Origin of the sequence: Streptomyces sp. NPDC059452 (genome assembly GCF_042750035.1) — a bacterium.
Classification (GTDB): domain Bacteria; phylum Actinomycetota; class Actinomycetes; order Streptomycetales; family Streptomycetaceae; genus Streptomyces.
In genome coordinates, this window is the sequence record NZ_JBHYVE010000006.1 from 1 (window position 1) to 112003 (window position 112003).

The window sequence follows — 112003 nt, forward strand, 5'->3', positions numbered from 1 at the left end:
ACCAGGTCATAACCGGTCTTCTCGACCGCCTTCGCCAGCACCAGCGACGTCCCCATCGCATCCGTGCCGTGCAGATCGTCGTCCTCGACGTGAACTGCCTTGTCCGCACCCATCGACAACGCCTTGCGCAACGCGTCCTTGGCATCCTCCGGACCCACCGTCACCACAGTGATCTCCGCATCGTCCGCCGCATCCGCGATCTGCAACGCCTGCTCGACCGCGTACTCGTCCAGCTCCGACAGCAGACCGTCGACATCCTCACGGTCCAGCGTCAGGTCATCGGCGAAATGCCGGTCACCGGTCGCGTCGGGCACGTACTTCACACAGACAACGATCCTCAAGCTCACGCCGGCTCTCCTGCCTACCTGGGTGTGGCCCCTGCCGATCAGGCCCGGTTCCACCTGGGTGTGGTTTCGTAAGGGTGACCTTATGGTACTCAGTACCCTCTGTAAAGGTACCCAGTGCCAAAAGAGCCCTTCCGGTGCTACGTTTCGCCGCATGAGCGAGCCACGCGGACCCGAGAAGAAGGCGCCCATGCGGGAGGTGCTGGCCCAGGCGGCCTTCCAGCTCTTCCTGGAGCGGGGCTTCGAGCGGACGACGGTCGACGACATCGTGGCGCGGGCCGGGGTGGGGCGGCGCTCCTTCTTCCGGTACTTCCCCTCCAAGGAGGACGTGGTCTTCCCGGATCACGAGGGTGCGCTCGCCGAGATGACGGAGTTCCTGGCCGCCGTCGACGACAGCGATCCGGTGGGCGCGGTGTGCGACGCGGCGAGGATCGTGCTGCGGATGTACGCGGCCGACCCAGAGTTCTCCGTACAGCGCTACCGGCTCACCCGCGAGGTGCCCGGACTGCGGACGTACGAACTGTCGGTGGTGCGGCGCTACGAGCAGACGCTCGCCGGTCACCTCCGGGGCCGTTTTGGTGCGGACGGGGACGGGGAGCTGCGCGCCGAGGTCATCGCCGCGTCCGTGGTCGCCGCGCACAACAACGGGCTGCGGCTGTGGCTGCGTTCGGGCGGCGCGGGGGATCCCGAGGTGGCTGTGGACCATGCGCTCGACCTGGTGCGGAAGGTGTGGGAGCGGCCCGCCGGTCCGTCGCCCGCACGGGAGAAACCGGCGCCGGCCGGTGTCACCACCACCGGGTCCGGCGACAACGAGGTCATCGTCATGGTGGCGGCCAAAGGCACTCCGATGTGGCGCGTCGTGCAGCAGATCGAGGCGGCCGTCGGTGAGGGCTGAGCCGTAGCCGATCGGCGGCCGGTCAGCGGCCGAGCCGCCGCCGATCCCGTACCGGCGGCGAAAACTCGGTAATAATCGGCACTCAGTGCCTTTACTCTCCGGCACTCAGTGCCATATGGTGCGGACGCGCCGAACAGCCAGGTGCGGCGCGTCCGAGTCGAGCGCAGGGGGTCGATCCGTGTCTCAGGCAGCAATGGGCACCGTCCAGAAGGCGCACGAGGAGTGCGGCCTCTCCTACAACCGCTGCCGCTGGTGCGGTACCGCCTCCTTCCGGCGGCTGCTGTGCCCGGTGTGCGCGTCGAGCGAACTGGAGCCGGAACGCACCACCGGCCACGGGGTGGTCGTACGGACCGCCGTGGTCCACCGCTACACCGAGGCGGCGCGCAACGAATCCCTGGTCCGCTTCCCGGAGGGGTTCGTCTTCCGCTGCCAGGTCGTCGGCGCCGCACCGCAGATGGTGACGGTCGGCGCCCGGGTGAAGCCCCTCGCGGGTGAGGAGCCGGAGTCGGGTGCGGTGGTTCTGGAGCTCTGCGAGCCGCCCGTCCAGCGGGACTGGAGCTGACGCGGGCTGATCGCCCGCGCGCCCCGGTCCCGTAAGAAACCGGTGGGCGCGCGCGGGCGATCGGGCCGTCCGGAGGCGCTGCCCCCTGTCCCGTACGGGTGAGGCGGCAGGCTCAGGAGGCGCCGCGCCGGGCCTCCCAGGCGGCCACCAGTGACTCCGTCTGCTCCACGAACCCGTTGAACAGGTCGGCGAGCGAGGCCAGCCGCTCCCGGGCCTCGCCGTGGGCCACCGGGATCCCGGAGCTCAGCGTCTCGGTGAACTTGCGCATATGGGCGTTGTTCACCAGCAGCAGGTGCTGGAGGTCGCCCACCGCCTCGTAATCGATCCGCCTGCTGCCGGGCCGGGTGGAGCGCCGCACCAGGGTCCAGGCCTCCAACTGTCGTGCGGCCACGCTGAGTCCGCTCTTGGCCTGGCCGAGCTCGCGGGTCATGGTGTCGAGGTCCACCGGCTTGTTGCGCAGCAGGAGGTAGCCGAAGAGGCGGCCGGTGGCCTGCGGGAGCCCCCAGCGCTCCATCAGCGAACCCATCTCGCTGATGAAGGAGGCTTCCGCGTCGCTGAACCCGTCGGGGCCGGGGGCGGGCGATCCGGCGTCGGCGGTGCTTTCGTGATCAGTCATGGTCTCGCTGGGTTCTCGGGCCTTCAGGAAGGCAGCGGTCCTGGGTTCTCAGGCCTTCGGGAAGGCGACGGGCAGCCGGTCGGCCCCGTTCATCGGCATCGGATCAGAATAGTCTCCCCGCCGCGCCCGCCCTCCGGGTTCGCTGTCCGCCTGCCGCCTGCCGCCGCCCGCTGTCCGTCGTCCGTCGTCCGGTTCCGCGTCCGCCGACGCGGACGGCCCGGCACCCCCGCCGGGGGAGTGCCGGGCCGCTCCGTGCCTGTGCACGGGCCGGTTCAGGCGTTCTTGATGTCGCGCCGGTCCACGGCGTACGTACCGACGGCGACGGCGGCCGCGGAGACGGCCGCCAGCAGCGCCACCCCGCCCCAGGGGACACCGCTGACGAGCGGGTCGCCGCCCAGCGCCCACTCCCAGGGGGAGAGGTTCGCCAGCGGTTCCAGGGCCTCGGACAGCGGCGCGATGGCGTGCAGCAGGTACCCGACGACGAGCACGCCTGCCGCCACGCCCAGCGCGGGGCCCCGCCCGAGGCCGAACCCGACGACGGCGTACGCGATCCCCGCGTGCACCACGGCCAGCAGGGCGACGGTCAGCGTCACCGCGGCCACCCCGCCCGTGGAGACGTCCATGTCGTACGCGAGGACCGAGCCGTACACCGACAGCCAGACCAGCACGCTGGTGAGGACCAGGCCGAAGGCCACACAGAGGAAGCGGACCAGGAAGACCCGGCGGCGTGCCACCGGCAGCGCCAGCAGCAGTTCGAGCCGCCCGGCCTCCTCGTCTCCGCCGGTCAGGGCGGTGGTGCCGGTCACGGCCATCAGGCCGAGGAGCAGCGGCAGCAGGACCGCGTACAGGTTCCCCTTCAAGTAGCCGCTCGCGCTGCTGATCTGGTCGATCCCGAACGCCGCGGCCACCTCCGGCGAGACGCCGGAGGCGAACTCCTCCAGGGCGCCGGAACTCTCCATCGACGGCCAGGCGCCGACGACGGAGAGGGCCAGCAGGACCAGCGCGGCCGACCAGGCGATCAGGGTGCGCCGCTGGATCTGTACTCCGCGCCGGAAGATCTCCGAGCTGGGCGATGACATGTGTTTCCCTTCCGGCCCGGGGGCGGCCTTGATCACGGGGACCCGTCACGGGTGGGGGAGAGGGGGCGGGGGTTCCGGCGGTCCGGGGCGTCCTGCTGGTAGTACTCCAGGAACGCTTCCTCCAGGTCCGGTTCGGGTGCGGTGAGCGTCGCGATCCGGTGGTCCGCCAGGAACCGGAGCAGCCCGTCCGGCGAGCCGGTCCACGCCAGGGAGACCTCCCGGCTCTCCGGCCGCCGCCGCTCCACCGCCGACGCGCCCGCCAGGGCGGCCAGCGCGGTGAGCGGTACGTCCTGGCCCTCCGCGAAGGTGATGTGGAAGCGCTGCGCGGCCTCCCGGCGCAGCTCGCGCGTCGGGCCGGAGGCGGCGAGTCTGCCGCCCTGGAGCACCGCGACCAGGTCGGCGACCCGCTCGACCTCGGAGAGGACGTGCGAGGAGAGCAGCACGCTCTGGCCGTTGTTCCGGGCCTCCTCGACGGTGGCCAGGAACACCTGCTGCATCAACGGGTCGAGCCCGTTGGTCGGTTCGTCCAGGATCAGCAGCTCCGGCCTGGCCATCAGGGCGCCCACCAGGCCGACCTTGCGGCGGTTGCCGGTCGAGAGGCCGCGCACCTGCCGGGACGGGTCGACGCCGAACCGCTCGGCCAGTTCGTCCCGGTAGGCGGTGTCGGCCAGCCCCCGCAGCCGCCCCCAGGAGGTCAGGGTCTGCCCGATGGTCAGCCGCTCGTCGAGGCGCAGTTCGCCGGGCAGATAGCCGATCCGCCGCCGCACCTCGGGGCCGGTCGGGTCCTGGCCCAGCACCCGGACCCGGCCCGAGGTGGGCCGGGAGAGGCCCATGAGCATCCGGATCGTGGTGCTCTTGCCCGCTCCGTTGGGGCCGAGATACCCGTAGACCACGCCCCGGGGGACCGTCAGGTTCAGTCGGCTCAGCGCGGTGAAGTCACCGAACTTCTTGGTGACGTCCGTACATTCGATGAGAGGGGTCACGTCTCTGAGGGGGGTCACGTCTCTTCTGCTCTCTCCTCTTGCGTCCACTGCCCGTTCGTGCGCTCCTTCATAATTCACTGATTACTGAATCTAATCAACATGGTGGGCTGTGCGGGCCGCCCCGCCCACCCGAGGAGGCCTCGACGGGCCGTGCTTAGCTGGAGCCATGATCGATGACTTCCTGTACGGGACCGCCGGGCACTCCGGACCGCTGGCCGAGGTCGAGGCCGCCGTACGCGCCGCCGCCGCGGCCGAGATCCTGCCCCGCCACCGGAAGCTCGCCGCCCACGAGATCATCGAGAAGAGCGGCCCGCACGACCTGGTCACCGCGGCGGACCGGCTGGCCGAGGGGCACCTCACCGCCGCCCTCACCAAGCTGCTGCCCGGCTCGGTCGTCGTCGGCGAGGAGGCCGTGCACGCCGATCCGGCGGTCTACGACGCCCTCGGCGGCGACGCCCCCGTCTGGATCGTCGACCCGGTCGACGGCACCCGCCAGTTCGTCCGGGGCGAGGCCGGGTTCTGCACCCTGGTCGCCCTCGCCCAGCACGGCGAGGTCCACGCCTCCTGGACGTACGCACCGGTCCTGGGCGAGATGGCCGTCGCCGTACGCGGCCGGGGCGCCACGCTGAACGGCACACCGATACGCTCCGGCGCGCCCGCCCCCGGCGCCGTACTGAACGTGGCGATGTCGCACCCCGACTACACCACCGAGGCCCAGAAGAAGGCCCTGCTGGGCCTGCGCACCGAAGGCATCGCCCCGCGCCCCTGCGGCTCGGCCGGGCTGGAGTACCTTGCCGTCGCGCGCGGTGCCCAGGACGCCATCGCCTTCAACTGGGAGCTCGCCTGGGACCACGCGGCGGGGCTGCTCCTGGTCACCGAGGCGGGCGGCGCCCAGGCGACCCTGTCCGGCGCTCCGTACCTGATCGCGGGCGGCAACGACCTGCCGTTCACGGCGGCCCGGGACGAGCCCACCGCTCAGCGCATCCTGGCCGCGCTGCGGGCGGGCGGCTGACACGTCCGCCCCCGGCCCCGGGGTCCCCGCGTCCGCGTTGTCGGTGCGCCCGAATATCCTGGGGTTTCCGCCTGTCGGCCGACGAAGGAGTCCCAAGGTGCCCTCGATGCTCGATGCGGTCGTCGTGGGGGCGGGGCCCAACGGGCTGACCGCCGCGGCCGAACTGGCCCGCAGGGGCTTCGCCGTGGAGGTCCACGAGGCCCACGGCACCGTCGGCGGGGGTGCCCGCACCGAGGAGCTGACGCTGTCGGGGTTCCGGCACGACCCCTGTTCCGCCGTGCACCCCCTCGGGATCGGCTCGCCCGCCTTCCGGGCGATGCCCCTGGCCCGGCACGGCCTGGAGTGGCTGCACCCCGAGGTCGACCTCGCCCACCCCTTCCCGGACGGCACCGCCGCCGCCCTCACCCGCTCCGTCGGCGAGAGCGCGATGACGCTGGGGGCCGCCGACGCCGGGGCCTACCGCCGCCTCCTCGCCCCCTTCGTCGGCCGCTGGGACACCCTGGCCGCCGACTTCCTCCGCACCCCTTGGATCGGGCTGCCCCGCGACCCGTACCGACTGGCCCGCTTCGGCCTGCTCGGCGTCCAGCCCGCCACCTGGGTCTCCCGGCGCTTCCAGGGCGAGAAGGCGCGCGGCCTGTTCGCCGGGCTCGCCGCCCACGCCATAGCTCCCACCAGCGGGTTCGCCACCTCGGCCATCGCCCTCGTCTTCGCGCTCGCCGCCCATGAGAACGGCTGGCCCATCCCGCGCGGCGGCTCGCAGGCCATCGCGGACGCCCTCGCCTCCTACGTCCGCGAACAGGGCGGCACCATCCGCACCGACAGCGAGGTCAAGCGGCTGGACGAACTCCCGCCCGCCCGCGCCTACATCTTCGACACCTCGCCCTCCGCGCTCGCCCGGATCGCGGGCCTCGGCTCCGCCTACAGCCACTACCGCTACGGCGCCTCCGCCTTCAAGATCGACTACGCGCTCTCCGGCCCCGTCCCCTGGACCGCCGAGGCCGCCCGCCGCGCCGGAACCGTCCACATCGGCCCCGACGCCGGGACCATCGACACCGCGCTCAAGGCGGCCGTCGAGGGCCGCGACCCCAGCGTCCCCTTCCTCATCACCGCCCAGCCGAGCCTCACCGACCCCTCCCGGGCCCCCGAAGGCAGCCATGTCTTCTGGGTGTACGGGCACGTCCCGGCCGGGTGGGAGGGCGACGCCACCGACGTCATCGAGCGCCAACTGGAGCGCTTCGCCCCCGGGTTCCGCGACCTGGTGCTGGCCCGCGCGGTTTCCGGCCCGCCCGAACTCGCCGCCCGCAACGCCAATTACGTCGGCGGCGACATCGCCTGCGGCGCCTTCTCGGGACTCCAGACCCTGATCCGCCCCAAGCTCGCCCGTGTCCCGTACGCGACCGCGCACCCGGCGGTCTTCCTCTGCTCCTCGGCCACCCCGCCCGGGCCCGGTGTGCACGGCATGTCCGGCCACCACGCCGCCAAGGCCGTATGGCGGCGGCTGCGCGCCTCCTGAATCAGCCGCTGTGGGCGGCGCGGGTGCACGGCGCGCGGCATGATGTCCGCATGAGCACCTCCGTTTCCCCCGCGGTCCGCCTGGTCCGCGGTGACATCACCGACCAGGCCGTCGACGTCATCGTCAACGCGGCGAACTCCTCGCTCCTCGGCGGCGGCGGGGTCGACGGCGCCATCCACCGGCGCGGCGGACCCGAGATCCTCGCCGCCTGCCGGGAGCTGCGCGCCTCGCAGTACGGCAAGGGCCTCGCCACCGGCCGCGCCGTCGCCACCACCGCCGGACGCCTGGCCGCCCGCTGGGTGATCCACACGGTCGGCCCGGTCTTCTCCGGAGCCCAGGACCGCTCCGCGCTGCTCGCCTCCTGTTACCGCGAATCGCTGCGCCTGGCAGCAGAGTTGGGGGCCAGGACCGTCGCGTTCCCGGCGATCTCCACCGGCATCTACGGCTGGCCGATGGACGACGGCGCGCGGATCGCCGTGCGCACGGTGCTCGCGGAGACGGTGGCGCCCGTCGAGGAGGTGCGGTTCGTGCTCTTCGACGCGCACGCGTACGTGGAGTTCGAGGAAGTCCTCGCGATGCGCGGCTGACCCGCGGAGCCCCAGGGTTCCGGAGCCGGTGCAGTTGCTCGTCCTGGCGGGCAGCGGCCGGGACGAGTGGACGGTGCCCGTTCTAGGCTCAGCGTATGAAGATCACTGTGCGGTCGGCGGTCGAGGCCGACCTGTCGGCGTTGCTGGCTCTCTACAGCGAGTTGAACCCGGATGATGCCCCCTTGCCCCAGGCGTCCGCAGATGCCATCTGGGCGGCTGTATCGAGGCAGCAGGGACGGACGGTCCTGGTGGCCGATGCCGGTGACACCGTGGCCGGCACGGCGGATTGCATCGTCCTGCCGAACCTCACGCGCGGCGGCCGGTCCATCCTGTTCGTGGAGAACGTCGTGGTGGCCGGCTCCTTCCAGCGCCGTGGTGTCGGCCGTCATCTGATGGAGACCGCCGTCCGACTGGGCGAGTCGGCCGACTGCTACAAGGTGCAGCTGCTGGCGGCGGATGACGCGTACGTCCATACCTTCTACGAAGCGTGCGGTTTCCAGGCCCTGGCCGAGGGCTTCCGCCGCTACATCCCTCAGGCGCCCCGCCCTTGAGCCGATGCCTGCCGAGGAGGTGACAGGGCCTGGCCGTCGACTGCATGGGCCCCAGCGGCCCCGGGTCACCGAGGCCCATGTCGGATTTCCGCCAGCCAGGCCCCTGACCGGTGACCCATCCTGGAACCATGCACACCGACACCGAGGCTTGCGTACGGGCCGTCCACTCCAAGGACGCCCGCTTCGACGGCTGGTTCTTCACCGCGGTCCTCACCACTCGGATCTACTGCCGCCCCAGCTGCCCCGTCGTGCCGCCCAAGGTCCGCAACATGACCTTCTACCCGAGCGCCGCCGCCTGCCAGCAGGCCGGATTCCGGGCCTGCAAACGGTGCCGCCCCGACACCAGCCCCGGTTCCCCCGAGTGGAACGCCCGCGCCGACTCGGTGGCCCGCGCCATGCGGCTCATCCGGGACGGTGTCGTCGACCGCGAGGGCGTCCCGGGCCTCGCCGCCCGGCTCGGCTACTCCGCCCGGCAGATCGAACGCCAGCTCCTCGCCGAACTGGGCGCCGGACCGCTGGCCCTGGCCCGCGCCCAGCGGGCCCAGACCGCCCGCGTCCTCATCGAGACCACCGCCCTGCCCCTGGCCGAGGTGGCGTTCGCCGCCGGGTTCTCCTCCATCCGCACCTTCAACGAGACCGTCCGCGAGGTCTTCGCGCTGGCCCCCGGCGAACTGCGCACCCGGGCCGCCCGAGGCCCCCTGGCCCCCGCCACCCCCGGCGTGATCACGCTCCGCCTCCCGTACCGGGCCCCGCTCAACCCCAGCAACCTCTTCGGCCACCTCGCCGCGACCGCCGTCCCCGGCGTCGAGGAGTGGCGCGACGGCGCCTACCGCCGCACGCTGACCCTCCCGTACGGCCATGGCATCGTCGCCCTCACCCCGCAGCCCGGCCACATCGCCGCCCGGCTCTCCCTCACCGACCCCCGCGACCTCACCCGGGCCATCAGCCGGTCCCGCTGGCTCCTGGACCTGGACGCGGACCCGGTCGCCGTGGACGACCGGCTGCGCACCGACCCGCTGCTCGCCCCGCTGGTCGACGCGGGACCCGGGCGCCGGGTGCCGCGTACGGTGGATGGCGCCGAGTTCGCCGTACGCGCGGTCCTCGGCCAGCAGGTCTCCACCGCCGCCGCCCGCACCCACGCGGCCCGCCTGGTCACCGCGCACGGCGAACCCGTCGAGGACCCCGAGGGCGGGCTCACCCATCTCTTCCCGACGCCCGAGGCCCTCGCCGGGCTCGACCCGGAGTCCCTGGCCCTGCCCCGGACCCGCCGCACCACGCTCACCACCCTGGTCGCCGCCCTCGCCGACGGGACGCTCCGCCTGGGCCCCGACACCGACTGGGTACGGGCCCGCGCCGAACTCTCCGCGCTGCCCGGTTTCGGCCCCTGGACCGTCGAGGCGATCGCCATGCGGGCCCTCGGCGACCCGGACGCCTTCCTCCCCACCGACCTCGGCATCCGCCGGGCGGCCGAACGCCTCGGCCTGCCCGCCACCCCCGCCGCCCTCACCGTACGGGCCGCCGACTGGCGCCCGTGGCGCGCGTACGCCGTCCAGTACCTCTGGACCGTGGACGACCACCCCATCAACCACCTGCCCGCCTGACGGAGGAAGCGCCTCATGACTGCCAAGCAGCACACGGTCCTCGACAGCCCCTACGGCCCGCTGACGCTCGTCGCCACCGACGGCGTCCTCTCGGCCCTCTACATGACCGACCAGCGCCACCGCCCACCCGAGGAGACCTTCGGGGTCCCCGACCCGGAACCCTTCCCCGAGGTGATCAGCCAGCTCACGGCGTACTTCGCGGGCGAGCTCACCACCTTCGACCTCCCCCTCGCCCTGCACGGCACCCCGTTCCAGCGGAGCGTCTGGGCGGAGCTGAGCAAGATCCCGTACGGCGAGACGCGTACGTACGGCGAACTCGCCGAGGAGCTCGGCAAGCCGGGCGCCTCCCGGGCCGTCGGCCTGGCCAACGGCAAGAACCCGGTCGGGATCATCGTGCCGTGCCACCGGGTGATCGGCGCCTCCGGCAGCCTCACCGGCTACGGCGGCGGCCTGGACCGCAAGCAGCGGCTGCTCGCCTTCGAGAGCGGTGGCGTACGGGACGGGGTGCAGGCGCTGTTCTGAGCAGCGCTTTCAGGGGCGTACCGAACGAGCGGCACGCCCCTGAGAGGCTCGGCACAAGCGGTACGCCCCTGAGAGGCTCGGCGCGGCCTGACCGCCGTCAGCCGGTGAAGATCTCCACGGCCGTCCAGATCGCGAGGCCCAGCATGCAGATCCCGCCGATGCGCTGCACGGTCTTCAGCGGTACGCGCTTGGCGATGAACTTCCCCGCGAGCAGCGCGAGGGCCGAGACGGACATCAGGGCGGCGGCCGAACCGATCGCGGTGGACCAGGTGCCGTTGCTCGCGGCCAGGTTGGCGGTGGTGATCTGGGTGAGGTCGCCCCACTCGCTGATGAAGACCGCCATGAACGCGGTCGAGTAGACCGGCCAGAAACCGGTCACCGTCTTCACTTCGGTCTCGTCCCCGTCGTCCCCGCCGCTGCCGCGCAGCAGGATGAACGCGCCGAACGCGAAGAGCGAGGCCGAGACGAGCTTGACGGTCCAGTCGGGCAGCAGTCCGATCAGGCTGCCCGCGCCCACGGCGATGGCGACATGCACGATGAACGCGGACGACGTGCCGAACCACACGTAGAGCGGGCGCATCCGCGTGCCCATGGCCAGCGACGCGAACATCGTCTTGTCGGGGAGCTCCGCGAGGAAGATCAGCCCGAAGGCGGTGATGATCGCCAGAGGGTCGAGGTGCATTCCGGGTGGCTTTCTGTGCGAGCCGGGCCCCGGATCTTCGCGAAGCGCCGCTCGGGCTTTTCGGAGGACCACTCGGCCCGGCATGACGGCAGCGCCCACAGGGCGTGGACGTGTCATACAGGACCGAAGGTCTCGCCCACCCGTGGGATCCCTGTCCAGGACCCACGAGCCCGGCCACCGGGAACCCGGGGGTTCCAGTGTGTCGACGACCGGTTTGCGGGGCTACTCCCCTTCGCAGCCATCAACACTACCCCACCGGGCCGGGGAGGGGCGCAGGTGTTCGAGGCCGGGGCCCCTCGGTAGAGTCGCGTTGATCACCGGGCCCCTGGTGGTCGCCCCCGCCCCTTTGCCGACGCCGACCGGAAAGTGCCCGCATGAGCAGCCGCCCCCGCAAGGACGTGCCCGCCCAGGGCGTTCCCCGCCCCACCGTGAGCGTCTGCCGGGGCTGCTGCTGCGGCACGGAGAAGATCCCGGGCGTCGACCACGCCGCCCAGCTCACCCGGCTCCGCTCCGGTCTGGAGGGCGCCGCCACCGTACGGGCCGTCGAATGCCTGGACGCCTGTGAACAGGGCAACGTGATCGTCGTCCAGCCCTCCTCCGAGGGCCGCCGCGCCGGGGGCCGCCCGGTCTGGCTGGGCCTGGTCAACGACGAGCACGCGGAGCAGGACATCATCACCTGGGCGTCGGCGGGCGGCCCGGGTCTCGCGGACGCCCCGGACATCCTCGACCTGTACGTCTTCCAGCCCTCGCGCCGGGTCCGGGCGGGGCTGGAGGGCTGAAGCCGCAGGTCAGCTCGCGGCCAGTCCCGCCAGGAGCTTCGGGAGGGCGGTACCGATCGGCTCGCGTACGACCTCGTCCGCGAGTGCGTCGTACGGGGTCGGCTCCGCGTTCACCACGATGAGCCGCGCCCCGTGCTCGGCCGCGATCCCGGCGAGCGAGGCGGCGGGCTGCACCTGGAGCGTCGAGCCGACCGCCACGAAGACCTCGCACCCCTTGGCGATCGCCATCGCGTCGGCCAGCACCTGCGGGTCCAGCGGCTCGCCGAACATCACCGTCGCCGCCTTCAGGATCCCGCCGCAGAGCGTGCACGCCGGGTCCGCCTCGCCCGCCTCGACGCGCTCCAGGGCCTCGTCCATCGACGAGCGGGCGTGGCAGCGGGTGCAGGTCACCTCCCGTGCCGTGCCGTGGAGTTCGAGGACCTTGCGGGCGGGCAGCCCGGCCGCCTGGTGCAGCCCGTCGATGTTCTGCGTGAGCACCCGGACCGGGGTGCCCGACCGCTCCAGCTCCGCCACCGCCCGGTGGGCCGCGTTCGGTTCGGGGTTCCGGGCGGCCATGGTGCGGCGCAGCAGCCAGGAGCGGCGGCGGATCTCCGGATCCGCCATGTAGAAGTCGTACGTGACGAGCTTCTCGGCCTCCGGGTCCTCGCGCCACACCCCGCTCGGCCCCCGGTAGTCGGGGATGCCGGAGTCCGTGGAGATACCGGCACCGCTGAGGATCGCGACAAGGGTCATGCGCCGAGCGTAAGGATGCGGGAACACGGTCCGCGAGCGGATTTCGCCGGTGTAGGGTCCCGCCATGGCCAAGGTGAGCGTCAGTCTGGACGCCGAACTCGTCGTCGAAGTCATGGTGCTCGCGGGGGTGGGCAACCCGCAGGATGCCGTGGAGCTGGTGGTGCGCGACTACATCGCCCGCGGCCACCGCACCGAAGCGCTGATCGCCGACCGCGAGCAGTCGGTGCGGGACGTGGAGACCAAGCCCGAGGCCCAGCAGGGCTGACGCCCTCCACGTGTTACCCGACCCGGTTCCCGTCCTCCAGCTCCGCCGTGGAGCCGCCGGACTCCAGCACGTCCAGCGCCGCCCGCACCCGCCTCTCCAGCGGACCCGGCAGATAGCCGCCCAGCTCGGCCGGGGCCACCGGCTTCCAGGACAGCAGCTCCGCCTCCTGGAGCCGGATCGCCGCGAACTGCTCCGGGGTGAGCACCCCGCCGTCGTACAGGTACGCCACGATCGGCGGCCGGCCGCCGCCCCGCACCCAGTCGACGGCGAGCAGCCTGCCGGGCGCCAGATCGAGCCCGGTCTCCTCCACCGTCTCGCGCCGGGCGGCCTGCCGGGGGCCCTCGCCCGTCTCCGACTCGACCGTTCCGCCGGGCAGCGCCCAGCCCTCGCGGTAGTTCGGCTCGACGAGCAGGACCCGGCCCTCCGCGTCGCGGAAGAGGCACGCGGCGGCGGCGAGGACCCGGGGGAGCCCGGCGATGTACGTGGCGTAGTCGGCGTCGTTCGTGGTCACGGCCGACAGCGTAGTGGCGGGCCGTTCCGGACGGCCATGGGCAGATCAGGGGGCGTGCGGATAGGGTCGGGGCGGCGCGACTCTGTTCGAAGGCAAGGGATGCAAGGTGACGGACGGAGCAGATGTGGAGACCGCCCGCGTGCTCGTCGCGGCGGACAAGTTCAAGGGCTCGCTCACGGCCGTACAGGTCGCGGAGCGGGTGACGGCCGGGCTGCGGCGCGTCGTCCCCGGCGTACGGGTGGAGACCCTGCCCGTCGCGGACGGCGGCGACGGCACGGTCGCGGCGGCGCTGGCCGCCGGGTTCGAGCGCCGCGAGGCGCGGGTGACCGGGCCCCTCGGGGACCCGGTGACGGCGGCGTACGCGCTGCGCGGAGCCACCGCCGTGGTGGAGATGGCCGAGGCCTCGGGCCTCCAGCACCTGCCCGACGGGGTGTTCGCCCCGCTCACGGCCACCACGTACGGATCGGGCGAACTGCTGAGGGCCGCCCTCGACGCCGGGGCGACCACCATCGTGTTCGGGGTCGGCGGCAGTGCCACCACGGACGGCGGCGCGGGCATGCTCGCCGCGCTCGGGGCCCGCTTCCTGGACGCGGACGGCAAGCCCGTCGGCCCCGGCGGCGGAGGACTGGCCGACCTGGCCGAGGCCGACCTCTCCGGGCTGGACCCGCGCCTGAAGGGCGTCGACCTGGTCCTGGCCAGCGATGTGGACAACCCGCTGACCGGGCCCAAGGGCGCGCCCGAGGTGTACGGGCGGCAGAAGGGCGCGAGCGAGGAGGACATCGCGGTCCTCGACGCGGCCCTGACGCACTACGCCTCGGTCCTGGGGCCGGAGACGGCGGCCCTGCCCGGCGCCGGAGCGGCCGGAGGCATCGGGTACGGGGCGCTCGTCGCCCTCGGGGCCCGCTTCCGGCCCGGCATCGAGGTCATGCTCGACGTCCTCGGCTTCGCCCCCGCGCTCGCCCGCGCCACCCTCGTCATCACCGGCGAGGGCTCGCTCGACGAGCAGACCCTGCACGGCAAGGCCCCGGCCGGGGTCGCGGCGGCCGCCCGGGAGGCCGGGATCGAGGTCGTCGCGGTCTGCGGCCGGCTCGCCCTCTCCCCGGAGGCGCTGAGCGGGGCGGGCATCGCGCGTGCCTACGCCCTGGCCGAGCTGGAACCGGACCCGGCCGTCTCGATGGCCCAGGCCGGACCGCTGCTGGAACGGGCGGCCGAGTCGATCGCCCGGGACTTCCTGAGCTGATCGCCAGGAAATTCCTGAGCTGAGCTGAGCTGACTGGGCGGGGCAGGGCGGAGCAGGGGCCGGGCGTACGGGGACGTACGCCCGGCCCTTATCTCCTGCCGCTGCCGCTGCCGCTGCCGGTACGGAGACGGGCCGACGCCCACCGATAGCCTCAACGGTTCACCCCCGCCCCGCCGACCACCGCAGCGCGTCCAGGGCAAGCACCGTCTCCACCAGCTCGCGCGGGTGCGACAGCGAGCGTGAGGTCAGCCGTTCCAGGCGGCGCAGCCGGTTGAAGACCGTGTTCCGGTGGCACCGCAGCCGTACCGCCGCCCGCCCCACCGAGCCCCCGCACTCCAGCCACGCCTCCAACGTCCCCACCAGCAGGGCCCGTTCCGCCGGAGCCAGCGCGAGCAGCGGGCCGAACACCTCCGCGAGCAGGCGTGCGGAGAGTTCCGGCGCGCTCGCCACCAGGGCCGCCGGCCACCGCTCCTCCGGCGTCACGGTCTCCCGCGCCCCCGGATCCCCGCCCCCCTGATCCCGCGCACTCGAATCCGCGGCCCCCTGATCCCCGGCCCCCTGCCGTTCCCCGGTGGCCCCTCGCCGCTCCCCGGCCCGCGTCTCCCGCCGCATCCCCGCCTCCGTCCGCCGGACCGGCGACCGGTTCCGCCCGCCCGCTGCCGGGACAGCCGGTGGCACACCGCCACGGAGGCGGTCACCGGGACCGGTCTCCCCGGTGACCGATGAGGATGCCACCGGCCGCGCGGGCGGGGACCCGGCCGTCGCCGCCTCTGTGCGCGTGCACAACGAGGCCCTTCGATCGCTGGTCATCCGCATCGAGTCCGCCCCACGCCGTGGACGCACGCTCCGGCCGGTGCTGGTCTGTGGCACCACACGACGCCACACCCCCACAGATGAGCACCGAGCACCGAGCACGAACACGACACATGAACACGAGAAGGCGGAAGGAGGAGGACGCATGGCAACGCTGGAGATCCGCGGACTGTCCGTGGGATACGGGCCGGTCCGGGCCCTGCGCGACATCTCCGTCGATGTGCCGGACGGCGCGATCACCGCCGTACTGGGCGGCAACGGCGCGGGCAAGACCACGCTGCTGCGGGCCGTATCGCGGACCCTCGGCTTCCACCGGGGTACGGGCACCGGGACCATCCGGTTCGACGGCCGCCCCCTGGAGGGGCTGCGGCCCGCCCAGGTGGTGGCCGCCGGAGTGGTCCAGGTACCGGAGGGCCGGCAGGTCTTCGCCCGGATGACGGTGGCCGACAACCTGCGCGCGGGCGCACTCGGGGCGCGCGGCGGGCGCAGGCAGACGACCGCCGCCCTGGCCCGCGTCCACGAGCTGTTCCCGGTCCTCGCCGACCGCGCTCACCAGCGGGCCGGACTCCTCTCCGGCGGCGAACAGCAGATGCTGGCCATGGGCCGCGCCCTGATGGCGGGGCCCCGGCTGCTCCTGCTGGACGAGCCCTCGCTCGGCCTCGCCCCGCTGATGGCGGCCAGGATCGCGGAGACCGTGCGGGAGATCAACGCGAGCGGCACCTCCGTCATGCTCGTCGAGCAGAACGCGGCCATCGCGCTGCGCCTGGCCTCGACAGCGTACGTACTCGATGTCGGCGAGGTCGCCCTGCACGGCCCGGCCGACGAACTCGCCGCCTCCGACGAGGTGCGCCGCCGCTATCTCGGCGTGGTCGACGAGGAGGCCGCCGCCGACGCCGATGTGGCGTCCCGCAACCGGCGCACCCTGAGCAGGTGGTCCGCGTGACCACCACCGCACCGGCCCCCGTGGACCGCACCACGGCCGCCCTCACCGTCACCGACGTGACCGTACGCTTCGCCGGGCTCACCGCCCTCGACGCCGTCTCCTTCACCGTGGAACCCGGCAGCGTGCACGCCGTCATCGGGCCCAACGGCGCGGGCAAGTCCACCTGTTTCAACGTCCTTTCCGGCGTCTACCGCGCCTCCGCCGGGACCGTGCACCTCGGCACCACCGAGCTGACGGGGCTCGCGCCGCACGAGATCGCTGCCCTCGGCGTCGCCCGTACCTTCCAGAACCTGGCGCTCCCGCCGCACGCCACCGTCGCCGACAGCCTGCTGCTCGGCCGCCACCGGCTCACCCGATCAGGATTCATCGCCACCGGCCTGAGGCTGCCCTCCGCCGCCCGCGAGGAGCGGCGCCATCTGGAACGGGTCCGTGAGATTGCCGAATTCATCGGGCTGGCAGGGGCGTTGGAGCGTCCGGCGGGCTCGCTTCCGTACGGGCAGCAGAAGCTCGTCGAGCTCGGCCGCGCCCTGTGCATGGAGCCCCGGGTCCTGCTGCTGGACGAGCCGATCGCCGGGATGACCGCCGACGAGCGCCGCCGTACCGCGGCCGTCGTGGCCGATGTCCGCGACAGCCTCGGCATCTCCATCGTGCTGGTCGAGCACGACATGGGGGTGGTCATGAAGCTCGCGGACGCGGTGACCGTACTCGACTTCGGACGCCGGATCGCGGGCGGCTCACCCGCCCAGGTCCAGAACGACCCGGCCGTCGTCCAGGCCTACTTGGGAGCACCGGAATGACCACGTTCATCGAACTCCTCCTCGGCGGCCTGTCGATCGGTTCGGTCTACGCACTGATCGCCCTCGGCTTCGTCGTCATCTTCAAGGCCACCGAGGTCGTCAACTTCGCCCATGCCTCACTGCTGTTGGCGGGCGGATACGTCACCGCCGTCCTCCACGACGACATCGGGTTCTGGCCCGCGCTGCTCGTCGGGATCGCCGGGGCCGCGACCGTCGGCGCGGCCATCGAGTTCTTCGTGATGCGCCGCTACCGGGGCAGCGACCACAGCGTCCTGGCCATCGTCACCATCGGCGTCGACATCCTCCTCATCACCGAACTCACCCGCCGCATGGGCACGGACGTCCTCGCGCTCGGCGATCCGTGGGGCAACGAGGTCGTCCAGATCGGCGGGATCACCCTCGCCCAGACCAGGATCGCCGCGTTCCTCGCCGCCGGGCTCCTCATCACCGTGTTCCTGCTGGCCTTCCGCTACACCTCGTGGGGCGTGTCGATGCGGGCCGCCGCCGAGAACCCGCAGACCGCCGCCCTCATGGGCATCAAGCTGGGCAGGGTCTCGCTCGCCGCCTGGGCCGTCGCCGGGGCCCTCGCCGCCGTCGCCGCCCTCTTCCTCACCGTCTTCCCGACCCCCGGCCTGGAGCGCGCCACCTCGCTCGCCGCGCTCAAGGCGTTCCCCGCCGCGATCCTCGGCGGACTCGACTCCACCACCGGGGCGCTCGTCGGCGGACTCGTCGTCGGCGTCACCGAGTCGCTCGCCACCGGCTACCAGAGCGATCTCGCCTTCCTCGGCCGGGGCATCGGCGATCTGGCGCCCTACCTGGTGATGGTCGCGGTCCTGCTCATCCGGCCCGCGGGACTCTTCGGCACGAAGGAGCTCGCCCGTGTCTGACACCGCAGTCCCCGAAGCACCGGCCGCCCCCGCACCCCGGGGTACGGAGACCTTCACCGACCGGCTGCGCCGGCCCCGTACGTACGCCGTCCTCATCGGCTCCCTGCTGCTCCTCGTCCTCCCCTTCTACCTGGACCGCTTCTGGCTCCAGGCCGGACTGTTCGCGATGGCGGCGGCGATCGGGGCCATCGGGCTCAACATGCTCACCGGCGCCACCGGCCAACTCTCCATGGGCCACGCCTTCTTCCTCGCCGTGGGCGCGTACAGCTACTGCATCCTGGCGGGGGAGTCCAGCACCGGGGACGGCCACGCCCTCACCGGGCTCGGACTCCCCACCTGGCTGGCCGCGATCCTCGCCGTCCTGATCGCGGGGGCGGCGGGAGGGGTGTTCAGCCCGATCGCCGGACGGCTGCGCGGCGCCTACCTCGGTATCGCGACCCTCGCGCTGATCTTCATCGGGCAGCACGTCCTGTTCAACGCGAGCTCCCTGACCGGGGGTTACAACGGGCGGGCCGTACCGCCGCTCTCCCTCTTCGGGTTCACCTTCGACGACACCGAACTCGTCGTCGCGGCCGTCCCGTTCGGGGCGTCGGAGAAGCTCTGGTACGTGGGCCTCGCCGCCCTGCTGCTCAGCGCCCTGTTCGCGCGCGGAATCCTGCGGGGCAGGCCGGGCCGGGCGATGAACGCCATCCGCGACCACCGGATCGCGGCGGGCGTGATGGGCGTACCGGTGGCGCGCTACCGGGCCGGGGTCTTCGTCCTGTCCTCGATGTACGCCGGTCTCGCGGGCGTCCTGCTCGCCCTGGTCTTCCAGCGGACCGTGCCCGAGTACTTCGGCATGATCCTGTCCCTCGAATACCTCGCCATGATCGTCATCGGCGGGCTCGGCAGCGTCGCGGGAGCCGTCGTCGGCGCCTTCTTCGTCTCCCTGCTCCCGCAGGTGCTCAACCACTACAGCGACTCCCTCCCGCTGGTCTCCGCCCCCGGAACGGGCGGCCTGGCACCGGGTGAGGCGTCCCGCTATCTGTACGGCGCCGCGGTGGTCGCGGTGGTCCTCTTCCTGCCCGGCGGGCTCGCCCGCCTCGGCATCGCACTCCCGCGCGTCACCCGTCCGAAGAAATCAGGGGAGAAGAAATGAAACGCAGAGCGCTCACGGCCGTGGTCGCGGCCCTCACCGTCACCCTCGCCGGGTGCAGCGGCAAGGCGACCGAAGGGAAGGGCGACGAGCAGGACAAGGCCGGGATCAAGACCGGCCCCGGTGTCTCCTCCTCGACGATCTCGCTCGGTGTCCTCACCGATATGACCGGGGTGTACGCCTCGCTCGGCAAGAGCGTCACCCAGGCCCAGCAGCTGTGGGTGAAGCAGACCAACGCCAAGGGCGGCATCTGCGACCGGAAGATCGAACTCACCGTACGGGACCACGGCTACGACCCGCAGAAGGCCATCGCCGGATACACCGAGCTGGAGCCGAAGGTGCTGGGCTTCGCCCAGTTCATCGGCTCCCCGTTCGTCGCCGCCGTCGAACAGCGCATCGACGGCAAGGACAAGGGGCTCGTGCTGCCGCAGGCCTGGTCGGCGAACCTGCTCGGCTCCCCGTACATCCGCGTCATCGGCGCCACGTACGACGTCGAGACCATCAACCTGATCGATCACCTGCTCAAGGAGAAGCGGATCGCCAAGGGCGACAAGATCGGCCATGTGTACTTCGAGGGCGACTACGGCGAGAACGCGCTCACCGGCTCCAAGTACGCTGCCAAGGAAGCCGGGTTGACCGTCGTCGAGCAGAAGATCAAGCCGACCGACAACGACATGACGGCCCAGGTCGCCGCCCTCAAGCAGGCCGGGGTGAAGGCCGTCGTCATCAGCGCCGGTCCGCGACAGGCGGCCTCGCTCGTCGGCGTCGCGGCGGCCACCGGCTTCAACGTCCCCGTCGTCGGCAACAACTCGGCCTACGCGCCACAGCTGTTGAAGACCCAGGCGGGCCCGGCCCTGCTCAAGGACTACTACATCGCCTCCTCCACGCTCCCCATCGGCGACCCCGGTGACGGGCCGTCGCTGCTGGCCAAGGAGTACGCGTCGCAGTACCCGAACGACGTCCTTGACAACGGAGTTGTTGCGGGCTGGACGGCGGCCTCCGTCTTCGGCGAGGCGCTGGACAAGGCGTGCGACGACAAGGACCTCACGCGGGAGGGCATCGGCAAGGCGCTGCTCACGATCAAGGGGTACGGAACGGAGTTCGGGGTCACCCACGACTTCTCCGACCCCGCGGCGCCGTCCACCCGGGAGAGCGTCATCATGAAGCCGGACGCCACGGTCCCCGGCGGCCTGAAGGTCATCAGCCCGGCGGCGGTCTCCCCGGCGGCGGAGTCGTTCAGTGTGAAGTGATGCGCGTACGGGGGTGGGCCCGGCCTTCACCGGCCGCGTGCCCACCCCCTTACAGCCACGTCGGTACGGCCCCGGTGGTCACACAGGGGCGCGGCTGCCCAGGACGGACAGCGCGGCGTGCGCGGCCCGTTCGGCGGCGGCGGGGGCGGTCTTGAAGCCCGCACCGGACCAGCCGGCGGCGACCAGCAGACGGGGGGTGCCGGGCAGCGGGCCGAGCAGCGGCCCGTGTGCGGGGTACAGGTCCACGCCCCACCGTCCGCCCAGTGCGGGTGCCGTGGCCAGCCAGGGCCACCGCCCCCGTACACCCTCCCTGATGTACGCGATGTCCCGCGCGGGCAGCTCGTCGGCACCGCCCGGCCGGACGTCCCACTCCTGGACCGGGCGGCCGGTGAGGAAGCCACCGCCGAACGCCCCGTCCACCTGCGGTCTGCCCCACGCCCCGGTGACCAGGTCGCTGACGGTCGGGACCGGTTGCCCGGCGCGGTCGAAGAAGGCGTACCGGATGGTCTTCGTACGCGGCGGCCCGCCGGGGGGAACGTATCCGGCGGGCAGCAGCGCCGAGGTGCCCGCCCCCGCCGCCAGGACGACCACCGCGGCGGTGACGGTCCCGGTGGCGGTGCGCACGACGACGCCGGAGGGCCCGGCCACCACGGCACGGACCGCGCCGCCGGGCAGCACCACCGCCCCACGGGCCAGGGCGGCCCGGCGCTTCACGGCGGCGAAGGCGCGCGGATCGGCGTAGCCGCCGTCCGGCTCCCAGACCGCCCCGGCCAGCCCCGCGGGGTCGATCTCCGGGTGCTGGGAGCGGAGTTGGCCGAGGTCGAGCAGCCGGGCCGGGATGCCGGCCGCGCCCAGTTCGGCGACCCCGGCCGCCGCCTCCGGCAGGTCGTCGGGGCCCAGCAGGACCAGTGAGCCGGTCCGGCGGAACCCCGCCGCCTGCCGTTCCTCGCTCGCCGCGCCCCAGAGGAGCTGATGGCTGCGGATCGCCAACGCCCTTGCTTCGGGGCCCAGTTCATAGGCGCGGACCAGGCCGCCGGAGTAGCGGGTGGCCGAGGGGCCACCGGCTTCGGGCTCGGTGGTCGCCACCGCCGCACCCGCTTCGGCCAGCAGCGCCGCCACGGCCGACCCGACCGCCCCGCAGCCGACCACCACGGCGTCCAGGTCGCAGGTGCCGGGGTTGGCGGAGAGCATGCGGCCGTACAGCGGTGGTGGGGTGCCCGGGGCGACGGGGGAGCTCACGGCCGGTACGGGGGTGGGTCCGGCCGGTACGGCGTGGCGACCGGCCGGTGCGGTGGGGTGACCGCCCGTCGTCGGGGCGGGCTCGGCTGGAGCGGGTGCGACCGGTACGGCGTGGCGGCCGGTCCCCGCCGGGCTCGACGCGGCCGGTGCGGCATGGTGACCGGTCCCCGCCGGGTCGAGGACAGCCACCGGGACGACCTCCCAGCCGCCGCCCGGGCCGAGGCCGTACGGTTCGCCGCCGGGGGTGAACCGTCGGCCCGCGCGGTCCCGTACGGCGGCCAGCAGCTCCCGGCCCCGCGCCTCCGGCCGGTCCGCGAGCGCCGTGCCCAGCGCGCGGAAGGAGTCCTGGACGAGGGCGGCCGGGCCGCCCGCCAGCCGGGCGACCAGCGCCTGACCGGCCGCCGGGCCCAGCAGCCCGGCGAACTCCCCGATGGCGCAGTCGTCCGGGAACAACAGCGGCCCGGTCCGCCCGGCCGCGACGGCCTGCCGGGCGGTGCGCGCGGCGCCCACATGGGTGCCGCAGACCAGGAGCGCCGCGCTCCCGGCCGACGGGATCGCCGTCCGGACCACGGTGAGGCCGTCGTCGGGCAGCCCCGTCACGGTGTCGGCGAGGCGGCGGCCGTAGTCGCTGCCGTCGTCGGTGACCTCCAGCCCGGTGTGCCCGGCGGCCGACACCGCCGCCCGGAGCGCCACCAACTGGCCGAGGTCGTCCGGGCACCAGCGCAGGGCCCAGCCGTCCGAACCGTCCAGCAGTCCGGGCTTGGTGGAGAGCGGGAGCACCACCGGCAGCCGGGCGTCCCGGTATCCGGGCAGGGCATGGTGTGCCCCCAGGCTGTTGAAGTGGCCTATGACGGCGACGAGTTCGAGGTCGCGGGCGAGGCGCAGGCCCACCTCACGAGCGGTGGCCGCGTCACCCCGGTCGTCATGGAACTCCCAGGCGGCCGACGAACCGGCCGCCGGGGCCACCGGCCCTGCCGCGCCCTCGCGCAGCAGCTCGCCCCACGCGGCGCGCGGCCCGCTGAACGGGCCGACGACGGCGACCCGCGCCGGGCCCCGCTCAGCCACCGAAGACCGGTCCGGGAAGCGGACCGAGCTGCGTCCCGGCGGGCAGCGGACGCAGTGCGTCGGCGTCCACCGGGCGGCCCGCGGGCAGGCCGAGGGCGTCCGCCAGCGTGGCCGCCGCGTGCGGCATCACAGGGGCGGCCCAGGCCGAGAGGGCCGCCGCCACGGCGAGCTGTGCCGACAGCGCGGCGCGGTGGGCGTCGCCCCCGTTCGGCCGGTCCCGCTCATGGGCGTGGATGTGGCCGAAGTCGTCGGCGCACGCGACCACTTCGTCCAGCAGGGCGGTCGCCCGGCGCGGGTCGAAGCCCGCCACGCCGAGCGCCCCGCGCAGCTCGGTGGCGGTACGGGTGAGCCGGTCGCGCAGCAGCTCCCAGGCCGGTCCGGCGGGCGGCTGTCCGGGCGCCCGGCCGTCGCAGTCCTTGCCGATCTGCTCGAAGAGCCGCCCCAGCCAGCCGTCCCACCGGCCGGTCAGATGCTGCCGCGTCCGCTCCAGGGCCTCCGTGCTGAAGCTCGTCTGGCGGCCGTCGGGCCGGTCGGCCAGGACATGGAAGCGCAGCACGTCGGCGGGGGTGCGCTCCAGCTCCTCGTACGCCCAGATCGCGTGCCGTCTGCTGGTGGAGAACTTCAGCCCCTCCAGCCGGTAGAACTCGTTGACCACGAACGCCTCGGGCAGCGGCGGCCGGGACGGGTGGGCGAGGAACTGGGCGGGGAAGAGCAGCGCGTGGAAGTAGCCGTTGTCGAAGCCGAAGAACTGCACCGGGCCGCCGCCGGGGTGCGTGGCGGGGGAGCCGTACTGCCACAGATACCCCGGCCCCATCTCGAACCAGACGTAGATCCGCTGTTCCTCGAAGCCGGGGACGGTGGTGCGCAGCCCCCAGTCGCCGGGGTGGCTGACGGCGATCTCGGGCAGCCCGGCCGCGAGCATGGTCTCGCACAGGACGCGCAGGTGCGGGGGCATGGCCACCCGCTCCCAGAACGTGGCGAGGCGGTCGGCGAAGGGGGCGAGCGGGAAGTAGAGCCGTTCACAGTCGCGGAGCCGGGGCGTCCCGCCGCAGGGGACGCAGACCGGGTCGGAGAGGTCGGCGCAGTCGTTGGGGCGCCCGCAGGGCTCGCAGGCGTTGCCGTTGGAGGACGAGCCGCAGTGCGGGCAGCCGCCCGCCACGTACGCCTCGTACAGCCAGCGTTCGCAGGAGTCGCACCAGGGCAGCGGGCGGGTCCGGGCGACGATGTGGCCCTGCTCGTGCAGTTCCCGGACGAACCCCTGTACGTACCGGTCGTATCCGGCGTCCTCGCGGGGGCGGCTCAGCGTGTCGAAGTCCACCCCGGCCCGGCGCCAGACGTCGGTGATGGAGGCGCCGTAGCCGTCGGCGACCTCCTCACCGGTCCGGCCGCCGTCCTTGAGGCCCCGCACCGGAACGTAGCTCTGGTGGTCGTCCAGGCCCGAGGTGTAGCGGACGGGGAGCCCGTCGGCGGCCAGGAAGCGGCGCAGCACGTCCCCGGCGATGTAGGGGCCGGCCATATGGCCCAGGTGCAGATCGCCGTTGGGCGTGGGCGGGGTGGCGGTGATCCAGGACGGGGAGGTCACGACGGCACCTCCGCCGAGTCACCGGGCCGGGGCTCGCGCAGGGGCCAGTAGAGGGAGACCCAGGTGCACGGCCCGTCGAGCGGGTTGCGCACCACGTGCTCCTTGTTGCGTGGCAGCACGATCACCTCACCGGCGCCGAACTGGGCGGTCTCGCCGTCGAGTTCGATGGTCCCGCCGCCGGACAGCACGATCATGACCTCGTCCTGGTCGTGGCGGTCGGGATCGGAGGCGGCCCCGGCGGGCAGGAAGCAGGCCATCGCGCCGACCGGGGGCTCGGGCTCGTCGCCGGGCCACGGGATCAGGCGCTGGCAGGCCATGCCGAACTCCGGGACCGCGCTTGCCTCTTCGATACGGAATTTTGTGATCATTATTCCTCGTTCGCGAGGGCGGCGGAAAAATACCGTGCGGGGCCGGGAACACCGGGTTCCGGAGGGGAATCCCCGGAATGCGCCGGCTGTCTCTCACAGTCCGACCGGACCGGCTTTTCGGTCGGTTCGCCGAATCGTAGGCAAGTTCCCCCGTCAATTCCCAGGGATACCGGAAGGTTGTCCACCGGGGGTGACACGACGGCGTCCGACGTCTCCCCGGGGCGACATCGGGATGTCCTCCGTCGTAGGTAGTCGCGGTGGGGCGCCGATGCCTATGTTGGCCGCACCGTTCCACGGCAAGCAGGCCGCAGTGGTTACGTTTCCGCACGTCACGGAGGGTTGCACCGACCATGTCGCAGACTCAGGACGTTCCGTCGCCGCTGTACGACGTGGTGGGCGTCGGCTTCGGACCGGCCAACCTGGCACTGGCCGCGGCGCTCATGGAGCAGGGCGAACGGTACGGCCCCGGAGCGACCCCCCGGGCGCTGTTCCTGGAACGCAAGGAGAATTTCGGCTGGCACCGCGGAATGCTGCTGGACGACGCCACGATGCAGGTCTCCTTCCTCAAGGACCTGGTAACCCTGCGGAATCCCACGAGTCGTCTGAGCTTCGTCTCCTATTTGCACGCCCGGGAACGCCTGGTGGATTTCATCAACCACAAGGTGCTGTTTCCGAGCCGCGCCGAGTTCCACGACTACCTGGAATGGTGCGCCGCCGAGGTCGAGGGCCTCGTGCGCTACGGGACCGAGGTCACCGAGGTGCGGCCGGTCACCGTGGACGGGGTGACCGAGCTCCTCGAACTCGTCGGACGGACCCCCGGCGCCCGGGAGGACACGGTGCTGTGCCGGACCCGGAACCTGGTCGTCGCGACCGGGCTGCGGCCCCGGCTGCCGGAGGGCGTCACCCTCTCCGGCCGGGTGTGGCACAGCAGTTCACTGCTCCCGAGCCTGGAGACCCTGCCCGGACCCTCGCCGGAGCGGTTCGTCGTGGTCGGAGCGGGCCAGAGCGCCGCCGAGGCCACCGACCACCTGCACCGCACCTACCCGCGGGCCGAGGTCTGCTCGGTCTTCAACCGCTACGGCTACAGCCCGGCCGACGACAGCCCCTACGCCAACCGGATCTTCGACCCGGCGGCCGTCGACCACTACTACGGCGCCGCGCAGGACATCCGTGAACAGTTGATGGACTACCACCGCAACACCAACTACGCCGTCGTGGACATCGACCTCATCGACGAGCTGTACCGGCGTGCCTACCAGGAGAAGGTGCACGGAAGAGTACGGCTGCGCATGATGGCCGCCTCCCGGGTCACCCGGCTGGCCGAGGCGCCGGGCGACGGCCACGGCCGGGTCACCGTGGAGGTGCTGAACCAACTGGACGGCACCCGCGAGGAACTCCGCGCGGACGGCGTGGTGTTCGCCACCGGCTACACCGCTCCCGACGCCGGCCCGCTGCTGGGCAAGGCCGAACCCTACTGCGCCCGGGACGCCGAGGGCCGCCTGCGGATCGCCCGGGACTACCGGGTGGTGACCGACGCGTCGCTGACCGCCGGTATCTACCTCCAGGGCGGTACCGAGCACACCCACGGCATCACCTCCTCCCTGCTGTCGATGGCCGCCGTCCGCGCCGGAGAGATCCTCGACTCGTTGGTGGCGCGCCACGCGGACGGCGGCCCGGCCGCGAGCGGCGGGGACCGCGATGCCTGAGACCGTCATCGTCGGCGCCGGAGTCATCGGCGCCGCGGCCTTCCACGCCCTGGCCGCCCGGGGCGAACGTGTCACGCTGGTGGAGCGGTACCTCCCCGGACTGGGGGCCACCGCCTGGAGCGGCGGCATCGTCCGGGCCTTCCACCCCGAGCCCGGCCTCGGCGAACGGGCCCTGGAAGGCTGGGAGTTCTACCGCGAGTTCGCACGGCACACCGGGGAGCCGGCCCCCTTCACGGCCAGCGGTTTCCTTTCCCTGGTCGGCCCGGAGCAGGCGGAGGACGCCCGCAAGGAGACCGCCCGGATCGCGGCCCGCACCCCGGCCCGCTGGCTGGACCCCGGGGAGCTGGCCGAGCGGTTCGGCGCGATCCTCACGGACACCACGGGCGGCGGGGTGTGGGAGCCGCAGGCCGGCTACCTCGACCCCACGGACGTGGTACGCGGCTGGGTACGGGCCGGGCGGCGGGCGGGCGGCACCCTCCTGACGGGCACCCCGGTGCACGGACTCTCCCGTACGGCGGGACGCGTCACCGGCGTCCGCACCGGATTCGGTGAACTGGCCGCCGACACCGTGGTCCTGGCCACCGGACCGGCCACCCCCGCCCTGCTGACCGGCTGGGGCATCGAGCACGGGCTGTGGCTCCAGGCGATCCAGGTCGACCTGCGCCGCCCCGCCGATCCGGTCGCCGGCCACCCGGCCTTCACCGACCACCTGTACGGCACCAACGGCCGCCCCGATCCCGACTCCGGCGGTATCTTCACCGGCCATCCGACCGGTCAGCGGCCCGAGGACGAGCACGCCGGAGCGCTCGACCCGGAGTGCACACGCCGCGCGGGGGAGGCTGCCGCACGGCGGTTCGCCTGGGTCGCCGACAGCAGACCGGAAGGCGGACTGCGGGCCGCCGAATGCCATGCGCCCGGCGAACTCGGCGCGGTCGGACCGCTGCCCGGCGGACCGGACGGCCTGCTGCTCGCCACCGGCTTCAACGGCGGCGGCTTCAAGATGGCCCCCTGGGCGGCCGGTGAGATCGCCCGCATGGTCACCGGCTCCCGCTGAACCGGAGCCTCGGCCGAGCCACTTGGGGCATCGACCACGCGTCCCCGGTCACCTGAACCAGAGCCTCTGCCAAGCCACTTGGGACACCGGCCTCGCGTCCCGCCACCGCGCGCGGACGGCCCGCCACCGCGCGCACGGCCCACCGCAGCGCCCCCGACCCGACTCCGCCCGACCCGCCTCCGCCCCGACCTGACACCGCCTGCGCCCCGGCCGACCGCCGCGCGGCCGGGCCTCCGCGACCACCACCGCCCGCGAACCCCAGCACAGATGGGATCTTCATGAGCAAGCAGATCCGGGGAGTCCTCCCGGTCGTCCTGATGCCCTACACGGACACCGGGGAGCTCGACGAGCAGGACTTCCTCTCCCAGGCCGACCACATCTTCGACTCGGGCTGCGACGGCCTGGTCGTCGGCCAGATGTCCGAACTCCTGCGGCTGACCCACGCCGAGCGGCTGCGCGTCGCCGAGCTCGCCGCCAAATCCGTCCAGGGGCGCGGCATTTCGGTGATGAGCACCGGAGCCGAGACCGCCGAGGCGGCGGTGGAGTACTCCCGGCACGCCGAAGCGGCGGGGGTGGACGCCCTGCTGGTCATGCACCCGGCGACACTGCCCCTGGGCGACGAGGAGATGGTCGAGTACTACAGCCGGATCGTGGAGTCCGTCACGATCCCGGTCATCGTCCACCACGCCAAGAGCCTGGCGAAGATCCCGCTCTCCATCGACGCCCAGGCCCGGCTGCTGCGTCAGTACGGCGAGGACCGGGTGATGTTCAAGCCCGAGGCCCAGCCCACCCCGCCCCGGGTCAGCCAGCTGCGGGACGCCACCGACGGCCGCGCCCGGATCTTCGAGGGCGACGGCGGCATGATGCTGCTCGACTGCCACCGCAGGGGCCTGACGGGCACCATTCCCGCCACCGAGACCGCCGAGATCGTCGGCACGCTCTGGCGGCTGCTGGAGTCCGGTGACCGGGAGTCCGCGGAGCGGATCGGCTACCCGCTCTCGTACCTCATGTGCCACATGATGAACAGCACCGACTACTACCTCTCGATCGCCAAGCGCTTCCTGAAGGAGCGCGGGATCGTCAAGAACACCCTCGTCCGCGGCCCGAGCAGGCATGTGCTGGACGAGGAGTCCTGGTCGGAGGTCGACCGCCTCTACACCCACCTCCTCACCCTCTCCAAGGAGCTCTCCCGATGAAGAACCACGCCTTCACCATCCGTCTCAAGGACGAAGCCGCCGCCGAGAAGTACATCGCCCTGCACCGCGAGGTCTGGCCGGAGATCGTCGGCCCCGGCGGTGCGCTGGACACCATCGGCGTACGCAAGCTCCAGATCTTCCACATCGACCCGCTCACCCTCTTCATGTACGTCGAGGCCGAGGACCACTTCGAGCCGGTCCGGGACTTCCTGCGCGCCAACGACCTGCACCCCAAGGTCCAGGAGTGGGACGACATGATGCACACCGACGGCGGCCTGCTGGAGCGCCACCCGGGCAACGACGGCAAGCTCAACTGGGCCCCGATGCGCCGCATCCACCACGTCGACTTCACCGGCACCCTGCCCGACCTGGAGGACAAGTGACCACCGGGGCGGCGGAACACGTCGTACTCGACTGCACCCTGCGCGACGGCGGCTACTACACCAACTGGGAGTTCGACACCGCGCTGGTCCGCGACTACCTGGCCCTCTGTCCCCGACTGGGCGTCAACGTCGTCGAGTTGGGCTACGTACGGTTTCACGAGGGCAACTGGGGTCCGTACGGGGACCTGCCGGGCGCGCTGACCGAGGAGCTGGCCGCCGCGCTCCCCGACGGCCACGGCCTGCGCTTCGCCGTGATGGTCGACGCGGCCGACTTCGAGGGGCTGCCGCCCGGCAAGATCGGCCAGTTGCTCGCCGATAAACTGGTGGACTCCGCGATCCCCGTCGATCTGGTCCGGGTCGCGGTCCGCTACAACCGGACCGCAGGCTGTGTGGAGGCCGTCCAGTCGCTGCGCGCGGCGGGCTTCGGCGTCTGCCTCAACCTGATGCAGATCGACCTGGCGAGCGAGGAGGAGACCGACGCCTGCGTCGGAGCGGCCCAGCGCATGGGCCCGCTGGAGTCGCTCTACCTCGCCGACTCGCTCGGCTCGCTGCGCCCCGCGCGCACCGCCCGGCTGGTCCGCCGCTTCGCCACCGGAGTGGGCGCCCCGGTGGGGATCCACGCCCATGAGAACCAGGGGTTCGCCCTGCACAACACCCTGGTGGCCCGGTCCGAGGGCGCGACCTGGCTGGACGGCACCGTGCACGGCATGGGGCGCGGCGCGGGCAACACCCGCACCGAGGAGCTGCTGGCCGCGCTCGGCGCGGAGGCGGACACGCTCCACCCGCTCCAGGAGCTGATCGTGCGCCACTTCCTGCCGCTGATGGAGCGCTACCGCTGGGGCGCCGGGGGACTGTACGGGCTGGCCGGGCTGCATCATGTGCACCCCACCTACGTACAGCGCCTGGAGGAACGCCTGGGCCAGGACCAGGAGGCCAAGATCCGCGCCATGGACTTCCTCGCCAAGGTCCCCTCCGCGTCGTTCACCGCCGCACTCCTGGAGAGCGCGGAGGACCATGCCCGGGGCTGAGCGGCTGCTGGAACTCCTCACCCGCCACCGGGCCGTCGTCTTCGACCTGGACGGGGTGCTGGTCGACTCCAACGAACTCAAGGCCGAGTGCATGGGCGAGGCCCTCTCCCCGCTGGGCGCGGCACGGGTGACGCCCTTCCTGGAGGAGTTCCGCAGCACGTTCGGCCGGTCCAGGCGCGAGCACTTCGCGGCCTTCCACCGCGACTACCTGGGCCGGCCGGACGAGGGCGAGGAGTTCGAGCGCTTCTACGAGCGGTACGCGGGGGCGTACGCGGCCCTGCTGCGCGACCGCTACCCGAACGCACCGCTGTGCGCCCACGCCGACCTGCTGGTGAAGGAGCTGGTCACCCGGGGGATCCCGCTGTACGTGGCCACCGGCACGCTCACCGGCGAGGCGCGCCAGGTCCTGCACGGCCACGGCCTGCTGGACTCCTTCCGGGACGTGCTCGGCGGCGAACGGCCCAAGTGGCAGCGGCTGGGCGAGATCCTGGAGCACGCTGGACTACCGCCGTCCGCGGCGGTGCTCGTCGGTGACTCGCGGCAGGATCTGCTGGCCGCGCACCGGGCGGGCACCTCTTTCCAATTGGTCACCCGGTACGGCTTTTTCGGGCATGATCGGGTACTGACCGGGGCAGAGGCGGAGGGCTCACGCTGGGCGGTCGACCTCCGCCCCGACGGCCCTGTCTCCGCTCTGGTCACCGACCTGTCGGCACGCGTCATCGACCAGAAGACACCGGATGGACCATGAACGACATCGCTGATCCGCCGCCCGTCGTGATCTCCGGGGCGACCCGGGGCATGGGGCGGGCCCTGGCCCTGCGCTTCGCGGCGCTGGGCCATCCGGTGGCCGGCTGCGGCCGTGACCCCGGGGCCGTGCGGCGGCTCGCCGCCGAGCTCGGCCCCGGGCATCTGGTGCGGGCCGTGGACGTGGGGCGGCCGGACGAGGTGCTCCGGTGGGCGGAGGAGGCGCGGACCAGGCTGGGCACCCCCGGCCTGGTCGTCGCCAACGCCGGTGTGGTGCACGGCCAGCGGCCCGTGTGGGAGGTCCCGCCGGCCGAGTTCGAGGAGACCCTGCGGACCAACGTGGGCGGTGTGTACGCGATGTGCCGGGCGTTCCTGCCCCAACTGGCGGAGCGCGGCGGCACGTTCGTCGCGGTCTCGTCCGGCTGGGGCCGGTCGCCCCGGCACCATCTCGCCGCGTACACGGCCTCCAAGTTCGCCGTCGAGGGGTTCGTCCGGGCGGTGGCCGAAGAGGTGCCCGCCGGGGTGAAGGTGCTGGCGGTGGCGCCGGGCAGTGCGGTGGACACCGACGGGCTGGCCACCTGCCTGCCCGAGGAGCACACCGACTACCCGGCGCCCGAGCGGTGGGCGGTTCCGGCGGTGGACTTCCTGCTCCACGGCCTGGCCGACGTCCCCGGCGGCACCACCGGCCTCAGCTTCCCCGAACCCGAGCCCGAGCCCGAGCCCGCCCGTTAAACCTGAGCCCGCCCGGTAAACCGGAACCCGCCCCGTAGACCCGAACCCGTCCCCGGGGCACCCCGAACCACCGCAGTCCAGCAGACCGAACAGTGAGGACCGACCATCCCCATGCCCCAGCCCGCACACACCACCACCAGCACCGGCCCCGCCCCGCTCGACGGACGCCGGGTGGTGATCACCGGCGCCTCCCGCGACTTCGGGCGCACCCTGGCCATCCGCTTCGCCCAGCAGGGCGCCGAGGTGTATCTGTCGGCCCGTACGCACAAGGCGGCCGAGACCGTCGCCCAGGAGATCCGGGACCTCGGCCTCGGCCCGGCGCACTCCTTCGCCTGCGACCTCACCGACCCCGCCGCCGTCCGCGCCTTCGCCGAGGGGGTCGGCGCGCTGACACCGGCCGTCGACATCCTCGTCCACAACGGCGCCCGCTGGCTGGAGGGCACCGACCTGCTCTCCGTCGAGGACGACGACGTGGTCGACACCATCGCCTCGGGCGCCACCGGCACGGCCCTGGTCACCAAGAGCTTCCTGCCGCTGCTGCTCGCCTCCGAGCAGCCCGACATCGTCGGCATGGTCTCGGTGTGCGGCGTACCCGGCAACCACCGCTCCGAGGCGCACGCCGCCTTCTACGCGGCCAAGAGCGCCCAGGCCGGGTTCCTGGACATCCTCTCCGCCCGGCTGCGGCCGCAGGGCGTACGGGTGATCGGCCTCTACCCGCCGGACTTCGACAACCACGACCCGCTCTCCCCGGAGTGGGAGAGCGCCGAGCGCACCGCCTCCTCGCAGCTGACCGCGCAGTCGCTCAGCGAGTGCGTGCTCTTCGCGGTGAGCCAGCCGAGGGACTGCTTCATCCGCTCGTTCCACTTCGAGCAGGTACGGGAGCCCGAGCCCGCTTCCGGAGAGGGGACCGGATGACCGGCATAGGACCCGGGGACGGCGAGGACCCGTCGAGCAAGGCGGACCAGGCCGAGGCGGTGGCCGCCGCCGACCCGTCCCTCGCGCTCGACGTCCGCGTGTACGACGACCCCGGGGCACTGGCCGCACGGCTGGCGCGGTCGGCGGTCACCACCGTGCTGCGCCCGGAGTTCTCGCGGGACATGGGCTCGGCGGTGTTCCACCGGCCGGGCACCGGGCTGGATCCGGCCGTCACCGGGGAACTGTGGGCGGCCGGCCGGGTGGTGGCCCATCCCTTCCGCCCCGGAGTGCCGCACTTCGCCAACGGGGTCGTACGGCAAGGGCGGTTCGTCCTCACCGACTGCTGGCGCTGCTTCACCCTGCCCGAGCGCGATCACTGGGCGCTGACCAGCGTCGTGAACCCGGCGCCCGAGTCGGCGACCGTACGCCTGCTCGTACGGCGGCTGCGCGATCTGCCGGGGGCGCTCGGTCTCGCCGACGGGCCGCTGCACCTGGAAGTGGTGGTGGACGCCGACGAGTTGGCGGTCGTCAAGTTCCTCCCCAGGGTGGCCGCCTATCCGCTGCCCCGGCTGTGCGAGCTGCTCGGCGTCGAGGGCCAGCTGTCCGACCGGCCCTACGACTCCTACCGGGACATCGGTTTCGCCGGGGACTACTCCTTCCGCGTCCCGCACCCCGGGCGGCTGGTCGAGGTCGAGGACCTGCCCGGCCTGCGCGACCGGCCGTCCTACGAGGCGGACGAGCTGATCCCGCAGCCGGGCGAGTGGCTGGAGCCGGGCGCCAACGAGAGCGCGCAACTGACCTTTCTGCTGCGCCACTTCGACGAGTTCACCATCCACGCGGATGTCGGGCACTACCAGCACCGGCACCGGCAGGGAGTCTTCCGGCTCACCGCCGCCTGATCCGCCCCGCCTGATCCGCCCTGCCTGATCCGCCCCGCCCGATGCGCCCTGCCCGATCCGCGCCGCCGGGCCGGCCCATCCCGCCGGCCCGGCCACCACCCGACGTGCGGAGACCGGGTCACGAGCCCGCTCCCCGCCCGCCCAGACAAGGAGCCGACGTGTCTTCCAGCCAACCCCAGCAGACGTCCTCCCCCAACCGGTCCGCGCGGACCGCCCGCCCCCGCGAGCTGCTGATGTGCCGGCCCGCCCACTACGACGTCACCTACTCCATCAACCCCTGGATGCACCCCGAGAAACCGGTCGACACGGCACTCGCCCTCGCCCAGTGGGAGCAACTGCGTTCCCTGTACGAGCAGGTGGGCCACACCGTCCACACCATCGAGCCCGAACGGGGCCTGCCGGACATGGTGTTCGCCGCCAACGGGGCCACCGTGGTGGACGGCAAGGTGCTGGCCGCCCGGTTCCGGCACGTCGAGCGCACCGCCGAAGGACCGGCCTACCTCCAGTGGTTCCGGCGCAACGGCTGGACCGACACCCTGTGGCCCGAGCACATCAACGAGGGGGAGGGCGACTACCTGCTGGCCGGGCGCCGCCTGCTGGCGGGCACGGGCTTCCGTACCGACACGCGCTCGCACGCCGAGGCCCAGGAGTTCTTCGGGGTCCCGGTCACCGGCCTCACCCTGGTCAACCCCCGCTTCTACCACCTGGACACCGCGCTCTCGGTGCTCTCCGGCGACGAGATCATGTACTACCCGGCCGCGTTCAGCCCCGGCAGCCGGGCCGTGCTGCGCGAGCTCTACCCGGACGCGCTGCTCGCCTCCGAAGCGGACGCCGAGGTCTTCGGGCTGAACGCGTTCAGCGACGGGCTCCATGTCTTCCTGCCGCAGGCCGCGACCGGACTCGCCGCACAGCTCGCCGAGCGCGGCTTCGAGCCGGTCGGCACCGACCTGTCCGAACTCCTCAAGGCGGGCGGCAGTACGAAGTGCTGCACGCTGGAGCTGCGCCGCCCCGTCTGACCGGACGCGCGCCCGCCGGTCCCCATGCGCGGCGGCCGTGCCCGCGTACGGCCGCCGCCCCGTCAGAAGGAACCAGAACCATGCGCCCCTCGCCCACCGGCGACACCGCCCCGCACCCCGCCGAGGGCCTGCCGCCCTCCCTGCCCGACGACAGCGCCGCCGTACTCGAACTGGCCGGAAAGGCCGCCGCGGAGTACGTCGCCGCGCTCGCCGACGAGCCCGCGGCGCCCCGGCGGCAGCACGAGGACGACTGGCAGTACGCCCTGGCCCGCTTCGCCGGACCGCTGCCCGGCCAGGGCATGGGCGCGGCGGCGGCCGTACGCGAACTGGCCGAGCACGCCCTGCCGCAGGCCGTCCGCTCCTCCGGCCCGCGCTACTTCCACTTCGTCACCGGCGGCACCACACCGGCCGCACTCGGCGCGGACTGGCTGGCCGCCACCATCGACCAGAACGCCGCCGCCTGGGTCTGCTCCCCGCTCGCGGCCCACCTGGAGACGGTGGCGCTGGGCTGGCTGAAGGAGCTGTTCGGGCTCCCGCCGGAGTGGGGCGCGGTCACCACCACCGGCGGCACCATGGCCAACTTCACCGGCCTGGCCGCCGCCCGCCGCTGGTGGGCCCGGCGGCACGGCGTGGACGTGGACGTCCAGGGGCTGGCCGGGCTGCCCCCGATGCCGGTCTTCGGCAGCGGGTTCGCCCACGCCAGCATCGCCAAGTCCCTCGGGATGCTGGGCCTCGGCCGCTCGGCCCTGCGCCGGATCACCGCCGACACCACCGGCCGCCTGGACCTGGACGCGCTGCGCACCGCGCTGACGGAGCTGGACGGCGCACCGGCCGTCCTGGTGGCCACGGCCGGTGAACCGGACGCGGGCCGGTTCGACCCGGTGGCCGAACTGGCCGACCTGGCTGCCGAGTTCGACGTATGGCTCCATGTGGACGGGGCGTTCGGGCTGTTCGCGGCGCTGGACGCACGTACCGCGCACCTGGTGGAGGGCGTCGAGCGCGCCCACTCGGTCACCGTCGACGGGCACAAATGGCTCAACGTCCCCTTCGACACCGGCTTCAGCTTCGTCCGCGACCCGGCGCTGCTCGGGTCGGTCTTCACCAACCAGGCCGCCTATCTGGTGGACGTGGACGACCCGCACATCAACTACGCCAACCTCGGCCCCGACAACTCCCGGCGGGCCCGGGGCCTCGCGGTCTGGGCCACCCTCGCCGCCTACGGGCGGGACGGCTACCGGCAGTTGGTCTCGCGCCACCTCGCGGTGGCGACGGGGTTCGGCGAGCGGGTGCGGCAGGACCCGGAGCTGGAGCTGCTCGCCCCGGTGGTGCTGAACGCGGTCTGCTTCCGGGTGCGCCCGAGCGGGGTGCCGGAGAGCGAACTGGACGCCCTCAACCGGAGGCTGGCCGAACAGCTCCTGCTGGACGGCCGGGTCCACCTGGGCGCCACGACGTTCGACGGCCGGGCAGCCCTGCGCCCCGTCTTCGCCAACTGGCGTACGTCACCGGAGGATGCCGGGCTGATCCTGGAGGTACTGCGGGAGCTGCTGGCCCGGGAGGGCGCCGCGTAGCACACGGCCCGGTCACGGGGGAGGGGGCGGAACCTGGCCCGCCGCGGAGAGCCTGACCGCGGCGGGCATCCGTGTGCGGGAAGCCTTCGGCCGCGGTATCCGGGAGAGGGAGGGCCGCTCGGCCCGTACGGGGACGGGTCCCGCCGTGCGGCGGGACCCCACGGCGAGGAGCGCGAGCTGGACCCGGTCGCGGGCCCCGAGCTTGGTCATGATCCTGCTGACGTACGTCTTGGCGGTGAGCGGGCTCAGGGTGAGGCGCTCGGCGATCTCCTGGTTGGTGCGCCCCTCCCCGACCAGAGCCAGGACCTCGTGCTCACGCTCGCTGAGCCGGCCGCCGGGCTGCCCGTCCCCGGCCTGCGGCGGTGGTCCGGCCTCCGGCCCCGGGCGCGCGATACGGCGGTACTCCTCCGTCAGCCTCCGGGTGTGCTTCGGGCCGAGCCACGATCCGCCCGAGGCGACCGCCCGCACGGCGGAGAGCAGGTCGTGCGGGTCGGTGTCGGCGGAGAGGAAGCCGCGGGCTCCGGCGGCCAGCGCCCCGAAGAGGTGGGTGTCATGGTCGTTGAGGGTGATCAGCACGGGACCGCAGCCGAGTTCGGAGACGATCCGGCTCACGATCGCGGTGTCCAGGACGTCGGTTCCGGGTTGACGCGCGTCCATGACCACGACGTCGAGCTGGAGTCCGGCGGCCTTCGCGAGCAGGTTCTCGGCCGTGTCGAAGGCGTCGAGGACACACACGTCCGGTGCGGAGTCCAAGATCATGCGCAGTCCGGAGCGGGCCGGTGCGTGCGCGTCGGCCACGGCGACGCGGATCATCACGAAGTGCTCCTGTGGGGACGAGGCGAGCGGTGCTTGCGGGTTGACCGGGCGGTGCTTGCTGTGCGGAGAGCGATCGTACGGTTCGACACCGGGGTTACCGGCTTTCCGCCCTATCGCGAAGTCCCGGGGACAAGATCCCGGCATCTTCCGCCCGCGCTTTGAGGCGCCGTCGCGGTGTCATACCGGTTTCCCCCATAAGTGCCTCTTATCGTCCGGGCGCGGTACGGCTTCGCAGTGATTTCAGGAGGGTGATCCTTTCCTTTAATAGTGATACTTTTCTCGCGATGCGGCGTACGACCGAAGGAGGATTTGTTCCTCCTACTTGAAGCCGCCGGTACGCTCGGGGGGCGCCTGATGGTCCGTGTCCTGGTGATAGACGACGAGGCGCTGGTGCGAGAGGCTCTGCGGCTGCTGGTGTCGTCCTTTCCGGGCTTCGGCGTCTCGGTGAGCCACCCCGTCGGGGCGTTGGACGAGGCGCGCAGGTCACGGGCCGACGTCGTGCTGCTGGACCTGGTGATGCCGGGCCATGACTGGCTGGAGCTGCTGGCCGCCTTACGGTCGCTGGAGCCGGCCCCCGCGGTGGCCGTGCTCACCGCCTCCGAGGTGCCGGGCGCGGTCGCGGACGCACTGCGCGCGGGGGCTTCGGGCTTTCTTCTCAAGGACATGCATCCGGAATTCCTGGCGCATTCCCTACGCGCTCTCGCGGTCGGCGGTGTGATATATGTTCCGCCCGTCAGCGCCGCCGTTGTCACAGGGGGACTCGCCCACTCGGCAGTCGAGGAGGCGGTCCTTCCACTCGACCATGTGACGGAGCGTGAGCGGGAGGTCCTCACGCTTCTCGCACTGGGTCTCCAGAACGCCGAAATCGCCCGGCAGCTCAATATCGGCGTCACCACCGTGAAGACTCATGTGGGTGTACTCAAAAGCAAACTGGGAGTTCCCAACAGGGTGGCGCTCGCCTCCGTCGCGCAAAAGGCGGGATTGGCATGAGCATTTTCAAAAAGCCTTTCCTGGCCGAGGCGGCCATCGTCCTCCTGGCCCTGCTGGAGATCGGCGCGACCCGGATGCTCGGCCCGGCCTGGGTGCTGCCCTGGGCGGTGGCGGCGGCGGCCGCCCTGCCGTTCCGCCGCCGCTTCCCGCAGGCGGTACTGGTGGTCTCGCTGCCCGCCCTCGCCAGCAGCTACCTCTGGCTGCCGGCCATCTTCCCGCTGTACGCCCTCGCCCGCGGCGGCGCCCCGCGCGCCCGGGTCTGGATCTGGGCCGGTGCGGTCGGCCTGGTGATGGCCTTCCCCTGGCCGCACTCGCTGCCCGTCGCATGGTCCTGGGAACAGGCCATCCTGCACGCGCTGGCCGCCGCTCTGCTGGTGCTCGCCCCGGTCTGTCTGGGCTCGGTGACCGCTGCACATCGCGAACTGACGGACAAGGCATGCGAGCTGGTGCGCAGTCGTGAACGGGAGCGCACGCTCTCGGGAATCGGTGCGGTGATAGCTGAGCGTGAGCGCATCGCCCGTGACATGCACGACAGCCTCGCCTATCACCTGAGCCTGATCGTGCTCAAGCTCCCGGCCGACGACCCCGTCCGGCAGCACGCCGTCGAGGCGCTGGGCGAGGTCCGCCGCACGGTCGGCGCCCTGGAGACACCGGGGCTGGCCGAACTCCCCGCCCTGGTGAAAGCCGTGGGCCCGCACGCGCGCCTGGACTACCTGGGAGCCACGGACCGGGCCCGCTGCCCCCTGCCCGTCCAGCAGGCCGCCTACCGCGTCGCCCAGGAGGCGCTGGCCAACGCCTGTCGGCACGCGCCGCTGGCCTCCGTCCGTGTCGTCGTCGACCAGGGCCCGGACGTGCTCGCCCTCACCGTCCACAGCGCGAACCCGGTGGCCGAGCCGCTCCCGGGCATCGCCCCCGGCGGCCACGGACTGGCCGGGCTCCGCCGCCGGGTGTCCGATCTGCACGGCACGCTCCACGCGGGCCCGGTCCCGGGCGGCGGCTTCCGGGTCCGGGCCGTGCTGCCCTACTCGTACACGGAACCGTTCCTGGGCTGACGGTGCCCTCAGGGGTCGCGAATGTCTCAGGGCCGTAGCAGCCTCGGCCGTAAAAGCCTCAGGGCCGCAGCAGATGGGCGGGCGGTGCGATGGAGTCCGGGAGGGCCGGGTCGGGCACCGGAGTCCCGCGTACGGTGGTCAGCGGCAGCACCCCGGCCCACAGGCCGAGCGCGGCGTCCGGGCTGTCGGCGTCGTCCGGCGGTCCCGTCCGCACCTTCACCGACGCCTCGTCCAGCCCCAGCGCCAGCAGCGAAGTGGCCGCCAGCTCCTTGCGGTTGGGGCGCCGCGCGTACTCCCACTGGCCGGGCGCCGCCTGCTCGGTCACCACCCGCAGCCCCGCCAGCTTCTCGTCCTCGTCGGTCACCTGCCGGGGCGTCCCGTAGACCATCGCGCTGCGGTAGTTGACGCTGTGCTCGAAGAGCGAGCGGGCGACCACCACGCCGTCCACATGGGTCACCGTCACACAGACCTCGGCCTCCGGCGCCCGGACCAGGCTGGGGGTGGCGACCGAGCCGTGGAAGTAGAGGGTGTCGGCGGTCGCGCCGTACACCGTGGGCACGACCCTCGGCGTACCGTCCACGACGACGCCCAGATGGCAGACGAACCCGGCCGCGAGGATCGCGTCCAGGTCGGCACGCGCGGTGCGTGCCTTGTCCTTCATGCGGCGCAGACGCGTCCGGTCGGTACCGGCGAGCTCGTTGCCGGAGAGGTGGGGCTGCGGGGTGCTCACCGTATGACCTCTGGGTGCTCTGATGGGTGCTCTGAAGTGCTCTGGGAACGTTCGGCGAGGTGCCGCGATGACGCGGCGGGCACATCGCACGGCCCTCCGGAGGAAGCCCCGGGCGGCCCGTCGGATCATATCGCCGCCGGGTGAACACCTGCCCCCGGCGCGGCACTTGGCGAGAAAGACCAGATGGTCCGGGCCGGATTCAGACCTCGCGGCCGTCCATCCCGAGGTACCGGAAACGGCCCCGCTCCACGCGGTAGATGAAGACCCCGGTCCCGGCGTACATCCCGGTGGCGGGTTCGAACGCATAGCTCTTGGAGACACCCTTGTACCGCGTCGAGCGCAGCACGGACACCATGTCCTGCCGCGTCACCGTCTCCCGGCCCGTCCCCTCCGCGCAGGCCGCGATCAGCCCCACCGCGTCGTACGCCTCGGCGGCGAGCAGCGGCGGCGCGCTGTCGAAGCGCTTGCGGTAGGCGGCGGCGAAGGAGCGGACCGAGGGTACGGAGGCGGGGTCGGCGGCGGTCGACACGACCAGCCACCCCGCCGCGTCCGCACCCGCCTCCGCCAGGAACCGGGGATCGTGCACGGCCTGGGTGCCGATCCTGGGCCCCTGGAACCCCGCCTTCGTCAGCGCCCGCGCGAACCGGCCCGCATCCCGCCACCCGCCCCCGTACACCACCGCCCCCGGCTTCTTCGCCGCGATCCGCTCCGCCTCGGCGTCCAGGTCCGAGGCGCCCTCCCGCACCGTCTCCGCGAGGACCGTGCGGCCGTTGGCCCGCAGCCCGGTGCTGAGGAAGCGCGTGGTCTGGTGGCCGTACTCGGTCCCGTCGTCCACCAGCGCGACGGTGTCGATGTCGTACGCCCCCAGGAACTGCGCCACCGGCAGCATCTGCATGTCGTTGCGCGGCCGGGCGCAGAGGAAGATCCGGTTCAGGTTCCGGGTGTCCCCGTCCACCACGCTGAGCAGCGGCAGAGCCGCCTCGTCGTACGCGACCAGCGCCTCGCGCGCCGCCTCCGTGCCGGTCGCCCCGACCGCCGCCACCAGCAGCGGGTCCCCGGCGAACCGCCGCACCGCCGCCGTCGCCCGCGCCGCGTCACCTCCGTCGTCGGCCGTCACCAGGCGCAGCGTGAACGGGGCGTCCTCGCGGGCGTTGTGCTCCTCGACGGCCAGGAGCGCCGCCCGCTCCTGGCCCCTGCCGACGGCCGCCGACGGCCCGCTGAGGTCGGCCTGGAGCCCGATGCGCAGCTGGGGCCGGGCGGTCGGTGTCCTCCCGTCCCCCTTGCCCCGGCCCTGGCCGACCGGGTCCTTCTCGTCCTTCAGCCCGGCCAGCCAGGCGGTGGTCCCGCCCGCGGCGGCGAGGACCGCGCCGCCGGTGACGTACGCGAGGAAGCGGCGGCGCCCGGGGGAGCGCGGGACGGCGGTGGTGTCCCGGCTCCCGGCCCCGGTCCCGCCGGTCTCACCGGACGCGCCGGTCTCACCGTTCGCCACCGTGGATCCGGCGTCCAGGCTGGTCGCCTCGATGTCGGGCAGGGCGAGCATCCGGGCCGAGCGCTCGGCGATCAGATGGGTCACCGGGCCGGGCAGCCAGCTGCCGCCCGAGGTGTCCTCGGCGAAGGCCCGCCGGATCTCCCCGGCGGTCGGCCGCCCCTCCGGCTCCTTCGACAGGCACGCCTCCACCACGGGCCGCAGCCCCGGCGGCAGCGCGCCCAGCTCCGCCGGGTCGTGCACCGTACGGAAGAGCATCGCCTCCACCGGGCCGCTGCCGAACGGCCGCCCGCCGGTCGCCGCGTACACCAGGACGCAGCCCAGCGAGAAGACGTCGCTCGGCGGGCCGATCCGCCGCCCCTGCGCCTGCTCCGGGGAGAGGAAGCCGGGGGAGCCGACGATCGCGTCGGTCGCCGTGAGGACGGTGTCGTCCAGGGCCCGCGCGATCCCGAAGTCGATCAGCCGGGGCCCGTCAAGCCCCAGCAGAACGTTGCCGGGCTTCACGTCCCGGTGGACGAGCCCCGCCCCGTGGACGGCCTCCAGCGCCTCCGCCAGCATCGAGCCGAGCGCCCGCACACTGCGCTCCGGCAGCGGCGCCCCGCCCCCCACCGCCTCACTCAGCGCGGGCCCCGGCACGAACTCGGTGGCCAGCCACGGCGCCGCCGCCTCGGTGTCGGCGTCGACCACCGGCACCGCCCACCGGTTGCGCACCTGCCGGGCGATCGCCACCTCGCGCCGGAACCGGGTGCGGAACCCGGCGTCGTCCGCGTACTCGGCCCGGATCAGCTTGATGGCCACCAGCGCGCCGCCGGGTGACCGGCCCAGCAGCACCACGCCCATGCCCCCGGCCCCGAGCCGGCCGAGGACGCGGTACCCGGCGATCCGCGCGGGGTCCGTGGAACGGAGCGGTTCCATCAGCGGTTACGTCCCCGAATCGTGTCGTGCGCACCCGAAGGCGCCTCGTCGTCCAACAGGCCCCGGCCCGCCGTCACTTCAGCTCCAGTTCGACGCGGTAGAGCACCTTGGCCCCGCCCTCGGCCGCGATCCGCATCAGGTCGACGGTCTGGTAGCCCTTGGCGCCCTTGACCGAGACGGCCGTCGTCACGGTCCCGATCCGGGACTTGCTCCAGACGTAGTCCTGGACGCCGTCCGAACCGGGACCGGAGTACTTCCCCGCCTCGAACAGCGAGGCGTCCGCGTTGCGTACGTCCTTCGGGTCGTACTGGAGGGACATCAGCCCGCTCAGCCGCTGCCCGCCGCCCAGCTCCTGCGCCGGGCAGCGGAAGCTCTCCTGGACGGTGTCCTTGATCTCCCGCTCCGCGCCCGCCTCGGTCCGGTGCACCGTCACGGTGACCGCCCCCTGGACCCGCCCCTTGCCGCCCTGGGCCGGGACGTCGAGCCGCCGGGTGAACCGGTCCAGCACCCCGGCGGGCAGCGCGGTCCGGCTCCAGACGCAGGTGTCGGCCAGGACGGGCCAGGTGCCCCCGCTCTCGTACGGCGTGGCCTTCACCATCCCGGCCGACCAGTCGGACTCCCCGAGGGCGGCGTTGCGCGTCAGCCTGCGGGCCTCGGCCGCGTTCTTCGGGACCCGGGCCGGGTCGGGAGTGAACTCGTACGCGCTGGGCAGCGCACCGGGCTCGGTGGTCTCCTCGGGCTTCCCGGGCTTCTCCGACTCCTCGGGCTTCTCCGGATCGGGCGTCCCGGACGGCTCCGCCGACTCCCCGGCCTGCCGCACCGAAGCGGACGGCTTCGGATCCGGTTCCTTCCCGGCCTCCGTCCCCGAGCTTCCGCAGCCCGCCAGCAGCATCCCCGCCGCCGCGACCGCCACCACGCGTGCCCCGCCGCGCCTCTGCCTCGTCATCATCGGCCCCCCGTCGTCCCCCGCTCCGCGCCCCGTCCGAGTGGTCGGGGCATCGGGTGCGAGGCGATTCTAGGAGGGCGGCGCGCCGCGTTGACAGGAGTCCGGTACTCATCCCGCTGCCGCAACTTCTCAGCCACCGGGAGGGGTTCGCCTCTGGTGCGGGGGAGCGGGCCGTGGTATGCGCCACCGTCCGCGGGCCCCGGTGGCTGAAAGCAGGCCATGGCGGGCGGGTGGAACTCCCGTACGGCAGAGGCGGCAGTGGGGGCCCGGACGCCTCGTAACCACCCTGTACGGGTTCCGTGTTCGGCGGAAAATTGGTCTGGACCACATGGGGTGGCGGTGGTTAGCTCGACTCCGGACCCGGGGCCGCCCGGGGCGCGGGCCGTTCCGTTTCCGCCCGTGTATCCGCTGCTCGCCCGCGTCTCTGCTGAGGGGATCCATCCCGTGATCGACATCGTGGCCGTGCTCAGGGCCGAGGACGCCGTTCTGGACTTCCTCTCCGTGCTCACCGACCCGGGGACCGCGCCCACCGACCCGGGGATCGCGCCCACCGACCCCGGGACCGCGCCCACCGACCCCGGCACGGGGCTCACCGGCCCCGGGACCGTGCTCACCGACCCCGGACCCACCGGCCAGGAGGGCGAGGGCCAAGGGGGCCGCGAGTCCACCCGCCCCCAGGGCAAGGGCCGTGAGGTCCATGTCCTCCTCGGGGACACCGCCGAACACCTGGTGCTCCCGGCGGGCGTACCGGCCGCCGAGCGCCTCGCCGCCGTCGCCCGGCACATCCGGCCCGTCGACGAGAGCGCCGCCTCACCGGGCCCGACGGCGCTGGCCGCCCTGATCGAGGCGGCGGCCCAGGGCGTGCGCGCCCGGCTCTGGACCCACTCGCCCGCCGACACCCGCCGTAGCAGGGGCCGCCTCGGCCGGGACGTCGCCGCCGCCGTCCCGCCGGACGGGCCGTCCGTCCTGCACGCCGTGGGCCACTCCCCGTACCTCCAGTTCATCAGCGACCTCGACCGGCCGCTGGACCGCGCCGCCGTCGAGGCCAAGCTCGCCTTCGTCAACCGGCACTGCGGCCACCTCCTGCGCACCGAATCCGACGAGTACGTCGTGCGGACCGGCCGGGTCCACGCCACCGAGCGGTTCTTCGCCGCGGGACCGGCGGAGGAGCGCGAGCGGCTGTTCGCGCTCCTGGCCAGCCTCGACGAGGACGCGGCCGCGGTGCCCGACCCGTGGGAGTTCGCCACCTCCGCGTACGAGGCGGAGCGGCTGGACGCCACCGTCGCGTGGATCGCCGGGCACTGTCCGCCCGGCAGCGGTCCCCTCGTCGAGGTCGGCGCCTGCGAAGGCGCGCTCACCACCCGGCTCGCGGAGAAGGGCTTCACCGTCCACGCGACCGAACCCAACTCAGCCTTCCGCCACCGGCTGGCCGAACGCGTCGGGGAGACCGCCCGGGTCCGCCCCGACTCCCTGGAGGAGCTGGCCGCCGGCCGGGGGCTCCCCGGAGCGGCCTACCTCCTGATCGAGATGCTCTACTACGGCCAGGACCTCGCCCTGCTCGACCGGCTCCCGGCCGGCCTGGTCTTCGTCGCCCTCGAACCCGAGACGCTCGCCACCCGGCTCACCCCCTGGCTGGAGAGCGCCCCGCACTGGGAGAAGGCCGACGAGACCCCGCTCGTCGCCCCGGCGCTGGAGACGGTCTGCGGCGGCCGCGCCTACCTCAGCAAACGCGGCAGCGTCGGCGTCCTGCTGCGGCGCACCGGCTCCTGACGGAGTCCGCCATGTACGACGTCTGTGTCGGGCTCGGCTACCACTGCGAGTCGACCTACCAGCTCCGCCGCATCACCGGCCAGGAGCGGGCCCACTTCTTCGACTGGCTCGACCTCGACCTCGTCTCCGTACGGAAGATCATCGAGGCCGACTTCGCCAACGTGCTCCGTCCCGGACTGAGCGAACCGTTCAGCAACGGAGTGTGCGTACGGGACCGGGGCTCGGGCATCCGCTTCTTCCACGACTTCCACGCCCCGGACGGCGCCCCGCTGACCCCGGAACTCATCGCCGAGCAGCACCCCTCGGTCCGGGAGAAGTTCGCCTACCTGGCCGCCCGCTGGCGGACCCTGACGGCCTCCCGCTCCCGCGTCCTGTACGTGCACCACGACGCATTCGACGAGAGCGGCCCCGGCGACCTGTCCGCCCTGTACACCCTGCTGCGCTCCCGCTACCCCGACCACCCTTCTGACCTGCTCTGGCTGCGCCGTACGCCGCCCGAGGACGCCGGAGCGCTCCCGCCCGGCATCACCTGGTCCACCGTCGCCGCGCAGCCCGGCCGCTGGGAGGGCAGCGACGCGGCCTGGGACACCGCCCTCGCCGCCCTGGACATCCCCCGGGCCCCCGCGCCCTGACCCCGCCCAGCCCTGCACCTCCGGAGGAACCGTGCCCACCCCCGTACCGCCTCCCTGGCGCACCCTCGTCGTCTCCCCGCACTTCGACGACGCCGCGCTCTCCCTCGCCGGGCTGCTGCCCACCCTGCCCGGCCCCCTCGCCGTCGTCACCGTCCACGGCGGGCCCCCGCCGCCCGGCGCCCCCGTCTCCTGGTGGGACTCCACCTGCGGCTTCACCACCGCCGCCGAGGCCCACCGGGTCCGCAGCGCCGAGGACGCCCGCGCCTGCGAGCTGCTCGGCGCCGAGCAGGTCCTGATCGACCACCCCGACGGCCCGTACGTCACCGAGGGCGACGCCCCGGACGCCCTCGACGCCCTCCTGGGCAGCCTCGCCCCCACCACCCGGGTCCTCGTCCCCCTCGGCAGCAACCAGCCCGACCACGAGGCGGTACGGCTGCGCGCCGAACACGCCCTCGCCGAGGCCGGCGCCCCCGCCCCCTGGGTCTACGCCGACCTGCCCTACACCGGGCACCTGCCGGAATGGGGCACCCCCGAGGCGTCCGGGGCGCTGGCCGCCAGCCAGAAGTGGGGGACCGCCTACCAGGAGCTCACCCGCCGCCACCGGACCACCGTCGAGCGCGCGCTGGTGCTCTCCGACGAGCAGTGGGCGGCCAAGCGCGCGGCGGTCCTCTGCCACGCCTCCCAGCTCGCCGCCCTCGCCCCCGACCACGGGAACTTCCTCGCCCGCTCCGGACCCCTGCGCGCCGAGCTGATCTGGAGCCTGGAGCCGAAGGGCTGAGCATTTGGGAACGCACGAAGGCCCGGATGCCGGGGAGCATCCGGGCCCTGGGGCCTGTTCTGTATCCGTACCGCTACGGGAGCTGTGCCGCCCGTGCCTCGCGCCGGTTGTCACGGAACGTGTTGACCCGTCGCGCCGTGGCGAAGAGCGGGATCACCGCACCGAGGACGACCTGGAGCGCACAGCCGGTCTGGAGCAGCAGCTGACCGCCCGGCGCGTCGAACGCCCATGCGGCCAGCAGCCCCATCGCGCCGACGATCCAGCTGAGCATCGCCACCGCGAGGATGCCCCGCGGCTTGGGGTACTCGACCCGGCTCACCATCAGCCACGCCACCCCGATGATCGCGAGCAGCGTCGGGACGAAGGGCAGCTCCAGGAGCACGATCGAGACGACCGTCAGCGCTCCGAAGGGGCTCGGCATGCCCTGGAACATGCCGTCCTTCAAGGTCACACAGGAGAATCTGGCCAGTCTGAGCACCACGGCGAGCAGCACCACGATCGCCGCCAGCGCCGACACCCGCTGGTGGGCGTCGTCCGCGACCATCCCGTACACGAGGACGAAGTAGGCCGGGGCGAGCCCGAAGCTGATGAGGTCGGAGAGGTTGTCCAGCTCCGCGCCCATCGGCGAGGACCGCAGCTTGCGTGCCACGAGCCCGTCGAAGAGGTCGAAGATCGCCGCCATCAGCATGAGGATCACGGCGGTGGCCGCCGAGTGGCGGGCCATGCCCGTCTCCTCGCTGCCCGTGAGGTGCGGGATGAGGATCCCCGTGGTGGTGAAGTACACCGCCATGAAACCGCACGTGGCGTTACCGAGGGTGAGCGTGTCCGCTATCGACAGCCGCATGGACAGCGGCATGTCCTCCGCGCTGTCCGTGTCGCTCTTCTCCTCGGCCTCCGGTACCCAGCCGGCCTGTGTATCAGGATCAATCACGGTCAATTCGAGTCACCCCCGCGGTGGTGGCCTGGCCGACCTCGACCGCGACATCGATACCTTCCGGAAGGTAGATGTCCACGCGCGAGCCGAAGCGGATCAGGCCGATGCGCTCACCCTGCTCCACCTTCGTGCCCTGCGGGAGGTACGGCACGATCCGACGGGCGACCGCTCCCGCGATCTGCACCATCTCGATGTCGCCGAGCTCGGTGTCGAAGTGCCAGACAACGCGCTCGTTGTTCTCGCTCTCCTTGTTGAAGGCCGGAACGAACCCGCCCGGGATGTGCTCGACCGACGTCACGGTGCCCGCCAGCGGTGCGCGGTTGACGTGGACGTTGAGCGGGCTCATGAAGATGGCGACCCGGGTGCGCCCGTCCTTCCACGGCATGATGCTCTGCACCACACCGTCGGCCGGGGAGATGACCCGGCCGTCAGTGATCTCGCGCTCGGGGTCACGGAAGAACCAGAGCATGCCCGCCGCGAGCGCGGTGGTGGGCACGGCCACGGCCGCCCAGCGCCCGGACTTACGGGCGCGGGCGAGGCTGAGGGCTGCGGTGGCGACGGTCGGCAGGAGCCACGGCGATGCTCCGCGTGCGATGCGGACCCCGCCGCGGGCGGAGATAGGGCTGTCGGGCATGGATGACCTTCGTAGCGGATGATGCCGCGCTGGCAACGGGGGACGGCGGCTTTCCGTCGATGCTATCGGGTGCCGGGCGCAACTGGGCAAGCCAGCAGCCGAGTCGAACAGCTGAAAGGCACCCGACGAGGATGACTCGGTGTGATCTTCTTCGCCACCAAACCACCTCGAAAGGGACGATCAGCCCTGGAATCGGTACTCCTCCAGAAGGCGCCGGCCAATGATCATTTTCTGGATCTCGGCGGTACCTTCACCGATCAGCAGCATCGGGGCCTCGCGGTAGAGGCGCTCGATCTCGTACTCCTTGGAGAAGCCGTAACCGCCGTGGATACGGAAGGCGTCCTCGACGACTTCCTTGCAGTACTCGGAGGCGAGGTACTTCGCCATCCCTGCCTCCAGGTCATTGCGTTCCCCGGAGTCCTTTTTGCGTGCCGCATTCACCATCATCGCATGAGCGGCCTCGACCTTGGTGGCCATTTCGGCCAATTTGAACTGGATCGCCTGGTGCTGGGCGATCGGTTTGCCGAAGGTGTGGCGCTGCTGGGCGTACGAAACACCCAGCTCGAACGCACGCTGTGCGACACCGCAACCACGCGCCGCGACATTCACCCGGCCGACCTCGACACCGTCCATCATTTGGTAAAACCCTCGGCCGGTCGTGCCGCCCAGGACGCGATTGGCCGGAATGCGCAGGTCGTCCATGATGAGCTCGGTCGTGTCGACGCCCTTGTAACCCATCTTGTCGATCTTCCCGGGGATGGTCAGGCCGGGCCGGACCTCTCCGAAACCGGGCTCCTTCTCGACGAGGAAGGTCGTCATGGACTTGTGGGGCGCGGTGCCCTCGGGGTGGCCTTCGTCACTTCGGCAGAGAACGGCCACCAGCGTGGACGTCCCGCCGTTCGTCAGCCACATCTTCTGGCCGTTGAGGACGTACTTGTCGCCGTCCCTGACGCCCTTGGAGGAGATCGCCGAGACATCGGAGCCGAGCGCCGGCTCCGACATCGAGAACGCGCCCCGCACCTCACCCAGCGCCATGCGCGGCAGGAACGTGTCCTTCTGCTCCTGGGTGCCGTGCTGCTTGAGCATGTAGGCCACGATGAAATGCGTGTTGATGATCCCCGAGACGCTCATCCAGCCGCGCGCGATCTCCTCCACGCAGAGCGCGTAGGTGAGCAGCGACTCACCCAGACCCCCGTACTCCTCGGGGATCATCAGCCCGAACAGGCCGAGTTCCTTGAGTCCCTCCACGATTTCGGTGGGGTACTCGTCGCGGTGCTCCAGCTGGGTCGCGACCGGAATGATCTCCTTGTCGACGAAATCCCGGACCGTGGCGAGGATTTCCCGCTGGATGTCGTTCAGACCGGCGGTCTGGGCGAGTCGCGTCATGGCTGCTTCTCCTGTGGCTTCACGCGGGTTGGTTGATCGCGCCTAGTTGGCAGGCGTGGGGCGGCCGGGCTGCTCGCCGCCGCGCTCCTTGATGTACGTCTCGGTCGGGACCATCACCTTGCGCCGGAACACACAGACGACGGTGCCGTCCTGCTTGTAGCCCTTGGTCTCCACGTACACGATCCCGCGGTCGTTCTTCGACTTCGACGGCGTCTTGTCCAGTACGGTCGTCTCGCCGTAGATCGTGTCGCCGTGGAAGGTCGGCGCGATGTGCCTGAGCGACTCGACCTCCAGGTTGGCGATGGCCTTGCCCGAGACGTCCGGCACCGACATGCCGAGCAGCAGCGAGTAGATGTAGTTGCCGACGACGACGTTCTTCCCGAAGTCGGTCGTCTTCTCCGCGTAGTTGCTGTCCATGTGCAGCGGGTGGTGGTTCATGGTCAGCAGGCAGAAGAGGTGGTCGTCGTACTCCGTGACCGTCTTCCCGGGCCAGTGCTTGTAGACCGCACCGACCTCGAACTCCTCAAAGGTGCGTCCGAACTGCATGATCAGGCCTCCGGGGCTTCGAACTTGGAGGTGCGCTGCATTCCGGCGGCCCGGCCCTTGCCCGCGATGACCAGGGCCATCTTGCGGCTGGCCTCGTCGATCATCTCGTCGCCGAGCATCGCGGAGCCCTTCTTGCCGCCCTCCTCGGAGGTGCACCAGTCGTAGGCGTCGAGGATCAGCTCGGCGTGGTCGTAGTCCTCCTGCGAGGGCGAGAACACCTCGTTGGCCGCGTCGACCTGGCCGGGGTGCAGCACCCACTTGCCGTCGAAGCCGAGGGCGGCGGCGCGGCCGGCCACCTCGCGGTAGGCGTCCACGTCACGGATCTGGAGGAACGGGCCGTCGATCGCCTGGAGATCGTGCGTGCGGGCCGCCATCAGGATGCGCATCAGGATGTAGTGGTACGCGTCCGCCGGGTAGCCGGGCGGCTGCTGGCCGACGACCAGGGTCTTCATGTTGATCGAGGCCATGAAGTCGGCCGGGCCGAAGATCAGCGTCTCCAGCCGGGGCGAGGCGGCGGCGATCTCGTCGATGTTCACCAGGCCCTTGGCGTTCTCGATCTGCGCCTCGATGCCGATCCTGCCGACCTCGAAGCCCATCGTCTTCTCGATCTGGGTCAGCAGCAGGTCCAGCGCCACGACCTGCTGGGCGTCCTGGACCTTCGGCAGCATGATGCAGTCGAGGTTGGGGCCCGCGCCCTCGACGACCGTGATGACGTCCCGGTACGTCCAGTGCGTCGTCCAGTCGTTGACCCGCACGACCCGGGTCTTGCCGCTCCAGTCACCGTTGTTGAGCGCGTCCACGATGTGGTGGCGGGCGCCCTCCTTGGCGAGCGGCGCGCAGGCGTCCTCCAGGTCCAGGAAGACCTGGTCGGCGGGGAGGCCCTGGGCCTTCTCCAGGAAGCGCGGGTTGGAGCCGGGGACGGCCAGACACGAGCGGCGGGGCCGCAGCCGGTTCACGGGGGTGGGCGTGGTCATGCGGAGACCTCCAGAGGGTCGAGCTTGTTCGCTTTCCGGATCTCGTCGACGATACGGCCGATGATCTCGGTGATGCCGAAGTCCTTCGGGGTGAAGACGGCGGCCACACCGGCTTCGATGAGCGCGGCGGCGTCCGCCGGGGGGATGATGCCGCCCGCGATCACGGGGATGTCCGGCGCCCCGGCCTCGCGCAGCCGGTGCAGCACATCGGGCACCAGCTCCGCGTGCGAGCCGGAGAGGATGGAGAGCCCCACGCAGTGCACGTCCTCGGCGAGCGCCGCGTCGGTGATCTGCTCGGGGGTCAGCCGGATGCCCTGGTAGACCACCTCGAACCCGGCGTCCCGCGCCCGTACGGCGATCTGCTCGGCCCCGTTGGAGTGCCCGTCCAGGCCCGGCTTGCCGACCAGCAGGCGCAGCCGTCCCACGCCCAGATCGGCGGCGGTACGGGTGACCTTCTCGCGGACCAGCGAGAGCGTGCTGCCCGGCTCGGCGGCCACCGCGACCGGGGCCGAGGAGACCCCGGTGGGTGCGCGGAACTCGCCGAAGACGTCCCGCAGCGCCCAGGACCACTCGCCGGTGGTGACGCCCGCGCGGGCGCACTCAACGGTGGCTTCCATCATGTTCTCGGTGCCCGCCGCGGCCTTCTTCAGCGCGGCCAGTGCCTCCGTCGCCCGGGCCTCGTCGCGGTTGTCGCGCCACTCGTGGAGGGCGGCGACGACCCGGGCCTCGTTCGCCGGGTCGACGGTCATGATCGCGCCGTCGAGGTCGGAGGTGAGCGGGTTGGGCTCGGTCGTCTCGTAGATGTTGACGCCGACGATCTTCTCCTCGCCGCCCTCGATCCTCGCCCGCCGGGCCGCGTGCGAGGAGACCAGCTCCGACTTGAGGTAGCCGGACTCGACGGCCGCCATCGCGCCGCCCATCTGCTGGATCCGGTCGATCTCCGCCAGCGACTCCTCGACCAGGGACTCCACCTTGGCCTCGATGACGTGCGAACCGGCGAAGATGTCCTCGTACTCCAGCAGATCGCTCTCGTGGGCCAGCACCTGCTGGATCCGGAGCGACCACTGCTGGTCCCAGGGGCGCGGCAGCCCCAGCGCCTCGTTCCAGGCCGGGAGCTGTACGGCGCGGGCGCGGGCGTCCTTGGAGAGGGTGACGGCCAGCATCTCCAGGACGATGCGCTGGACGTTGTTCTCCGGCTGCGCCTCGGTCAGGCCGAGGGAGTTGACCTGGACGCCGTAGCGGAAGCGGCGCTGCTTGGCGTCGGTGATGCCGTACCGCTCACGGGTGACGCGGTCCCAGATGCGGCCGAAGGCGCGCATCTTGCACATCTCCTCGATGAAGCGGACGCCCGCGTTCACGAAGAACGAGATCCGGGCGACCACATCACCGAACTTCTCCTGAGGCACCTGGCCCGAGTCGCGGACCGCGTCGAGCACCGCGATGGCGGTCGACATGGCGTACGCGATCTCCTGGACCGGGGTGGCCCCCGCCTCCTGGAGGTGGTAGCTGCAGATGTTGATCGGGTTCCACTTGGGGATGCGGTTGACCGTGTACGTGATCATGTCGGTGGTCAGCCGCAGCGAGGGCACCGGCGGGAAGACGTGCGTCCCGCGCGAGAGGTACTCCTTCACGATGTCGTTCTGCGTGGTCCCCTGGAGCTTGTGGGGGTCGGCCCCCTGCTCCTCCGCGACCACCTGGTAGAGCGCCAGCAGCCACATGGCGGTCGCGTTGATCGTCATCGAGGTGTTCATCTGCTCCAGGGGGATGTCCTGGAACAGTCGGCGCATGTCACCGAGGTGCGAGACGGGCACACCGACACGGCCCACCTCGCCGCGGGCGAGGATGTGGTCCGGGTCGTATCCGGTCTGCGTCGGCAGATCGAAGGCGACCGAGAGACCCGTCTGGCCCTTGGCGAGGTTGCGGCGGTACAGCTCGTTGGACGCCTCGGCGGTCGAGTGACCGGCGTACGTCCGCATGAGCCAGGGCCGGTCCTTCTGACGTTCGTTCATGGGAGAACCTCAGACGTTGCGGAAGCGGTTGATGGCGTCGATGTGCTGCTCGCGCAGTTCCTCGTTGCGCACGCCCAGACCCTCGCGCGGAGCCAGTGCCAGGACGCCGACCTTGCCCTGGTGGGCGTTGCGGTGGACGTCGTGGGCGGCCTGGCCGGTCTCTTCCAGGGTGTACGTCTTGGAGATCGTCGGGTGGATCTTGCCCTTGGCGATGAGGCGGTTGGCCTCCCACGCCTCGCGGTAGTTGGCGAAGTGGGAGCCGATGATGCGCTTGAGGGACATCCACAGGTAGCGGTTGTCGTACTCGTGCATATAGCCGGAGGTGGAGGCGCAGGTGGTGATGGTGCCGCCCTTGCGGGTGACGTAGACCGAGGCGCCGAAGGTCTCGCGGCCCGGGTGCTCGAAGACGATGTCGATGTCCTCGCCGCCGGTGAACTCGCGGATGCGCTTGCCGAAGCGCTTCCACTCCTTCGGGTCCTGGGTGCGCTCGTCCTTCCAGAACTTGTAGCCGTCCGCGTTGCGGTCGATGACCGCCTCGGCGCCCATCGCCCGGCAGATGTCCGCCTTCTCCGGGGAGGAGACGACACAGATCGGGTTGGCACCGCCGGCCAGCGCGAACTGGGTGGCGTAGGAGCCGAGTCCGCCGCTGGCGCCCCAGATCAGCACGTTGTCGCCCTGCTTCATCCCCGCGCCGTTGCGCGAGACGAGCTGGCGGTACGCGGTCGAGTTGACCAGGCCCGGAGCCGCGGCCTCCTCCCAGCTGAGGTGCTGGGGCTTGGGCATCAGCTGGTTGGACTTGACGAGCGCGATCTCGGCGAGCCCGCCGAAGTTGGTCTCGAACCCCCAGATGCGCTGCTCGGGGTCGAGCATCGTGTCGTTGTGGCCGTCGGAGGACTCCAGCTCGACGGAGAGGCAGTGCGCGACGACCTCGTCGCCCGGGTTCCAGGCGTTCACGCCGGGGCCGGTACGCAGGACGACGCCTGCCAGGTCGGAGCCGATGACGTGGTACGGCAGGTCGTGGCGCTTGGTGAGCTCGCTGAGCCTGCCGTACCGCTCCAGGAAGCCGAAGGTGGAGACCGGCTCGAAGATCGAGGTCCAGACGGAGTTGTAGTTCACCGAACTGGCCATCACGGCGACGAGGGCCTCGCCGGGGCCGAGTTCGGGGACCGGGACCTCGTCCAGGTGGAGCGACTTGCGGGGGTCCTTGTCACGGGATTCGAGCCCCGCGAACATCTCCGCCTCGTCCTTGTGCACGGTGATCGCGCGGTAGGACTCGGGGAGGGACAGGGCCGCGAAGTCAGCGGCCGTACTGTCCTGCGATTGGATCGCGTCCAGGATTTCCTTCACGGTGTTGCCTCCGGTGATGCGGCGTCGAGGGAACGCTTGAGGGGCCCTGCTGGCAGGGGTGCGGTGCGGTGTGGAGGTGTATTGCCGTCGGTTCGGCGAGGGGGAGCTTCGGCTTGCTCGGGTGGAGCAGAAGGGTGCCTGTGACGCAGGCGTCCGGGCGCGCAGCACGGTGGTTGCGGGGACAGCCGGCGTACGTGAGATCCCAGCACGCCGGCCGCCCGGACACCTTCAACGTATGGCACTCCGTGACACGTGGCAAGGCACCCAGTGCCAACAATTTCTCTCACTTGTCATCTCGTAGGCACGCATGAGCAACACGATGGGTGTTACGAGACGTTCTGTCCTGCTGGCATGCGGTTACCGGCCGGGTCGGTACACATACGGCGTCGTCGTCCCCAGCTCCGTGAAGCCGAGCCGGCCCAGGATCGGGGCGGACATGCCGGTCGCGTCGACCTGGAGGTACCGGTAGCCGCGCTCGGCGGCGATCCGGGCCCGGTACGCCACCAGCGCCCGGTAGACGCCCTTCCCACGCCAGGCGGTCACCGTCCCGCCGCCCCAGAGCCCGGCGAAGCCCGTACCCGGGTACAGCTCCATCCGTCCCGAGCAGACCGGCTCCCCGGCGCCGTCCACCGCCATGACCGCCACGAAGTCCTCAGGAGCCTCCTCCAACCGCCGCACCACCTGGTGGAGCAGGCGGCTCCCGTCGGTCCCGAACGCCCGCTCATGGGCCCTGGCCATCAGCTCCGCGCCCGCCGCGTCGGTCACCGGCCGCAGGGTGACCCCCTCGGGCAGCTCGACCAGCCCGGACAGCAGGTCGGCGGGTGCCACCAGCAGGGCCTCCGGCTCCTCCGGTACGAACCCGGCCGCCCGCAGCCGGTCGCCCAGGTCGGCCGGGCGGTCGTGGGCGTACAGCTTCCACTCGAAATCCGGCAGGCCGAGCGTCGTACAGTGCTCGATCTGCGCGGCGATGGCGGCGTCGGCCCCGGCCGCGTCCAGCCCCGGGTCCGACCACACCACGCCGTTCCAGTCGTCGGGCCCGCCCACCTGTCGTACGACGGGGCCGACGCGCTCGACGCGTACGCCGGGCCCGTCCGGACGGGCGTGCTCCCGCATCTCGCGGTCGAAGAGACGGCGGGTCTCGATGGCGTGCTCAGGTGATCGCATCCGCGCACCTCAGCACAGCGGTGCCCGGCGGACCAGCGGTTTTCGGCTGCCACGCGGGCCGGACGGATCGCCGCGCCCGCGTCGGACGGTCCCGCCGAAGGCCCCCGGGCTCAGCGCTCCTTGAGCGCCTGCTGGATCGTCCGCATGACCTCGTCCAGCGGGGCGTCCGTACGGGCCACCGCCACCAGCACCTCGCCCTCGGCCGCCACCGTCGCCGCCGGGGCCCGGACGGGCTCGGCCTGGGCGGTCCGGCCCGCCCCGATGCCGGTGCCGAAGGTGTCCCGCACGATGGCGAAGGCCCGGTCGAGCTGAGCCTCCACATCGCCCTGGCCGCCCGCCCGCAGCCAGCGGCGCAGTACGTGGTTGTGCGCGGTGACCACGGCGGACGCGGCCACCTCCGCCAGCAGCGGGTCGTCGTTGCCCACGTGGTGGTCGCGCTCGTCGAAGTGGCCCAGCAGATAGCGGGTGAACAGCCGCTCGTAGCGGGCCACCGACGCGATCTCGGCCTCCCGGAGGGTCGGGACCTCGCGGGTCAGTTTGTAACGGGCCACGGAGACGGCGGGCTTGGCCGCGTACATCTTCATGACTTCCTTGATGCCGCGGCACACGGTGTCGAGGGGGTGCTCGTGCGCGGGGGCGGCGTTCAGGACGGCCTCGGCCCTGACGAGGGTGTCGTCGTGGTCCGGGAAGATGGCCTCTTCCTTGGAGCGGAAGTGGCGGAAGAAGGTCCGCCGGGCGACGCCCGCCGCGCCCGCGATCTCGTCGACGGTCGTGGCCTCGTACCCCTTCGTGGCGAAGAGTTCCATCGCGGCTGCGGCCAGTTCGCGGCGCATCTTGAGCCGTTGGGCGGCGGCGCGCGTTCCCGCGGCGGTCTCCGGGGCGTCGGACGCGGCGGTGGCACGGGGTGACTTGGCGGGCTGGGACATGGCATGAACGTAACGCATCGGTGCAGGAGAGCGCGCCTGCGGGGGCGGACCGCCGGAGGGTCCCAGCAGCCCGCCCCACCCGGCTCCCGGGTCAGCGGCGGGCATACTCGCGGAAGCCACGGCCCGTCTTGCGGCCGAGGCAGCCCGCGGCCACCAGGTGCTCCAGCAGCGGCGCCGGGGCGAGCCCCGGGTCACGGAACTCCTTGTGCAGCACCTTCTCGATGGCGAGGGAGACGTCCAGCCCCACGACGTCCAGCAGTTCGAACGGGCCCATCGGGTAGCCGCCGCCCAGCTTCATCGCCGCGTCGATGTCGTCCAGCGAGGCGTAGTGCTCCTCGACCATCTTGATCGCGTTGTTGAGGTACGGGAACAGCAGCGCGTTCACGATGAACCCGGCCCGGTCCCCGCAGTCCACCGGGTGCTTGCGGATCTTCGCGCAGACCGCGCGGACCGTGGCGTGCACGTCGTCGGCGGTCAGGACCGTACGGACGACCTCGACCAGCTTCATCGCGGGCGCCGGGTTGAAGAAGTGCATCCCGATGACGTCCTCGGGCCGGGCGGTGGCCCGGGCGATGGCGATGACGGGAAGGGAGGAGGTGGTGGTGGCGAGGACCGCGCCCGGGCGGCAGACCTTGTCCAGGGTGGCGAAGAGCTGCTGCTTGATCTCCAGGTCCTCGGCGACGGCCTCCACGGCGAGGTCGACCTCGGCGAACGCGTCCAGCGAACCGGCCGCCGTGATCCGCGCCAGCGTCTCGTCCCGGGCCTCGGCGGTGAGCCGCCCCTTGGTCACCGAGCGCTCCAGCGACTTCGCGATCCGGGCCTTGGCGAGGTCCGCCTTCTCCTGGCCGCGCGCGGCCAGGACCACGGTGTACCCGGCCTTGGCGAAGACCTCGGCGATCCCGGAGGCCATGGTCCCGGAGCCCGCGACCCCGACGGAGGCGATGGAGCGCCCGTCACCGGCCGCCGTCCCCGCGGAAGGGGTCAGCGCGTCGGGCACCACGTCCTGGCCGCCCGGGGCGTCGTACGTGTAGAAGCCGCGCCCCGCCTTGCGTCCGGTCAGCCCCGCCTCGCTGAGCTGGCCGAGGACGGGGGCGGGGGCGTGGAGGCGGTCGTGGGAGGCGGCGTACATGGCCTCCAGGACCGTACGGGCGGTGTCGATCCCGATCAGGTCCAGCAGGGCGAGCGGGCCCATCGGCAGTCCGCAGCCCAGCTTCATCGCCGCGTCGATGTCCTCGCGGGACGCGTAGTTCGCCTCGTACATCGCGGCGGCCTGGTTGAGATAGCCGAAGAGCAGCCCGTCCGCGACGAACCCGGGCCGGTCCCCGACCGCGACCGGCTCCTTGCCCAGCTCCCGGGCCAGCCGGGTGACGGCCTCGACGGCGGGCGGCGCGGTCAGCACCGAGGAGACCACCTCGACCAGCTTCATCGCGGGCGCCGGGTTGAAGAAGTGCAGGCCGAGCACGCGCTCGGGGTGCTGGGACTCGGCGGCCAGCCGGGTCACCGACAGGGCGTTCGTCCCGGTGGCGAGGATCGCGGCGGGGGAGACGATCGCGTCCAGCTCCCGGAACACCTGCTGCTTGATCTCGTACGACTCCGGCACGACCTCGATGACCAGCTCGGCCTCGGCGGCGGCCCGGAGGGTGTCGGAGGTACGGAACCGGGCGAGCGCGGCGGCCCGCTCCTGCTCGGTGATCCGCCCGCGCCCGACGGCCCGTGCGGTGGACGTTTCGAGGGAGGTGACGGCCTGCCGGGCGGCCGCCTCGCTGATGTCGATACCGATGACCTCGCGGCCCGCGAGAGCCAGGACCTCGGCGATACCGGTGCCCATGGTGCCGAGGCCGACGACGGCAATGGTGGAGAGCGGGGTGTCCATCACGGGACTCCAGGGTGAGTGACGACTGTGGGAGCACGGCGCGCGCGGCGATGAGGGAGCGGCGCGCGGCATGCGGGATGCGTGTCGTGAAGCGCGGGGCCGGGGGCGCTGGGAGCACGCCCGGCCGGGAGGGGTGACGGACTCTGTCCCGGAGTCGCGTCGCACTGAAGAACTGCCGAACCGACAAGCACTCCGGGTGGCTGCGTCACCAGGCCACCGGAGCTGCGGGGAGTGTGTTCCCGCTCAGATGAGATTAACCGGCGAGTAACGAGCGCGCCACCCCTGAGTCTTTGTGCGCTGGACCACATCGACTCCCCGAACCCGTCCCGCACGGAGCGTGTTCATGGATACGCTGAGCGTCATGGATGAGGAACTCCGTTCGCTCATGGACCGGTTACGGGACGAGGCGGCCGGGTCCGCCGCGTACGAGCTGCTCCTGGCGACCGACGACAACGAGATGCTGGCCCGCGTCCTGGTGGAGCCGCAGCGCCCTCTGTGGGCCCGTGAGATCGCCGCCTTCCGGCTCGGCTGCGCGGGTGACCGGCGGGCCTTCGAGGCGCTGGTGCTCCTGCTCAACCACCGCGACCCCGAACGCTGCGTCTCCGCCTCCCACGCCCTGGCCGAGCTGAACGACCCCCGCACGCCCCGGGCCGCCGCCGCGCTCGCCACCAACACCCTGCGCACCGCGTACGCCGTGCATCCGGTCCGTCTGCTCACCACCCTGCGGGCCCCCGAGGCGGTCCCGGCCCTGGTCGCCACGCTGGAGCGGCTGCTGGCCCCGGAGGAGCCGCACTGGCGGGTGGCGCTGGCCTGCGTCGAGGGGCTCGGGCAGCTCCACGACATCCGGGCCCGCCCGGTCCTCAGAGCGGCCCTCCCGCACCCCCGGCTGGGCGCCGCGGCGGCTCAGGCGCTGGAGCGGCTTTCGTAGAGGTGCGGGGGTGACGTGCCCCCGGTCTGGAAGCAGAGGCGCGGGGGTGACGCGCCCCGGCGCCCGGAAGCAAAAGCGCGGGGGGCGTGCCCAGGCCCGCAAGCAGAGGTGCGAGGTGACACGCCCCGACCCGAAAGCCGGGGCACACACTCCGGGGCGCGCACTCCGGCCCGAAAACCGAGGCGCGCGCCCCTCCCGCCGCTGAGGGAGGCGCGCGCCCCCTCCCTCAGTGGCGGGGCCCCAGCAGCCCGTGCAGACGGCTGCCCGCGCTGTTGTCCACCGACTGGGCCGCCGCCTTCGCCGCGGGCAGCGGCTTCGGGTCCGGGAGGGCCGCGCAGACCGCGTCCGCCTCGCCGTCCCTGCCCCGGCCGCGCGGGACGGTCCCGTCGGTCAGATAGGCCGTCAGGTGCTTGTCCAGGCAGGCGTTGCCGCTCAGCGTGATGCCGTGGTTGCCGCCGCCCTCCTCCACCACGAAGCTGGAGCCCTTCAGCTTGCGGTGCATGCTCACCGCGCCGGGGTACGGGGTCGCCGCGTCGCCGGTGGCCTGGAGGATCAGGGCCGCCGGGAGACGGTCGTTGGTCACCTGGACCGGGGTGAGCGGCGCCACCGGCCAGCTCGCGCACGGTGCGTTGTACCAGGTGTTGTTCCAGGCCATGAAGGGCGCCTTGTCGTGGATGCGGCGCGTGTCGTTGCGCCAGGTGCTCCAGTGCCGGGGCCACCCCGCGTCGCGGCACTGGACGGCGAGGTAGACGGAGTAGCTGTTGTCGCCGCCCGGCCCGGTGGCGCCGAAGTTCTCGTACGCCGTCACCAGCGCCTCGGTGTCCTGGTCGTTGACGTACGCGGCGAACGCCTCGGCGAGGTAGGGCCAGTATCCGTTGTAGTACCCGCCGGGCAGGAAGGTGTCCTCCAGCTCGCTCGCCCCGACCTTGCCCGCCGCAGGCTCGGCGGCGACGGCCGCCCGCATCCGGTACCAGGCGGCCTCCACCCCGGCCGGGTCGGTGCCGAGCCCGTACGTGGCGTCGTGCTTCGCCACCCAGGCCGCGAACGCCTTGTGGCGGTCGTCGAAGGCGTAGTCCTGGTTGAGGTTGCCCTGGTACCAGACGTCGTCCGGGTCGACGACCGAGTCCAGGACCAGGCGCCGCACCCGCTCCGGGTGCAGTTTCGCGTAGACCGCGCCGAGATAGGTGCCGTAGGAGTAACCGAAGTAGTTGATCTGCTTCGCGCCCAGCGCCCGGCGGATCACGTCGAGGTCCTTCGCGGCGCTGATGGTGTCCATGTACGGCAGCACATCGCCGTGCTTCTCCCCGCAGGCGCGGGCGAAGGCCGCCGCCCGGTCGCGGTTGACCCGCTCGTCCCGGTAGGAGGCGGGCACCGAGTCCGGGCGTACGGGATCGGAGTGGCCGGGCAGGCAGTTCAGCGCCGGGGTGCTCTTCCCCACCCCGCGCGGGGCGAACCCGATCACGTCGTACTGGGCGGCCACCTTCTTCGGCAGCGCCGACGCCACGAATCCGGCCATGGAGAGACCGCTGCCGCCCGGCCCGCCCGGGTTGACCAGCAGCGGGCCCTGGTAGGTCTTCGCGGTGTGCGGGACGCGGGACAGGGCGAGGGTGATCTGCCGGCCCGTGGGGTCGTCGTGGTCCAGCGGGGCGCTGACCTTCGCGCACTGGAGCGTCGGATGGTTCTCCGTCGGACAGCCGGTCCACGCGAGCTCCGGGGCGGGCGGCGCGCTCGTCCCGGAGGAAGCGGCGGCCGGGGCCGGGGCGGCGGCCAGCAGACCGGCGACCGTCGCACCGGCGGCGACCAGAATTCCTGCACGTTTCGTCATGGGGCCTCCCGAGGTGGAGGGGACATGGCGGCGGATGGCCGGTCCCCGCCGCATGCTCTCCGAGATCCTCGGGCCGGGGGTCGATTCCGCGCGGAGTTGACCCGTACGGTCACGCCATCGGCCCTGCGGGAGGCGTTACGGGTCTACGCGTTACGGGTCTGCGGACGGGAGGCGTTGTTACGGGTCTGCGGGCGGGAGGCGTTACGGGGAGACGGCACAGGCTTCACGGCCTCACAACAGCGTGAGCTGCGTCGGCCCCGGCTCCTGCTCCGGCCCCTCCACCGTCCGCGCGGGGGTGATCCGGCGGGCCTCGCCCCGGTGTGCCGGGCCGATGCCGAACTCGTCCGCCAGTTCGTGCACCTGACGTGTGATCCGGCGCTGGTACCAGGTGGGGGCGTACGCCCCGCCCGCGTACATCCGCTCGTACCGCTCCACCAGATGCGGATGGTGGAGCCCGAGCCACCGCATGTACCACTCGCGCGCGCCGGGGCGCAGATGCAGGACCAGCGGGGTCACCGAGGACGCCCCGGCCGCGGCGATGGCGGAGACCGTGGCGCGCAGCTGCTCGGGGCTGTCGCCGAGGAAGGGGATCACGGGGGCCATCAGGACCGAGCAGCCGATCCCGCTCTCGGTGAGGGCGCGCACCACGTCGAGACGGCGTCCGGGGGAGGGGGTGCCGGGTTCGACCGTGCGCCACAGCTCACGGTCGGTGAAGCCGACGGAGACCGAGACGCCGACCTCCGTGACCTCGGCGGCCTGCCGCAGCAGCTCCAGGTCCCGCAGGATCAGGGTGCCCTTCGTCAGGATCGAGAAGGGGTTCGCCCGGTCGCGCAGGGCCGTGATGATGCCCGGCATGAGCCGGTAGCGTCCCTCCGCCCTCTGGTAGCAGTCGACATTGGTCCCCATCGCGATGTGCTCGCCCTGCCAGTGCCGGGAGGCCAGCTCCCGCTGGAGCAGCCCGGCGGCGTTGATCTTGACGACGATCTGGGAGTCGAACCCGATGCCGGTGTCCAGGTCCAGATAGCTGTGCGTCTTGCGGGCGAAGCAGTAGACGCAGGCGTGCGAGCAGCCCCGGTAGGGGTTCACCGTCCATTCGAACGGCATCCGCGAGGCCCCGGGCACCCGGTTCAGAATCGAACGGGCCCGGATCTCGTGGAACGTGATGCCCCGGAATTCCGGGGTGTCGAAGGTGCGCGTGGTCACCGCGTCCGCGGCGAAGAGCGCGCTGTTGCCGGTCATGGGGCTGTTTTCGACCAGATTGTCCCAGCGCATGGACGCCTCCTCGGTAGCACTGGCCACAGAATAGAACATGTGTTCCCTTGATCGTGTGAACCGGCCCGTCGACCCCGATTTTGAGCGGTCGTACCGGAGGTGGTTGGCTCAGCCCAGGACACCCCCCAACCCCCGAATCACCCCGGACAACCGAAGTGCTGGAGGAACAGCCATGGCGCAGGTCGAGGCCACCACGGAGCGGATCATCGCGGCGGACGCAGAGGCGGTGTTCGACGCGCTGGCCGACTACAAGGACGTCCGCGGCAAGGTGCTGACCGCGCACTTCAGCGAGTACGAGGTCCGGGAGGGCGGCGACGGCGAGGGCACCCTCGTCCACTGGAAGCTCCAGGCGACCAGCAAGCGGGTCCGTGACTGCCTGCTGGAGGTCACCGAGCCGACCGACGGGCAGCTCGTCGAGAAGGACCGCAACTCCTCCATGGTCACCACCTGGACCGTCACCCCGGCCGGTGAGGGGAAGTCCAAGGCCGTCGTCACCACCGTCTGGGACGGCGCCGGCGGCATCGGCGGCTTCTTCGAGCGGACCTTCGCCCCCAAGGGCCTCGGCCGCATCTACGACGAGCTGCTCCAGAACCTCGCCACCGAGGTCGAGAAGTAGTCACCCTGTTCGTCGAGAAGTAGTCACCTTGTTTGATGCCGGGCCTCGAACGGCCCGGCTCCGGCCGACCGGGCCGCCTCACCGGAACGGGTGGTTTTCCGGGGCGGCCGGTGGTGCGCCGTAGCGGCTCCGACCGGCGCATAAGCCCTCCGTACGCGCCCTGCGCGCCCCTCGTCACCGTTTGCCCCGCCTTGCCGCGCGATGCGAGAAATGGGCGGCGCAGATGCGACGAGGGGAGCGTTACGTGGTGGGCGGTATCACGCTGGTGAAGGACGGTCCGGACGGCACGGCGGCTCTCGGGGAAGAGCCGCCGCCACCGGCCGGCCCCGGCCCGCTCCCGGCGGCCGGGGCGATCAGCCCCCGCCGGGTCCGCATGGTCTTCCTCGGGCTGATGCTCACCCTGCTGCTCGCGGCGCTCGACCAGATGATCGTCGCCACCGCCCTGCCGAAGATCGTCGGTGAGCTGCACGGCCTGGAGAAGATGTCCTGGGCGGTCACCGCCTATCTGCTCGCCTCCACCATCGTCCTGCCGCTCTACGGCAAGCTCGGCGACCTCTTCGGCCGCAAGGGCGTCTTCCAGTTCGCGATCGTCGTCTTCGTGATCGGCTCCGCGCTGGCCGGCTGGTCGCGGACCATGGACGAGCTGATCGCCTTCCGCGCGCTCCAGGGCGTCGGCGGCGGCGGGCTCATGATCGGTGTCCAGGCGATCATCGCGGACATCGTCCCGCCCCGGGAGCGCGGCCGGTACATGGGCCTCATCGGCGCGGTCTTCGGCCTCGCCTCGGTGGCCGGACCACTGCTCGGCGGCTTCTTCACCGACCACGCCTCCTGGCGCTGGTGCTTCTTCATCAACGTGCCGTTCGGGCTGGTCACGTTCGCCGTGATCGCGGTCGTGCTCAAGCTTCCCAAGCCCGCTGTACGGCCCCGACTCGACGTCCTGGGCGCCCTGTTGCTGGCCGTGGCCTCCACCTGCCTGGTGCTGGTGACCAGTTGGGGCGGCACCGAGTACGCCTGGGGCTCGCGCACCATCCTGGGCCTCACGGCCGGAGCCGTCGTCACCGCACTCCTCTTCGTCGCCGTCGAGCACCGCGCGGCCGAACCGGTCATCCCGCTACGGCTGTTCCGCGACTCGATCTTCAACATCACCGGACTGATCGGCGCCGTCATCGGCATCGCGCTCTTCGGCGCGGCCAGCTATCTGCCGACCTACCTCCAGATGGTCGACGGCGCCAGCGCCACCGAATCCGGGCTCCTGATGCTGCCGATGATGCTCGGCATCGTCGGCGGCTCCATCGTCTCCGGCCGGCTCATCACCCGTACCGGCCGCTACCGGATCTACCCCATCGTCGGCGGCGCCGTCTCGGTCGTCGGCATGTGGCTGCTCTCGGGCCTGGAGGCAGGCACCTCCCGCCTCGCGTACAGCCTCTGGCAGGCCGTCCTCGGCACCGGTATCGGCCTGGTCATGTCGGTCCTCGTGCTCGCCGTGCAGAACTCCGTACGCCCCGCCGACCTCGGCACCGCCACCAGTGCCAACAACTACTTCCGGCAGATCGGCGGCAGCGTCGGCGCCGCCGTCTTCGGGACCCTGTTCGCGGGGCGGCTCTCCGACGCCCTCGGCGTCCGCCTGCCCACGGGCGTGGAGCTGCCCCCGCCCGAGTCGATCACCCCGCAGACCGTCCACGCGATGGAGCCCGCGCTGCGCGACGCCTACATCCAGGCGTACGTGGACGCGATGCCGCGCATCTTCCTCTACCTCGTGCCGGTGCTCGTCCTCGGCCTGGTCCTCGCCTTCTTCCTCAAGGAGAAACCGCTGGTGTCCCACCACAGCCCCGAAGCGGCCACCGAGCCCGCGCCGGTCCCCGCCGCCCGCACCGCATCGTCCCGGCTCTCCGGTGTGCCCGTCCGCGGCAGCGTCCAGCACCCCGACGGTACGAAGGTGGACCGGGCCGCCCTCACCCTCATCGACATCCAGGGGCAGCAGATCGGGCGCGGGGCCAGCGGCGAGGACGGGCGGTACGCGCTGAGCGTCCCGGGGGCCGGTTCGTACGTCCTCATCGCCGCGGCGGGCGGCCACCAGCCGCAGGCCGTCAGCGTCACCGTGGGCGACCGCCCCGTAGAAGTGGACGTGGTCCTCGGCGGCGCCGGACGGCTCGCCGGGTCCGTCCGCACGGCGGACGGTGTGCCCGTACGGGACGCGGCCGTCACCCTCACCGACGTACGCGGCGAGGTCGTCGCCTCCACCCGCACCGGGCGCGAGGGCGGCTACGTCATCACCGAGCTGGTCGCGGGCGAGTACACCCTCGCCGCGAGTGCCCCCGCCTACCGCCCGGCCGCCCTCCCGGTCAGCGTCCAGGCGGCCCGCGAGACCCGGCAGGACATCGAGCTGGCGGGCGGGGCCGTGCTGCGCGGCACCGTCCGGGCCACCGGCGGGCGGCCCGTGGAGGATGCCCGGGTCACCCTGCTGGACGCGGCGGGCAACGTGGTGCACACGCTCACCACCGGGCCCGACGGATCGTTCCGGTTCGTGGACCTGTCCTCCGGCGAGTACACGGTGATCGCCGCCGGATACCCGCCGGTCGCGACCGTGCTCCAAGTGGCGGGCGGCGGCCGCACCGAACGGGACCTCCAGCTGGGCCACGAGGACTGAGGCGTACGGGGGCGGGTGCGCCGAGGATGTGAGACCAAGCCCGCAAGGGCTCAGCGCGCCCCCGCCTCCCGTACCGCGTCCTCCCGCACCAGCCGCATCAGCGCCCGCGCCCCCGGGCTCAGGCTCCGCGCCGCCGGAAGGACCACCACGCTCTCGTAGACCGCCCGCTCCCCGCCCACCGGCTCCACCTCCACCGCGACCAGCCGGGCCGCCTCCGGCTTGCGGGAGAAGTGGTGCGGCACCACCGCGATCCCCAGCCCCTCCTGCACCAGCTCCAGCAGGCTGTGGACGTCGTTGACCTCCAGGCCCACCGTCCGCCGGACCCCCGCCGCCGCGAACGCCTCGTCCGCCGCCCGGCGCGGCCCCCAGTCCGGATGGAAGTCGATGAACGACTCGCCCGGCAACTCCTCCCACGCCACCCGGTCCCGCCCGGCCAGCCGGTGGTCCGCCGCACAGAGCACCACCATCTCCTCCCGGGCCAGCGGCAGCAGCTCCCCGCGCCACTCCGCCGGGCCGACCGTGGCGGCGAACGCGAGGTCCAGGCGCCCCCCGGCCACCCCGTCCAGCAGGCTGCTCGTCCCCTCCTGCCGCAGCCGGAGCTCCAGCTGCGGGTGGGCCCGGTGGAAGGCGGCCAGCAGCCGGGCCGGGCTCACCCCCGCCACGCACTGCTCGACGCCCAGGGTCAGCGTCCCGCGCAGCAGCCCCCGTACGGCATCGACCGCGTCCCGTGCCGCCCGCGCCCCCGCCAGCGTGCGCTCCGCCTCCACCAGCAGCGCCCGCCCCGCCTCGGTGAGCCGGACCGTCCGGGTGGTGCGGCTGAACAGCGGGGTCCGCAGCTCCTGCTCCAGGGCCCGTACGGAGGCGGAGAGCCCGGACTGCGAGACGGCGAGGCGCTCGGCGGCGCGGGTGAAGTGCCGCTCCTCGGCGACGGCGACGAAGTGCTCCAGCTGACGCAGTTCCATGATTGAGGACTGTAGGTGATGAATCCGAGCGGAATCTCCTGTTGGACTGCTGGATCGATCTGCGGAACCCTGGACTCCGTCACCCCTCATCCCTCACCCCTCATCCCTCACCCCGCGGAGCCTTACGCATGTACCTGCCGTCCGCCGACCGCTACTCCGCCATGCCCTACCGGCGCACCGGCCGCAGCGGTCTGCTGCTGCCCGCGCTCTCCCTCGGCCTCTGGCACAACTTCGGAGGCGACAGGACCCCCGACGAGCAGGGCCGCATCCTGCGCCGCGCCTTCGACCTGGGCATCACCCACTTCGACCTGGCCAACAACTACGGCCCGCCGCCCGGCTCCGCCGAACTCACCCTGGGCCGCGCGCTCGCCGGAGACTTCGCGAAGCTCCGCGACGAGCTCGTCATCTCGACCAAGGCGGGCTACCACATGTGGGACGGCCCGTACGGGGAGTGGGGCTCGCGGAAGTACCTGCGCGGCTCCCTCGACCAGAGCCTGAAGCGGCTGGGCGTCGAGTACGTCGACATCTTCTACTCCCACCGCCCCGACCCCGAGACCCCGCTCGAAGAGACGATGGGAGCGCTCGACACCGCCGTACGCCAGGGCAAGGCCCTCTACGTCGGCCTCTCCAACTACTCCGCCGAGCAGACCCGCGAGGCCGCCGCGATCCTCCAGGACCTCGGCACGCCCCTGCTCATCCACCAGCCCCGCTACTCGATGCTCGACCGCCGCCCCGAGGACGGGCTGCTCACCGCGCTCGACGAACTGGGCGTCGGCTCCATCGCCTACTCCCCGCTGGAGCAGGGCATCCTGACCGACCGCTATCTGAACGGCATCCCGGCGGGCTCCCGCGCGGCGGGCGACAGCCCGTTCCTGACGGCCGACGCGGTCACGCCCGCGCTGGTGGAGCGGCTGCGCGCCCTGGACGCCCTGGCCAAGGAGCGCGGCCAGTCGCTCGCCCAGCTGGCCCTGGCCTGGGTGCTGCGCGGCGGCCGCCTCACCTCCGCCGTCGTCGGCGCGAGCAGCGTCACCCAGCTGGAGAACAGCGTGGCGGCCGTCCGGAATTTGGAGTTCAGCGACGAGGAGCTGGCCCGGATCGAGGAGCTGCTGCCCGGGGCCCAGAACGGCTGACCGCCCGCCGGAGGAGACCACTGAGGAGATCACCGAGGAGACCACTGGAGGGACCTTCGCCGGGCCGGAGCGGCGACAGGGCCACCCTCTCTGGCCCGGCCCGCCGCCGGGGCGTACGGTGTGGCGGCATGAAGATCCTCATCAGCGCCGACATGGAGGGCGCCACCGGAGTGACCTGGCCGGCCGACGTGCTGCCGGGCACCCCGCAGTGGGAGCGCTGCCGGCCGATGTTCACCTCCGACGTGAACGCGGCCGCCCTCGGGTTCTACGACGGCGGCGCGGACGAGGTCCTGATCAACGAGGCCCACTGGTCGATGCGGAACCTGCTGCTGGAGCAGATGGACGAACGCGTCCAGATGCTCACCGGCAAGCACAAGTCGCTCTCCATGGTGGAGGGCATTCAGCACGGGGACGTGGACGGCATCGCCTTCCTCGGCTACCACACCGGAGCCGGTACGGAAGGCGTCCTCGCCCACACCTACCTGGCCAACTCCATCACCGGGGTCTGGCTCAACGGGATCCGTGCCAGTGAGGGCCTTCTCAACGCCCATGTCGCCGCCGAGTACGGCGTCCCCGTCGTCCTCGTCACCGGCGACGACCTGACCTGCGTGGACGCCGAGGGGTACGCCCCCGGGGCCCGCAAGGTCGCCGTGAAGGACTACGTATCGCGGTACGCGGCCGTGTGCCGCACCCCCGCCCGTACCGCGGCGGACATCCGGACGGCCGCGCGTGAGGCCACCGCGCTCGCCGTCCGTCAGACCCCCGTCACCGGCGGGACGTACACCGTGGAGCTGGAGTTCGACGCCGAGCATCTGGCGGCCGCGGCGACCGTGGTGCCCGGCGTCGCCCCGAGCGGTGAGAGGCGCGTCGCCTACACCAGCGGGACGATGTACGAAGGTATCCGCACGTTCAAGGCGGTGACGACCATCGTGTCGTCCGCCGTGGAGGAACAATATGGCTGACGCCCCCGAACCGGCCGTCCCCGGCCCGCTCGGCCCCGTGGACCGGCAGGCGCTCGACGAGGTGGTGACCTTCACCTCCGAACTGATCCGGATCGACACGACCAACCGGGGCGGCGGCGATTGCCGGGAGCGCCCGGCCGCCGAGTACACCGCTGAGCGGCTGGCCGGGGCCGGGCTCGAACCGGTGCTGCTGGAGCGCACCCCGGGCCGGACCAACGTCGTCGCCCGCATCCCCGGCACCGACCCGTCGGCCGACGCTCTCCTCGTCCACGGCCACCTGGACGTGGTGCCCGCCGAGCCCGCCGACTGGACCGTGCACCCCTTCTCCGGCGAGGTCCGCGACGGGGTGGTGTGGGGGCGCGGGGCCGTCGACATGAAGAACATGGACGCGATGGTCCTGGCCGTCGTACGGGGATGGGCGCGCGAGGGGTTCCGGCCCCGCCGCGACATCGTCATCGCCTACACCGCCGACGAGGAGGCCAGCGCCGAGGACGGCTCGGGCTTCCTCACCGACCGGCACGCGGACCTCTTCGAGGGGTGTACGGAGGGCATCAGCGAGTCCGGCGCGTTCACCTTCCACGCCGGGCACGGTCTCTCCCTCTACCCCATCGCGGCCGGTGAGCGCGGCACGGGCTGGCTGAAGCTGACCGCCGAGGGCCGGGCCGGGCACGGTTCCAAGGTCAACCGGGCCAACGCGGTGAGCGCGCTCGCCGCCGCCGTCGCCCGGATCGGCGCCCATGAGTGGCCGATCCGGATCACCCCGACCGTACGGGCCGCGATCACCGAGATCGCCGCCCTGCACGGCATCACCGTCGACCTGGACGAGCCCGGCTTCGACGTGGCCCAGCTCCTCGGCAAGCTCGGCCCGGCCGCCGCCCTCGTCGAGAACACCGTCCGCAACAGCAGCAACCCGACGATGCTCGCGGCCGGTTACAAGGTCAACGTGATCCCCGGCCACGCCACCGCCTACATCGACGGGCGTACGGTGCCCGGCGGCGAGGACGAGTTCCGCGCCACCCTGGACCGGCTGACCGGACCCGATGTCTCCTGGGAGTACGACCACCGCGAGGTCGCCCTCCAGGCGCCGGTCGACTCGCCCACGTACGCCAGACTCCGCGCCGCCATCGAGAAGTTCGACCCCGACGGGCACACCGTCCCGTACTGCATGTCGGGCGGCACCGATGCCAAGCAGTTCTCCCGGCTCGGCATCACCGGCTACGGCTTCTCACCGCTCAAGCTGCCGCCGGGCTTCGACTACCAGGCGCTCTTCCACGGCGTCGACGAGCGCGTCCCCGTCGACGCACTCCACTTCGGCGTCTGCGTCCTCGACCACTACCTGCGGACCGCCTGACCTGAAACCGCCGGACCGGCGCCGCCCGACCCGTACTGTCCGAACAGCAAAGCCTGACCAGCACCGCCTGACCAGCAAAGCCTGACCAGCACCGCTCGACCGGCTCCCAGGGGGGACCTCCACTGTGAACACCGTGCCCGAAGCCCCGTACGGTTCCTGGCCCTCACCCATCGACGCGGCGCTCGCCGCCTCGCACGACGGCCGCCCCGACCATCTCGGCACCGTCGGCGACGAGGTCTGGTGGACCGAGCCGCGCCCGGCCGAGGGCGGTCGCAGCGCCCTGGTGCGCCGCCGTCCGGACGGCACCACCGCCCCCGTGCTGCCCGCCCCGTGGAACGCCCGCAGCCGGGTGATCGAGTACGGCGGGCAGCCCTGGGCGGGCGTGGTGCGCGAGGAGGGCGGGCCGCTGGTCGTCTTCGTCCACTTCGCCGACCAGCGCCTGTACGCGTACGCTCCCGACGGGCCGGACGCCCCCCGGCCGCTCACCCCGGTGTCGGACATCGGCGGCGGACTGCGCTGGGTGGACCCGCAGCTGCGTCCGGACCAGGGCTCCCAGGGCGAAGTGTGGTGCGTTCTGGAGGAGTTCACCGGTCCCGGGCCGACCGACGTACGCCGTGTGGTCGCCGCCGTACCGCTGGACGGCTCGGCCGCCGAGGACCGCGCGGCCGTACGGGAACTCTCCGACGGCAGCCACCGGTTCGTCACCGGCCCCCGGGTCTCGCACGACGGGCGGCGGGCCGCCTGGATCGCCTGGGACCACCCCCACATGCCCTGGGACGGCACGGTGGTGATGCTGGCGGAGATCACCGAGAACGGTGAATTCACCGGCGTACGGCCCCTGGTGGGCGATGAGTACGAGTCGGTCTGCCAGATCGAGTGGGACCGCGACGGCAGCCTCCTGTTCGTCTCCGACCTGGCCGACTGGTGGGAGCTCCAGCGCATCCGCCCCGACGCGGTGGCCGGGGGCGTGGTGCCCAGCAGCCGCCTTCTGCCGCCCCGGGGCGAGGAGTTCGGCGGGCCGCTGTGGAAGATCGGGCTGCGCTGGTTCCACCCCCTGGAGAACGGGCTGATCGCCGTCCTGCACGGCCTGGGCTCCCAGCGGCTGGGCATCCTCGACCCGGAGACCGGCGAACTCGCCGACGTACCGGGGCACTGGACCTCCTGGTCCGGCACCCTCGCCGTGCACGGCAGCCGGGTCGTCGGCGTCGCGGCGAGCCCGCGCACCGGCCCCGAGGTCGTGGAGCTGGACACCGCGACGGGGCACACCCGGGTCATCGGCTCCGCCCACCGCGACGCGGTCGACCCGGCCTACTACTCCGTGCCCCGGGACCGGACGTTCACCGGCCCCGACGGCCGCGAGATCCACGCCCACATCCACCCGCCGCACCACCCCGGACGCACCGGACCCGAGGGCGAACTGCCCCCGTACATCGTGTCGGCGCACGGCGGCCCCACCGGACACGCCCCGCTCGTCCTCGACCTGGAGATCGCCTACTTCACCTCGCGCGGGATCGGGGTCGCCGTCGTCAACTACGGCGGCTCCACCGGCTACGGCCGCCGCTACCGCGAACGGCTCCGCGAGCAGTGGGGAGTTGTCGATGTGGCGGACTGCGAAGCCGTCGCCGACGCCCTGGTGGCCGAGGGCTCGGCCGACCCCCGTCGGCTGGCGGTCCGGGGCGGCAGCGCGGGCGGCTGGACCGCCGCCGCCTCGCTCACCGGCACCGACCGCTACGCCTGCGGGACGATCCTCTTCCCGGTCCTGGACCTGGAGGGCTGGTCGACGGGCGGCACCCATGACTTCGAGTCGCGGTACCTGGAGTCCCTGATCGGACCGGCCGCCGAGGTGCCCGAGCGCTACCGCGAACGCGCGCCGATCAACCGCACCGACCGGCTGACCGCCCCGTTCCTGCTGCTCCAGGGGCTGGACGACCAGGTCTGCCCGCCCGCCCAGTGCGACCGGTTCCTCGCCGCCATCGAGGGGCGGGGCGTGCCGCACGCCTACATCGCCTTCGAAGGGGAGGGTCACGGCTTCCGGCGGGCGGAGACCCTGGTCCGGGCACTGGAGGCCGAACTCTCCCTCTACGTACAGACATTCGGTATCGATCGGGGCGATGTGCCGCCGCTGGAGCTGAGGAAGTGACGAAGGGGCCGTCCCGCGTAACCCCCCTGGCCCGGCCGCCCCGGCTGCGCTCCGGGATGCGGGTCGCCGTCGTCGCTCCCAGCGGACCCGTCCCCGCCGAGCGGCTGGAGGAGGGTCTCGGGGTGCTGCGCGGCTGGGGCCTCGAACCCGTCGTGGCGCCCCATGTCCGGGACAAGCACCCGGAGTTGGACTACCTCGCGGGGGCGGACGCCGACCGGGCGGCCGATCTCCAGGCCGCCTGGTGCGATCCGTCCGTGGACGCGGTGCTCTGCGCCCGGGGCGGGTACGGCGCCCACCGGATGGTGGACCTGCTCGACTGGGCGGCGATCCGGGCGGCGGGGCCCAAGGTGTTCGTCGGCTACAGCGACATCACCGCGCTGCACGAGGCGTTCGCGCTGCGGGCCGGATACGCCACGCTGCACGGCCCGATGGTGGCCACGGAGGCGTTCCTGAAGGACACGCCGACCCGCGAGCACCTGCGCGCCACGCTCTTCGAGCCCGAGACGGTCCTGACCCTGGGGTCGGCCACGGCCGCCGCCCTGGTCCCCGGGCAGGCTCGCGGCACCCTGTACGGCGGCTGCGTCAGCCTGCTCGCCGCCGCCATCGGCACCCCGTGCGCCCGGACCGCTGCCCGGGGCGGGCTGCTGGCCATCGAGGACACCGGGGAGAAGCCCTACCGGCTCGACGGCATCCTCACCCGGCTGCTGCGCTCCGGCGCCCTGGAGGGGGTCTCCGGGGTGGTCTGCGGCTCCTGGCAGGAGTGCGGACCGTACGAGAAGGTCCGCGCCGTGCTGGCCGACCGGTTCGGCCCACTGAGCATACCCGTGGTCGAGGAGCTGGGATTCGGCCACGGGCCGACCTCACTGACGGTCCCGCTGGGGGTGCCCGCGGTGCTGAACGCCCCTGCGGACGGCGGCCGTTGCACGCTGACCGTCGAGGTCCCCGCGCTCCTCTAGGGTCTTTCGTCTGGATCAGGCCGGATCGGGGAGCGGGGCCCGCGAGCCCGGCGTGATCGAAACGAAAGGCCCTCGGGCCAGGCGTCGTCCGGCGGGCGGCAGTTCGACGACAGGCCCCGGGCCCGTGACCGCAGGTCCGGCCGCTCTTGTGTGAACATCCGTCAACAACCGCTGTCCTGAGCGTTGACACGGCTATGACACGTGTCACAACATGAGCGCGGCCCGATACTTACCGGTCGGTATGGTGTCCTCGGTGTGGAGGTCTTCGTGTCAGGTGCTGTTTCCAGCTTGCGCAACCCGCTCGTCGCGGTCGCGGGCGCCGCCCTCGCCGTCCCCCTCGTCCTCTCCGGTCCGGCCCGTGCCGAGGCTGCCCCGTACACCGTCACCCCGCTCAAGTTCACCGTCCAGGCGGGCGGCCGCTCCTGCACGGTCGACGCCGACCTCTACCGCCCGGCGGACGTCGACGCGGACCGCCCCGCCCCGGCCGTCCTCGCCACCAACGGCTTCGGCGGCAGCAAGTCCGACGGGTCGACCGACGCCATCGGCAGGGCCGTCGCCGCCCGGGGCTATGTCGGCCTCGTCTACTCCGGCCTCGGCTTCGGCGACTCCGGCTGTCTGATCACCCTGGATGACCCCGCCATCGACGGAAAGGCCGCGAGCGGGCTCCTCGACTTCCTCGGCGGCACCCGCGCGGCCGACGACGGCACCCGCGCGGACTTCGTCGTGCGGGACGGCGAGGGCGACCCGCGCGTCGGCATGATCGGCGGCTCCTACGGCGGTGCCATCCAACTGGCCACCGCCTCCACCGATCCCCGCGTCGACGCCCTCGTCCCGCTCATCACCTGGAACGACCTCGCCTACGCGCTCGCCCCCAACAACACCGGGGCGCGCACCGGGGTTACCTCCGAGACTCCCGGTGTCTTCAAGTGGCAGTGGACCAACGGGTTCTACCTGATCGGTGAGGGCCAGCCGCTCCTCAACCCGAGCCTGGACCCGTCCCGCTTCAACCGGCTGGACTGCCTGCACTTCGCCACCCGGGCCTGCGAGACCATCCGCCTCCTCAACTCCGGCCGCTACCCGGCCGACCGGGCGCAGGGGATGCTCGACTACGCCCGCAGCGTCTCGCCCGTCTCCTATCTCGACCGGGTCACGGCCCCGACCCTGATCGTCCAGGGCCAGGCCGACAGCCTCTTCAACCTGAACGAGGCCACTGCCACGTACAAGACGCTCAAGGCGCAGGGCACCACCGCCAAGATGATCTGGCAGTCCTGGGGTCACAGCGGCGGTATGGTCCCCGGCGAACTCGACCTGGGCGAAGGCGATCTGGAGACCAGCTACGTGGGGCGACGGGTGCTCGCCTGGTTCGACCGCTACCTCCAGAAGGAGACGGACACCGACACCGGACCCGAGTTCGCCTACTACCGCTCCTGGCAGAGCGGTTACGGGACCGCCGCCCAACTGCCCGCCCTGTCGCAGAAGATGTACCTCTCCGGTGACGGCAAGCTCGTCGACAACCGCTCCAAGGTGGTCCGCGGCAGCCGTCAGTACACCAACTGGCCGGTACCGACGAGCCATTCGGAGAGCTCGATCGCCCCGCTGATCGGACTGCCCGACCCGAAGCCGTACGACACCAAGGGCACCTACCTCGGCTGGCGGAGCGCCCCGCTCACCGCACCCGTCGATGTGGTGGGCGCCCCGAAGGCCACCTTGAAGGTGCGCTCCCCGAAGGCGGAACGCGTCCAGAACAGCGGGGACGCCTCCGACAAGCTCGTCCTCTTCGCCAAGGTGTACGACGTCGCCCCCGACGGCACCAGGAAGCTGGTGAACCGCCTCGTCTCGCCGGTACGGGTCCCCGATGTCACCCGGCCCTTCACCGTCGAGCTGCCCGGCATCGTCCACCGGTACGAGAAGGGGCACCGGCTCGAATTCGTGATCGCCGCGAGCGACACCGCGTACTTCGGCAACCGGGGCATCAAGCCCGTCACCGTCGTCCACGCCCCCGAGGACACGGGCGTGCTGGAGCTCCCGGTGGTCCCGGCCGGCTGACCGCCGCTTCCCGCATTCACTCGAATGGCGGTACAGCACCGCCCTCCGGGCCTGGCACCGCGTCATGCTGGGGAAACCCCCGGGGGGCGGCCACGTGGCACGACGGACGGGCCGGATGCGAGGAGCGAGCGGAAGGGCCGGACCATGAGCCCCAAGGACGTGACGAGCGACGGCAGGCGCGGAACCGGGCTGTGGACCCCGGGCCGCATCGCCGTCGGCGCGCTGGTCGTACTGGTCATCGTGTTCATCTGTGTGAACACCAAGAAGGTCACCATCCGGGTGCTGATCCCCGAAGTGACCATGCCCCTCTGGCTCGCGCTGCTCGCGATGTTCCTGATCGGGATGGTCTGCGGCGGGTACCTCTTCCGCCGCAAGGGCTAGGGCCAGGCGTCGCGCGGCAGGCCCTAGGGTGTGTCGCGCGGTCGGCGGGGCCGCCCCGCCCACCGCCCGTACCCGTCGTACGCTGGGACGATGCCCGATCCGAACGGTCTCCGGACGCCGACCGTCCCGTATCTCGCCGAAGGCCCCAGGACGGCCCTGCGCCGCTTCACGGAGGCCGACGCGGCGGAGTTCACGGCCCGCGCCCGGGAGAGCCGCGCTCTTCACCGCCCGTGGCTCTTCCCGCCGGAGCGGACCGACACCTACACCGCGTACGCCGAGACCCTCGCCCGGGACCCGGCCCGCGAGGGCTTCCTGATCTGCGAGCGAGCAGGGCGAGGAGGGCCAGGAGGGCGAGGAGGGCGAGCGGGAGGCACGGGCGAGGGCGGGGCGGACGGGGCCATCGCCGAGTTCATCAACATCAACAACATCGTCCTCGGCGGCTTCCGCTGCGGTGCCCTCGGTTACGGGGCCTTCGCCCACGCGGCCGGGCGCGGACTGATGGGCGAAGCGCTCGGCCTCGTCATCGGCCTGGCCTTCGGACCGCTGGGCCTGCACCGCCTGGAGGCCAACATCCAGCCCGGCAACGCGGCCTCCATCGCCCTGGTCCGGCGGGCTGGATTCCGTCTGGAGGGGTTCTCGCCCGACTTCCTCCACATCGACGGCGCCTGGCGCGACCACGAACGCTGGGCGATCACCGCCCCGGCCGCCGAAGCCCCGTAACCCTCTCTGCCGAGGGCCCGAAACCCCTTGAGGCCGGCCGGACCGGCGGCGAGGATGGGGCGCATGCGTACCATCGTGGTTCTCGACGCCCCCTCCAACCTGGGCCTGCGGCCCCCCGCCCCCGGCACCGTCCCGGGCTGCTACAAGCTGGCGGGCGCGCTGCGGGAGCAACGGATCGTGCGGCGTCTCGGCGCGCTGGAGGGCGGAGTCGTGGTGCCGCCCCGCTACGACCGCGAAGGGTGGCAGGAGGGTGACGGGGTCTTCAACGCCGCCGCCATCGCCCGTTACACCCGCACCCTCGCGGACCGGATCGAAGGACACGTGCGGGCCGGGGAGTTCGCCGTCGTCCTCGGCGGTGACTGCTCCATCCAGCTCGGCGCGGCCCTCGCCCTGCGGCGTCTCGGCCGGTACGGGCTGGCCGCCGTCGACGGGTCCGCCGACTTCCGTCACCTCGGCAACAGTGACTTCGTCGGCGCGGCGGGCGGGGAGGAGCTGGCCATCTCCACCGGGCGGGGCCAGGCCGACCTGAGCGACCTCGAAGGGCTCGGGCCCTACCTCAAGGACGAGGACGTCCGCCTCTTCGGGATGCGGGACGGGGACGAGGACCAGGTGGAGCTGGCCGCCCTGAAGATCCCGAACGCGACCGTCGGCCAGATCCGGGAGTGGGGCGCGGCCGAGCTGGCGCGGGCCACCGTGGAGAGCCTGGAGACACCGGCCCTCGACGGCTACTGGGTCCACCTGGACGCGGACGTCCTCGACCCGAGCGTCATGCCCGCCGTCGACAGCCCCGATGACGGCGGCCTGCTGCCCGACGAACTCGCCCCGCTGCTGCGGACGTTGGTCTCCTCGCCGCGGTGCGTCGGGCTCAACGTCACCATCTACGACCCGGACCTCGACCCGGACGGCACCGCGGGCGCCCTGCTCGCCGACCTGGTCGTCGGAGCGCTCGCACCTGCCTGACACGCCTGACGTGCCTGTCCCGGTGTCCCGGGCCGGTGGGTTCAGACCGTCACGTTCCGGTCCACGTACTCGAAGACCGAGCCGTCCGGGTGCAGCGCGATCAGATTGCGGCCCGCCGGGGTCTCCACCGGCCCCGCGACGATCCGCGCGCCCGCCCGGGTCAGCGCCGTGTTCGCCTCGTCGACGTCCTTCACGGCGATGGTCGCGCTGACCTTGCGCAGCACCTCCAGCTCCGACTCCGGCCCGCTCATCAGCAGGAAGCAGCCGATCGCGGCGACCGACACCCCGCCGCGCTCGAAGCGCTGGGCCGGGGTGCCCGTCAGCCCTTCGTAGAAGGCCACCGCGGCCTCCAGGTCGTGGACGCAGATACGCAGCGTGGTTCCCAGGATCTCCATGCGTACGAGGGTAGTTGGCGTCCGCCGCGCGCGTGATCGATTCGGGTCCGCCCCGGTCCGCGCGCATCCGGTTGCCCCGGCGCGGGCGCGGGCGCGGGGCGAGGGCCGCGTCATGGAGTGGCACCGGCCCTGAGGCCGCTCTGAGGCCGCTCTGAGGCCCGCCCTGCGGCGGCCGCGCCACGCCCGGCGTCACCCCCGGCAGAGCACCTCGCCGTGCGGCACCATGAACCAGCCGTCGCCCTCCTCGCCCCAGCCGCGCCACGTGGCCGCGATGGCCGTCAGCTGCCCGGCGCTCGCATGGCCGCCCCGTACCGCCAGTTCGGCGTAGACCGAGTCCGTCGTACGGTCCGCCCACAGCCCGCTCCACCAGGCACGGGTCTCCGGGGTGGCGAAGCACCAGGCGGCGGCGGTCGGGGTGATGTCGGTGAACCCCGCCTGCCGCGCCCAGGAGACCAGCATCCGCCCGGCGTCCGGCTCGCCGCCGTTGGCGCGGGCCACCCGTCGGTACACCTCCTGCCACTCCTCCAGCCCGGGCGTCTCGGGGTACCAGGCCATCGCCGCGTAGTCGCTGTCGCGCGCCGCGACCACCCCACCGGGCCGGCAGACGCGCCGCATCTCGCGCAGGGCCTGGACCGGGTCGCCCACATGCTGGAGCACCTGGTGGGCGTGGACGACATCGAAGGAGTCGTCGGGGAAGTCCAGCGCGTGCACGTCGGCGACCGAGAACTCGACGTTGTCCAGGCCCCGTTCGGCCGCGACACCGGCCGCCTGCTCCAGGATGCCGGGGCCGGTGTCGACGGCCGTCACCCGGCCCGGCGCGACCAGGGCGGCCAGATCGGCGGTGATGGTGCCCGGCCCGCAGCCGACGTCCAACACCGCCATACCAGGGCGGAGTTCACCGATCAGATAGCCCGCCGAGTTGGCGGCGGTCCGCCAGCGGTGCGAGCGCAGCACCGACTCGTGGTGGCCGTGGGTGTAGACGGCGGTCTCTTTCGGCATGGTGGCGTCCTTTCCCGGAGCAGCGGTTGCGCGCTCCGGCCACCGTACGCCGCTATGTCGGATCGTGAGATGGGTGTCTTGAGATGCGGACAGTGGGTGGGGTGGCTAGACGGGCATCGGGCAGTAGACCGTCAGCGCCTCCGGCAGCTTGTCGATCAGCAACTCGGTTCCGGAGTGGGCCACTTCACCGTCGTACGCATACGGAGTCCCCGGCGCCAGACCGGCGATCCGCACCCGGCGCCGCCGCACCGCCGCGTGGGCGGGGGAGCGGGTCAGCGGGCCGGCCACCGCCGCCGCCAACAGGCGGAGCGCCGGGCCCCGGCCGCCGTGCACCACCCTCACGTCCAGCAGCCCGTCCGCCAGATTGTGGCGTCGGCCGGGCGCCGGGCCGACCCGCTGGAAGAGCCCGTTGCCGACGAACAGCAGCCACAACGGGCGCCTGCTTCCCTGGAGTTCGGCCTCCAGTGGGCGCTCACCGCGCAGTACGTGGAAGGCGGCGAGCACCCCGGCCGGCCAGCCGCCGATCCGGGGCGACCAGTGCTCCCGGGTCCGTACGAGCTCCGGATAGACGCCCAGGCTGAAGGCGTTGAGGAAGTAGCCGTCGGCCCCGTCCGGTCCCTTCGGGCCGGGGCGGAACCGGCCGAGGTCGACCTGTATGGCATCGCCCGCCGTGAGCGCCGCCGCCGCGTCCTGGACCGTCTCGATGCCCAGGTCGTAGGCGAAGTGGTTGAGCGTCCCGCCGGGGAAGACCGCCAGCGGCATCCCGTGCGTCGCCGCCACGGAAGCGGCCAGGTTCACCGTGCCGTCGCCCCCGCAGACGCCCAGGGCGCTGCCCCGGCCCGCCGCCTTCTCCATGGCCGTGGACAGGTCGGCGGGCGCGCACGCGACCACCTCGGCGAGCGGCAGCGCCTCGCGCACCAGGGACGCGGTCGCGGTGGCCGTGCCGGAAGCCTCGTTCACCACCACCACGAGCCCCTTGCCGCCGGGCAGCGCGGGGGCCTCGGCGGGCGGGCGGCCGGGCGCCGGGAGCTGGCCCCGGGTGGGCACGACCCCGCGCAGGGCGAACGCGGCTCCGATGCCGAGCGCCGCCCCGGCCAGCACATCGCTCGGATAGTGGACGCCCGTGTAGACGCGGGAGGCGGCCACCGCCAGCGCGACAGGGGCGACCACCGCGCCCCAGCCCCTCGATTCCAGCGCCACCCCGGTGGCGAAGGCCGCCGCCGAGGCCGCGTGGCCGGAGGGGAAGGACGTGGTCACCGGCTGCCGCTTCAGCTGCCGTACGACCGGCACATGATCGAGTATCGGCCGCTGCCGGCGCACCGCGCCCTTGCCGACGGTGTTGATCGCCGCCGAGGCCACGGCCAGGGACGCGATCCCGCGCAGGGCGGCACGGCGGGACCGCGCGCTGGTGCCGAGGGCAGCGATACCGGCCGCTGCCCCGAACCAGAGCAGCCCGTGGTTGGCGCTCCGGCTCAGCCTGGGCAGCACGGGATCGGCGCCCGGCCAGTGCCGGCCCGCGACGCTCTGGAAGACGGCGAGATCCCGTCCTTGCAGCCAGCCCCGTACCCGGGCGGCGGCAGGGGCGGCGGACGAAGTGTTCGGTGACGACATGGGCGACATGGCTCAGCGAATACCCGGCCGTCCGCCGCTGAACCAGCAGGCGCGCTGAGAGCCTCGCCACGCGGTGCCCACGACCGGCACAACGGCCCAGGCGCGCCCGCGTGCGCGAGTCGAGCGGGCGGCCCGGCCCGGACCTCCGCGAGTCGAGTGGGCGGCCCGGCCGGAAGCTCCGCGAGTTGAGCGGGCGGCCCGGCCCGGACCTCCGCGAGTCGAGCGGGCGGCCCGGCCGGAACCTCCGTATAAAGGGCGTGAGAGCGCCCCGGAGCAGTACCGGAAGCGGCGGTGGAGGAGGCCGGAATGCACGAGGACCACGGGCCCGTCCGCTACGGCCCGCCTGCCCCCGACCCCGGCCTCCCCGTCCTCCCCGAACTGGCCGCCGTCCTCGCCGCGGCGGCGGACCGCACCCGCCCCGAACCGCCCGGCGGCGGCCGCGGCCTGCGCGAGGCGGCCTGCGCCTACTGGGCCCGGCGGGGACTGCACGGGGAACCGGAGAACATCGTGGCCGCCCCCGGCGACCAGCCGCTCCTCCTTGCCCTGATCGCCGCACACGGCGGTGACGTCCTCATGCCGCGCCCCTGCCCGGCCACCTGGATGCCCCAGGCCCGGCTGCTCGGCAGACCCGCCTACCAGGTGCCGACACCGGCCGAGTGCGGGGGCGTACCCGATCCGTACGCCCTGCTGGAGACCGTGCGCCGGGTACGGGCCGAGGGCGGCCGGCCGAAACTGCTGGTGCTCTCCGTCGCCGACGACCCCACCGCCACCGTCGCCCCGCCCGAGCTGGTGCGGGAGGCCTGCGAGGCGGCGGTCGGCGAGGGCATGCACATCATCAGCGACGAGACCTGGCGCGACACCGTGCACCGCCCCCGTGACACCGTCCTGCTCAGCCCCGCCGAGATGTGCCCCGACGACGTCACCGTCATCAGCGACCTGTCCGGCGCCCTCACCCCCGCCGCCTGGCCCCTCGCCGTCGCCCGCTTCCCGGAGACCGGGCGGGGAGCCGCGCGCCGCGCCCGTACGCTGGACATCCTGACCGCGCTCGGGGCCCTGGTCGCCGGGCCGCTCGCGCCCGCCGCCGCCCACGCCCTCGGCGAGCCGGAGGCCGTACGGGAGCGGATCCGGCAGGCTGCGGGGCTCCAGGCCCAGGTGGCCGCCGCCGCCCACCGCGCCGTCCTCACCTCCGGCGCCCTGGCCCGCCCCCCGCAGGCGGGCCGCCACCTCTACGCGGACCTCGGCCCGCTCCGCCCCCGGCTGGCGGACCTCGGTGTCACGGACTCCATGGAGCTGGAGGAGTACCTCACCGACCGGCTCGGCGCCCCCACCCCGGGCGGCCACCGCTTCGGCGACGAACTGGGCGCCCTGCGCGTACGCCTGGCCACCGGTCCGCTGCTGGGGGTGACGCCCGAGGAGCAGCGGCAGTCCCTGACGGCGGCGGAGCCGCTGGAGCTGCCGCACATCGAGCGGGCGCTGACGAGGTTCGCGGCGGCTTTCGGAGAGCTGAGGTGAGGTGGCGGAACGAGCCCGGAGAGCTGAGCTGAGGTGAACCCCCGGGGGGCCCTCAGGGGCGGCCCCGCCGAGCTCGGCCCGCCCCCGTCCGCCTCAGCCCGTCGCGTCGCCCGTCCCCGGCCCGAACCGTGCCCGCAGCCTCCGCCACACCGCCGGAGCCCCGCTGATCAGCACGGTCAGCGCCACCGCCGCGACCACGCCCTGCCACGGCTCCGGAAAGAGCGAACCGCCCAGGATCCCGATCAGCTGGTACGTCGCCGCCCACGCCAGACACGCCGGCACATCGCCCCGGGCGAACGTCTTGAGCGGCATCTTCCCCAGCAGACAGGCCAGCATCACCGGAATCCGCCCGGCCGGGACCAGCCGGGACAGGACCAGCACCGTCCCACCGTGCTCGGCCAGCTTCTCCTGCGCCTGGGCCAGCCGCTCCGGCGCGGCCCGCCGGGTCAGCGCCTCCAGCCACTTCGAACCGTTCTTCGAGCGCACCCCGCGCTGCCCCAGCCAGTACAGGCAGACATCCCCCAGGAACGCCGCCGCCGAGGCCACCAGGAAGACGAAGACCAGCGAGAACGGTGACGTCTGGTGGAGCGCCACCACCGCCGCCGAACTCACCAGCGCCCCCGTCGGAATCACCGGCACCAGCGACCCCAGCGCCACCAGGAGGAACAGCGTCGGATAGCCCACGGCCTGCTGGGTCGACTCGGTGGGCAGCTCCCGCACCACCGACTGGAGCTCCTGGATCACCGGTCGGCCTCCGGCCGGACCCGCTCGCCGTGGGACAGCAGGTGCACCGTCACCTCGGGCGCCCGTATGCCCGCCTTCCGGACGAACTCGTCGCCCGGCCCATGGAACTCGTGCGGCCGCACTCCGTCCAGGCCGATCGGCCAGTACGTGCCGTAGTGCACGGGCACCGCCGAGCGCGGCTCCAGCAGCGTCAGCGCCTCGGCGGCGAGGGACGGGTCCAGATGCCCCTGCCCGAGATACGGGCCCCAGCCGCCCACCGGCAGCAGCGCCACATCGACCGTGCCCACCGCTTCGGCCATCTCGTCGTAGAGCCCGGTGTCCCCGGCGAAGTACGTTCGGGCCTCGCCCTCGACGACGTAACCGAGCGCGGGCACCCGGCGCGGCCCGACCGGCAGCCGCCGTCCGTCGTGCAGCGCCGGGACCGCGCGCACCCGCACCTCGCCCACCCGTACTTCGTCGCCCGCCCGCACCTCGGTGACGGTCAGCCGCAGCTTCCGGCTCAGCGTCCGCAGCCCGGGCACGGCTGCCACTGCCCCGCCCGGCACGATCAGCCGGGTGCCGGGGGGCAGCATGGCCAGCGACGGCAGATGCAGATGGTCGGAGTGCAGATGCGAGACGAGCACCACCTCGGCGAGGGCGGCCTGCGGCGGCGGCACCTCGCCCCGGCGGCGCCGCAGATGCGCGAAGCGCCGTACGAAGAGGGGGTCGGTCAACACGCGTACCCCGGAGTCCTCGATCGTGCAGGTGGCATGACCCCACCAGGTGACCTCCACCGGCACGCGCCGCCTCCTCGCTCGACCTCCGCGGGCCCGACGCCCCGGAGCGGCCCGCGCTCCCGTACCCGTACCGGTTGCGCCGCCGGTACGAGCCTATGCGCCCCGGGCGCTCCCCACGACGGCCGCCTGACCGGGGCCGACGCTGTGAAAGGCTGGGGAGCGGGCCCTTGACGGACGGGCCCGTGGGTGAAGAAGGCGTGAGGTGGACCGGCGTGGACGAGCGGAGACGACGTACGCCGGGGTGGCCCAAGGGGAGACGGCGTACGCCGGGGCGATCCCCATCGGGACAGCCCGCACCGGGGCCGTCCACGCCGGGACAGCCCGGGTCGGGACCGCGTGCGTCGGAACAGCGTGTGTCGGGGCTGCCCGGGCCGGGACAGCCCCCATCGGGACAGCCCGCATCGGGGCCGTCCACGCCGGGGCGGGGTACGGCGAGATGGCGTACGGCGGGTGGTGCGCTCCTGCGGATCATCGCGGTCTGGGCGGTCTCCACCCTCACCATGCTCGTGCTCGCCGGGGCCCTGCCCGACTTCCGGCTCCAGTCCGAGGACGGCGACACGATCACCCGTACCGCGTTCACGGCGGCCTGGGGCGCGGGCGCCTTCGGCCTGCTCTCCGCACTGGTGTGGCCCTTCCTCGTCCGGGCCCTGCTCATCGTGCCCGCGCTCGTGCTCGGCGCGCTGGTCTTCTTCCTCAACGGTTCGCTGCTGCTGATCGCGTTGCGCCTGATCCCGGACGGGCGCGGGGACGCCGCCCCGGAGACCGCCGTCGTGGTTGCCGCCGTGATGTCCGCCGTCGCCTCCGCCACCTCCACCGCCCTCGCCGTCCGCGACGACGAGGCCTACCGCCGCAGGCTCTCCCGCCTCGCCGACCGGCGCCGCCGACGCGGCTCCCCGAACACCGTGTGGCCCGACCGCGACGGACCGCCCGGCACCGTCTTCCTCCAGCTCGACGGCGTCGGCCACGACGTCCTGGTGAAGGCGGCGGCCGACGGGCTGATGCCGACCGTCGCGGGCTGGCTCGCCGACTCCTCCGGCCACCGCCTCACCCCCTGGCGCACCGACTGGTCCAGTCAGACCGGAGCCAGCCAGCTCGCCATCCTGCACGGCTCCAACCACGACGTCCCCGCCTTCCGCTGGTACGAGAAGGAGACCGGCACTGTCATGGTCTCCAGCCGTCCGGCCAGCGCCCTCGAAATGCAGCGCCGCGCCATCGCCCGGACCCGGGACGGCGGCCTGCTCACCATCGACGGCGCGAGCCGCGGCAACCTCTTCAGCGGTGGCGCGGGCCAGCTCGCCCTGGTCCTGTCGATGGCCGCCCGGCGCGGCAAGGGGCGGCGCTCCCGCTCCGGGTACTTCGCCTACTTCTCCGACCCGGCCAACGCCGTCCGCACTGCCCTCTCCTTCGCCGCCGAGGTGGGCCGCGAGATCGTCCAGTCGACCCGGGCCCGGGCCCGGAAGGTCACCCCGAGGGTCAAGCGCGGCGGCCTCTACCCCTTCATCCGGGCCTTCGCCACCGTCGTGGAGCGCGATGTGGTGGTCGCCGCAGTCCTCGGGGACATGTTCGCCGGACGCACCGCCGTCTACGCCGACCTGGTCGCCTACGACGAGGTCGCCCACCACTCCGGACCGCACAGCCGCGACGCCGAGAAGGTCCTCCGGCGGCTCGACCGCTCGCTGGCCCTGATCGCGAAGATCGCCGACCACACCCCGCGTACGTACCGGATCGTGCTCCTCTCCGACCACGGCCAGAGCCCCGGCGAGACCTTCGCCGGAAAGTACGGGCTGACGCTCAAGGACCTCGTACGGGCGGGGTGCGGGCTCCCCGTACCGCGCCGGGCCCGCGGCACGCACAGCGCCTCCGAGGCACGCGACGCGGTACGGATCGCCCTGCACCGCCCGCCCGAGGAGGTACCGGAGGCGGAGCGCCCGGCCAAACGCTCCGACCCGATCGTGCTGGCCTCCGGCAACCTCGGGCTGCTCTCCTTCCCCGACATCGAGGGGCGCGCATCCCGCGAGCAGATCGACCGCCGCCACCCCGCGCTGCTCTCCACGCTCGCCAACCATCCGGGGGTCGGCTTCCTTCTCGTACGGAGTGAGGAGCACGGCTCCGTGGTGCTCGGGCCGGGCGGGGCGGAGGTCCCGGTGGCGGAACTGGCCGACGGCGAGGGCCCGCTCGCGGTCTTCGGGACCGGCGCGGCGGCCGCCGTACGACGCACCGACACCTTCCCGCATGTCGCCGACGTCATGGTCAACTCGATGTACGACCCCGAAACCGGCACCGTGCACGCCTTCGAGGAGCAGATCGGCTCGCACGGCGGCCTCGGCGGCGAACAATCCCGGCCGTTCCTGCTCTGGCCGCGTGGGATGACGGACCCGCTCGACATCGTGGCCGCCGAAGCCGCCGAGGGGGCGCCCGCACCGCCGGGCGGCGGGCTGGTGGGCGCGGAGGCGGTGCACCGGGTGCTGAACCGCTGGCTGCTGGAGTTCTCCGGGCCCCAGGTGCCGGTGCGGGCGGAGGGCTTCACGGGGGCGGCGCGGGCGGACGAGCCGTTTCCTGCGGACGAGCCGTTTCCCGGGGAGGGGGCGTTTGCGGGGGAGGGGCCGGAGACGAAGTCGAAGCCGGAGCTGGAGACGGACCTGGGGACGAAGACGGAGGCGCCGGGCGCGGCGGGGTGAGCGCGCCCCGGCTCACGCTCAGGCCGACTGCCGCCGCACCAGCGTCGGCGGGAAGACCACGGAGGGCGAGGGGCCGCCGGGCCCGCCGATCTGCTTGAGCAGCAGCCGGGCCATCTCCGCCGCCATCTCCTCCACCGGCTGCCGCACCGTGGTCAGCGGCGGGTCGCAGGCGGCCGCCGCGCTGCTGTCGTCGAAACCGACCACCGCGACATCGGACGGTACGTCACGCCCGGCCCGCAGCAGCACCGGCAGAGCGCCCAGCGCCATCAGGTCCGAGGCGATGAACACCCCGTCCAGGCCGGGCTGTTCCACCAGCAGCCGCCGCATCGCCGCCGCACCGCCCAGATGAGTGAAGTCCCCCTCGGCGCAGGCCACGTCCTCGATGCCGTGCGCGGCGAGGGCCTCCAGGAAACCGGCGAGCCGGACCTGCCCGGCGGGCCGGTCCTGCGGACCGGAGATCGTCCCGATCCGGCGCCGCCCCAGCGCGGCCAGATGGTCGGCCGCGAGCCGCGCCCCGGCCTGCTGGTCCACCTCCACATAGGCGAGCGACGAGGGGCGCGGGGGGCGGCCCGCCAGCACGGCGGGCAGCCGGGTGTCCTGGAGCAGGCCGGGCAGCGGGTCGTCGGCGTGCGAGGTGACCAGGACGACGCCGTCGACGTGGCCGTGGCGCAGGTAGGAGAGCAACTGGTTCCGGGACGGCTCGTCGTCCGCCAGCATCAGAACCATCTGGATGCCCGCCGGACGCAGCACTTCGAGGAGTCCGCCGACGACCCGGCCGAAGTAGGGGTCGGAGAACATCCGGCCCACGAACGGCTCGGAGACCGGCTGCCGTTCGCGCTCCGAGATCACCAGGGCCACGGAGTCGGTGCGCCGGGTCACCAGCGAGCGCGCCGCCCGGTTGGGCACGTACCCGGTGGTCGCCACCGCCTCCTCGACCACGGTGCGCAGGGCGGGGTCCACCGTGGTGGCTCCGTTGATCACCCGCGACACGGTGGCCCGTGAGACACCGGCCACGGCCGCCACGTCCTCCAAGGTCGGGCGTACGGGCGGCTCCACTTCGGCTGTCATGCAGCCCTTTATACCCGCAGCGCAGGGGAGCAGGTCAGCCGAGGGCCCGCGCGGCTTCCGGGAGCTCTCTGCCGGCGCTGACAGCTCGGTGAGCGCGGTCTCGCGCGCGGTGACGAGGGCGGCGGCCAGGTGCTTGGCGTCGGCCCGGGCACCCGCGTCATGCCGGGCATGTCGTGGCCCGCGTGCGCGTCGGTGCCGGCCACCGCCCTCTCGTTGTTCCCGGGGCGGACACCGGCGGACGGGTGGGTGACGGCCCATCAGGGACTGCCGTCGAAGCCGCACTTGACGATGGCGTTGACGCAGTCGCGTACGCGCTGCGCCATCTCCTCCTCCGGCCATACGCTGAAGAAGTCGCCGTGCATCGTGTAGCCGGCCCCCGACACCAGCCGGAAGCGGTCCCGGTCACCGCTGACCGGACAGCGCAGCACCTGACGGAGCTTGGGCACCGGTACCGGGTGGGGCTCCGGGGAGGCCTCCTCGGAGGGATTGTCAGTGGTGGGCGGCAGGATGGTGGCCATGACGAACTCAGCCGCTGTGCTCGCCGATGCCGCCGCCTACACCGCCGCGGTCGAAGAGGCCTCCCAGGCCGCCGCCGCGTACTACGCCACGGGCGAGAGCACGCTCGACGACGACGCGTACGACCGGCTGGCGCGGGGGATCGCCGCCTACGAGGCGGACCATCCCGACGAGATACACGAGTCATCACCGACCGGCAAGGTGGCGGGCGGGGCCGCTGTCGGCGACGTTCCGCACACGGTGCCGATGCTCTCGCTGGACAACGTGTTCTCGGCCGAGCAGTTCGTGACCTGGACGGCCTCGCTGGAGCGGCGGATCGGCAGACCGGTCGCCGCCTGGAGCGTGGAGCCGAAGCTCGACGGCCTCGCGGTCGCCGCCCGCTATCGGGAGGGCCGCCTGGAGCGGCTGATCACCCGGGGCGACGGCACGGCGGGCGAGGACGTGTCGCACGCGGCCGGTGCGGTCGTCGGACTGCCCGAGCGGCTGGAGGCGCCGGTCACCATCGAGGTGCGCGGCGAAATACTCATGACCGACGAGCAGTTCGAGCAGGGCAACGCGATCCGTACGGAGCACGGCGGCGCCCCCTTCGCCAACCCGCGCAACGGAGCGGCGGGCACCCTGCGCGCCAAGGACCGGGCGTACCGCGTGGAGACGACCTTCTTCGCCTACGGGGCGCTGCCGCTCGCCGACTCCGGAGAGCCGGCCGCCACCCTCACCGAGCTGCCCCACAGCGAACTTCTCGCGTACGTCGCCGGGCTCGGCGTGCACACGGCCGCGGCCACACAGGTGGCGCCGGTCCGGGTGACCACCGTGGAGGAGGTGCAGGCACGGGTGGACGAGATCGGCGCCCTGCGTGCCGCGCTGCCGTTCGGTATCGACGGGATCGTGATCAAGGCGGACCTCGCCGCCGACCGGCGCGAAGCCGGGTCCGGCACCCGGGCCCCGCGCTGGGCCATCGCCCACAAGCTCCCGGCCGTCGAGAAGATCACCCGCCTGCTCTCCGTCGAGTGGAACGTGGGACGCACCGGCATCATCGCGCCGCGCGCCGTCCTGGAGCCCGTCGAGATAGACGGCTCCACCGTCGGCTACGCCACCCTCCACAACCCCGCCGACATCACCCGCCGCGATCTGCGCCTGGGCGACCAGGTCATGGTCTACAAGGCGGGCGACATCATCCCGCGCATCGAGGCACCCGTCGCCCATCTGCGTACGGGGGACGAGACGCCGATCGTGTTCCCGGAGAGCTGCCCGCAGTGCGGCTCCGAGATCGACGCGAGCGAGCAGCGCTGGCGCTGTGTCCGGGGCCGCGACTGCCGTCTGGTCGCCTCCGTCTCGTACGCCGCCGGCCGCGACCAGCTCGACATCGAGGGCCTCGGGGCCACCCGGGTCGTCCAGCTCGTCGACGCGGGCCTCGTCACGGACTTCGCCGATCTGTTCACCCTGGAGCGGGAGCAGTTGCTCTCCCTGGACCGGATGGGCGAGACCTCCACCGACAATCTGCTGGCAGCCATCGAGACCGCCCGCTCGCGCCCGCTGTCCCGGGTCTTCTGCGCCCTCGGCGTGCGGGGGACGGGGCGCTCCATGTCCCGCAGGATCGCGCGGTACTTCGCGACCATGGACCACATCGTCGCCGCCGACGCCGAGTCGCTCCAGCGGGTCGACGGCATCGGCAAGGAGAAGGCCGCGGCGGTGGTCGCCGAGCTGACCGAGCTGGCCCCGCTGATCGAGAAGCTCGTCCGGGCCGGGGTGACGATGACGGAGCCGGGGGCCACCCCGCCCCCGGAGCCCGGCACGGAGGGCGAGGGCGCCGGGGGCGAGCCCGGCGCGGGGCTGCCGTTGGCGGGGATGAAGGTGGTGGTCACGGGCGCCATGACCGGGGCGCTGGAGAAGCTGTCGCGCAATCAGATGAACGAGCTGATCGAGCGGGCGGGTGGGAAGTCGTCCTCCAGCGTTTCCGCGCGCACCAGCCTGCTGGTCGCGGGGGAGAAGGCCGGGTCGAAGCGGACCAAGGCGGAGGAGCTGGGCCTCAGGATCGTGGCGCCGGAGGAGTTCGCGGAGCTGATCGCGGACTTCCTGACGGGGGAGCCGGGGGAGACGGGTCAGGCTCCGGAGGCCGGGGAGGTCGGGGAGGCCGGGGAGGCCAGGAGCGCTGGGGGAGCCCTGGAGGTCGTGGCGGTGGCTGCCGTGGAGACGGAGGAGGCCGTGGCCGCGCTGGAGACGGGGGAGGAGCCGACGGTGGCCGTGCGCACCGCAGGGGTGACGGAGGTCGCTGAGGCCCCGGAGGTCGCAGAGGTCGCAGAGGTCGCGGAGACCATGGCGGTCGCTGAGGGCGTCGAAGTCTGAGACGACCGGGGGTGGCCGGGGTGGCCGGGGGCGGTCAGACGTGGGCGGGGGCGCCTTTGAATCGGGGAGGAAGTGGCTTTCCCTCACCCGGTATTGCATAGTGAGGGCTTGGTCATGCCTCGCTATCAGCGGGCCGATGGGTGCGTGGACGGCTGCGGATGGCCGGCCGGGGGTGAGGGGCGATGCGTTCTCCGTACGACGGACAGCGACGCGGCCGTGCCGTCCCCCCGCCGGGTCGGCCCGGCGGCGAGGACCGTGACCCTTCGACCACGTTCGGGCCCGGCCGGTCCGGTGAAGGCCCCGGCCCGCTCGACGACGGACACGGACCGCTCGGCGAGGGACCCCGCCCGCCCGGCGGGGGTCCTGGACCGCTTCGTGACGGAAGCGGGGCCGGGAGGTCCGGGACCGGGCGTGAGCCCGGGGCGCTCCGGGTGCGCCACGGACACCGCCGGCTCGGCGGCAGGACCGTGGCCGCCCGGGGGTTCGCCCTGGACCTCGGCAGCTCCCGCACCCGGGCCTGGGTGCCCGGCCACGGCCTGGTCGCCGACCCGTTCCTCGGCCGCGCCCTCGACGGGGGCACCGAGCGGCCCGTCCGGCGCGGGCGGATCGTCGACCCCGAGTCCTGCGGGCGGCTGCTCGGCCGCATCGCCGACGCGGCCCTGGGGCCCGACCGTACGGACAGCGTGATCGTCCTCAGCCACCCCGTCCTCGCCGGGGCCGGACACCGCAACGCCGCGCGGGAGCTGCTCGCCGGACTGGGACCGACGCGCGTCCTCGTCCTCAGCAGCGCCCGGGCCGCCGCCGCGTACGCCGGACCGCGCGACGCCGGTCCCCTCCTCGTCGTCGACATGGGCGCCGAGCTGACCGAGGTCACGCTCCTCGTCGGCGGCCGGGTCGCCGACGCCCGGCAGGCCGAGACCGGGCTCAGCGACCTGGACCCGGCGACGCTGCCCGCCACCCTCGTCGGTACGGTCCTCGACATGGTGAAGTCCATGTGGCGGCAGGACCGGCACGGCGCGATCCGGGGCGCCCTGCGCAAGGGCCCGGTCCTCGCGGGCGGCGGAGCGCTGCGCTCCGACGTCACCGACCGCCTGGCCCGGTGCCTCGGCACCCCCGTGCGGCTGGCCGACGACCCGTCGACCACCGTCGTACGCGGCGCCGGGCAGATCCTGAGCTCCGTACTCCGCCACGGGGCGACGCCCTCCGCCCCACCCGGCCGACTGAGGTGACCCCGCACCCGGCGCCGCCCCGGGGGAACGCACTCCGGCTGCGGTCGCCCGGCCCGGCGCAGAGCTCGCGCCGCATGCTCGCCGCGCTGCTCCTCGCTGTCCTCACCCTGGCCGGTGGTGCCCCCGCCGCAGGCGCCGCGCTCCCTGTCGGTGCCCTCAACAGCCTCGCGCTCACGGTGGCGTACACGCCGCAGCTCCCGGCGCCCGCCCCGCAGACCGACCGGACCGTCCACCCCGGCTCCGCCCACCACGATCTCCGGCGCACCCGCTCGGCCCCGGCCCCCGCAGGCCCCGGCGCGGGCGGCCGCAACGTCCGCGATCAGCAGCCCGGCCCCGACCGGCCCCCTGTGCGGACCAGCCCCGCCCGGCCGCACACCCAGGCCCTCCACGAGCGGTCGCCGGGCGCCGATCCGACCACGCAGACCCCCCGGGCGGGCAGCAGCCGCGCCCACCTCACCGGCCATGCGCCCCCGCCCTCCTACGAAGGGCTGCTCCCCTGCGCGCCCGGCCCGGCCGGGCCGCGCGGCCATGTCGAGCGGGTCGCCGCCGCCTCCGCCGGAACGCCTTCCGGGCGCCGGGGCGCGCTGCCCGGTGTCCGCGGTCCTCCGGGCGGCACGACCGCCGGTCCCCCGACCGGCCACCGGTCCTGCTCTGCCGTTCCGGCGTCGCGTCCTCGCTGAGGTGAGGGCGGCCGACGCCCCACCGGAGGATTCCCATGACTCGCGCCACCACGGTGCGAGCGGTTCTGGCTGCCGCCGTCCTGCTCGTCTCCGTCTTCATCACGCTGACCATGTCACCCAGACTCGGCCTCGATCTCCAGGGCGGCACCCGTATGGTGCTCCAGGCCAAGGACACCGCCACCGTCAAGGCGGACCGGGAGACCACCGACCGCACCCTGGAGGTCCTGCGCCAGCGCGTCGACTCCCTCGGGGTCGCGGAACCCGTCCTCACCCGCTCCGGCGAGGACCGGATCATCGTCGAACTCCCCGACGTCCAGGACCCGCGCCAGGCCGCCGCCGTGATCGGCCGCACGGCCCAGCTCAGCTTCCACCCGGTCCTCGGTGCCCTGCCACCCGGTGCCGAACCCGAGGCCAAGCCCGAAACCGGGGCCAAGCGGCTGATCCTGCCCGACGAGCAGGGGACGCAGCTCGACCTCGGCCCCACCCAGCTCTCCGGAGCGGGCGTCAAGGACGCCACCGCCGCCTTCGACGCCCAGCAGGCGGGCGGCTGGACCGTCTCCCTCGACTTCCACAAGGACGCCGGGAAGGGCTGGACCAAGCTCACCGGCGAGGCCGCCTGCCACCCCGCCGGGGACGAGCGGCGGCGCGTCGCGATCGTCCTGGACGAGAAGGTCATCTCCTCGCCCCAGGTGGACCCCTCGGTCGGCTGCCAGGCGGGACTGCCCTCCGGCGGCACCCAGATCACCGGTTCCTTCACCGCGAAGGAGGCCCGTGATCTGGCCCTGCTCATCAAGGGCGGCGCCCTGCCCGTCCCCGTCGAGATCGTCGAGCAGCGGACCGTCGGCCCGACCCTCGGCGCCGCGGCCATCGACGCGAGCGCCCAGGCGGCCCTGATCGGCGCCGCCGCCACCGCGCTCTTCATCACCGTCATCTACCGCCTCTTCGGCGCGCTCGCCGCCGTCGCCCTCGCCGCGTACGGCGTGATCTCGTACGCCGCACTCGTCGGCCTCGGCGTCACCCTCACGCTCCCCGGACTCGCCGGGTTCGTCCTGGCCATCGGGATGGCGGTCGACGCGAACGTCCTGGTCTTCGAACGGGCCAGAGAGGAGTGCCAGGCCCAGCCGAAACCCACCCTGCGCTCGGCCCTGACCACCGGGTTCCGGAAGGCGTTCAGCGCGGTCGCCGACTCGAACATCACCACGCTCCTCGCCGCCGGGCTGCTGTTCTTCCTGGGCTCGGGCCCGGTCAAGGGCTTCGGCGTCACCCTCGCCATCGGGGTCATCGCCTCGATGTTCTCCGCGCTGGTCATCGCCCGGGCGCTCACCGAGATCGCGGCGGGCTCCCGGTTCGTCAGCGACTACCCGGGCGTCAACGGCATCGCGCGCCCCGGCGGCGTACGCACCTGGCTGACCCGCAAGGACCCGAAGCTGTTCCGGAAGCCGGTCCAGTGGCTCGTCGTCTCCACCGTCCTGGTGGCCGTCGCCGTCGGCGGGATCGTGGTGCGCGGGGTCGACCTGGGCGTCGAGTTCACCGGGGGCCGGCTCGTGGAGTACTCCACCAGCCGCCCCGTCGACGTCGAGACCGCCCGCTCCACGCTCGCCGAGGCCGGTTTCGGTGACGCCGAGGTCACCACGGCGGGCGACGGCGACATCTCCGTACGCACAGGGAAGCTGGACAACGACGGGGAGCACGCCCTGAGGACCGCCCTGGCCACCGAGGGCGGTGAGACCACGAAGGTACGGGACGAGCTGATCGGCCCGAGCCTCGGCGACGAGCTGCGGCGCAACGCGCTGATCGCCCTGGCCGTCGCGGTGTTCGTGCAGCTCGCCTATCTGGCGGTCCGGTTCCGCTGGACGTTCGCCGTGGCCTCTGTCGTGGCGCTGGTGCATGACGTGATCATCGTGGTGGGCGCCTTCGCCTGGCTGGGGCGGCCCGTGGACGGCATCTTCCTGGCCGCCCTGCTCACCGTCATCGGCTACTCGGTCAACGACTCGGTGGTGGTCTTCGACCGGGTACGGGAGCTGTGGGGCAGGAACCGGAAGACGCCCCTGCCCACCATCGCGCGCCGGGCCGTCCTCCAGACCGTCCCCCGTACGGTGAACACCGGTATGGGCGCCCTGTTCATCCTGGTCGCCCTCGCCGTGCTGGGCGGCGACTCGCTGGCCGACTTCGCGCTGGCCCTGCTCATCGGCATCGTCGTGGGCACCTGGTCCTCGGTCTTCACCGCCGTACCGGGCGCCATCGTCCTGGAACGCACCACCACCGCACCGCCGCCCGTACCGGGCAAGTCCTCCCGGCGGGGCCGCGCACCCCGGCGGGACCCGGCCGACAACGGGGCCCGCGTCTGACCCCGTAGGCGATGACGTCCCCCTGTTCCGGCCGCCGCCCGGCCCGGGGCAGGGGGACAGCCACCCCACTCCCGTGTCGGGGGAGACAGCCGTCGTGCGAAGACCGTAACGTCACGGGCGGGCCGGTCCACCGAGGACGCCGAAGCCGCACCGACCGGTCGCATGCCTCGCACGCCTCGCACACCTCGCACGCCGACAACCGACACCCCACGGGAGCCGTTCCATGTCCGCCGAACCGCTGTCGAAGACCGAGACCGAACACCGGCTGGAGGCGCTGCCCGGCTGGGCGCTGGAAGGGGACCGGATCACCCGGACCTACCGGCTGCCCTCGCACTTCGCCGCCGCCGCGCTGACCGTGCACATCGCGCAGATCCAGGAAGAGCTGAACCACCACTCCGATCTCACGCTCGGCTACAACACCGTGGCCCTCTCCGTCCACACGCACGACGCGGGCGGCGCGGTCACGGCGAAGGACCTGGAACTGGCCACCCGGGTGGCGGCCGCGGCACCGGCCCACGGCGCGGAGTAGCACGTACGACGGGAGCTCGGCCGATCAGACGGAGCCCAGCTCATCAGACGGCCCCAGCTCACCAGACGGAGCCCAGTTCTCAGACTGAGCTCAGCTCACCAGTCCGAACCGGGGGTTCCCGGCGAGCCACCGTGCGTAGACGGGGCTGCGTGACACGGCCTCCGCGTACGCCGCCCGGGTCTGGGCGGCCACTGCCACCGCCGCGGCGTCGGCGGCGGGGGAGTGCGGGTGCCAGCCCAGCAGGTGCCGCCAGCTGAGCGGCGCACCGGCGAGGGGCCGGGTCACCAGGCCGGGGACGGGCGGGAACGTCGCCCGGCACAGTCCGATCGCCCGCCCGACCTGCACCAGGTGGACGACGGAGGAGGTGTCCGTCTCGTACACCGACACCGGGGTGAAGCCCGCCCGGGCGCAGGCCGTGGTGAAACAGTCGGCGAAACAGCCGTCCCCCGGCACATCCGCCCAGCACTGGTCCGCCAGCGCGGCGAGTTCCAGCTCCTCCTCGTCGGCCAGCGGGTGGTCCTCCGGCAGCATCACGAAGACCGGGTCCACCCCCACCACCTCCCAGACCAGCCGGTCGGCCAGCGGCGGCGGGCTCTCGCCGCAGGTGCCGATGAGCGCGAAGTCCAGGCGCCCGTCGATGGTCAGGGAGGCGATCTCGTCCACCGACCACGCGGTGTACGTGGAGACCGGCGCCTGCGGGTGCGCCGTGGCGATCCGGTCGACCAGACCGCCGAGGAGCGGTCCATGCGTACCGCCCAGCCGGAACCGCTCCAGCGGCCCGGTGGCGTTGGCGAACCGCACCGCCTCCGCCTGGAGTTCACTCACCGCGGGCAGCACCACCCGGGCCCGCTCCAGCACCAGTTCGCCGAGCGGGGTGGCGCGGGCGCCCGTATGGTCGCGGTCGAAGAGCGTGCCCCCGAGCGCCTTCTCGATCCGCCGCAGTTGGGCGCTGAGAGCGGGCTGGGCGAGGCCCAGCGTGGCGGCGGCCTTGGTGAGGCTGCCGGTGTCGGCGATGGCACGGACGGTTCTCAGATGGCGCAACTCCAGCTCCATAATGGCAAGTTATGGCCACCGGCCCGCCCCGGCAATATGTCGGTCACTCTTCGGTTCAGGCAATGTTTCCGCCCTGTACCTCCGGCCCGCGAGGGCCGGAGGGCTGCGCTCCAGTTCAGCCGCTGCCGCCGGCTCCGGTTCAGCCGCTCCGGTCAGCCGTGCCAGGCGCCGTCCCGCGCGGCTTCCCGGGCGAACGCGGTGAACTCCTTGGCCTCCCGCCCCAGCACCCGCTTCACATCGTCCGTCGTGGCGGAGTTGTGGCCGTCCAGCAGCGTCGCGAACAGCTCGGCCAGGAACCCCGCCTCGGGACCGGACACCCCGAACCCCTCCAGCACCTCCGCGTACGCCGGGCCGCTCACCGGGACGTACCGCACCGGCCGCCCCGCCGCCCGGCCGAGCTCGGCCGCCGCCTCCTCGAACGTCAGGCTCCGGGGCCCGGTCAGCTCGTACACCGCCCCCGCGTGCCCCTCTCCGGTCAGCGCCGCCACCACCACATCGGCCAGGTCGTCGATGTCCAGGAACGGTTCGGCCGTCGACCCGGCCGGGAAGACCAGCTCGCCCCCGAGCACGCCGTCCAGCAGCGCACCCTCGCTGAAGTTCTGCGCGAAGAACGCCGACCGTACGACGGTGAGCTCCACCGCCCCCGCCGCACCCCGCAGCGCCTCCTCGGCCACGGCCGCCTGCGGTTCGCCGCGCCCCGACAGGAGCACCAGCCGGCGGACCCCGCTCGCCGCCGCGATCCGCCCGAACGCCGCCATCGCCCCGGCCGCACCGGGCACCGCCAGATCCGGGTAGTACGTGATGTACGCGGCCGCCGCCCCGGCCAGCGCCGCCGCCCAGCCCGACTCGTCCTGCCAGTCGAAGCGCACCTCGCCGGTACGCGAACCGGCCCGGACCGGCACCCCCAGCGCCGTCAGCCGCTCCGCCACCCGGCGGCCGGTCTTGCCGGTGCCGCCCGTCACGAGAATCGGTCCCGTTCCCGTCAGCTTCGTATACGTCTTCTTCTTCGTGTTCTCCGTCATGACTCCAGACTTCCGCGCGCCGGACAGCGGGACCATCGTTCAGAAGCTCAGCTCCCTCCGTCTGCGTCCACGCCCTGACCCGCTCGCAGCCCCGCCCGCCCCGCCCGCGTCTACGCTGTCCGCCATGGACGCTCTCGCCGGACTCCTGGACGGACCCCGGGCCCGGGGCGCCTTCCTCCTGCGCATGGTGATGGAGCCGCCCTGGGCGGTACGGGTCGCCGACCGTGCCCCGGTCTGCCTGATGTCGGTCACCCGGGGCGCGGCGTGGATCGTCCCGGAGGAGGAGGGGGCCGAGCCGGTCCGTCTGGTCCCGGGCGACATCGCGGTGGTGCGCGGCCCCCACCCGTACACCGTCGCCGACACGCCCGGGACCGGCCCGCACGCCCTCGTCGGACCCGGCGGCCACTGCACCACCCTGCACGGGCAGCCGCTCTCCCAGGAGATGGTGCTGGGGGTACGGACCTGGGGCAACGCCGCCCACGGGTCGACGGCGGTCCTCGTCGGCACCTACCTGATGGACGGCGAGATCAGCCGCCGGCTGCTCGACGCCCTGCCGCCGCTGCTCCGGCTCCCCGCCGACACCCGGACCGGGCCGCTGCTCCGCCTGCTCGACGCGGAGATCGCCCAGGACGAACCGGGGCAGCACGTCGTCCTGGACCGGCTGCTGGACCTGCTGCTCATCGCGGTGCTGCGCGGCTGGTTCTCCCGGCCGGGCGCCGAGGCCCCGGCCTGGTACCGGGCCCTGGGCGACCCCGTCGTGGGGGTGGCGGTCCGGCTGCTCCAGGACGACCCGGCGCACCCCTGGACCGTCGCCTCGCTCGCCGCCCGGGCCGGGGTCTCGCGGGCCGGGCTCGCCCGCCGCTTCACCGAACTCGTCGGCGAGCCCCCGATGGCGTACCTCACCGGCTGGCGGCTCGCCGTCGCGGCCGATCTGCTCCGGGAGAGCGACGCCACGGTGGAGGCGGTGGCCCGGAAGGTCGGCTACAGCGCCCCGTTCGCGTTCAGCACGGCGTTCAAGCGCGTCCGGGGAGTCAGTCCGCAGGAGTACCGCGCGGCCGGAAGGGACGTGAAGGACGTGGAGGACTTGCCGGAACGGCAACGTAACTTGCCCGAACGCTGACCTTTGGCGAAGGTGGCGCCATGAGCAGCCACGCCGGAAACGGCCACCACGACGCACACGCCCCCGCCCACACGCCCCCGTCCGCCCCCGGCCACACCCACCGCGGATCGCATGCGGCGGGTCAGGACGCGGGATTCGACTGGAACGTCATGGGCCCGATGCTGGAGCAGGAGGCCGAGCTCAACAGCGGGCCGTACGAGGAGGCGGCCCGCTGGATCGCGGCCCTGCCCACCGCGCCGAAGGTGCGCCGGGTGCTGGACATCGGCAGCGGCCCCGGTGTCGTCACCTGTCTGCTGGCCGAGGTGTTCCCCGAGGCCGAAGTCGTCGCCGTGGACCCCACGCCCGCCCTGCTGGAGCGGACGGAGGACCGCGCCCGGCGACTCGGCCTGAGCGACCGCGTCCGGACGGTGGAGGCCGAACTCCCGCAGGAAGCGAACCGGTTGGGTGAGGCCGACCTCATCTGGGCCGGCAACTCCCTGCACCACATGGGCGACCAGCGCGCCGCCCTGGCCGGCTTCGCCGGGCTCCTGCGCCCCGGTGGGACGGTGGCCCTCCTGGAGGGCGGGCTGCCCACCCGGCGGCTGCCCCGGGACCTCGGCTTCGGGCGGCCCGGACTGGAGGCCCGGATGGAGGCGGCCTCCGCCGCCCGGTTCGACCGGATGCGGACCGAACTGCCGGACGCCAAGCGGGAGACGGAGGACTGGAGCGCCCTGATCGAGTCGGTCGGGCTGACCCCGCAGGGCACCCGCAGCTTCCTGCTCGACCTGCCCGCCCCGCTCTCCGGACCCGCCCGCGACCATGTGGTCGCCCGGCTGACCCGGGAGGCCGAGGTGTTCGGCGAGCTGCTCGACGCCGAGGACCACGCCGTACTGGAACGGCTGCTGGACCCCGAGGACCCGGCCGGTCTCCACCACCGCCCCGACATCTACCTGCTCACCGCCCGCACGGTCCACCTCGGCCGCCGCGACTGAGAGGGCACAGCCCCCGGGGCGCGGTCAGGACGGCGGCACCGGCTCCAACTGCCACCACTGGAAGGGGGAGTCGGTGTCCTCCCACTGCTGGACCGTGCCGCCTTCCTCCGTGGAGCGGTCGGCGACCTCCATGGCGAGCCCGCTGATGAAGCTGACGAGCGTCACCGTCCCCGGCGCCTCCAGATGCTGTTCGATCAGCCACTCCTGGGCGCCGAAGTTGTTGGCCTTCCACTGCTGGATGCGGACGCCGTTCTCCGTATCGGCGTTCGCGACGTCCAGCCGCTTCCCGCTGTGCGCGTTGACCAGGTGGTAGAGGGCCGCGCCCTCGTGCACCGGGGACAGCTCCCACTGCTGGGCGGCCGTCCCGTCGTCCTTGCCCTGCTGCACCCGGGCGCCGCTGCCCTTGGCCGCGCCGTACACCTCCAGCACCAGGCCGCTGCCGACATTGCGCAGACGGTACGTACCCGCCTCGACGACGGGCGCCGGATCGCTGCTCATTCTCTGTTCACTCCCGGGATGTGGGGCTGACGTGGGGCTGTGGACCGACGACGGCGCCCCCACCGCCGTGACGGTGGGGGCGCCGGAAGGCCTGACGCTCAGGACGCTCAGGCGCCGAGGTTGAACTCCGCCGGGTCCGGGCCGAGCCGCTTGCCCTCGTCCAGCGCCGCGAAGGCGGCGAGGTCGTCGGCGTCCAGCTCGAAACCGAACACGTCGATGTTCTCCTCGATCCGCGCCGGGGTCACGGACTTCGGGATCACGATGTTGCCGGTCTGCAGGTGCCAGCGCAGCACCGCCTGGGCAGGGGTGCGGCCGTGCTTCTGGGCGATGGCGACGACGGTCGGCACCTCCAGGAGCCCCTTGCCCTGGCCCAGCGGCGACCAGGCCTCGGTGGCGATGCCGTGCTCGGCGTGGAAGGCGCGCGCCTCGGCCTGCTGGAGCTGGGGGTGCAGCTCGATCTGGTTGAGGACGGGGACCACGGAGGTCTCGTCCAGCAGCCGCTTCAGGTGCTCGGGGTGGAAGTTCGACACACCGATCGCCTTGGCCCGGCCATCGGCGTGGATCTTCTCGAACGCCTTGTACGTCTCGGTGTACGCGTCCTTGGCCGGGACCGGCCAGTGGATCAGATACAGGTCGACGTAGTCCAGGCCGAGCTTGTCCAGCGAGGCGTCGAACGCGCGCAGCGTGCTGTCGTAGCCCTGCTCGCTGTTCCACAGCTTTGTGGTGACGAAGAGCTCGTCACGGGCGACACCGGAGGCGGCGATGGCCTTGCCGGTGCCCACCTCGTTCTCGTAGATCGCGGCGGTGTCGATGGACCGGTACCCGGACTCGATGGCCTTCGCGACCGCCTTCGCCGCCTCGTCGTCCGGCACCTGCCAGACACCGAAACCGAGCTGCGGCATTTCGAGGCCGTTGTTGAGGGTGATGGAGGGGACCTGGCTCACGAGCGGTCGATCCTAACGTCGTCGGTTGGTACTCCCTACGACAACGAGCGGGCGCACCCAGGCATTCCCGCCCCGTGATCCCATCTCCGCGACAGCGTTACGAGAACCACGTCGACGTCAGCCGTGGAGCGCGCCGGCCGTCAGCGGTGGAGCGCGTCGGCCATCAGTGGTAGAGCGCGTCGACCTCGACCGCGTACGCCGTCTCGATCGCCTTCCGCTTCAGCTTCAGCGAGGGCGTCAGCAGCCCGTGCTCCTCGGTGAACGGATGGGCCAGGATCCGGAACGTACGGATCGACTCGGCCTGCGACACCGCTGTGTTGGCGGCCACCACCGCCCGGCGGACCTCCATCTCCAGGTCCGGGTCGCGCACCAGGTCGGCGGGGCCGAGCGGGGTGCGGCCCTGCATGGAGAGCCAGTGGTCCACGGCCTCCTGGTCGACGGTGACCAGCGCCGCGATGTACGGGCGGTCGTTGCCGACGACGATGCACTGGGCGACCAGCGGATGCGCCCGCACCCGCTCCTCCAGACCGGCCGGCGACACGCTCTTGCCGCCGGACGTCACCAGGATCTCCTTCTTCCGCCCGGTGATCGTCAGATAGCCGTCCGCGTCCAGCGAACCGAGGTCCCCGGTGGCCAGCCAGCCGTCGTCGAGGGTGGCCCGGGTGGCGGCGGGGTTGCCCAGATAGCCGGAGAAGACGTGGGGGCCGTACAGCCAGACCTCGCCGTCGTCCGCGATGTGCACCGACGTGCCGGGGACGGGCTGCCCGACCGTGCCGTACCGGGTGCGCTCGGGCGGGTTCGCCGTCGCCGCCGCCGTCGACTCGGTCAGCCCGTACCCTTCGAAGACGCTCACCCCGGCGCCCGCGAAGAACAGGCCGAGCCGGCGGTTCATGCCCGAGCCGCCCGACATCGCGTGCCGCACCCGGCCGCCCATCGCGTCGCGGACCTTCTTGTAGACCACCTTGTCGAAGAACTGGTGCTGCACCCGCAGCCCGGCGGACGGCCCGGGCCCGAGCCCGAACGCCTTCTGCTCCAGCGCCTCGGCGTACTTCACCGCGATGTCCACGGCCTTGTCGAACGGCCCGGCCCTGCCCTCCGCCTCGGCCCTGCGGCGGGCGCCGTTGAAGACCTTCTCGAAGATGTGGGGCACCGCCAGGATGAAGGACGGCCGGAACGTCACCAGGTCCGGCATGAGCGCGTTCGCCGACAGCTCCGGCTGGTGGCCGAGCTTGACCCGTCCCCGTACCGCCGCGATCTCCACCATCCGGCCGAAGACATGAGCCAGCGGGAGGAAGAGGAGCGTGGCCGCCTCGTCGCCGGGCTTGGAGTGGAACACGGGCTCCCAGCGGGCGACCATCGTGTCGCTCTCGAACATGAAGCTCGCATGGGTGATCACGCACCCCTTGGGGCGGCCGGTCGTGCCCGAGGTGTAGATCACCGTCGCCACGGACTCGGGCGTCACCGCGCGCCGGTGCCGGTGCACCACCTCGTCGTCGACCATCCCGCCCGCCCCGACCAGCTCGTCCACCGCACCGGCGTCCAGCTGCCACAGCCGCTTGAGGTGCGGCAGCCGGTCGATCACGGAGCCGACGGTCATCGCGTGGTCCTCGTGCTCGACCATCACCGCCACCACTTCGGCGTCGTGCAGCATCCAGTGGACCTGCTCGGCGGAGGAGGTCGGGTAGACCGGCACCGACTGGGCCCCCACCGACCAGACGGCGAAGTCGAAGAGCGTCCACTCGTACCGTGTACGGGACATCAGGGCGACCCGGTCGCCGAACCGGACCCCGTGCGCGATCAGCCCCTTGGCCAGGGCCAGCACCTCGTCGCGGAACATCTCCGAGGTCACATCCCGCCACTGCCCGCCCGCGTCCTTGCGGCCGAGCGCGACCCGCTGCGGGTCGCGCTCGGCGTAGTCGAAGACCACATCGGCCAGACCGCCGACCAGAGGCGCCGCAGCCAGCGGTGGGACCGTGAATTCACGCAATGACCTGCTCCTCGTGGCGCTCCGCACAGCGCCGCGACGCTACCCCAACCGAGGGCCCGGCGGGAGGGTCCGAACCTCCCGTAAAACGTGCGGACTTCAGCGGTCGACCGTCGAAATCCGGCCAGATGGGCAAGGCTCGGGCGCACTTCTGCCGGAGGAGTAAGCGGCTCGCGGTCACATCTCCACCGAATCCGACCGTGGCGATCACTCCCGGCCCTCCCGATCAGCTCTCCCGATCAGCTCTCCCGGCCCCCGATTCCTCGGTGCAGCCGGTCCCCGCCCGCCAGGATCGCCCCCGCCAGCGCCTCCGCCGCCTCCTGTGCCGCGCCCCGCCGGTCCCCGTGCAGCAGGACGAAGTCGACGCTGCCCGGATCCGGCAGCCCCGCCCGCGCCGGAACCGGTGCGAGCCCCGGCGGGATCAGCCCCCGCGAGTGCACCATCACGCCCAGCCCCGCCCGCGCCGCCGCCACCAGGGCGCTGAGGCTCGTACTCGTACACGCGATCCGCCAGGCCCGCCCGTGCTCCTCCAGCACCTCCAGGGCGCGGGCCCGGGTGATGCCGGGCGGCGGGAAGACGATGAGCGGCACCGGGCGTTCCGGATCGATCCGGAGCTGTGGCGCGCCGATCCAGTCCAGTGCGTCCTGCCACACCAGCTCGCCATGGGTGTCGCCGGTCCTCCGCTTGGCCAGCACCAGGTCCAGCCGACCCGCCTCCAGCTGCCGGTGCAGGGTCCCGGACAGCTCCACGGTGAGTTCCAGTTCCACGTCGGGGTGGTCGCGGCGGAACGACTCCAGGATCTCCGGCAGCCGGGTCAGCACGAAGTCCTCGGAGGCCCCGAAGCGGAGCCGGCCGCGCAGCCGGGTGCCCGCGAAGAAGGCGGCGGCCCGTTCGTGCGCCGCCAGGATCGTCCGGGCGAAGCCGAGCATGGCCTCGCCGTCCTCGGTCAGGTCGACCCGGTGGGTGTCCCGGGCGAACAACTGCCGCCCGGCTGCCTCCTCCAGCCGCCGGACGTGCTGGCTGACCGTGGACTGCCGGATCCCCAGCCGGCGCGCGGCCTGGGTGAAGCTCAGGGTCTGGGCGACTGCGAGGAAGGTACGGAGCTGGGCGGGGTCGTAGGAGGTGTCCACGGACTCACGCTAGCGGCTGTTATCGCGTTCTGTGATGGCAGTCAGAGCGGTGTGAGGGATTACCGATCGCCGAGCACCGGGCAGGATGGTGGGACGTACAGCAAGCCCGGGAGCGAGCCCGAGTCTGTGGGGCGTACGAGCCAGCCCGCGATCGTGGGGCGAACGAGTCAGCCCGAGTCTGCGGGGTGTACGAGTCAGCCCGCGATCGTGGGGCTACGAGTCAGCCCGCGTCGCTGGGGCGAAGCAGCAAGCCGAAGAATCACGTGGAGCACATGAGCCGCCGCCGCATCCTCACCCTGCCGTCCTGGCTGCCGGTCGACGCGTACATCCTCGCGCTGATCGGCACGGTCGTCCTCGCCGCGCTGCTGCCCGCACGTGGCACGGCCGCCGAGGTGGCGGGCGGGGCCTCCACCGCGGCGGTCGCCCTCCTCTTCTTCCTCTACGGGGCCCGGCTCTCGACGGCCGAGGCGGTCGACGGGCTGAAGCACTGGCGGCTCCACCTCACCGTCCTGGCCTGCACCTTCGTCGCCTTCCCACTGCTGGGACTGGCCAGCAAGGGCCTCGTGCCGTACGTGCTGACGCCCGAGCTCCAGGCGGGCTTCCTCTTCCTGTGCCTCGTGCCCTCGACGATCCAGTCCTCGATCGCCTTCACCTCGATCGCCCGGGGGAACGTGCCCGCCGCGATCTGCGCCGGGTCCTTCTCCAGCCTCACCGGAATCTTCCTGACCCCGCTGCTGGCCGCGCTCCTGCTCGGTTCCGCGGCCGGAGGGTTCTCCGCGGACTCGCTGCTGAAGATCGTGCTCCAGTTGCTCGTCCCGTTCCTCGCCGGACAGTTCCTGCGCCGCTGGGTCGGCGGCTTTCTGACCCGCCACAAGAAGGTGCTCGGTCTGGTGGACCGGGGCTCGATCCTGCTGGTCGTCTACACCGCGTTCAGTCAGGGCATGGTCGCCGGTATCTGGAGCCGGGTCACCCCGGCCCGGCTCGGCGCCCTGCTCGTGGCCGAGGCGGTCCTGCTGGCCCTGATGCTCGCGCTGACCTGGTACGGGGCACGGCGGCTCGGCTTCGACCGGGAGGACCGGATCGCCATCCAGTTCGCCGGGTCGAAGAAGAGCCTGGCCGCCGGGCTGCCCATGGCGAGCGTGCTGTTCGGCGCGCACGCGAGCCTCGCCGTGCTGCCGCTGATGCTCTTCCACCAGATGCAGCTGATGGTCTGCGCGGTCATCGCGAAGCGCCGCTCGCGGGACCCGGAAGGGGCAGCGAAGGACCCTGCCGATGCTGGGGACCCCGCCGATGCCGGGGATCCCGCCGATGCCGGAGTCGCCGAGGCAGGGGACCCCGCCGACTCCGGCTCGGCGGCCGTGCCCCGGGCAGCGGCATCGAGCACCTGACAGCTGTCCGGTCTCGCGGCCGTCCGTGAGCCTTACGAGGCCGGGCACGGCCGCCTCAGCCCCGCGGGACCTCCGCCCCCAGCGCGATCCGGTGCTCACCGGCGTACACGTTCATGGACGGCCCCCGCAGGAAGCCCACCAGCGTCAGTCCGGTCTCCGCCGCAAGGTCCACCGCCAGCGAGGACGGCGCCGAGACCGCCGCGAGCACCGGGATCCCGGCCATCACCGCCTTCTGCGCCAGTTCGAACGAGGCACGCCCCGATACCAGCAGCACCGCCCGTGACAACGGCAGCCGCCCGTCCGTCAGCGCCCGGCCGACCAGCTTGTCCACCGCGTTGTGCCGCCCCACGTCCTCCCGGACGTCCCAGAGCTCGCCCTCCTCGGAGAAGAGGGCCGCCGCGTGCAGCCCCCCGGTCCGGTCGAACACCTTCTGCGCGGCCCGCAGCCGGTCCGGGAGGGCGGAGAGCAGCTCGGGCGTGACGCGGACCGGGGGAGTGTCACCGACCGGATGGCGGGTGGTGGTGCGTACCGCGTCCAGGCTGGCCTTGCCGCACAGGCCGCACGAGGAGGTGGTGTAGACGTTCCGCTCCAGTGTGATGTCGGGCACCACGACACCCGGCGCGAGCTTCACGTCCACCACGTTGTACGTGTTCACCCCGTCGGCGGTCGCCCCGGCGCAGTAGACGATCGACTGCACCTCCGCACTCTCGGCGATCACTCCCTCGCTCACCAGGAACCCGGCGGCCAGGGCGAAGTCGTCGCCCGGTGTGCGCATGGTGATGGCCAGGGGCCTGCCGTTCAGCCGGATCTCCAGGGGCTCCTCCGCGACCAGTGTGTCGGCGCGGGAGGAGACGGCACCGTCCCGGATACGGAGGGTGCGGCGGCGCTCGGTGACCCGTCCCATGAGGCTGAACCCGATTCTGTCGGTGTGCGGAGCTGGTGGCCGTGGCTGCGGCCGGAGCCTGGCCCCGTCATTGTCCTGCACACGCATCTCCCTGTCCCGGCACGGGAGCAGCACGGGGGCCGGGCTGTTGTCAATGCTCCAACACGCGGGCCGGATTCCTGTGGGATCACGTGCCCCCGTACCGGACGGTAGCCACCAACACTGGGTGTTTCCTGCCCTACGTAATGATGGGAACCCGTATGACCGGCTCACGTGTCGTGGCGCTCGGCCACTATCAGCCCGCCAAGGTGCTCACCAACGACGATCTGGCGGCCATGGTCGACACGAGCGACGAGTGGATCACGAGCCGGGTCGGTATCAAGACCCGGCACGTGGGAGGCCCCGACGAGCCGGTGGACGAGCTGGCCGCACACGCGGGCGCCAAGGCGCTGGCCGCCGCCGGGCTCCAGCCCTCGGACATCGATCTGGTGCTGGTGGCCACCTCCACCGCGATCGACCGGTCCCCGAGCATGGCAGCCCGGGTCGCGGCGCGGCTCTCCATGGGTTCGCCCGCCGTGATGGACATCAACGTGGTCTGCTCGGGCTTCACCCACGCCCTGGCCGTCGCCGACCACACGATCCGGGCCGGTGCGGCGACCCGGGCCCTGGTCATCGGCGCCGACAAGATGGGTGACATCGCGGACTGGACCGACCGCACCACCTGCGTCCTGCTCGGCGACGGGGCGGGTGCCGCCGTCGTCACCGCCGACCCGGCCGCCCCCGACACCCCGGACGGCCCCGGTATCGGGCCGGTGCTGTGGGGATCGGTGCCGGAGATGGGCAACGCCGTACGGATCGAGGGGACGCCGCCGCGCTTCGCGCAGGAGGGCCAGTCCGTCTACCGCTGGGCCACCACCCAGCTGCCCCCGATCGCCCGGCAGGTCTGCGAGAAGGCGGGCATCGCCCCGGAAGACCTGGCCGCCGTCGTCCTGCACCAGGCCAACCTGCGGATCATCGAGCCGGTCGCCCGGAAGATCGGCGCGGTCAACGCGATTATCGCCCGGGATGTGGTGGACTCCGGCAACACCTCCGCCGCCTCCATCCCGATGGCGCTCTCCAAGCTCGTCGAGCGCGGCGAGATCGCCTCCGGGGCGCCCGTGCTGCTCTTCGGCTTCGGTGGAAACCTCTCGTACGCCGGACAGGTCATCCGCTGCCCCTGACCATTCCCCGAGCCCTCCCCGAGCCCTCCCCGAGCCCTCCCCGAGCTCTTCCCAAGCCCTTCCCGGGGGTCTTTGTCCTGGGTGTGGAGAAAGTTGGAGCGGATTCCTGCGCAACTTCTTCCCACTCCGGGAAAGCGCTGCTACGTTCCCCATCGGAAGCCCGACGGACTGGCCGGATGTGGCGGGGAGGGACGCGTGAGACGTATGACGGCACGACCCGCGAACGCGCATCAGGCGCGGTTGCTCCGGCTGTTGCGCGACGGAGGGCCCAACTCCCGTGCACAGCTGGGGGATCAGGTCGACCTCTCGCGCTCCAAGCTCGCCGTCGAGGTGGACCGGCTGCTGGAGACCGGTCTGGTGGTGGCCGACGGACTCGCCGCATCCCGTGGCGGGCGCCGCTCGCACAACATCCGGCTCGCCCCCGAACTGCGTTTCCTCGGAGTCGACATCGGCGCCACCTCCATCGATGTGGCCGTCACCAACGCGGAGTTGGAGGTGCTGGGCCACCTCAACCAGCCGATGGACGTGCGGGAGGGGCCCGTCGCGGTCTTCGAGCAGGTCCTGGCGATGGCTGCCAAGCTCCGGGCCTCCGGCCTCGCCGAGGGCTTCGACGGCGCGGGCATCGGGGTTCCCGGCCCCGTCCGCTTCCCCGAAGGCGTACCGGTCGCGCCGCCGATCATGCCCGGCTGGGACGGGTTCCCGGTCCGCGAGGCGCTCAGCCAGGACCTGGGCTGCCCCGTCATGGTCGACAACGACGTGAACCTCATGGCGATGGGGGAGCAGCACGCGGGCGTCGCCCGTTCCGTGGGCGACTTCCTCTGCGTCAAGATCGGTACGGGGATCGGCTGCGGGATCGTCGTCGGCGGTGAGGTCTACCGGGGGACGACGGGCAGCGCCGGGGACATCGGGCACATCCAGGTGGAACCGGACGGGCGGGCCTGCGCCTGTGGCAACCGGGGCTGTCTGGAAGCCCACTTCAGCGGGGCCGCCCTGGCCCGCGACGCGGAGGACGCGGCCCGCGAGGGCCGTTCGCCCGAGCTCGTGGTCCGGTTGGAGGCGGCAGGCCGCCTCACCGCCGCCGATGTGGCCGCCGCCGCGGCGGCCGGGGACGCGGCGGCGCTCGACCTGATCCGCGAGGGCGGCAACCGGGTCGGCCAGGTCATCGCGGGCCTCGTCAGCTTCTTCAACCCCGGTCTGGTGGTGATCGGCGGCGGGGTCACCGGCCTCGGTCACAACCTCCTCGCCAGTGTCCGCACCCAGGTCTACCGGCAGTCCCTGCCGCTGGCCACGGGCAACCTCCCCATCGTGCTGGGCGAGTTGGGGCCGACCGCCGGAGTGATCGGCGCGGCCCGGCTCATCAGCGACCACCTCTTCTCACCGGCCTGACCACGGAGCCGGTGAGCAGCGCCCCCGCGCGGCCCCCGGCACCGTACGCACCACCGTTCCGGTCACGACAACCCGCCCGCGAAAGCTCCGCCAGCCACCCTTCTACGCACCACCGTTCAGCGCACGACAGCTCCGCGAACCGCACGACAGCCCTGCGAACTGAACGACAGCCCCGCGAACCCGCGAACCGCACGACAGCCTCGCGAACCACGGCTCCCACCGCCACTCGCACCCGCCCTTGCCGCCACCCGCACCCCCGCACCCCACCCATCACCCATCACCCATCACCGTACGCACCACCGCATTGGTCAGGTACGCGTCACGTACCCCAGGGCGGCAGCCGCTCCCGGTGCCGGCTCCACGGCACCTCCAGCCCTGCGCCCCGCCCGCTCACCGGCCCTCCCCGAGCGCTCGGCACCCGCCCGAGCACGGGGAGACCCCATTCGCCGAGGGGATTCGTCATGGCACCAGAACCACCCCTGCCCCTGCTCACCATGTCCGGCATCACCAAGTCCTTCCCCGGCGTACGCGCCTTGGACGGCGTCGACCTGGAGGTCCAGGCAGGCGAGGTCCACTGCCTCCTCGGCCAGAACGGCGCGGGCAAGTCCACCCTCATCAAGGTGCTCGCCGGGGTCCACCAGCCCGACGGCGGGGAGATCACCTGGCGTGGCGAAGCCGTACGGTTCAAGTCGCCGATCGCCGCCATGCGCCTCGGGATCGCCACCATCTACCAGGAACTCGACCTGGTGGAAGGGCTGTCGGTCGCCGAGAACGTTTTCCTCGGCCATGAACCGACCAGTGCGGGCTTCATCGTCCGTACGGGGGAGGGGCGTTCGGCGGCGAAGGCGCTCCTGGCCCGTCTCGGTCACCCGGAGATCGACCCCGCCCGGCCGGTCGGGGACCTCTCCGCCGCCCAGCAGCAGATCGTCTCCATGGCGCGGGCGCTCTCCCACGACGTGCGGCTCATCGTGATGGACGAGCCGTCCGCCGCGCTCGACCCCGACGAGGTCGACAACCTCTTCCGGACCGTCGACAGCCTGACCGCCGACGGGGTCGCCGTCGTCTACATCTCGCACCGGCTGGAGGAGATCCGCCGCATCGGTGACCGGGTCACCGTCCTCAAGGACGGCCGGGCGGTCGCGGTCGGGCTTCCCGCCGCCGACACTCCGACGCGCGACATCGTTGCCATGATGACCGGCCGGGACGTCGAGTACGTCTTCCCGCCCCGCCCCGAAGAGCCCCCGGCCAGCACGGCGGAACCCGTTCTCCGGGTGCAAGGTCTTTCCCGCAAGGGGGAGTTCGAACCCGTCGACCTCGAACTGCGGCCCGGCGAGATCGTCGGTCTCGCCGGACTCGTCGGCTCCGGCCGCTCGGAGATCCTGGAGACGATCTACGGGGCCCGCAAGGCGAGTTCGGGGACCGTCACCGTCGCGGGCAGGCAGCTCCGCCCCGGCAGCGTGCGGGCCGCCGTCGCCGCCGGGATCGGCCTCGCCCCCGAGGAGCGCAAGGCCCAGGCCCTGCTGATGACCGAGTCCGTCACCCGTAACGTCTCCGTCTCCTCCCTCTCCCGGTTCGCCCGGGCGGGATGGATCGACCGGAGCGGCGAGCGGCGGTCCGCGCAGCAGGCCACCCGCGAACTCTCCCTGCGGCCGGACAACCCGGACACCCTCATCCGCACCCTCTCCGGCGGCAACCAGCAGAAGGCCGTCCTGGCCCGCTGGCTGCTGCGCGGCTGCCGGGTCCTGCTGCTCGACGAACCCACCCGTGGCGTCGACGTCGGCGCCCGCGCCGAGCTCTACGCCGTGATCCGCCGGCTGGCCGACGAAGGCCTCGCCGTCCTGCTCGTCTCCAGCGAAGTGCCCGAAGTCCTGGGCCTCGCCGACCGGGTGCTGGTGCTCCGGGAGGGCCAGGTCGTGCACACGGCCCCCGCCCAGGAGCTCGACGAGCACCGCGTACTCGACCTCGTGATGGAAGGGAGCCCGACGCCATGACTCAGCCCGCCCCGTCGGCGCAGCACAACGGGCCGGACAAGGGGGCCGTCCCCGGCTCCGCCGCCGCGCCCCCCTCGAAGCCCGGCGGCGGCGCCCGGCCCGGACTCGGTCTGCGGCTCGACGTCCGCACCCTGTCCCTGCTCGGCGTCCTCGCCGTCCTGATCGCGGTCGGCGGGATCACCGAACCGGACACGTTCCTGGACACCGGGAACCTCCAGCTGATCCTGACCCAGGCCTCCGTCATCGGGGTCGTCACCGTCGGCATGACCTTCGTCATCACCAGCGGCGGCATCGACCTCTCCGTCGGGGCGATGGTCGCGCTCGCCTCGGTCTGGGCGACGACGCTGGCCACCCAGGAGTACGGCTTCGCGGGCATCGCCTTCACCGCCGTGATCGTCGGCGTCGCCGCAGGACTGGTGAACGGTGTCCTCATCGCGTACGGGGGGATGGTCCCGTTCATCGCGACGCTGGCCATGCTCGCCTCGGCGCGCGGTCTCGCCCTCATGATCACCGACGGCAAGACGCAGATCGTCACCGTCGACTCGGTCCTCAACCTCGGGCTGCCGGACTCCTACCTCCTCGGAATCCCGCCGCTGGTCCTCATGTTCGCCGCTGTCACCGTCATCGGCTGGCTGATCCTCAACCGGACCACCTTCGGCCGCCGCACGGTCGCCGTCGGCGGCAACGCGGAGGCGGCCCGGCTCGCCGGGATCGACGTCCGCCGCCAGCGCCTCTACCTCTACGTGCTCTCCGGGCTGTGCTGCGGCATCGCCGCCTTCATGCTGATCGTGCTCGCGGGCTCCGGCCAGAACACCAACGGCAACCTGTACGAACTCGACGCCATCGCCGCCGCGATCATCGGCGGCACCCTGCTCAGCGGCGGTCGCGGAACCATCGTCGGCTCCGTCCTCGGCGTCCTGATCTTCACGACCATCACCAACATCTTCGCGCTCAACAACCTCCAGAGCGACGTCCAGCAGATCGCCAAGGGCGCCATCATCGTCGCCGCCGTACTCGTCCAGCGCCGCACCCTGCGCGGCGGGGACACCTGAGCAACTTGCCGCTGAACAACCGCACTTCCCCTGCCCATCCACCGGACGAAGGGTCCCACCGCCATGCCAGAGACCAGCCGCAGAGGGCTGCTGTTCGGAGCCACCGCCCTCTCCGCGGGCGCGCTCCTCACCGCCTGCACCAGCAACGAGCCGAAGAACGCCGAGCCCGGGGGCAACAGCCAGCCCGCCGCCGACGACAAGCCGGGCAAGGCCGTCACCATCGGCTTCGCCGGTCCGCAGGCCGACCACGGCTGGCTCAACGCCATCAACGTGAACGCCAAGTCCCGGGCGGAGGAGTACTCCGAGGTGACACTGGAGATCACCGAGGGGTCCAACGACACCGCCGCCCAGATCGGCCAGGTCAAGACGCTCATCAACAAGAAGGTCGACGTCCTCGTCATCCTCCCCGCCGACGGCAAGGCGCTCACCCAGGTGGGCCTGGAGGCGATGCGGGCGGGCATCCCCGTCGTCAACCTGGACCGGATCTTCGCCTCCCCGCAGGCGTACCGCTGCTGGGTCGGCGGCGACAACTACGGCATGGGCCTCAACGCCGGTCACTACATCGGCGAACAGCTCAAGGGCAAGGCGAACGCCAAGGTCGTCGAGCTCGCGGGCATCGACAACCTGGAGCTGACCAAACAGCGCAGCCAGGGCTTCGCCGACGCGCTCAAGAACTACCCCAACATCAAGCTGGTGGCCCGTCAGGCCGCCGAGTTCACCGTGGAGTCGGGTCAGGCCAAGATGGCCCAACTCCTCCAGGCACAGAAGCAGTTCGACGCTCTGTGGAACCACGACGACGACCAGGGCGTGGGCGCGCTGCGGGCCATCCAGCAGGCGGGCCGCGACGAGTTCATCATGGTCGGCGGCGCCGGTGCCAAGTCCGCGATGGACGCCATCAAGGCCGACAACGGGGTCCTCAAGGCGACCGTCCTCTACCCGCCGACGATGGCCGCGTCCGCGATCGACCTGGCGCGGGCGCTGGGCCAGGACAAGGGCATCAACGGCCTCTCCGAGATGGAGATCCCGACCTCCCTGACCCTCTATTCGGCCGTGGTCACCAAGGACAACATCGACCAGTACCTGCCGACGGGCTTCAACTGACCGGCGCACGCACCCGCCACCGAACCACCGACGAGGAGGAAGTCCGCATGGCCCGTAGTCAAGAGCAGGGGACCCAAGCGCCGACCGCAGCGCCGCCGCCACGGCAGGCGTCGGGAACGCTCGGCGTCGGCATGGTCGGATACGCGTTCATGGGCGCCGCCCACTCCCAGGGGTGGCGCACCGCCGGACACGTCTTCGACCTGCCGGTGCGGCCCGCTCTCGCCGCGATCTGCG

The 112003-nt window shown here is 72.6% G+C and carries 100 protein-coding genes and 2 pseudogenes (1 of these 102 cut by a window edge); 60 read left to right on the forward strand and 42 right to left on the reverse strand.

Annotation, left to right across the window (positions count from 1 at the left end; all coding sequences use genetic code 11):
- Positions 1-347, reverse strand: a 347-nt coding sequence (locus ACFW9Z_RS10715) for an electron transfer flavoprotein subunit beta/FixA family protein (protein WP_384637570.1), incomplete at its 3' end; no start/stop codon positions are given.
- Positions 348-534: 187 nt separating this feature from the next.
- Between ACFW9Z_RS10715 and ACFW9Z_RS10720 the strand changes: the two genes are divergently transcribed.
- Both ACFW9Z_RS10720 and ACFW9Z_RS10725 read left to right on the forward strand, forming a co-directional pair.
- On the forward strand, positions 535-1239 hold the full coding sequence (locus ACFW9Z_RS10720; RefSeq protein WP_384638223.1) for a TetR family transcriptional regulator: 705 nt from the start codon (positions 535-537) through the stop codon (positions 1237-1239).
- A 193-nt stretch (positions 1240-1432) separates the two neighbouring features.
- Positions 1433-1801: a Zn-ribbon domain-containing OB-fold protein gene (locus ACFW9Z_RS10725; RefSeq protein ID WP_384638226.1), complete on the forward strand. Its 369-nt coding sequence runs from the start codon at positions 1433-1435 to the stop codon at positions 1799-1801.
- A 112-nt stretch (positions 1802-1913) separates the two neighbouring features.
- On the opposite strand, the gene ACFW9Z_RS10730 is transcribed toward ACFW9Z_RS10725, so the two are convergent.
- The 3 genes from ACFW9Z_RS10730 to ACFW9Z_RS10740 all read right to left on the reverse strand — a co-directional run bounded on the left by ACFW9Z_RS10730 (position 1914) and on the right by ACFW9Z_RS10740 (position 4497).
- Positions 1914-2417, reverse strand: a complete 504-nt coding sequence (locus ACFW9Z_RS10730; RefSeq protein ID WP_384637573.1) for a GbsR/MarR family transcriptional regulator — start codon at positions 2415-2417, stop codon at positions 1914-1916.
- A 272-nt stretch (positions 2418-2689) separates the two neighbouring features.
- Entirely contained in the window at positions 2690-3496 is an 807-nt protein-coding gene (locus tag ACFW9Z_RS10735; RefSeq protein ID WP_384637576.1) for an ABC transporter permease, read from the reverse strand.
- A 32-nt stretch (positions 3497-3528) separates the two neighbouring features.
- Positions 3529-4497: an ABC transporter ATP-binding protein gene (locus ACFW9Z_RS10740; protein WP_384637579.1), complete on the reverse strand. Its 969-nt coding sequence runs from the start codon at positions 4495-4497 to the stop codon at positions 3529-3531.
- A 148-nt stretch (positions 4498-4645) separates the two neighbouring features.
- Here ACFW9Z_RS10740 and ACFW9Z_RS10745 point away from each other — a divergent pair, with 148 nt between their 5' ends.
- The 6 genes from ACFW9Z_RS10745 (at position 4646) to ACFW9Z_RS10770 (ending at position 10265) form a co-directional block, all read left to right on the forward strand.
- Positions 4646-5491 carry an inositol monophosphatase family protein gene (locus tag ACFW9Z_RS10745; protein ID WP_384637582.1) on the forward strand — a complete coding sequence of 282 codons (846 nt, stop codon included), beginning with the start codon at positions 4646-4648 and terminating at the stop codon, positions 5489-5491.
- A gap of 97 nt (positions 5492-5588) precedes the next feature.
- Positions 5589-7004 (forward strand): phytoene desaturase family protein, encoded by a 1416-nt coding sequence (locus ACFW9Z_RS10750; RefSeq protein ID WP_384637585.1) that lies wholly within the window; start codon positions 5589-5591, stop codon positions 7002-7004.
- A gap of 50 nt (positions 7005-7054) precedes the next feature.
- Positions 7055-7591: an O-acetyl-ADP-ribose deacetylase gene (locus ACFW9Z_RS10755; RefSeq protein WP_384637588.1), complete on the forward strand. Its 537-nt coding sequence runs from the start codon at positions 7055-7057 to the stop codon at positions 7589-7591.
- A 95-nt stretch (positions 7592-7686) separates the two neighbouring features.
- A complete protein-coding gene (locus ACFW9Z_RS10760) occupies positions 7687-8142 on the forward strand; it encodes a GNAT family N-acetyltransferase (protein ID WP_384637591.1) in 456 nt (151 codons plus the stop codon).
- Between the two features lie 128 nt (positions 8143-8270).
- The gene (locus tag ACFW9Z_RS10765; protein ID WP_384637595.1) at positions 8271-9743 is read left to right on the forward strand and encodes an AlkA N-terminal domain-containing protein; all 1473 of its coding nucleotides are present in this window, start codon (positions 8271-8273) and stop codon (positions 9741-9743) included.
- A 15-nt stretch (positions 9744-9758) separates the two neighbouring features.
- On the forward strand, positions 9759-10265 hold the full coding sequence (locus tag ACFW9Z_RS10770) for a methylated-DNA--[protein]-cysteine S-methyltransferase (protein ID WP_384637598.1): 507 nt from the start codon (positions 9759-9761) through the stop codon (positions 10263-10265).
- Positions 10266-10362: 97 nt separating this feature from the next.
- Here ACFW9Z_RS10770 and ACFW9Z_RS10775 read toward each other — a convergent pair whose 3' ends face one another.
- On the reverse strand, positions 10363-10947 hold the full coding sequence (locus ACFW9Z_RS10775; RefSeq protein ID WP_384637601.1) for a TMEM165/GDT1 family protein: 585 nt from the start codon (positions 10945-10947) through the stop codon (positions 10363-10365).
- A gap of 374 nt (positions 10948-11321) precedes the next feature.
- Here ACFW9Z_RS10775 and ACFW9Z_RS10780 point away from each other — a divergent pair, with 374 nt between their 5' ends.
- Positions 11322-11726: a (2Fe-2S) ferredoxin domain-containing protein gene (locus ACFW9Z_RS10780; RefSeq protein ID WP_384637604.1), complete on the forward strand. Its 405-nt coding sequence runs from the start codon at positions 11322-11324 to the stop codon at positions 11724-11726.
- Positions 11727-11735: 9 nt separating this feature from the next.
- On the opposite strand, the gene ACFW9Z_RS10785 is transcribed toward ACFW9Z_RS10780, so the two are convergent.
- Positions 11736-12458, reverse strand: coding sequence for an NAD-dependent deacetylase (locus ACFW9Z_RS10785; RefSeq protein ID WP_384637607.1), 723 nt, complete (start codon positions 12456-12458; stop codon positions 11736-11738).
- Positions 12459-12522: 64 nt separating this feature from the next.
- On the opposite strand from ACFW9Z_RS10785, the gene ACFW9Z_RS10790 reads away from it, so the two are divergent.
- Positions 12523-12723: a DUF2191 domain-containing protein gene (locus ACFW9Z_RS10790; RefSeq protein WP_384637609.1), complete on the forward strand. Its 201-nt coding sequence runs from the start codon at positions 12523-12525 to the stop codon at positions 12721-12723.
- A 13-nt stretch (positions 12724-12736) separates the two neighbouring features.
- On the opposite strand, the gene ACFW9Z_RS10795 is transcribed toward ACFW9Z_RS10790, so the two are convergent.
- Positions 12737-13234: an NUDIX domain-containing protein gene (locus ACFW9Z_RS10795; RefSeq protein WP_384637612.1), complete on the reverse strand. Its 498-nt coding sequence runs from the start codon at positions 13232-13234 to the stop codon at positions 12737-12739.
- 124 nt (positions 13235-13358) lie between these two features.
- On the opposite strand from ACFW9Z_RS10795, the gene ACFW9Z_RS10800 reads away from it, so the two are divergent.
- Complete coding sequence (locus tag ACFW9Z_RS10800; RefSeq protein ID WP_384638229.1) at positions 13359-14474, forward strand: glycerate kinase; 1116 nt, start codon at positions 13359-13361, stop codon at positions 14472-14474.
- A 159-nt stretch (positions 14475-14633) separates the two neighbouring features.
- On the opposite strand, the pseudogene ACFW9Z_RS10805 reads toward ACFW9Z_RS10800, so the two are convergent.
- Positions 14634-15258 (reverse strand): annotated as a pseudogene (locus ACFW9Z_RS10805) (helix-turn-helix domain-containing protein).
- 174 nt (positions 15259-15432) lie between these two features.
- Between ACFW9Z_RS10805 and ACFW9Z_RS10810 the strand changes: the two are divergent.
- From ACFW9Z_RS10810 to ACFW9Z_RS10830, 5 genes are read left to right on the forward strand one after another with little or no spacing between them, the layout of a single operon-like run.
- The gene (locus ACFW9Z_RS10810; RefSeq protein WP_384637615.1) at positions 15433-16230 is read left to right on the forward strand and encodes an ABC transporter ATP-binding protein; all 798 of its coding nucleotides are present in this window, start codon (positions 15433-15435) and stop codon (positions 16228-16230) included.
- Positions 16218-17027 carry an ABC transporter ATP-binding protein gene (locus ACFW9Z_RS10815; protein WP_384637618.1) on the forward strand — a complete coding sequence of 270 codons (810 nt, stop codon included), beginning with the start codon at positions 16218-16220 and terminating at the stop codon, positions 17025-17027. The genes ACFW9Z_RS10810 and ACFW9Z_RS10815 overlap by 13 nt, the downstream gene beginning before the upstream one ends.
- Positions 17024-17914, forward strand: coding sequence for a branched-chain amino acid ABC transporter permease (locus ACFW9Z_RS10820; protein ID WP_384637620.1), 891 nt, complete (start codon positions 17024-17026; stop codon positions 17912-17914). Before ACFW9Z_RS10815 ends, ACFW9Z_RS10820 begins: the two co-directional genes overlap by 4 nt.
- On the forward strand, positions 17907-19052 hold the full coding sequence (locus ACFW9Z_RS10825) for a branched-chain amino acid ABC transporter permease (RefSeq protein ID WP_384637623.1): 1146 nt from the start codon (positions 17907-17909) through the stop codon (positions 19050-19052). The genes ACFW9Z_RS10820 and ACFW9Z_RS10825 overlap by 8 nt, the downstream gene beginning before the upstream one ends.
- The gene (locus tag ACFW9Z_RS10830) at positions 19049-20299 is read left to right on the forward strand and encodes an ABC transporter substrate-binding protein (protein WP_384637626.1); all 1251 of its coding nucleotides are present in this window, start codon (positions 19049-19051) and stop codon (positions 20297-20299) included. Before ACFW9Z_RS10825 ends, ACFW9Z_RS10830 begins: the two co-directional genes overlap by 4 nt.
- A 78-nt stretch (positions 20300-20377) precedes the next feature.
- Here ACFW9Z_RS10830 and ACFW9Z_RS10835 read toward each other — a convergent pair whose 3' ends face one another.
- Genes ACFW9Z_RS10835 through ACFW9Z_RS10845 form a run of 3 tightly spaced genes read right to left on the reverse strand, consistent with a single transcriptional unit; the run spans position 20378 to position 24553 of the window.
- On the reverse strand, positions 20378-22603 hold the full coding sequence (locus ACFW9Z_RS10835; RefSeq protein WP_384637629.1) for an FAD-dependent oxidoreductase: 2226 nt from the start codon (positions 22601-22603) through the stop codon (positions 20378-20380).
- Positions 22596-24185 (reverse strand): class I tRNA ligase family protein, encoded by a 1590-nt coding sequence (locus ACFW9Z_RS10840; protein ID WP_384637632.1) that lies wholly within the window; start codon positions 24183-24185, stop codon positions 22596-22598. The genes ACFW9Z_RS10835 and ACFW9Z_RS10840 overlap by 8 nt, the downstream gene beginning before the upstream one ends.
- Positions 24182-24553, reverse strand: a complete 372-nt coding sequence (locus tag ACFW9Z_RS10845) for a cupin domain-containing protein (protein WP_384637634.1) — start codon at positions 24551-24553, stop codon at positions 24182-24184. The genes ACFW9Z_RS10840 and ACFW9Z_RS10845 overlap by 4 nt, the downstream gene beginning before the upstream one ends.
- A 350-nt stretch (positions 24554-24903) precedes the next feature.
- Here ACFW9Z_RS10845 and ACFW9Z_RS10850 point away from each other — a divergent pair, with 350 nt between their 5' ends.
- The 11 genes from ACFW9Z_RS10850 (at position 24904) to ACFW9Z_RS10900 (ending at position 35794) form a co-directional block, all read left to right on the forward strand.
- Complete coding sequence (locus ACFW9Z_RS10850; protein WP_384637637.1) at positions 24904-26259, forward strand: lysine N(6)-hydroxylase/L-ornithine N(5)-oxygenase family protein; 1356 nt, start codon at positions 24904-24906, stop codon at positions 26257-26259.
- Positions 26252-27313, forward strand: coding sequence for an NAD(P)/FAD-dependent oxidoreductase (locus ACFW9Z_RS10855; RefSeq protein ID WP_384637639.1), 1062 nt, complete (start codon positions 26252-26254; stop codon positions 27311-27313). The genes ACFW9Z_RS10850 and ACFW9Z_RS10855 overlap by 8 nt, the downstream gene beginning before the upstream one ends.
- Before the next feature lie 278 nt (positions 27314-27591).
- Positions 27592-28509, forward strand: a complete 918-nt coding sequence (locus ACFW9Z_RS10860; protein WP_384637641.1) for a dihydrodipicolinate synthase family protein — start codon at positions 27592-27594, stop codon at positions 28507-28509.
- Entirely contained in the window at positions 28506-28892 is a 387-nt protein-coding gene (locus tag ACFW9Z_RS10865; protein ID WP_384637644.1) for an L-rhamnose mutarotase, read from the forward strand. Before ACFW9Z_RS10860 ends, ACFW9Z_RS10865 begins: the two co-directional genes overlap by 4 nt.
- Positions 28889-29920 (forward strand): hypothetical protein, encoded by a 1032-nt coding sequence (locus ACFW9Z_RS10870; RefSeq protein WP_384637647.1) that lies wholly within the window; start codon positions 28889-28891, stop codon positions 29918-29920. The genes ACFW9Z_RS10865 and ACFW9Z_RS10870 overlap by 4 nt, the downstream gene beginning before the upstream one ends.
- Positions 29907-30668, forward strand: coding sequence for an HAD family hydrolase (locus ACFW9Z_RS10875; protein ID WP_384637650.1), 762 nt, complete (start codon positions 29907-29909; stop codon positions 30666-30668). The genes ACFW9Z_RS10870 and ACFW9Z_RS10875 overlap by 14 nt, the downstream gene beginning before the upstream one ends.
- A complete protein-coding gene (locus ACFW9Z_RS10880; RefSeq protein WP_384637653.1) occupies positions 30665-31396 on the forward strand; it encodes an SDR family oxidoreductase in 732 nt (243 codons plus the stop codon). Before ACFW9Z_RS10875 ends, ACFW9Z_RS10880 begins: the two co-directional genes overlap by 4 nt.
- A 111-nt stretch (positions 31397-31507) precedes the next feature.
- Positions 31508-32311: an SDR family oxidoreductase gene (locus ACFW9Z_RS10885; RefSeq protein WP_384637656.1), complete on the forward strand. Its 804-nt coding sequence runs from the start codon at positions 31508-31510 to the stop codon at positions 32309-32311.
- Positions 32308-33210, forward strand: a complete 903-nt coding sequence (locus ACFW9Z_RS10890; RefSeq protein ID WP_384637659.1) for a hypothetical protein — start codon at positions 32308-32310, stop codon at positions 33208-33210. The genes ACFW9Z_RS10885 and ACFW9Z_RS10890 overlap by 4 nt, the downstream gene beginning before the upstream one ends.
- A gap of 158 nt (positions 33211-33368) precedes the next feature.
- On the forward strand, positions 33369-34226 hold the full coding sequence (ddaH, locus tag ACFW9Z_RS10895; protein WP_384637661.1) for a dimethylargininase: 858 nt from the start codon (positions 33369-33371) through the stop codon (positions 34224-34226).
- Positions 34227-34306: 80 nt separating this feature from the next.
- On the forward strand, positions 34307-35794 hold the full coding sequence (locus ACFW9Z_RS10900) for a pyridoxal phosphate-dependent decarboxylase family protein (protein WP_384637663.1): 1488 nt from the start codon (positions 34307-34309) through the stop codon (positions 35792-35794).
- 12 nt (positions 35795-35806) lie between these two features.
- Here ACFW9Z_RS10900 and ACFW9Z_RS10905 read toward each other — a convergent pair whose 3' ends face one another.
- A complete protein-coding gene (locus ACFW9Z_RS10905; RefSeq protein WP_384638231.1) occupies positions 35807-36607 on the reverse strand; it encodes a response regulator transcription factor in 801 nt (266 codons plus the stop codon).
- A 357-nt stretch (positions 36608-36964) separates the two neighbouring features.
- On the opposite strand from ACFW9Z_RS10905, the gene ACFW9Z_RS10910 reads away from it, so the two are divergent.
- Both ACFW9Z_RS10910 and ACFW9Z_RS10915 read left to right on the forward strand, forming a co-directional pair.
- Positions 36965-37600, forward strand: coding sequence for a response regulator (locus ACFW9Z_RS10910; RefSeq protein ID WP_384637665.1), 636 nt, complete (start codon positions 36965-36967; stop codon positions 37598-37600).
- Positions 37597-38652, forward strand: a complete 1056-nt coding sequence (locus ACFW9Z_RS10915; RefSeq protein ID WP_384637668.1) for a sensor histidine kinase — start codon at positions 37597-37599, stop codon at positions 38650-38652. Before ACFW9Z_RS10910 ends, ACFW9Z_RS10915 begins: the two co-directional genes overlap by 4 nt.
- Positions 38653-38710: 58 nt before the next feature.
- Here ACFW9Z_RS10915 and ACFW9Z_RS10920 read toward each other — a convergent pair whose 3' ends face one another.
- The 3 genes from ACFW9Z_RS10920 to ACFW9Z_RS10930 form a co-directional block, all read right to left on the reverse strand.
- Positions 38711-39382 carry a pyridoxamine 5'-phosphate oxidase family protein gene (locus ACFW9Z_RS10920; protein ID WP_384637670.1) on the reverse strand — a complete coding sequence of 224 codons (672 nt, stop codon included), beginning with the start codon at positions 39380-39382 and terminating at the stop codon, positions 38711-38713.
- Between the two features lie 199 nt (positions 39383-39581).
- Positions 39582-41783 (reverse strand): bifunctional serine/threonine-protein kinase/ABC transporter substrate-binding protein, encoded by a 2202-nt coding sequence (locus ACFW9Z_RS10925; RefSeq protein ID WP_384637672.1) that lies wholly within the window; start codon positions 41781-41783, stop codon positions 39582-39584.
- Between the two features lie 73 nt (positions 41784-41856).
- A complete protein-coding gene (locus ACFW9Z_RS10930; protein ID WP_384637674.1) occupies positions 41857-42732 on the reverse strand; it encodes a hypothetical protein in 876 nt (291 codons plus the stop codon).
- Between the two features lie 441 nt (positions 42733-43173).
- Between ACFW9Z_RS10930 and ACFW9Z_RS10935 the strand changes: the two genes are divergently transcribed.
- Genes ACFW9Z_RS10935 through ACFW9Z_RS10945 form a run of 3 tightly spaced genes read left to right on the forward strand, consistent with a single transcriptional unit; the run spans position 43174 to position 45909 of the window.
- On the forward strand, positions 43174-44499 hold the full coding sequence (locus ACFW9Z_RS10935) for a hypothetical protein (protein WP_384637677.1): 1326 nt from the start codon (positions 43174-43176) through the stop codon (positions 44497-44499).
- 11 nt (positions 44500-44510) lie between these two features.
- Positions 44511-45131 (forward strand): DUF1796 family putative cysteine peptidase, encoded by a 621-nt coding sequence (locus tag ACFW9Z_RS10940; protein ID WP_384637680.1) that lies wholly within the window; start codon positions 44511-44513, stop codon positions 45129-45131.
- Between the two features lie 31 nt (positions 45132-45162).
- Positions 45163-45909: a PIG-L deacetylase family protein gene (locus tag ACFW9Z_RS10945; RefSeq protein ID WP_384637683.1), complete on the forward strand. Its 747-nt coding sequence runs from the start codon at positions 45163-45165 to the stop codon at positions 45907-45909.
- 73 nt (positions 45910-45982) lie between these two features.
- On the opposite strand, the gene pssA is transcribed toward ACFW9Z_RS10945, so the two are convergent.
- The 10 genes from pssA to ACFW9Z_RS10995 all read right to left on the reverse strand — a co-directional run bounded on the left by pssA (position 45983) and on the right by ACFW9Z_RS10995 (position 57702).
- On the reverse strand, positions 45983-46846 hold the full coding sequence (pssA, locus tag ACFW9Z_RS10950) for a CDP-diacylglycerol--serine O-phosphatidyltransferase (protein ID WP_384637686.1): 864 nt from the start codon (positions 46844-46846) through the stop codon (positions 45983-45985).
- Entirely contained in the window at positions 46833-47477 is a 645-nt protein-coding gene (locus ACFW9Z_RS10955; protein ID WP_384637689.1) for a phosphatidylserine decarboxylase, read from the reverse strand. Before ACFW9Z_RS10955 ends, pssA begins: the two co-directional genes overlap by 14 nt.
- 180 nt (positions 47478-47657) lie before the next feature.
- The gene (locus ACFW9Z_RS10960) at positions 47658-48863 is read right to left on the reverse strand and encodes an acyl-CoA dehydrogenase family protein (RefSeq protein ID WP_384637693.1); all 1206 of its coding nucleotides are present in this window, start codon (positions 48861-48863) and stop codon (positions 47658-47660) included.
- 42 nt (positions 48864-48905) lie between these two features.
- A complete protein-coding gene (locus ACFW9Z_RS10965) occupies positions 48906-49409 on the reverse strand; it encodes a MaoC family dehydratase (RefSeq protein WP_384637696.1) in 504 nt (167 codons plus the stop codon).
- Between the two features lie 2 nt (positions 49410-49411).
- A complete protein-coding gene (locus ACFW9Z_RS10970) occupies positions 49412-50383 on the reverse strand; it encodes an HpcH/HpaI aldolase/citrate lyase family protein (RefSeq protein WP_384637699.1) in 972 nt (323 codons plus the stop codon).
- The gene (locus tag ACFW9Z_RS10975) at positions 50380-52392 is read right to left on the reverse strand and encodes a protein meaA (RefSeq protein WP_384637701.1); all 2013 of its coding nucleotides are present in this window, start codon (positions 52390-52392) and stop codon (positions 50380-50382) included. Before ACFW9Z_RS10975 ends, ACFW9Z_RS10970 begins: the two co-directional genes overlap by 4 nt.
- A gap of 9 nt (positions 52393-52401) precedes the next feature.
- Positions 52402-53739 (reverse strand): crotonyl-CoA carboxylase/reductase, encoded by a 1338-nt coding sequence (ccrA, locus tag ACFW9Z_RS10980; RefSeq protein WP_384637703.1) that lies wholly within the window; start codon positions 53737-53739, stop codon positions 52402-52404.
- A gap of 357 nt (positions 53740-54096) precedes the next feature.
- The gene (locus ACFW9Z_RS10985) at positions 54097-54903 is read right to left on the reverse strand and encodes a GNAT family N-acetyltransferase (RefSeq protein ID WP_384637706.1); all 807 of its coding nucleotides are present in this window, start codon (positions 54901-54903) and stop codon (positions 54097-54099) included.
- A gap of 110 nt (positions 54904-55013) precedes the next feature.
- The gene (locus ACFW9Z_RS10990) at positions 55014-55829 is read right to left on the reverse strand and encodes a TetR family transcriptional regulator (RefSeq protein ID WP_384637708.1); all 816 of its coding nucleotides are present in this window, start codon (positions 55827-55829) and stop codon (positions 55014-55016) included.
- Between the two features lie 91 nt (positions 55830-55920).
- The gene (locus tag ACFW9Z_RS10995) at positions 55921-57702 is read right to left on the reverse strand and encodes a 3-hydroxyacyl-CoA dehydrogenase family protein (RefSeq protein ID WP_384638234.1); all 1782 of its coding nucleotides are present in this window, start codon (positions 57700-57702) and stop codon (positions 55921-55923) included.
- Positions 57703-58063: 361 nt separating this feature from the next.
- Between ACFW9Z_RS10995 and ACFW9Z_RS11000 the strand changes: the two genes are divergently transcribed.
- On the forward strand, positions 58064-58630 hold the full coding sequence (locus ACFW9Z_RS11000; protein WP_384637711.1) for an adenylosuccinate lyase: 567 nt from the start codon (positions 58064-58066) through the stop codon (positions 58628-58630).
- Between the two features lie 226 nt (positions 58631-58856).
- On the opposite strand, the gene ACFW9Z_RS11005 is transcribed toward ACFW9Z_RS11000, so the two are convergent.
- Both ACFW9Z_RS11005 and ACFW9Z_RS11010 read right to left on the reverse strand, forming a co-directional pair.
- Positions 58857-60455 (reverse strand): alpha/beta hydrolase, encoded by a 1599-nt coding sequence (locus ACFW9Z_RS11005; protein ID WP_384637714.1) that lies wholly within the window; start codon positions 60453-60455, stop codon positions 58857-58859.
- 231 nt (positions 60456-60686) lie between these two features.
- On the reverse strand, positions 60687-61727 hold the full coding sequence (locus ACFW9Z_RS11010; protein WP_384637717.1) for an Rv2578c family radical SAM protein: 1041 nt from the start codon (positions 61725-61727) through the stop codon (positions 60687-60689).
- Positions 61728-61899: 172 nt separating this feature from the next.
- Here ACFW9Z_RS11010 and ACFW9Z_RS11015 point away from each other — a divergent pair, with 172 nt between their 5' ends.
- Both ACFW9Z_RS11015 and ACFW9Z_RS11020 read left to right on the forward strand, forming a co-directional pair.
- Complete coding sequence (locus ACFW9Z_RS11015) at positions 61900-62343, forward strand: SRPBCC family protein (RefSeq protein ID WP_015612512.1); 444 nt, start codon at positions 61900-61902, stop codon at positions 62341-62343.
- 244 nt (positions 62344-62587) lie between these two features.
- On the forward strand, positions 62588-64990 hold the full coding sequence (locus tag ACFW9Z_RS11020) for an MFS transporter (RefSeq protein ID WP_384637720.1): 2403 nt from the start codon (positions 62588-62590) through the stop codon (positions 64988-64990).
- A 50-nt stretch (positions 64991-65040) separates the two neighbouring features.
- Here the strand turns inward: ACFW9Z_RS11020 and ACFW9Z_RS11025 are convergent, their stop codons facing one another.
- A complete protein-coding gene (locus ACFW9Z_RS11025) occupies positions 65041-65952 on the reverse strand; it encodes a LysR family transcriptional regulator (RefSeq protein ID WP_384637722.1) in 912 nt (303 codons plus the stop codon).
- A 128-nt stretch (positions 65953-66080) separates the two neighbouring features.
- Between ACFW9Z_RS11025 and ACFW9Z_RS11030 the strand changes: the two genes are divergently transcribed.
- The 9 genes from ACFW9Z_RS11030 to ACFW9Z_RS11070 all read left to right on the forward strand — a co-directional run bounded on the left by ACFW9Z_RS11030 (position 66081) and on the right by ACFW9Z_RS11070 (position 76598).
- The gene (locus ACFW9Z_RS11030) at positions 66081-67082 is read left to right on the forward strand and encodes an aldo/keto reductase (protein WP_384637725.1); all 1002 of its coding nucleotides are present in this window, start codon (positions 66081-66083) and stop codon (positions 67080-67082) included.
- Positions 67083-67210: 128 nt separating this feature from the next.
- Positions 67211-68044: a M55 family metallopeptidase gene (locus ACFW9Z_RS11035; RefSeq protein WP_384637728.1), complete on the forward strand. Its 834-nt coding sequence runs from the start codon at positions 67211-67213 to the stop codon at positions 68042-68044.
- On the forward strand, positions 68037-69395 hold the full coding sequence (locus ACFW9Z_RS11040; protein WP_384637731.1) for a M20/M25/M40 family metallo-hydrolase: 1359 nt from the start codon (positions 68037-68039) through the stop codon (positions 69393-69395). The genes ACFW9Z_RS11035 and ACFW9Z_RS11040 overlap by 8 nt, the downstream gene beginning before the upstream one ends.
- Positions 69396-69519: 124 nt before the next feature.
- Positions 69520-71535, forward strand: coding sequence for a S9 family peptidase (locus tag ACFW9Z_RS11045; protein ID WP_384637734.1), 2016 nt, complete (start codon positions 69520-69522; stop codon positions 71533-71535).
- Between the two features lie 56 nt (positions 71536-71591).
- Positions 71592-72491, forward strand: a complete 900-nt coding sequence (locus ACFW9Z_RS11050; protein WP_384638237.1) for an LD-carboxypeptidase — start codon at positions 71592-71594, stop codon at positions 72489-72491.
- 288 nt (positions 72492-72779) lie between these two features.
- Positions 72780-74537, forward strand: coding sequence for a CocE/NonD family hydrolase (locus tag ACFW9Z_RS11055; protein ID WP_384638240.1), 1758 nt, complete (start codon positions 72780-72782; stop codon positions 74535-74537).
- A 144-nt stretch (positions 74538-74681) separates the two neighbouring features.
- Positions 74682-74918, forward strand: coding sequence for a lipopolysaccharide assembly protein LapA domain-containing protein (locus ACFW9Z_RS11060; protein WP_384637736.1), 237 nt, complete (start codon positions 74682-74684; stop codon positions 74916-74918).
- Positions 74919-75008: 90 nt separating this feature from the next.
- Positions 75009-75638, forward strand: coding sequence for a GNAT family N-acetyltransferase (locus ACFW9Z_RS11065; protein WP_384637739.1), 630 nt, complete (start codon positions 75009-75011; stop codon positions 75636-75638).
- Positions 75639-75701: 63 nt separating this feature from the next.
- Positions 75702-76598, forward strand: coding sequence for an arginase family protein (locus tag ACFW9Z_RS11070; RefSeq protein ID WP_384637742.1), 897 nt, complete (start codon positions 75702-75704; stop codon positions 76596-76598).
- A gap of 41 nt (positions 76599-76639) precedes the next feature.
- On the opposite strand, the gene ACFW9Z_RS11075 is transcribed toward ACFW9Z_RS11070, so the two are convergent.
- The 3 genes from ACFW9Z_RS11075 to ACFW9Z_RS11085 all read right to left on the reverse strand — a co-directional run bounded on the left by ACFW9Z_RS11075 (position 76640) and on the right by ACFW9Z_RS11085 (position 79603).
- Positions 76640-76993 (reverse strand): VOC family protein, encoded by a 354-nt coding sequence (locus ACFW9Z_RS11075; protein ID WP_384637745.1) that lies wholly within the window; start codon positions 76991-76993, stop codon positions 76640-76642.
- Positions 76994-77182: 189 nt separating this feature from the next.
- The gene (locus ACFW9Z_RS11080) at positions 77183-77992 is read right to left on the reverse strand and encodes a class I SAM-dependent methyltransferase (RefSeq protein ID WP_384637748.1); all 810 of its coding nucleotides are present in this window, start codon (positions 77990-77992) and stop codon (positions 77183-77185) included.
- Between the two features lie 105 nt (positions 77993-78097).
- The gene (locus tag ACFW9Z_RS11085) at positions 78098-79603 is read right to left on the reverse strand and encodes a bifunctional phosphatase PAP2/diacylglycerol kinase family protein (protein ID WP_384637751.1); all 1506 of its coding nucleotides are present in this window, start codon (positions 79601-79603) and stop codon (positions 78098-78100) included.
- A gap of 306 nt (positions 79604-79909) precedes the next feature.
- On the opposite strand from ACFW9Z_RS11085, the gene ACFW9Z_RS11090 reads away from it, so the two are divergent.
- Entirely contained in the window at positions 79910-81115 is a 1206-nt protein-coding gene (locus tag ACFW9Z_RS11090; protein ID WP_384637753.1) for an aminotransferase class I/II-fold pyridoxal phosphate-dependent enzyme, read from the forward strand.
- Between the two features lie 93 nt (positions 81116-81208).
- Here the strand turns inward: ACFW9Z_RS11090 and ACFW9Z_RS11095 are convergent, their stop codons facing one another.
- Positions 81209-81859, reverse strand: a complete 651-nt coding sequence (locus ACFW9Z_RS11095; RefSeq protein WP_384637756.1) for a DedA family protein — start codon at positions 81857-81859, stop codon at positions 81209-81211.
- Positions 81856-82638, reverse strand: a complete 783-nt coding sequence (locus tag ACFW9Z_RS11100; protein ID WP_384637759.1) for an MBL fold metallo-hydrolase — start codon at positions 82636-82638, stop codon at positions 81856-81858. Before ACFW9Z_RS11100 ends, ACFW9Z_RS11095 begins: the two co-directional genes overlap by 4 nt.
- Before the next feature lie 497 nt (positions 82639-83135).
- Here ACFW9Z_RS11100 and ACFW9Z_RS11105 point away from each other — a divergent pair, with 497 nt between their 5' ends.
- Positions 83136-85313 (forward strand): phage holin family protein, encoded by a 2178-nt coding sequence (locus ACFW9Z_RS11105; RefSeq protein WP_384638243.1) that lies wholly within the window; start codon positions 83136-83138, stop codon positions 85311-85313.
- A gap of 18 nt (positions 85314-85331) precedes the next feature.
- On the opposite strand, the gene ACFW9Z_RS11110 is transcribed toward ACFW9Z_RS11105, so the two are convergent.
- Both ACFW9Z_RS11110 and ACFW9Z_RS11115 read right to left on the reverse strand, forming a co-directional pair.
- Positions 85332-86381, reverse strand: coding sequence for a LacI family DNA-binding transcriptional regulator (locus ACFW9Z_RS11110; protein WP_384637761.1), 1050 nt, complete (start codon positions 86379-86381; stop codon positions 85332-85334).
- A gap of 257 nt (positions 86382-86638) precedes the next feature.
- Positions 86639-86848: pseudogene (locus ACFW9Z_RS11115) on the reverse strand (hypothetical protein); the annotation flags it as partial.
- Between the two features lie 49 nt (positions 86849-86897).
- Between ACFW9Z_RS11115 and ligA the strand changes: the two are divergent.
- The 5 genes from ligA (at position 86898) to ACFW9Z_RS11140 (ending at position 94026) form a co-directional block, all read left to right on the forward strand.
- Positions 86898-89240, forward strand: a complete 2343-nt coding sequence (gene ligA / locus ACFW9Z_RS11120; RefSeq protein WP_384637764.1) for an NAD-dependent DNA ligase LigA — start codon at positions 86898-86900, stop codon at positions 89238-89240.
- A gap of 521 nt (positions 89241-89761) precedes the next feature.
- The gene (locus tag ACFW9Z_RS11125) at positions 89762-90469 is read left to right on the forward strand and encodes a rod shape-determining protein (RefSeq protein ID WP_384638246.1); all 708 of its coding nucleotides are present in this window, start codon (positions 89762-89764) and stop codon (positions 90467-90469) included.
- 74 nt (positions 90470-90543) lie between these two features.
- Positions 90544-91149, forward strand: coding sequence for a hypothetical protein (locus tag ACFW9Z_RS11130; protein ID WP_384637767.1), 606 nt, complete (start codon positions 90544-90546; stop codon positions 91147-91149).
- 35 nt (positions 91150-91184) lie between these two features.
- Entirely contained in the window at positions 91185-93497 is a 2313-nt protein-coding gene (gene secD, locus ACFW9Z_RS11135; RefSeq protein ID WP_384637770.1) for a protein translocase subunit SecD, read from the forward strand.
- 223 nt (positions 93498-93720) lie between these two features.
- On the forward strand, positions 93721-94026 hold the full coding sequence (locus ACFW9Z_RS11140) for a 4a-hydroxytetrahydrobiopterin dehydratase (protein WP_384637773.1): 306 nt from the start codon (positions 93721-93723) through the stop codon (positions 94024-94026).
- Positions 94027-94116: 90 nt separating this feature from the next.
- Here the strand turns inward: ACFW9Z_RS11140 and ACFW9Z_RS11145 are convergent, their stop codons facing one another.
- Both ACFW9Z_RS11145 and ACFW9Z_RS11150 read right to left on the reverse strand, forming a co-directional pair.
- Positions 94117-95079 carry a LysR family transcriptional regulator gene (locus ACFW9Z_RS11145; RefSeq protein ID WP_384637775.1) on the reverse strand — a complete coding sequence of 321 codons (963 nt, stop codon included), beginning with the start codon at positions 95077-95079 and terminating at the stop codon, positions 94117-94119.
- A 152-nt stretch (positions 95080-95231) separates the two neighbouring features.
- Positions 95232-96101, reverse strand: coding sequence for an NmrA family transcriptional regulator (locus ACFW9Z_RS11150; RefSeq protein ID WP_384637778.1), 870 nt, complete (start codon positions 96099-96101; stop codon positions 95232-95234).
- A 124-nt stretch (positions 96102-96225) separates the two neighbouring features.
- Between ACFW9Z_RS11150 and ACFW9Z_RS11155 the strand changes: the two genes are divergently transcribed.
- Both ACFW9Z_RS11155 and ACFW9Z_RS11160 read left to right on the forward strand, forming a co-directional pair.
- Positions 96226-97221 (forward strand): AraC family transcriptional regulator, encoded by a 996-nt coding sequence (locus ACFW9Z_RS11155; protein WP_384637781.1) that lies wholly within the window; start codon positions 96226-96228, stop codon positions 97219-97221.
- A 20-nt stretch (positions 97222-97241) separates the two neighbouring features.
- Positions 97242-98192, forward strand: coding sequence for a class I SAM-dependent methyltransferase (locus ACFW9Z_RS11160; protein ID WP_384637783.1), 951 nt, complete (start codon positions 97242-97244; stop codon positions 98190-98192).
- 24 nt (positions 98193-98216) lie between these two features.
- On the opposite strand, the gene ACFW9Z_RS11165 is transcribed toward ACFW9Z_RS11160, so the two are convergent.
- The 4 genes from ACFW9Z_RS11165 to ACFW9Z_RS11180 form a co-directional block, all read right to left on the reverse strand.
- Positions 98217-98690: an RICIN domain-containing protein gene (locus ACFW9Z_RS11165; protein WP_384637786.1), complete on the reverse strand. Its 474-nt coding sequence runs from the start codon at positions 98688-98690 to the stop codon at positions 98217-98219.
- A 107-nt stretch (positions 98691-98797) separates the two neighbouring features.
- Positions 98798-99634: an aldo/keto reductase gene (locus ACFW9Z_RS11170; RefSeq protein ID WP_384637789.1), complete on the reverse strand. Its 837-nt coding sequence runs from the start codon at positions 99632-99634 to the stop codon at positions 98798-98800.
- A gap of 163 nt (positions 99635-99797) precedes the next feature.
- A complete protein-coding gene (locus tag ACFW9Z_RS11175; protein WP_384638249.1) occupies positions 99798-101597 on the reverse strand; it encodes an AMP-dependent synthetase/ligase in 1800 nt (599 codons plus the stop codon).
- Between the two features lie 260 nt (positions 101598-101857).
- Entirely contained in the window at positions 101858-102748 is an 891-nt protein-coding gene (locus ACFW9Z_RS11180) for a LysR substrate-binding domain-containing protein (protein ID WP_384637791.1), read from the reverse strand.
- Between the two features lie 272 nt (positions 102749-103020).
- Here ACFW9Z_RS11180 and ACFW9Z_RS11185 point away from each other — a divergent pair, with 272 nt between their 5' ends.
- Positions 103021-104136 (forward strand): bile acid:sodium symporter family protein, encoded by a 1116-nt coding sequence (locus ACFW9Z_RS11185; protein ID WP_384637794.1) that lies wholly within the window; start codon positions 103021-103023, stop codon positions 104134-104136.
- 55 nt (positions 104137-104191) lie between these two features.
- On the opposite strand, the gene fdhD is transcribed toward ACFW9Z_RS11185, so the two are convergent.
- Complete coding sequence (fdhD, locus tag ACFW9Z_RS11190) at positions 104192-105040, reverse strand: formate dehydrogenase accessory sulfurtransferase FdhD (RefSeq protein WP_384637796.1); 849 nt, start codon at positions 105038-105040, stop codon at positions 104192-104194.
- A 239-nt stretch (positions 105041-105279) separates the two neighbouring features.
- On the opposite strand from fdhD, the gene ACFW9Z_RS11195 reads away from it, so the two are divergent.
- The 6 genes from ACFW9Z_RS11195 to ACFW9Z_RS11220 form a co-directional block, all read left to right on the forward strand.
- Positions 105280-106239 carry a beta-ketoacyl-ACP synthase III gene (locus ACFW9Z_RS11195; RefSeq protein WP_384637799.1) on the forward strand — a complete coding sequence of 320 codons (960 nt, stop codon included), beginning with the start codon at positions 105280-105282 and terminating at the stop codon, positions 106237-106239.
- 204 nt (positions 106240-106443) lie between these two features.
- A complete protein-coding gene (locus tag ACFW9Z_RS11200; RefSeq protein ID WP_384637802.1) occupies positions 106444-107625 on the forward strand; it encodes an ROK family protein in 1182 nt (393 codons plus the stop codon).
- Between the two features lie 461 nt (positions 107626-108086).
- Positions 108087-109616 carry a sugar ABC transporter ATP-binding protein gene (locus ACFW9Z_RS11205; RefSeq protein ID WP_384637804.1) on the forward strand — a complete coding sequence of 510 codons (1530 nt, stop codon included), beginning with the start codon at positions 108087-108089 and terminating at the stop codon, positions 109614-109616.
- Entirely contained in the window at positions 109613-110668 is a 1056-nt protein-coding gene (locus ACFW9Z_RS11210) for an ABC transporter permease (RefSeq protein ID WP_384637806.1), read from the forward strand. The genes ACFW9Z_RS11205 and ACFW9Z_RS11210 overlap by 4 nt, the downstream gene beginning before the upstream one ends.
- 63 nt (positions 110669-110731) lie before the next feature.
- Positions 110732-111769, forward strand: coding sequence for a substrate-binding domain-containing protein (locus ACFW9Z_RS11215; RefSeq protein WP_384637809.1), 1038 nt, complete (start codon positions 110732-110734; stop codon positions 111767-111769).
- A 47-nt stretch (positions 111770-111816) separates the two neighbouring features.
- Positions 111817-112003: the 5' portion of a Gfo/Idh/MocA family protein gene (locus tag ACFW9Z_RS11220; protein ID WP_384637812.1), read on the forward strand. It continues 1049 nt past the right edge of the window; 187 of the gene's 1236 nt are visible here — the first part of the coding sequence; it begins with the start codon at positions 111817-111819; its stop codon lies off the right edge, out of view.

Excerpts from the sequence above, each read along its gene's own strand:
- ACFW9Z_RS10720 (WP_384638223.1), top strand. The coding sequence starts at position 535 with ATGCGGGAGGTGCTGGCCCAGGCGGCCTTCCAGCTCTTCCTGGAGCGG.
- ACFW9Z_RS10725 (WP_384638226.1), top strand. The coding sequence starts at position 1,433 with ATGGGCACCGTCCAGAAGGCGCACGAGGAGTGCGGCCTCTCCTACAAC.
- ACFW9Z_RS10730 (WP_384637573.1), bottom strand. The coding sequence starts at position 2,417 with ATGACTGATCACGAAAGCACCGCCGACGCCGGATCGCCCGCCCCCGGC.
- ACFW9Z_RS10735 (WP_384637576.1), bottom strand. The coding sequence starts at position 3,496 with ATGTCATCGCCCAGCTCGGAGATCTTCCGGCGCGGAGTACAGATCCAG.
- ACFW9Z_RS10745 (WP_384637582.1), top strand. The coding sequence starts at position 4,646 with ATGATCGATGACTTCCTGTACGGGACCGCCGGGCACTCCGGACCGCTG.
- ACFW9Z_RS10755 (WP_384637588.1), top strand. The coding sequence starts at position 7,055 with ATGAGCACCTCCGTTTCCCCCGCGGTCCGCCTGGTCCGCGGTGACATC.
- ACFW9Z_RS10760 (WP_384637591.1), top strand. The coding sequence starts at position 7,687 with ATGAAGATCACTGTGCGGTCGGCGGTCGAGGCCGACCTGTCGGCGTTG.
- ACFW9Z_RS10765 (WP_384637595.1), top strand. The coding sequence starts at position 8,271 with ATGCACACCGACACCGAGGCTTGCGTACGGGCCGTCCACTCCAAGGAC.
- ACFW9Z_RS10770 (WP_384637598.1), top strand. The coding sequence starts at position 9,759 with ATGACTGCCAAGCAGCACACGGTCCTCGACAGCCCCTACGGCCCGCTG.
- ACFW9Z_RS10775 (WP_384637601.1), bottom strand. The coding sequence starts at position 10,947 with ATGCACCTCGACCCTCTGGCGATCATCACCGCCTTCGGGCTGATCTTC.
- ACFW9Z_RS10780 (WP_384637604.1), top strand. The coding sequence starts at position 11,322 with ATGAGCAGCCGCCCCCGCAAGGACGTGCCCGCCCAGGGCGTTCCCCGC.
- ACFW9Z_RS10785 (WP_384637607.1), bottom strand. The coding sequence starts at position 12,458 with ATGACCCTTGTCGCGATCCTCAGCGGTGCCGGTATCTCCACGGACTCC.
- ACFW9Z_RS10790 (WP_384637609.1), top strand. The coding sequence starts at position 12,523 with ATGGCCAAGGTGAGCGTCAGTCTGGACGCCGAACTCGTCGTCGAAGTC.
- ACFW9Z_RS10810 (WP_384637615.1), top strand. The coding sequence starts at position 15,433 with ATGGCAACGCTGGAGATCCGCGGACTGTCCGTGGGATACGGGCCGGTC.
- ACFW9Z_RS10820 (WP_384637620.1), top strand. The coding sequence starts at position 17,024 with ATGACCACGTTCATCGAACTCCTCCTCGGCGGCCTGTCGATCGGTTCG.
- ACFW9Z_RS10830 (WP_384637626.1), top strand. The coding sequence starts at position 19,049 with ATGAAACGCAGAGCGCTCACGGCCGTGGTCGCGGCCCTCACCGTCACC.
- ACFW9Z_RS10845 (WP_384637634.1), bottom strand. The coding sequence starts at position 24,553 with ATGATCACAAAATTCCGTATCGAAGAGGCAAGCGCGGTCCCGGAGTTC.
- ACFW9Z_RS10850 (WP_384637637.1), top strand. The coding sequence starts at position 24,904 with ATGTCGCAGACTCAGGACGTTCCGTCGCCGCTGTACGACGTGGTGGGC.
- ACFW9Z_RS10855 (WP_384637639.1), top strand. The coding sequence starts at position 26,252 with ATGCCTGAGACCGTCATCGTCGGCGCCGGAGTCATCGGCGCCGCGGCC.
- ACFW9Z_RS10860 (WP_384637641.1), top strand. The coding sequence starts at position 27,592 with ATGAGCAAGCAGATCCGGGGAGTCCTCCCGGTCGTCCTGATGCCCTAC.
- ACFW9Z_RS10865 (WP_384637644.1), top strand. The coding sequence starts at position 28,506 with ATGAAGAACCACGCCTTCACCATCCGTCTCAAGGACGAAGCCGCCGCC.
- ACFW9Z_RS10875 (WP_384637650.1), top strand. The coding sequence starts at position 29,907 with ATGCCCGGGGCTGAGCGGCTGCTGGAACTCCTCACCCGCCACCGGGCC.
- ACFW9Z_RS10880 (WP_384637653.1), top strand. The coding sequence starts at position 30,665 with ATGAACGACATCGCTGATCCGCCGCCCGTCGTGATCTCCGGGGCGACC.
- ACFW9Z_RS10885 (WP_384637656.1), top strand. The coding sequence starts at position 31,508 with ATGCCCCAGCCCGCACACACCACCACCAGCACCGGCCCCGCCCCGCTC.
- ACFW9Z_RS10890 (WP_384637659.1), top strand. The coding sequence starts at position 32,308 with ATGACCGGCATAGGACCCGGGGACGGCGAGGACCCGTCGAGCAAGGCG.
- ACFW9Z_RS10900 (WP_384637663.1), top strand. The coding sequence starts at position 34,307 with ATGCGCCCCTCGCCCACCGGCGACACCGCCCCGCACCCCGCCGAGGGC.
- ACFW9Z_RS10905 (WP_384638231.1), bottom strand. The coding sequence starts at position 36,607 with ATGATCCGCGTCGCCGTGGCCGACGCGCACGCACCGGCCCGCTCCGGA.
- ACFW9Z_RS10910 (WP_384637665.1), top strand. The coding sequence starts at position 36,965 with ATGGTCCGTGTCCTGGTGATAGACGACGAGGCGCTGGTGCGAGAGGCT.
- ACFW9Z_RS10915 (WP_384637668.1), top strand. The coding sequence starts at position 37,597 with ATGAGCATTTTCAAAAAGCCTTTCCTGGCCGAGGCGGCCATCGTCCTC.
- ACFW9Z_RS10925 (WP_384637672.1), bottom strand. The coding sequence starts at position 41,783 with ATGGAACCGCTCCGTTCCACGGACCCCGCGCGGATCGCCGGGTACCGC.
- ACFW9Z_RS10930 (WP_384637674.1), bottom strand. The coding sequence starts at position 42,732 with ATGATGACGAGGCAGAGGCGCGGCGGGGCACGCGTGGTGGCGGTCGCG.
- ACFW9Z_RS10940 (WP_384637680.1), top strand. The coding sequence starts at position 44,511 with ATGTACGACGTCTGTGTCGGGCTCGGCTACCACTGCGAGTCGACCTAC.
- ACFW9Z_RS10955 (WP_384637689.1), bottom strand. The coding sequence starts at position 47,477 with ATGCCCGACAGCCCTATCTCCGCCCGCGGCGGGGTCCGCATCGCACGC.
- ACFW9Z_RS10960 (WP_384637693.1), bottom strand. The coding sequence starts at position 48,863 with ATGACGCGACTCGCCCAGACCGCCGGTCTGAACGACATCCAGCGGGAA.
- ACFW9Z_RS10965 (WP_384637696.1), bottom strand. The coding sequence starts at position 49,409 with ATGCAGTTCGGACGCACCTTTGAGGAGTTCGAGGTCGGTGCGGTCTAC.
- ACFW9Z_RS10970 (WP_384637699.1), bottom strand. The coding sequence starts at position 50,383 with ATGACCACGCCCACCCCCGTGAACCGGCTGCGGCCCCGCCGCTCGTGT.
- ACFW9Z_RS10975 (WP_384637701.1), bottom strand. The coding sequence starts at position 52,392 with ATGAACGAACGTCAGAAGGACCGGCCCTGGCTCATGCGGACGTACGCC.
- ACFW9Z_RS10985 (WP_384637706.1), bottom strand. The coding sequence starts at position 54,903 with ATGCGATCACCTGAGCACGCCATCGAGACCCGCCGTCTCTTCGACCGC.
- ACFW9Z_RS10990 (WP_384637708.1), bottom strand. The coding sequence starts at position 55,829 with ATGTCCCAGCCCGCCAAGTCACCCCGTGCCACCGCCGCGTCCGACGCC.
- ACFW9Z_RS10995 (WP_384638234.1), bottom strand. The coding sequence starts at position 57,702 with ATGGACACCCCGCTCTCCACCATTGCCGTCGTCGGCCTCGGCACCATG.
- ACFW9Z_RS11000 (WP_384637711.1), top strand. The coding sequence starts at position 58,064 with ATGGATGAGGAACTCCGTTCGCTCATGGACCGGTTACGGGACGAGGCG.
- ACFW9Z_RS11005 (WP_384637714.1), bottom strand. The coding sequence starts at position 60,455 with ATGACGAAACGTGCAGGAATTCTGGTCGCCGCCGGTGCGACGGTCGCC.
- ACFW9Z_RS11010 (WP_384637717.1), bottom strand. The coding sequence starts at position 61,727 with ATGCGCTGGGACAATCTGGTCGAAAACAGCCCCATGACCGGCAACAGC.
- ACFW9Z_RS11015 (WP_015612512.1), top strand. The coding sequence starts at position 61,900 with ATGGCGCAGGTCGAGGCCACCACGGAGCGGATCATCGCGGCGGACGCA.
- ACFW9Z_RS11025 (WP_384637722.1), bottom strand. The coding sequence starts at position 65,952 with ATGGAACTGCGTCAGCTGGAGCACTTCGTCGCCGTCGCCGAGGAGCGG.
- ACFW9Z_RS11030 (WP_384637725.1), top strand. The coding sequence starts at position 66,081 with ATGTACCTGCCGTCCGCCGACCGCTACTCCGCCATGCCCTACCGGCGC.
- ACFW9Z_RS11035 (WP_384637728.1), top strand. The coding sequence starts at position 67,211 with ATGAAGATCCTCATCAGCGCCGACATGGAGGGCGCCACCGGAGTGACC.
- ACFW9Z_RS11040 (WP_384637731.1), top strand. The coding sequence starts at position 68,037 with ATGGCTGACGCCCCCGAACCGGCCGTCCCCGGCCCGCTCGGCCCCGTG.
- ACFW9Z_RS11050 (WP_384638237.1), top strand. The coding sequence starts at position 71,592 with ATGCGGGTCGCCGTCGTCGCTCCCAGCGGACCCGTCCCCGCCGAGCGG.
- ACFW9Z_RS11060 (WP_384637736.1), top strand. The coding sequence starts at position 74,682 with ATGAGCCCCAAGGACGTGACGAGCGACGGCAGGCGCGGAACCGGGCTG.
- ACFW9Z_RS11065 (WP_384637739.1), top strand. The coding sequence starts at position 75,009 with ATGCCCGATCCGAACGGTCTCCGGACGCCGACCGTCCCGTATCTCGCC.
- ACFW9Z_RS11070 (WP_384637742.1), top strand. The coding sequence starts at position 75,702 with ATGCGTACCATCGTGGTTCTCGACGCCCCCTCCAACCTGGGCCTGCGG.
- ACFW9Z_RS11075 (WP_384637745.1), bottom strand. The coding sequence starts at position 76,993 with ATGGAGATCCTGGGAACCACGCTGCGTATCTGCGTCCACGACCTGGAG.
- ACFW9Z_RS11080 (WP_384637748.1), bottom strand. The coding sequence starts at position 77,992 with ATGCCGAAAGAGACCGCCGTCTACACCCACGGCCACCACGAGTCGGTG.
- ACFW9Z_RS11085 (WP_384637751.1), bottom strand. The coding sequence starts at position 79,603 with ATGTCGTCACCGAACACTTCGTCCGCCGCCCCTGCCGCCGCCCGGGTA.
- ACFW9Z_RS11090 (WP_384637753.1), top strand. The coding sequence starts at position 79,910 with ATGCACGAGGACCACGGGCCCGTCCGCTACGGCCCGCCTGCCCCCGAC.
- ACFW9Z_RS11105 (WP_384638243.1), top strand. The coding sequence starts at position 83,136 with ATGCTCGTGCTCGCCGGGGCCCTGCCCGACTTCCGGCTCCAGTCCGAG.
- ACFW9Z_RS11110 (WP_384637761.1), bottom strand. The coding sequence starts at position 86,381 with ATGACAGCCGAAGTGGAGCCGCCCGTACGCCCGACCTTGGAGGACGTG.
- ligA (WP_384637764.1), top strand. The coding sequence starts at position 86,898 with ATGACGAACTCAGCCGCTGTGCTCGCCGATGCCGCCGCCTACACCGCC.
- ACFW9Z_RS11130 (WP_384637767.1), top strand. The coding sequence starts at position 90,544 with ATGCTCGCCGCGCTGCTCCTCGCTGTCCTCACCCTGGCCGGTGGTGCC.
- secD (WP_384637770.1), top strand. The coding sequence starts at position 91,185 with ATGACTCGCGCCACCACGGTGCGAGCGGTTCTGGCTGCCGCCGTCCTG.
- ACFW9Z_RS11140 (WP_384637773.1), top strand. The coding sequence starts at position 93,721 with ATGTCCGCCGAACCGCTGTCGAAGACCGAGACCGAACACCGGCTGGAG.
- ACFW9Z_RS11145 (WP_384637775.1), bottom strand. The coding sequence starts at position 95,079 with ATGGAGCTGGAGTTGCGCCATCTGAGAACCGTCCGTGCCATCGCCGAC.
- ACFW9Z_RS11150 (WP_384637778.1), bottom strand. The coding sequence starts at position 96,101 with ATGACGGAGAACACGAAGAAGAAGACGTATACGAAGCTGACGGGAACG.
- ACFW9Z_RS11155 (WP_384637781.1), top strand. The coding sequence starts at position 96,226 with ATGGACGCTCTCGCCGGACTCCTGGACGGACCCCGGGCCCGGGGCGCC.
- ACFW9Z_RS11160 (WP_384637783.1), top strand. The coding sequence starts at position 97,242 with ATGAGCAGCCACGCCGGAAACGGCCACCACGACGCACACGCCCCCGCC.
- ACFW9Z_RS11165 (WP_384637786.1), bottom strand. The coding sequence starts at position 98,690 with ATGAGCAGCGATCCGGCGCCCGTCGTCGAGGCGGGTACGTACCGTCTG.
- ACFW9Z_RS11185 (WP_384637794.1), top strand. The coding sequence starts at position 103,021 with ATGAGCCGCCGCCGCATCCTCACCCTGCCGTCCTGGCTGCCGGTCGAC.
- fdhD (WP_384637796.1), bottom strand. The coding sequence starts at position 105,040 with ATGGGACGGGTCACCGAGCGCCGCCGCACCCTCCGTATCCGGGACGGT.
- ACFW9Z_RS11195 (WP_384637799.1), top strand. The coding sequence starts at position 105,280 with ATGACCGGCTCACGTGTCGTGGCGCTCGGCCACTATCAGCCCGCCAAG.
- ACFW9Z_RS11200 (WP_384637802.1), top strand. The coding sequence starts at position 106,444 with ATGACGGCACGACCCGCGAACGCGCATCAGGCGCGGTTGCTCCGGCTG.
- ACFW9Z_RS11205 (WP_384637804.1), top strand. The coding sequence starts at position 108,087 with ATGGCACCAGAACCACCCCTGCCCCTGCTCACCATGTCCGGCATCACC.
- ACFW9Z_RS11210 (WP_384637806.1), top strand. The coding sequence starts at position 109,613 with ATGACTCAGCCCGCCCCGTCGGCGCAGCACAACGGGCCGGACAAGGGG.
- ACFW9Z_RS11215 (WP_384637809.1), top strand. The coding sequence starts at position 110,732 with ATGCCAGAGACCAGCCGCAGAGGGCTGCTGTTCGGAGCCACCGCCCTC.